Source organism: Allobosea sp. RIT-PG3_2, assembly GCF_057321085.1.
Map to the genome: position 1 here is coordinate 1,133,846 of NZ_JBXWCA010000001.1, position 111,757 is coordinate 1,245,602.

Consider the following 111,757-nt stretch of genomic DNA (forward strand, 5'->3'; position numbering starts at 1 on the left):
GACGGATAATCCGCTTGCGCTCGGTATCCCACGGGCATTCTGAATCACGATGAATCACGCTTCGATTTAAATCGCCTCTGAAATGACGGGCTTACGAACGCATTCCCACCTGGCAACCTGCTGCCCGACGGATGGCAAAACGCGACTGTACAAGGCTAGCTTCACGGGCCCCATTCTGAGAGCAGAGAAGCACCCTTCCCTCCCTCGCAGATGCGGCCGCCCTCCTCCCGCTGCAGCTTTCGACGGCCCCTCTTGACCGCTTGCGGACGTGCTCCGCCACTGTGCTTATGACCAGATTGGAGCGGTCGGGGAACGCAGCCACATTCAAGCCGAGACCGTGATCGCGCAGGCCTGACGGATTTGCGGGAGGTAGCTCTGGCAGAATTCCAGATATGCCCGGACGATGCTGGATGGGTGACGGTGACGCGGATAGATCAGGTTGATCTGCTGTTCCGGCAAGGGGTGCTGCGGCAGCAGTGGCAGCAGGCGCTTCTCCCGGATGGACTCAGATGCGAGGAAGGGCGGCAGTTCCGTAACGACATCGCCGGCGAGCGCGCGCCGGCACAGGTGATGATAGTCATTGGCTGACAGCACGACCCTGGGCTCGACGACCTGTCCGCCCAAGTTCCATCGAATGGGCATGTCTGCGGCTGATGCCCAGCCCGCGCAGGGGATGCGCTGCAGCGCCTTCGGCTGTGCCGGCACGCCTGCCTGCTCCAGCAGTTTCGGGCTGGCCACGAGGATGTGGCGATAGGACAGAACGTGGCGTGCCACCATCGCCTCGTGAACGATGGCGCCAACGCGGAGGGCGACATCGATTCCGTCCTCGATCAGGTCGACGCGGCGCTCAGTCGAGTAGACGTGAACCTGGATATCGGGATAGCGCCGCTGGAAGGCTGCCAAGAGGTCCCACCAGGGCTCGAACGACTGGGGCAAAGACAGCCGCAGTCGCCCCTTCAGAGAGGCTTGCTCGCTGACGACGGCCTGTTCGGCCTCGAGCAGCGCTTTGATGCCGCGATCGGCATGCTCGTACAGCCTCGTCCCGGCCTCGGTGAGTTTCGTGCCCCGCGCCGAGCGCTCCAGCAGTTGCACCTTGAGTTGCCGCTCCAGCTCCCGGATTCGGCGGCTCAGGGTCGGAAGCGGGATACCGAGACGTTCGGCTGCGGCCGAGAGGCTGCCGGCCTGGACGACGGCGACGAACATGCGCGCGGCATTGAGATCCATGCGGCATGCCTATCATATCTGATAGGCTGGTTGCCAGTTCGGCTCATTCAATTCCATATCCGGTTGGTCTAGATAGGATTCAACGAGCCGCACCTGAAGGAAATCGCCATGAAACCCCATGCTGTCGAGCCCACCGACGTGTCCACGTCCGTCACCCGCCGTTCCGCAACGCTGGCCCTTGCCGCACTGCTGCCCCTGGGCACGGTGGCAGTCGCGCACGGCGCCGACGCATCTGTCGAAGCTGCCATCACGAAGCAGCTCAAAAGCTACGAACAGGCGCTCAACGTCTCGGATCTCGACGGCGTCATGAAGCTCTACACGGAAGACGTCGTGTTCATGCCCCCGCACGCTATGCCGGTCGTAGGCCGCGAGGCGGTTCGCGCTGCCTATCGACACATCTTCAGTGCCATCAAGCTCGAGATCACGTTCCAGATCGACGAGATCCGTCCCCTCTCACAGGACTGGGCTTTCGCCAGGACGCGGTCGGACGGGACGGTGAAGGTCCTCGCCGGCGATCAGCTCGCGGGCCCGGAAGCCAATCAGGAGCTTTTCCTCCTGCGCCGCGACGACAGCGGCCAGTGGCGTATCGCGCGCTACATCTTCTCGACCACGACCCCGCTCAGGCGACCGTGAACGCACGGCCGCCTTGATCAACTGGCTGGCCGCCACCATCGGCCGCGGCGGGTTGGCAGTCTCGTCGCACTTTGATTTGGGTCTGACCCAATCTTCGGCGCCGAAAGGGGTCAAACTTCAGTGCTGAATCACATGAAGACGTTGAAAGGCCTCACGCCCTACGAATTCATCTGCAAACGATGGACAATCGAACCTGAAAAGTTCACGCTCAACCCAATCTCTCAAATGCCGGGACTAAACAGTCACGGCGTTTGATGTGCTTCAGCGTGACGTCTGGTCCAACCCGATACCGATCAGGCGATCGACCAGGACACGATCGGACTTCAGGACCGAGGGCGCTCCCGACCAGCTCTCGCGGCCGCGCTCCATGACGAGAACGCGGTCGGCGAAATCGAGAGCACGCTCGATCTGCTGCTCGACCAGAAGAATGGTGATGCCGCCCGACGCCGCCAGTGTCGCCAACCTTTCCATGATCTCATCGCAGATCACGGGAGCAAGCCCTTCCAGCGGCTCGTCCAGGAGAAGGATCGAGGGTCGGCCGAGCAATGTCCGCGCGATGGACAGCATCTGCTGCTCGCCACCGGAGAGTTGCTGACCCAGATTGCGCCGCCGCTCCCTGAGGCGCGGAAACTGGGCATAAGCTTCCTCAGTCGCGCTTGGTGGGCGGCCCTTCAAGCCGGTTCGCAGGTTCTCTTCGACAGTCAGAGAGGGAAAGATGTCGCGCGTCTGCGGAACATAGCCGAAGCCGTGCCTGGCTCGCATCGAGGTCCGTTGATGGGTGATGTCCTGCTCATCGATCAGGATTCGCCCCGTATGATAGCTGGAGAGCCCCATCAGCGTTGCCAGCAGGGTCGTCTTGCCCATGCCGTTGCGACCGAGCACCGCGAGCCGCTCGCCGGCCCGTACGGTGAAGGCAATATCCTCGATGATCCGCGTCGGGCCGTAGCCAGCGCACAATCCTTCGATCTCAAGCTGTGCGGCGGGCATCGGCATAGCTCCCGAGATAGGCGCGGCGAGTCCGTTCCCGGGCAGTGCGGGTGGTGCTGGATCACGAGGCCGAGCATCCGTCACGCTGGGCCACGATCATGTCGATCTCGGGAAGATCGACTGCACGGCGCAGACGCTGAACGAGTGGGTGAAGAAGGCGGAGGTCGATAGCAGCCGCAGGCCCGGCCTGACGACGGACATGCCGGTCCAAGACTTCGCAGGTGGGGCGACGCGCGAAGTGCTGAGCCTGATCGGCGATATCGCCCGGGACGAGAACGACAAGGCGAGCCTTCACCTGCATGTGGTGCTCGGTTTGCGTGACGGCTCGACCAAGGGCGGCCACTTTCTCAGCGGAATCGTGCGGCCGACGCTCGAAGTCACGATCATGGAAGCGCCCACCGAACTCTGCCGCCGCAAGCGGCCGGAACTCGGAATCGCGCTGATCGACCTCGCCTGACTTTCATCCCTCCCGGTTGCCGTTCTCGCTCGAACCAAGACCGAGGCGCTTCATCAGCGCCAATGCGTCGCGCGGTGCACGAGGCTTCATCGTGTTGTCGAAATAGACGTAGACGTCGCGGGGCCGTTCAATGCCGGGCGCTTGTTCGACGATGCGTTCGCCTGCTCCCGCATCGCGCCCGTCCGCCCAGGCAGAGATCAGCGCGGACCAGTGATCCAGAGCCTTGTCGTCATAGCCGCTCGCATAGAGCTCCTCGGAGCCGTGCAGCCTGACATAGGCGAAATCCGCCGTCAGATCGGTCAGCCGAGGCCAATCGACCGCATCGGCACAGACCAGTGCGACGCGGTGCTTGCGCAGAAGCTCGATGAACGCCGGATCGCGGAAGCTCTCGTGGCGAACCTCCACGGCATGACGCAGCCTCCCGATGCCGTCTGCCGTCAGCCAGCCGCGGGCCTTGATGTGGTCGTTATGGCGGCGGGCACAGGCAGAGGCGGCCTCGCCATCCTGCGGCAGCGCCGACAGGAAACGCTCCATCTGCTCTGCGCCGAAGCGCAGGCTCGGCGGAAACTGCCAGAGGATCGGGCCGAGCTTGGCGCCGAGGCGCAGCAGGCCCGATGCCATGAAGTTGGCCATCGGCGTCTCGATGTCATCGAGGCGCAGGACATGGGTGATGTAGCGCGGCGCCTTCACCGCGAAGACGAAGCCATCAGGCGTTTCGTCTGCCCAACGCGCGAAGCTGGCCGGCGTCTGCAGGCCGTAGAAGGTGCCGTTGATCTCGATGCTGGGGAAGAGCGATGCCGCGTAGGCGAGTTCGCGCTTCTGCGGCAGGCCTTTCGGATAGAACTCGCCGCGCCAGGGCGGGTAGGCCCAGCCGGAGATGCCGATCCTGACGGTGCCGCGTTGCATTCACCCTCCCGAACACCGGCCGAGCCGGTGTCCGGAATCAATGCGGCAGCGGCGCGGCCTGTTCCGGCCGCGCCGCCGTCTTACTTCTTCGCGCGGGCGACGATCTGCGTCGGGTTGACGAAGCGCAGCGCGATGATCAGCCAGATCAACGTCGTGACCATGTAGATCACCGCCATGGCGTCGATCGACTGCACCGCACGCACACCGGCGGCGAAGACCGCGTAGTAGAGCGCGACGACCAGCGTCTGGCTGGTCGGGCCAGCCGTCAGGAAGGTCAGCTCGAACATGGCGAGCGTGCGCACCAGCACCAGCAGCAGCGCGGCGAGGATGCCGGGCATCAGCAGCGGCAGCAGCACATGCACGAACAGCTTGAAGGTGTTGGCGCCGAAGACGCGCGCCGCCGACTCGATCTTGGTGTCGATCTGCTCGATGAAGGGGATCATCACCAGGATGACGAAGGGTACCGTCGGCACGAGGTTGGCGAGCACGACGCCCGACATCTGGCCGGCGAAGCCGGTCTGGTAGAGCACTGTCGCCAGCGGAATGCCGAAGGTGATCGGCGGCACCAGCAGCGGCAGCAGGAAGAGCAGCATCACCAGCCGCTTGCCCGGAAAGTCCCGCCGCGCCAGCGCATAGGCTGCCGGCACGCCGATCAGCCCCGAGATCGCCACCACCAGGAAGACGATCTGGAAGGTGACGGAGAGCACGTCCGAGAGCTGGAACTCGGCCCAGGCGGCCGAATACCAGCGCGTCGTCCAGCCGGCAGGCAGCCAGGTGCCGAGCCAGCGCGTCGAGAAGGAAGACGTCACCACCGTCGCGATCATCGCGAAGAGGTTGACGATGAAGAAGCCGATCAGCGTCCAGTTGGCCGCCGCCCAGAGCTTCGTCGAGAGACGGGTGTCCTTGACCATCGTTTCAGCCCTTTCCGCCGCCGGCAGGGCCGCGATAGAGCAGGCCGCGCGCGGCCAGCACCAGAACGACGATGGCAAGCTGCACCATGCCCATGATCATCGCGACGGCTGAAGCCATGGAGTAATCGTATTCCTCGAAGGCTGCCTGATAGGCCGCGATCGATATGACGCGTGTCGGCCCCGAAGGCGCGCCGAGCAGCACCGCCGAGGGAAAGACCGAGAAGGCCTGGACGAAGCTCAGGCAGAACGTGATGGCGAGTCCGGGCAGCAGCAGCGGCAGCAGGATGTGCTTGAAGCGCTCCCAGGGGCCGGCGCCCAGCGTCGCGCCCGCCTGCTCCAGCGCCGGATCGATGCCGGAAAGATAGGACAGCGTCAGCAGGAAGGTGAAGGGAAAGCCGGTGATGACCAGCGAGAGCATCACGCCCCAGTAGTTATGCAGGAGCTTGACCGGCGTCGAGATGATGCCGAGCGTCAACAGCGTGCGGTTAAACCAGCCCTGCGGGCCGAGATAGTTCAGCAGCCCCTGCGCGACCAGAACGGTGCCGAGCGTGATCGGGATCACGAGGATCGTGGTCAGCAGGCGCTGGTTCTGCATCAGCCGGACGCGGAAGGCGATCGGGATCGCCAGCAGCAGCGTGGCGATCGTCACCGGCAGAGCGAGCCAGAGCGTCGTCGCGATCGTCCCGTAAAGGAAGCGGTCGGAGAAGAAGCGCTGATAGTTGGCGAACATGCCGCCCTGCTTCGGCTCGAAGGAGAGCACGAGCCCGTAGAGGAACGGATAGATGAACAGCGCCAGCAGGAACAGGATCGCCGGCACGACGAGCAGCGTCAGCCCGTCGAAACCGCGCGCCGCCAGCCGCTGCTTCAGCGGAATGGAGGAGATGTCCGTGCTCACGCCTCTCCTCCATAGACGAGGACGCGGTCGGGATCGGCGGCGAGCGTGACGGTCTCGCCCGGCGACAGCTTGTCATGGGCAAGGAAGGAGATGTCCGTACCGTCTGCCATGCGGGCGAAGCCGACGAACTCACGGCCGCGGAACTCGGTCGAGATCACCTGCGCCTTGAGGCCGGCGCTGCCGGCGGCGACGGGGTGCAGATCCTCGGGCCGGATCGCCAGATGGCCATCGGCGCCGACGGAGACCGCATTGCGCGCGCGGCCGGAGAGCTGCGCATCGCCGACGGCGAGCGTCGCCCTGCCCTCGCCGGCTGCGACGACCTTGGCCTTCACCTTGTTGCGGAAACCCATGAACTCGGCGACGTCGAGATGGTCGGGCCGCGAGAACAGATCCTCCGGCGTGCCGACCTGACGGACCTGGCCGTCACGCAGCACGACGATGCGGTCGGCGAGCGAGAGCGCCTCTTCCTGGTCGTGCGTGACGTAGATCGTCGTGGCGCCGAGCGTGTTGTGGATGCGGCGGATTTCGGCGCGCATCTCCAGGCGCAGCTTGGCGTCGAGGTTGGAGAGCGGCTCGTCCATCAGCACCAGCGGAGGCTCGACGACGATGGCGCGGGCGATGGCGACGCGCTGCTGCTGGCCGCCCGAAAGCTGGCCGGGCAGCTTCTCGGTCTGGCCCTGCAGGCGCACCAGCGCCGCGGCCTCGGCCACGCGCTTGTCGATCTCGGCCCTGGGCACGCCGCGCATCTTGAGGCCGAAGCCGATGTTCTTGTTCACGCTCATATGCGGGAACAGGGCATAGTTCTGGAAGACCATGCCGAAGCCGCGCTCTTCCGGCCGCAGCGGGTCGATGCGCTTGTCGTCGAGCCAGATGCCGCCTCCGGTCGCGGGCAGGAGCCCGGCGATCAGGTTCAGCGTGGTCGACTTGCCGCAGCCCGAGGGTCCGAGCAAAGCGATGAACTCGCCCTTGCCGATCGTCAGCGAGACGTCCTTGAGAGCATTGTGGGTGCCGAAGTCACGGCTCAGACGATCGAGCCGGAGCTCGCGAAAGTTCGCTGCGTTGATGGTCATGGCTTCCGGAAATGCTGAGAGCGATGTCGATGGATGCCGGGCGGCGGACCTCGGTTCGATACCGAAATCCGCCGCCGCTCGGCAGTCTTACTTCTTCTTGGCGCCGCCGACCTGCTCGTCCCAGATGCGGAACGCGACGACCATCTTGTCGGGGTCGAGCGGGGTCTCCATCGGGTTGTCGGCGATCAGCTTCTCGTATTCCGGGCGGCCGAACTCCGCGATGGCCTTCTGGCTGGAGGCCGGAGCCATCGAGAGCGGCACGTCCTTCACCGCCGGACCCGGATAGAAATAGCCTTCGTCATAGGTGAAGGCCTGCTGCGCGGGCGTCAGCATGTGGCGGATGAGATCGAGCAGCACTCCGAGCTTCTCTTCGGAAACGCCCTTGGGGATCATCATGTACTGGGCGTCGGTGACCCAGTGGAAGCCCTTGAGCGCCTGGATCTTGGCTTCCTTCGGCACGATGCCGAGAACGCGCGGGTTGATGTCCCAGCCCGTCGTGCTGATGATGATGTCGCGCGTGCCGTCGCCGAGCTCCTTCATCGTCGCGCCCGTGCCGCCGGGGTAGTATTCGACGTTTTCGCCGAGTTCCTTGAGATAGGCCCAGGTCTTGTCCCAGCCCTTCTCCGGGTCCTTCGGATCCTTGTCGCCGAGGATGTAGGGCAGGCCCATGATCCAGGTGCGGCCAGGGCCGGAATTGGCCGGGCGGGCATAGAGGAAGCGGTTCTTGTTCTCCTTCGACCAGGCCAGCAGTTCCTCGGCCGTGGTCGGCACCTTCTTCACCTTGTCCGGCATGTATTCGAGCAGCGGACCGGAGGGGTAATAGACCATCGCCATGGCCTGCCCCTGCCCGAGATTGTGCATCGCGAGCGCGGGCTTCAGGAGCACGTCATCGGGCTTCGGCAGCTCGGCTGCATGGCGCGGAAACAGTTCGACCCAGAGCTTCTGGTCGATACCGGCCGAGAGCACGTCGAGGCCGCCGATGACGAAATCGATATCGGAACGGCCGGCGTTCTGCTGGGCCTTCAGCTTGGCCGGCAATTCGGGAGCCGGCGCCTTGGTGAAGACCATCCGCGAGACGGCCTTGGGATTCGCCTTGGCGTAGTTCTCCAGCGGCGTCTGCACCAGCGCAAGGGCGCCGCCGACGTCGATGATGCTGATCGTGAGCGGCGATGCCGGTAGTTTGAGTTGTTGCGCGAAGGCGCCCGGCGCATGCGCCGCAACACCGAGACCGGCGACGCCGCCGATGAAATGACGCCGGTTAATGCTGTCCTGAACCATGGTTTGTCCCTCCAGACGTGGTTTTCGCCTTTGTTGTGGCTATTGTCCCGGGTCGCCGCCTCCGGGACTGGCTCCTTAATCCACCCGGCGTATAAAGTTGACGCCGGGCCGGATTACTCGGTATCCTAGTATACTAGTCGACCAGAGCTTGGCAATGGGCACCCCGGCAGCACGGCAGAGCACAGAACAGATTTACCGCGCGCTGCGAGGCGACATCCTCGGAGCGGCGCTGCGGCCCGGCGAAGCCATGTCGGAAGCGCGGATGGCCGTTCGCTTCGGAGTGAGCCGCACGCCGGTGCGCGAAGCGTTCAAGCGGCTGGTCGAGGAAGGCTTCCTGTCGGTCGTGCCGCAGGTCGGCACCTTCGTCGCGCCGATCGACATCGCCTCTGTCCATGACAGCCAGTTCGTGCGCGAAACGCTGGAATGCCGCACCGTCATCCTTGCCGCAAGGCACATCGACGATGCCGGCAGGGCGACGCTGGAACGGCATATCCTCCAGCAGGAGCGCGACCTGGCCGCCGGCGACCAGACCTCCTTCTTCCGCCATGACGATGAATTCCATGCCGAAATCTCGCGGCTCGCCGGACATCCTGCCGTCTGGAGCCTGATCGAGAGCGTCAAGGCGCAACTCGACCGGGTGCGCTGCCTGTCGCTCGAAAGCGCGGCCTGGCCGGGCATGATCATGCGCGAGCACCGCGGCATTGCCGAAAGCGTCATGAACGGCAACGAGGCGCAGGCCGAGAAGGCGATGCGCGCCCATCTGCGGACCGTCTTCGCCGCGATCGAGAACATCGCACGCAGCCATGTCGACGCCTTTGCCGGCTCGGCCCCGCCCGTTCGGCTTGACTGACGGGCCGATCCATCATCCCAGAAAAAGACTGCTGAGGAAACGCGACCATGGAACAATGCTGGCGCTGGTTCGGGCCGGACGACGTCGTGACTCTGGCGCAGGCCAGGCAGGCAGGCGCGAGCGGCATCGTCAACTCGCTGCACCAGATCCCCTATGGCGTGGTCTGGAGCGTCGAGGAGATCGAGAAGCGCCAGGCGATCGTCCGTGGCGACAAGAGCCTCGGCCTGGAATGGCGGGTGGTCGAGAGCCTGCCGATCCACGAGAGCGTCAAGATCGGCGAAGGCGATCTCGAAACCATCTTCGAGAACTACCGCCAGTCGATGCGTAACCTCGCCGCCTGCGGCCTGCAGGTGATCTGCTACAATTTCATGCCGGTGCTGGACTGGACCCGCACCGAGCTCGCCTACAAGCTGCCGGGCGGCGGCACGGCGCTCCGCTTCAACCTGCACGAATACGTCGCGCTCGACCATTTCATGCTGAAGCGTCCCGGCGCAGACGAAGGCCACTCCGCCGAAGTGATGGACAAGGCCAAGGACTGGTTCGAGCGTTCGTCGCAGGCGGATCGCGACCGGCTGCTCACCAGCGTGATGGCAGGATTGCCCGGCGCCTATGACCGCTACGACCTGCCCGGCCTCGCCCGCATCCTCGATCGCTATGCCGGGATGACCCACGAGAAGCTGCGGGCCAATCTCAAGCGCTTTCTCGAAGCCATCATCCCGACGGCCGAGGAAGTCGGCATCCGCATGTGCATCCACCCGGACGACCCGCCGCGCCCGCTCTTCGGCCTGCCGCGCATCTGCTCGGACGAGGAGGACATCGCCTTCATCCTCGGTTCGGTCGATTCCCCCTCGAACGGGCTGACGCTGTGCTCGGGCTCGCTCGGCGCCAATCCGAAGAACGACGTGCCGGCGATCGCGCGCCGCTTTGCCGACAAGATCTGGTTCGCGCATCTGCGCAACGTCGCCAAGGATCCGGACGGCTCCTTCATGGAGGCCGAGCATCTCGGCGGCGACACCGACATGGTGGCGCTGGTCGATGCGCTGATGGCCGAAGAGCAGCGCCGCCAGGCCGCGGGCATTCCGCACTGGCGCATCCCGATGCGGCCCGACCACGGCCACGAGCTGCTCGACGATGTCGGCAAGGGCAGCTTTCCCGGTTACCCGGCTGTCGGGCGCCTGCGCGGCCTCGCGGAGTTGCGCGGCGTGATGACGGCGCTGTCCCAGGTGAAGGGCTACGTCGCCTGAGACGAGAAAGGCGGGCCCGAGGGCCCGCCTTTGCAAGAGATCAACAGAGTTCAGAGCCGTCATTCTCGGGCGAAGCGGAGCGAAGACCCGAGAATCTCTGGCAGGAAAGGGCGCGTTCTCGTCCTGAGATGCTCGGGTCAAGCCCGAGCATGACGCGCTGCTTCTGTCTCAGTGATCGTGCGAATGGCCCTTGTGGCCGTGTGCGGCGCCGTGGCTGTGACCTTGGTCTTGATCGCCGTGGCCGTGATGGTCATGACCGCAGCCGCAGCTGTCGCCGTGAACGTGCTCGGCATGGGCATGCTGGTGCTGCTCGTGGCCATGCGACTCTTGCCCGTGCGACGCTTGCCCATGCGGCTCATGCCCATGGGCGTGCTTATGGCCGTCGTCGTGATGGTGGTGCGCGTGGCCGTGATCGTGGCCGTGATGGTCATGACCGTGGTGATGATGGTCGTGCCCGCAGCCGCAGTCATCGCCATGAGCGTGGTGATGGACCTCCTGCTCCGGCTGGAACGGGCGCTCGACCGCCGCCATGGAGCAGCCCTGCCCACGCACGAGCTCGGCCAAAGCGGGATCATTCGGGATATAGAGCGCGTCCGCCGTCATTTCCGCCGGGACGTGATTGCCGCCGAGATGCCAGGCGAGGCGCACCAGCCGCAGCGGGTTCTCGGCGCGGATCTCCAGCAGGCTCTCAGGCGCGGCCTTGACCTGCACGAGGCGGCCATCCTCGAGCTTCAGCGCATCGCCGTCGTTCAGCGCAGTCGGCTTGTCCAGATCGATCGCGAATTCGAGCCCGCCCGCCGTCTTCACGGCAACGCCGCCGCGGTTGCGATCCTGATACCCGAGGCTGAGCGTATCGACGACGCGCTCGGCGCGGACGGCGGCCCTGCGAACGACGGAAGTGGCGCGAAGCATGTGCGGTGATCCCATGGCTGGGGCCGGAGCGCAGGGCGTCCCGAGCCCGATCGGAGCTTAGTAGCACAAACCGGCGGCCGTGCTACCAAGCTCTCGGGATCGCGACCGATCTCAGCGCGGCAGCGCCTTGACCTCGGTATCGAACGTCTTCAGCAGCCGCGAACGCTCGGCCGGCGAACCCCAGCGCGGGGTGTCGTAGTCGATCAGCTTCATCTCGGCGAATTTCGGTGCATCCGGCGAGAGCAGCGCGTTCTTGTTCGACGGGATCGAATTGATCTTCAGCTTCGCGTTGATGTTCTGGGCGTCGGGCGAGAGCGTGAAATCGACGAATTTGCGCGCGGCTTCGGGGTTCTTGCCGCCCTTGATGATCGAGACCGAGCCGGTTTCGTAGCCGGTACCCTCGCAGGGAGCGACGGTCTCGATCGGCGCGCCCTGCAGCTTCTGCGTCAGCATGTCGTGGATGAAGGCGATGCCGATCCCCGTCTCGCCGAGCGCGGTAGCCTTGACCGGCGCGATGCCGGACTTGGTGTACTGGCTGATGTTCTTATGCAGGTTCTTGAGGAACTCGAAGCCCTTCTCCTCGCCGAGACGCTGCACCGTCGTCGCCAGAAATACGTAGGCCGTGCCGGACGAGCTGGGATCGGCGATCTGCACCTCGTCGCGCAGCTTCGGGTCGAGCAAGTCAGCCCAGCATTTCGGCGCGGCCACGCCCTTCTTCTTCAGCACCTCGGTGTTGTAGCCGATGCCGAGAGCGCCGAGATAGATGCCGTTGGTGCGGAACTTCGCCTGCTCGGCATGGCGCTGCGCCCAATCATGCAGCTCCGGCAGCTTCGGCGACTTGTATTCGTCGAGCAGCCCCTCATCGGCGGCCTGCAGATGCGGCTCTCCCGGCCCGCCCCACCAGACGTCGCCACGCGGATTGCTCGCCTCGGCCTTTACCTGGGCATAGACCTCTCCGGTGCTCTTGCGGACCATCGAGACCTTGATGCCGGTCGCCTTCTCGAACATCGCCGCCCCCTCGCGGCATTGCTCTTCCAGGATCGAGCAATAGACGGTCACCTGTCCCTGGGCGAAGGCGGGTTGCGCGGCGGCAGCGAAGGCCAGGCCGGCAAACAGCGCGCCAGCAGGCGCGAAACGCAAAGCAGACATCATCTTCCTCCCGGTCGGATTCGTTTGCCGACGAAATGACTAGCGGGAGAGAGGGGAGTCAAGGGAAGGTGTCGGGCAACCGTCTTCCCGTAAGGCTGCAAGGGCGCGGCGCGTGCCGAATACGCGGCGTTTCATGAAGGCACGTCATCCCGGACGCAGCGAAGCGGCGATCCGGGATCCATCGTAGAGTGCCACGCCCTTCGATGCATCCCGGATCAAGCCCGGGATGACGGCGTGGTTCAACGGAAAGTCAACGCGCCCTAGCTCTCCGTTTTCGGCTTGCCGGGCGACGGAGCCGGCAGTGCCTCGGCCGGCACCGCCCGCTTCTTCTTGGCGGCCGGCTTCTTGCGCCGCTTCGGCCTGGGCTTGGGCAACTGCGCCTCCTGCAGCATCTCCAGCTGGACCTGCTGGATTTCGGCGAGGCGCTGCCATTGGCGGGTAACCAGATGGTCCATCTTCTCGTGCAGATGGCGGATTTCCAGCTCCGCCTTGAGGTTGACCTGATAGTCGTTGAGCGAGCGCAGCCGGTCCTTCGACTCCTGCCGCTTCTGGCTCATCATGATGATCGGCGCCTGCACCGCCGCGATGCAGGAGAGCACCAGATTGAGCAGGATGAAGGGATAGGGGTCGAAGGCCTTGCCCTCCCCGATCGCGGCGTTGATCGCCATCCAGACGACAAGCACGACGCCGAAGCTGATCAGGAAGGCCCATGAGCCGCCGAAGCTCGCGAGATTGTCCGAGAAGCGTTCGCCGAGCGTGCGATGCTCCTCGAAATCATCCTCGACGTTCTCGGCGATGGTCTCCTGCCGGGCGATGCTCTCGGCCACCTCACGGTCGAGATCGGAATATTCGCCGTGCTCCTCGCGCAGGATCTCCTCGACATAGCGCGTGCGGTACCGCGCCAGCTCCTTCAGGCTGATCAGCGCGTGGTCCGGCATATCCGGGAAATCGTTGCGGATATGGTCGGCGAGCGCGGGGCGCAGCGTGCCGATCTCGACGAGGTTCCTGCGCGCCGTCTCCTGCCCGCTGATGGCGCAGACGCCGCGCTTCTTGCCGATGGCGCCGGGTAAACCGGGGGCTTCGATTACGGAAACCGCCGGCCCTTCCAAGTCCTCGCTGTCTTGCCTCGTCATGCGTGCATCATGCCCTTCTCCATCGCACGCGGCTCGCTTCGCCGCGTCGCGGTCATGTCCACTCATCCCGGCATCGACCGGGATCGCCCGAAGGAAAGCGCTCCTCCGGGCTGGTGCCCCGCAGCCAGCGCCGACGGCCGGCCGGGTATAAGGTTCAGGCCTTCACCTTGCCGTCGTCCTCGTCGGCATCTTCCGCAGAATCCTCGTCCTCGTCATCCTCGTCGGATTCGTCCTCGGCGGTGTCCTCGTCTTCGTCTTCATCGTCCGCATCGAGGTCCACATAGTCGTAACCGAAAACGATCTCGCCGGTTTCAGGATCGAAGACGCTGGCGGAGGAATCTTCGAAGGCTTCGATCAGCATTTCCGCATCGTCGGGCCCGTCGACGTCGAAGCGGCGCACGGCCTCCTCGCCATCGGCCTTGAGGACGAGCTCGATCGACCAGCCCCGGCCGGTGGTGTCATAGATGCATTTCAGACCCTGGATTGCCAGCATGATGCTCTCTCCTGAGATTGTCCGATGCGCGCGACCGCGCTCCGGTCAGATGCCCGAGCCGCGTGACGGGCACGCGACGCCGGCACGGCGCCGCCAGGAGAGCCGCAGTTCGTCCGGAGCTATCCGCCGGTGGCCAGGAAGCGCTCGACCTCGTCGCGGCGGGGCGCACCGCTCCGGCCGCCGAAGCGGGTGCATTTGATCGCTGCCGCCGCGGAGGCGAAGCGGATCGCGGCCTCTTCGCCCTGCCCTTCCGCCAGCGCCAGGGCGAAGGCGCCGTGCCAGACATCGCCGGCGCCGAGCGTATCCACGGTCTCGACCGGGAAGGCCGGGCTGTGCCGGACCTCGCCACGCTCTATGAACAGCACGCCTTCCTTGCCGAGCGTCACCGCCAGCCAGGTCGGCACGCCGGCCGCGACCTTGGCGAGCCCGGCGCGCGGATCATCCTCGCCCGAGACCTCGCGCAAGGCCTGCTGGCTGAAGGCGACGTGGCTCGCCGTTCCAACGAGGTCCCGATGCGGCGGCTTGCGGTCACCGTCGAGGACTCCCGGCACACCGGCACCACGGGCGAGCCTCAGCGCAGCCAGCGCCCCCTCGCCCCAGCGCGTATCGGCCAGCACGGCCCCGGCCGCCTCCGGCAGATCTCGCGGCAGCCATTCGACATCCTCCGGCATGGCCGGGTCGGAATAGGAGATGACCATGCGCTCGCCTTCGGCATCGACGAGAATCGCCGAGACGGGCGAGCGCAACCCCGCGACACGGCGCGCGAAACCGGTATCGACGCCATCGGCGTCCAGGTCCGCGACGATCTGATCGCCTGTCAGGTCGTCGGCAAGCCGCGTCGCCAGCCAGCAGGCGCCGCCGAGCCGCGCAATCGCGACCGAGGCATTGCCGGCGCAGCCGCCGCCGACAACCGCAAGCCCGCGCGAACGATACTTCTCGCCGCGCGTCGGCATGGTCTCGACGCTGTAGACATAGTCGAGCGTCGCGATACCGAGGCAGAAGACGCCGGCGCGCGCGGGTTCATGAGCCAAAGCGCTGGCCTTCGATATCGGTATGAACGAAGTCGTCGCCCTTATAGGCGAGCTTCAGGCCTGCTGCGCGGGCGGAGGCATAGGCGAAGCAATCGCCCATGTTGAGGCGCGCAGGATGGCGTGTCGAATGGTGGTAGGCGGCTGCACAAGTATGAGCGATCTGGCCGACCGTATCATCGATCGAGAGAACGCGAATCCTCGCATCCTCCAAAAAGTCCCGCACCACCCTGTACCCTTCGTCGATGCCAAAGCGCTTCACCGCCGCCAGGCGCGTCGATGCCTCGAATATTGCGAGAGGCGACGTCACGACCTCGCTCTCGTCGACGAGCGATGCCCTGATCAAGGGAGCTTCGGACTCTTCCAGCAAGTTCGCCACTATGACGGATGCATCCAGAAACATCAGGCGTCACCGTACTCGCGGTCGAAGAATTCCTTATGGGTCAGGCCATCGCCCACAGTCGGGTAAGCCGCCAGCCTTTCCTGGGCCTTGCGGGTTGCCTCATCGACCTGCCGGCGCCGCTCCTCGCGGCGCTTCAGCTCGCGCTCCACGGCCATGCCGATCGCAGCCTGCAGGCTGATGCCGTCGCGCTCCGCCAACTCGCGGACCATGCGGTCAATGTTCGGATCGCGGACAAGAATACCCATCGCAGCCTCCATGATATCACCTGATGATATCATGGAGGCTATCGCGGACCAAATGCCGGTTTGGCCTTACCAGACGCCGGTATTCGGCATGCTCAGCCACGGCTCGGCCGGGGCCTTGGCATCGCCCTTCTGGAGCAGCTCGATCGAGATGTTGTCGGGCGAGCGGATGAAGGCCATGTTGCCGTCGCGCGGCGGGCGGTTGATCGTGACGCCCGCCTTCATCAGCTTGTCGCAGGTCGCGTAGATGTCGTCGACCTCATAGGCGAGATGGCCGAAATTGCGGCCGCCGGTGTAGGTTTCGGGATCCCAGTTATAGGTCAGCTCCAGCGTGGGGCGGCCGCGCGAAGCGCCGGCGCGGGCCGCGTCGAGATCATCGGAAGCCGCGAGGAAGACCAGGGTGAAACGGCCCTTCTCGTTCTCGATCCGGCGGGTTTCGACCATCCCGAACTTGTTGACGTAGAAATCCAGCGCCTGATCCAGATCGGTCACGCGTACCATGGTGTGGAGATAACGCATCGTGTTTCCTCGTTGAGCGGCTGCAGGGTTGATCCGTTTCCTAAATCAGGCAAGAGCATCGGCGTTCCAAGAGACGGCAAGCAGGACGAGCCATGACGACAACGCAAGACGGGCCGGTGACGGCGCCGCCTCAGCGCGCCACGCCCGCCCAGATCGCCCGCATCAAGCAGCGCGCGGCGATCCTCTCGGTGATGGCGACGATCCTGCTGACGGCAGCGAAGATCCTCGGCGCCATCATCTCCGGCTCGCTCGCCCTGCTGACCGACGCCCTGCAGGGGCTGGTCGATGTCGGCTCGACATTGTTCACCTGGTTCGCCGTGCAGGCCTCGGACAAGCCGGCCGACGACGAGCATCATTACGGCCACGGCAAGGTCGAGTCTCTTGCCGCGCTGGTCGAGACCGCGATCCTGTTCACGCTGGCCGGCGCGATCCTGTGGGAGGCCGGCAACCGGCTGTGGAACGGCATCGTCGAGCATGTCTCGGTGACCCCGCTGGTCATCGGCGTGATGCTGCTCTCGATGACGGTCGACGCCATCCGCTGGCGCTCGCTGACCAAGGTGGCGAAGGAGACCGGCAGCGAGGCGCTATCCGCCGAAGCGACACATTTCTCGGCCGATTTCATCGGCTCGGCGCTGGTGCTCGCCGGCCTGATCGGCGTCTGGTACGGCTTCGAGCGGGCCGATACCGCCGCCGCCTTCGCCATCGCCGCCTATACCGCCTTCTCGGCCTATCGCCTCGCCCGGCGCGTGCTCGACACGCTGATGGACGCGGCGCCGGAAGGCGTCACCGAGAAGCTGCGCGAGGCCGCCCGCGGCGTACCGGGCGTTGTCGGCATCAACTGGCTCAGGGTCCGCCCGGCCGGCGGGCGCGTCCATGGCGAGATCGGCATCAGCGTTTCGCGGACGCTGCCGCTGGAGCGCGTGACCGCGATCAAGGCCGAGCTCGGCGACGCATTGCTCAAGGCCGAGCCGGGTTCCGAGATCACGATCACGGCCGATCCGGTGCAGGTCGACGACGAGACGGCGCTCGAGCGCGTGCTGCTGATCGCGCTCAAGCTGAAGATCCCGGCGCACCACGTCACCGTGCACAGCATCGGCGACAAGCTCTCGGTCAGCCTCGACATGGAAGTCGACGCGACCCTGCCGCTCGGCGAGGCGCACGAGGTCGCGACGCGGCTCGAGAATGCGATCCGGGCCGAGTTCGGCGGCGAGACCGAGGTCGAAACCCATATCGAGCCGATGGAGACCGGCCAGCCGGCCGGCCACAACGCCGCCTGGGAGACGGTCGAGGATATCGGCAAGGCCCTTGCGGGCGAAGCGGCGAAGCTCGCCGGGCCGGTCCACGACATCCACAGCGTCCGCGTGCGCCAGACCGCCAAGGGGCTGGTGGTCAACTACCATTGCCGGGTCGACCCGGCACTCGACGTCGCCTCCGTGCATGCCGCCGTCGATGCGATCGAAAGGGCGGTGCGTATCGCCCGCCCCCAGGTCTGCAGGCTGGTGAGCCATGCGGAGCCGGCGGTTCTGGCCGGGGCTTAAGGCGTTCCCGCCGTCATTCTCGGGCGGAGCGAAGCGCAGATCAGAGTATCTCTGGCCGGACGAGGCGCTGGAGTCTTTTTCGTCAGGAGATGCTCGGGTCAGGCCCGAGCATGACGGCCGTGTTTCCATCCCATGCCGGCATGCTCTAGAAACGCCCCCTGACCTTCGCCATCAGGGTTTCCATGCGTACCGAAGATGCTCCGCTGATCCGCCTCGAGGATTACCGTCCTTCCGACTGGCTGATCGACACGGTCGATCTCGACTTCAGCCTTCACCCGCAGAAGACGCGCGTGCGCGCCCTGCTGACCCTGCGCCCCAATCCGGCGGGCCGGCCTGGCGCGCCGCTGGTGCTCGACGGTGACGAGCTCAAGCTGACATCGCTCAGCCTCGACGGGAAGCCGCTCGACGCATCCGCCTATACGGCGACGCCGCAGGCGCTGACGATCCCGGCTCCGCCGCCACGCGACTTCACGCTCACTATCGAGACGGAGATCGACCCCTCCGCAAATACCAAGCTGATGGGGCTCTATCGCTCCTCGCGGGTCTACTGCACGCAATGCGAGGCGGACGGCTTCCGCCGCATCAGCTATTTCCTCGACCGGCCCGATGTGATGAGCGTCTACACGGTCAGGCTGGAAGCGGAGAAGGCGGAGGTGCCTGTCCTGCTCTCGAACGGCAATCTGGTCGCGACCGGGGAAGTGCCCGGCAGCGACCGGCATTTCGCGGTCTGGCACGATCCGCACCCGAAGCCGGCCTATCTCTTCGCGCTGGTCGGCGGCGCGCTCGACCATGTCCGGCAGGACTATGTCACCGCCGAGGGCAACAAGGTCGAGCTCGCCGTCTATGTCGAGCCCGGCAAGGCCGAACGGGCCGGCTGGGCGCTCGACTCGCTGGTACGCTGCATGCGCTGGGACGAGCAGGTCTTCGGCCGCAACTATGATCTCGACGTGTTCAACGTCGTCGCCGTGTCCGACTTCAACATGGGGGCGATGGAGAACAAGGGCCTCAACATCTTCAACAACAAATACGTCCTGGCCGATCCGCAGACCGCAACGGACGGCGACTACGCCTCGATCGAGGCGATCATCGCGCATGAGTATTTCCACAACTGGACCGGCAACCGCATCACCTGCCGCGACTGGTTCCAGCTCTGCCTGAAGGAAGGGCTCACCGTCTTCCGCGACCAGGAATTCTCGGCGGATGAGCGCTCGCGCCCGGTGAAGCGCATCGCCGATGTCCGCACGCTGCGCTCGACCCAATTCTCCGAGGACGCAGGCCCCCTCGCCCATCCGGTGCGGCCGCGCGCCTACAAGGAAATCAACAACTTCTACACGCCGACGGTCTACGAGAAGGGCGCGGAGGTCATCCGCATGCTGAAGGTCCTGATCGGCGACGAGGCCTTCAGACAGGGCATGGACCTCTATTTCGAGCGCTGCGACGGCACCGCCGCGACGATCGAGGAGTTTCTCGCCTGTTTCGCAGAGAGATCCGGCAGGGATCTCTCCCATTTTGCCCGCTGGTATGAGCAGGCCGGCACGCCGACCGTCGTCGCATCAGGCCGCTACGATGCCGCCGCCAGGCGCTATACGCTCGAGCTGGCGCAGAGCACGCCGCCAACGCCCGGCCAATCCGAGAAGCGGCCCGTCGTCCTGCCGATCAAGCTCGGCCTCGTCGGATCGCATGGCGACCTGTCGTTGAAGACGAACTCGAACGCCTATGCCGGCGATGGCCTCATCGTGCTCGACACCAGCTCCCTCTCGATCAGCTTCGAGGATGTGGCGGAAGCGCCGATCCCCTCGCTGATGCGCGGTTTCTCGGCACCGGCGCGGCTCGATCTCGACCTGTCCGATGCCGAATTGCTGCGGCTGTTCTTGGCCGACAGCGATTCCTTCAATCGCTGGCAGGCGCTGCAGACGGTCGCCACCCGCGCGCTCGTCGCCGCCGGCAGGCCCGGCGCGGATCGGAATGCCCTGACTGCCACGGCCGCCGAGCTCGGCCGGGCGCTCGACGGCTTCGTGAAGGCCGATGCGCTGACCGATCCGGCTTTCGCCGCGCAGGTGCTGCGCCTGCCCGCCCCGGCCGACATCGCGCGCGAGATCGGCGGCGATGTCGATCCGGACGCGATCTTCGCCGCCCATCGCAGCCTCTCGGGCGCCATCGGCAAGACGCTGCTCGGCAATCTCCCGGGCCTGCGCGCGGCGCTGGCGACAAGCGGCGCCTACCGGCCAGATGCCGCCTCCGCCGGGCGGCGCGCCCTGCGCAATGAATTGCTCGGGCTGGCGGCGCTCGCCGCCCCTGCCGAGGGCGCCGGCCTTTGCGAGGAGCAGTTCGCCACGGCCGACAATCTGACCGACCGGCTGGCGGCGCTCGCGGCGATGACGCTGATCCCCGGCGAGCGTCGCGAGGCACTCATTGCCCGCTTCGCGGAAGCCTATGCCCGCGAGCCGCTCGTCCTCGACAAATGGCTGATGGCGCAGGCCCTGATCCCGGAGCCGGAGACGCTGGAACGGGTGAAGCGGCTGATGCAGCACCCGGCCTTCTCGCTCGGCAACCCGAACCGGGTCAGGGCGCTGATCGGCGGCTTCGCGGCCAACCTCACCCAGTTCAACCGGGCCGATGGCGAGGGCTACGGCTTCGTCTCCGACATCGTCATCGCGCTCGACAAGACGAACCCGCAGGTCGCCTCGCGCCTGCTCGGCTCGTTCAAGAGCTGGCGCATGCTGGAGCCCGGCCGCAAGCGGCTCGCGCGGGAGGCCTTGAGCACCGTCGCGCGGATGCCGAACCTGTCTCGGGACGTCGCCGACATCGCGGAAAGAGCGCTCGCCTGAGCCGCTCTCCCCAATGGTTAATGCCGACCTGTCCAAAACATTAACGTTTCATTACCCGCACAGGATTCATCGGATAAACACCACAACCTAAAGGAGAATTCTGAGCCCCTGACTCAACTCAGGGCTAGACAAAACAGGGCTCTCGGATTCAACTGACAGTGATTCGCGGGGATGCGGCACGTCTCCCGATCTTACTGACGGTAATCGATTTCCGAAGGGGGACGGGCATGTCGCGTGCCAACGCGGATTGCGCATCCGTGCGCGCCGATACGATTCTGGGCGTGGCGAGATCGCTGACGCATCCGTTGTATCAGCGGTTCGAAAGCTTCGAGCCCACATTTCGGACTGCCATCCCCGTGCTCGTCGGGATTTTCCTCGTCATCCTCGGGGCGGGCGCGATCATCCAGACATCCGCCATGCGCGACGACGCCCTCGTCGACGCGGCCGGCGACATGGACTTGGTCTCCGCGCTGGTCGCCCGCGAACTCGACAATGCGACGCTGGCCGGCAAGGAGCCGGCGACCGTACTCGCAGCCCTCACCGCCCGGCACCTCGCCGCCCATGGCCGCATTGTCCATGTCAGCGGCGCCGACGGTCGCGTTGTCGCCAGCGAGCCGGTGATCGGCCAGACGCAGCGCACGCTCACCGATTTCCTCGGCCAGACCCAGCCGCTCACGGTCTTCGGCGACCGGGCCGGCGTGATGCGCATCACCCTTCCGAACGGCGCCGATGTCCTCGCCAGCGTGCGCAATCTCGCCGCCCCGCTCGGCCAGGTCGCGGTGATGCAGCCGGTCTCGCGCGCGCTCTCGGTCTGGCAGATCCGCCGCTCCGGTCTCTCCATCCTGTTCGGCGCCGCCGGGCTCGTCCTCGGCGTCATCACCGTCGCCTTCATGCTCCAGTCGAAGCGCGCCAGCGCGGCCGACGAGGATTGCGACTGCGTGCGCGAACGCATCGACACCGCCCTCAACCGCGGCCATTGCGGCCTCTGGGACTGGGATCTCGCGCGGGGCCGCATCTACTGGTCGGACTCGATGTATGCCCTGCTCGGCTACGACCGTGCCGGCGAATACATGTCCTTCGGCGAGGTGAGCAGCTTCATCCATCATGACGATGTCGACCTCTACGCCCTCGCCGACGCCGTGAGCCGCGGCGAAGCCAGCCATCTCGACCAGGAATTCCGGGTCCGCGCCGTCTCGGGCGAGTGGCTCTGGCTCAAGGCGCGTGCCGAACTCGTGATCGACCGCCGCACCCGCTCGCGACACCTCGTCGGCATCGTCGTCGACATCTCCGAGCAGCGCCGCATGGCCGAGCGCACCGCCACCGCCGACGCCCGCCTGCGCGATGCGGTCGAGGCGATCTCGGAGGCCTTCGTGCTCTGGGATGCCGACAACCGCCTCGTGCTCTGCAACGCCAAGTACCAGCAGCTCCACCAGCTGCCCGCCGAGGCCCTGCAATCCGGCGCGAGCTATGACGAGATCATGGCACGCTCGGCCCAGCCGCAGATCGACGAGGAGCCGATGCGCGTCCAGCGCGGCGGCGCCGGCGCCACCTCCTACGAGGCGCGCCTCTCGGACGGCCGCTGGCTCCAGATCAACGGCCGCCGCACCAAGGATGGCGGCTCCGTCTCCGTCGGCACCGACATCACCAAGCTAAAGCAGCAGGAAGAGCGGCTCACCCAGTCCGAGCACCAGCTCCTGATGCACGTCACCGACCTCAAGGCCTCGCGCCAGAAGCTGGAAGCCCAGGCCCAGCAGCTCGCCGAACTTGCCGAGCGCTATCTGGAGCAGAAGGCCGTCGCCGAGAGCGCCAACCGCGCCAAGTCCGAATTCCTCGCCAATATGAGCCATGAGCTGCGCACGCCGCTCAACGCGATCATCGGCTTCTCCGAGATCATGGAGAACGGCATGTTCGGCCCGCTCGGCGACAAGTACACCGACTACGTCCGCGACATCCGCTCCAGCGGCGGCTACCTGCTCGGTATCATCGACGACATCCTCGACATGTCGCGCATCGAATCCGGCAAGATGCGGCTCGAGAAGAGCGAGATCGTCATCGGCCCGGTGCTGGACCAGGCACTGCGCAAGCTGCAGCCGGAGATCGAGCGCAAGCAACTCGTCCTCAGCCTCGAAGGCCCGTTCGACACCCATATCGAGGCCGACCCGCACGCGCTCTACCAGATCCTCGGCAACCTGCTCGACAACGCCGCCAAGTTCACGCCGGAAGGCGGGCGGATCGCGGTGCGCACGCGCCACGTCCCCGGCGCGCTCAACATCTTCATCGAGGATACCGGCATCGGTATCCCCAAGGAGAAGATCGACCGCGTCGGCCGGCCGTTCGAGCAGGTCGAGGGCGATCTGGTGCGCAGCTACAAGGGCTCGGGCCTCGGCCTTGCCATCGCTCGCTCGCTCGCCGAACTGCATGGCGGCTCGCTCAGGCTGCGCTCGGCCATGGGGGCCGGCACCATCGTCATGGTCCATCTGCCGCTCGACGGCGGCGCCGGCCGCGTCACCGCGCAGGCGGCGTAGAACCCGGCGGATTGCCGGCACATCCACGTCATTCCGGGGCAGGCCTCAGGCCTGGCCCGGAACCCGGAATCGAGGCGCTTCGCCATAAGGCATCCAGCGAAGGGCATCGGTTGCGGCTTCCGGGTTCTCCGTCCAGGCGGAGCCCCGGGATGGCGGGATGTCCAAGACGGCTGTCTGCGCTCAGCCAGCCCGTGCCTGCCCGAGGACGCGGGTGAAGATCGCCCTCACGCCAGAGCGGACCTCGTCCAGCTCCGCCTTCAGGACCTTCGCATCGGGACGCCCGACGGCCGTCGCGATCCTCCGTAGCACGCGCGGTGGCACCGCCTTGGGGTCGAAGGCTTCCTCGACGGTGAAACGCTGCCAGAGCTGCACGTCGCCGATCAGCCGATGCGCTTCCAGCAACACCGAGGCATCGCCCTCCGAGAGAAGGCCCGCGGCGCGGGCGGCGGCGAAGACCGAGGCCGTATCGTTGACGATCAGCGCGGGGTGCGCGCTGGCGTGGGCGAGCAGCAGGAACTGGGCGAGGAAGTCGAGATCGGTCAGGCCGCCGGCGGCCAGCTTCAGGTCCCACGGGTCCTTCTCGCCCTTTTCCTTGGCGATCAGCGCCCGCATCTCGGCCACGGCCGTCGCGACCTTGGCCGGCTCGCGCTTTCGCGACAGGATGGCGCGAATGGAAGCCTCGGCCCGTCGCGCCAGCCCGGCATCGCCGGCGACGACGCGGGCGCGGGTCAGCGCCATCTCCTCCCAGATCTCGGCCTCGCCCGCATGATAGGCCTCGAAACCGGCGAACTGCGTCGCCGCCGGGCTCTTGTTGCCGGTCGGGCGCAGGCGCATGTCGACCTGATAGAGCGTGCCGCGCCGCGTCGGCACCGTCAGCGCCGCCACCAGCCGCTGGGTGAAGCGGACATGCCAGGTGACGGGATCGAGGCTCTTGGCGCCGTCGCTCGGGCCAGCTTCCTCCGGCCGATCGTAGAGCAGGATCAGGTCGAGGTCGGATGAGGGCGTCAGCTCGCCGGCGCCAAGCCGGCCAAGCCCGAGCACCACCGTCTCGGCCCCGGCGATGACGCCGTGATCGGCCATGAAAGAGGCGCGCGTATCGGCGAAGGCGACGCGCAGGCAGGCCTCCGCGACGGCGCAATAGGCCTGGCCTGCCCCTTCGGCCGGGTAGACACCGGAGAGCAGCCGTGCCCCGACGAGGAAATTCTCCTGACGGGCGGCATCGCGCAGCCGGTCGAGCCCATCCTCGACGCTCGGCGGCGGCGACCCGACGAAATTGCGGATGCGGCGCTCCAGGGCGTCGGCGTCGAGCACGGCCTGCCCGAAGGCCGGGTCGATGACCCCGTCGAGCACATGGGGATGCAGTGCCGCGACCTTGGCGAGGCGCGGGGCGCTGCCGAGTATCTCGGCGAAGAGCGTCAACAGGGAATCATGCGAGCGCAGCAGCGTCAGCAGCTCGACCGCCGCGGGCATGCGGACGAAAGCATTGTCGAGATGGGCAAGCGCGCCATCGGGATCGGCCGTGCGGCCGAGCGCGACCAGCAGCGCAGGGGTCAGCTCCGTCAGCACTTCGCGGGCGCGGGCGCTGGTGACGGCGGCGCGGCGACCGAAATGCCAACCACGCACTGTCTCCGCCGCCGTCATCGCATCGCGGAAGCCGAGCTTGCCTAGAGTCTCGAGCGTCTCGGGATCGGGCTCGGAGCCCGTGAAGCTCAACGTTCCCGCCTCGGAAGCCAGGCTCGGCCCCTCCTCGAACAGCAGGGCGTAGTGCCCCTCGACGCGCCTCGCATGGGCGGTCAGCGCCTTGCCGAAGGCGGCGGCGTTGGCATAGCCGCAGAAGCGGGCGAAGGCATCGAGATCCCCGGCGGGCTTGGGCAGGGTCTGCGTCTGCTCGTCGTCGCGCATCTGCAGGCGATGCTCGATCGTGCGCAGCCAGCGATAGGATTCGGAGAGTTCGTCGCGCGCCTGCGGCGTGATCCAACCCTCGCTCGTCAGCTCCTTCAGCATGTCGAGCGTGCGCGGCCCCCGCAGCGCCGGGCGGCGACCGCCGAAGACGAGCTGCTGGGTCTGCACGAAGAACTCGATCTCGCGGATGCCGCCGCGGCCGAGCTTCACGTTATGGCCGGCGACGGCGATGGTCTCGTGGCCCTTCACGGTCTGGATCTGGCGCTTCATCGCGTGGATGTCGGCGATGGTCGCGAAGTCGAAATATTTGCGCCAGATGAAGGGAGCGAGATCCTTGAGGAAGCGCAGGCCGAGCTCCGTATCGCCAGCGATAGGGCGCGCCTTGATCATGGCGGCTCGTTCCCAGTTCTGCCCGACGGTCTCGTAATAGGAATAGGCTGATGGCAGCGAGACCGCGACATGGGTCGAGGCCGGATCGGGCCGCAGGCGCAGATCGACGCGGAAGACGTAACCGTCCGGCGTCCGCTCCTGGATGATGCGGGCGATCTGCTGCGTCAGCTTGACGAAGAAGCTCGACGGCTCGCCGACGCCGGCAGCTTCCGCCGCCTCGGGATCGAAGAAGACGACGATGTCGATGTCCGAGGAATAGTTCAGCTCGCCGGCGCCATGCTTGCCCAGCGCCAGCACGACGAGACCGGAACCAACTCCGGGATTGGCCGCATCAGCCAGCTTGATCCGGCCGAGATCGGCGGCCTGACGCAAGACGTGATCGGTCGCGAGGCGCGTCGCCATGTCGGCCGTCGCCGTGAGCGCGGCCGTCACCGTCTCGACATCCCAGACGCCACCGATATCGGCAAGCGCGATCAATAGCGCCATGCCGCGACGAAAACGGCGCAGCTCGCGCATCAGGTCGCCCGTTTCGCAACCGGCGACCGCGAAGGCCTCGATCCCGGCCAGCAGTTCGTCGCGGCGCGCCTCCGGCGACTGCGTCAGGCAGGCGAACAAGGCCTCCGGATCGAAGCGCATGACTTGGGTGAGGAACGGAGAATGCGCGAGGACGCCCGCGACCAGCACCGCGCTATGCGGGTGTCCTGCGAAGTGCACCTTGAGTGCCTCGGCGGCCGCTTCGTCGTGCAGCCGCTCGATCAGCTCGCGCGCGAGCAGCGCCTCGGCCTTGGCGCGTGCCGGCAAGACCGGCGCCGCATCCAGCCTGTCACAGAGCCGTTCAGCCATCACGCACCTTCCCTCAGAGGGACGGCACGCCAGCAGGGTTTGAGACGACTGTCGAGCTTTCAGGCTCCGGAACGGCCTGTATGTCCACAGGCTTGGCCTCGGCCACCGGCAGAGCGATGACCACGCGCAGGCCGGGCGCGTTTTCCTCCAGCCTGAGTTGTCCGCCATGCAGGCGCACCACCCCGGCGGCCAGCGACAGGCCAAGACCGAAGCCCGGCTTGCTGCGGCTGGCATCGAGCCGGACGAAACGATCGAGTACGCGCCCGCGATCGGCTTCCGGGATGCCCGGCCCGTGATCGGCCACGGAAAGCTCGATCTCCGTACCGTTGCGCTGCGCGGCGACTTTCACGACGCCGTCGCCACCCTGTTCGGGGCCGCCATATTTCAGCGCGTTGTCGATGAGATTGGCCAGCGCCTGCCCGATCAGCTCGCGGTTGCCGAAGACCCGCAGGCCCGGGACAACCTCGCTGGAGAGAGCAAGACCCGCCTCCTCGGCCAATGGCTCGTAGAGCTCGGCCATGCCCGAGACGATCTCCGAGAGATCGAGCTCGGCCATGTTCTCGCTGATCCGCCCGGCTTCGAGCCGCGCGATCATGAGCAGCGCGTTGAAGACGCGGATCAGGTTGTCCGCCTCTTCGATGGAACCATCGAGAGCCGCCCGCAGCTCATCCGGCGACTTGGCGCTCCGCAGCGCCTCCTCGGCGCGATTGCGCAGCCGCGTCAGCGGCGTCTTGAGGTCGTGGGCGATGTTGTCGGTGACCTGCTGCATGCCCGCCATCAGCTCGCCGATTCGGTCGAGCATGGCGTTCAGGTTGAGCGCAAGGCGGTCGAGCTCGTCGCCCGTACCGGTGATGGCAAGGCGCCCCTTCAGGTCGCCTTCCATGATGCCATGCGCGGTCTCGCTCATGCCGTCGACGCGCTTCAGCACGCGCCGCGCCACGAACCAGCTCGCAAAGCAGCCGAGGATGAAGACCAGCGCCAGCGACCAGCCGGCGGCGCGGCGGATGACGATGCCGAGTCGGTCGCGCTCCTCGAGATCGCGGCCGACGAGGAGGCGAAAGCCCGCCGGCAGCATGAAGACGCGGACGAGCGCGCGGCTCGGCGTGTCGACGTTCTCGCTGGAACGGGCGTATTCGATCTCGCTTTCGCCCGTGCGGTCGAGCGTTCCCGGCGGGATCGCCTCGACATTGCCGGCGATGCGCTCGCCGACCGGTGTTGTGACGAGATAGAGCGAGGCACCCGGCCCGCGCGAGCGACGCTCGACGATGTTGACGAGCCGGCGGATGCCGCCCTGCCGCTGCTGCTCGGCCAGCCCCTGGATCTCTGCATCGATGGTCGAGCGGATCTGATCCGTCAGCAGGCGCTGCGCGTTCCACGAGACATAGCCGAGCACGACGGCGGCGAAGAAGACGAAGATGACCAGAAAGGCCGCCGTCAGCTTGAAGGCCGTCGTGCGGAACAGGGTCGGCAGGAATTTCTGGCGCCTGCGCGCAGGAACGTCAGCGGGCGCTGTCACGGACCATATATCCCGCGCCGCGGATGGTGTGGATCATCGGCTGCTCGAAGCCCTTGTCGACCTTGGCGCGCAGGCGGCTGACATGCACGTCGATGACATTGGTCTGGGGGTCGAAATGATAGTCCCAGACGTTCTCCAGCAGCATGGTGCGCGTCACCACCTGCCCGGCATGCTTCATCAGATATTCGAGCAGGCGGAACTCGCGCGGCTGCAGGACGATCTCCTGCCCTTCGCGGGTGACGCGATGGGCGAGCCTGTCGAGCACCAGCTCACCGACGCGATAGGTGGTGGGCTCGGAGGCCGGCGCACCGCGGCGGCGGGCGAGCACCTCGACGCGGGCGAGCAGCTCGGAGAAGGCATAGGGCTTGGGCAGGTAGTCGTCGCCGCCGGCGCGTAGCCCCTTCACGCGGTCATCGACCTGCGCAAGCGCCGACAGGATCAACGCGGGCGTCTCGTCCTTCTGCTCGCGCAGGGAGCGGATCAGCGAGAGGCCGTCGAGCCGCGGCAGCATGCGGTCGATGACGAGCACGTCGTAGCCGCCGCCCTCGGCCATGGCATAGCCCTGCAGCCCGTCCGGCGCATGGTCGGCGACATGGCCGACCTCGCGAAAGGCCTTGGTCAGGTAGGCCGCAGCCTCGGCATCATCTTCGACGATCAGGAGTCGCATGGGCGGAGCCTAGCTCATCAAACGAAAAAACGGCAGGCCGGAGGATACGCATCCGGCCTGCCGCCGCGACGGCTGGTCCCTGGGCTGGGGCGACAGGAAACCTTAGGGACCAACCTGCCTGCTTCAGGCCGCCGGCTGGCGGCCGACCTCGAAGGTCACGTCACGGGACTTGCCCTCGCGGAACAGGGTGATCGTGGTCTTGGCGCCGGGCGCGAAGGTCGCGATCTTGCGCGAGAGTTCGCGCGCGTCCTTGATGGCCTCGCCGTTGACCGCGGTGATGGTGTCGCCGCGGCGGATGCCCGCCTTGGCGGCCGGGCCATCGCCCTGCGCCTCGGCGACGAGGGCGCCCTTGGCTTCCTTCAGACCGATGGCATCGGCCATCTCGCCGGTGACGGGCTGGATCTGCACGCCGATGAAGCCGCGCGCCACCGTGCCGTCCTTCTTCAGCGAATCCACCACCTGCTTGACGGTCGAGGCGGGGATCGCGAAGGCAATGCCGACATTGCCGCCGGAAGGCGAGAAGATCGCGGTGTTGACGCCGACGACTTCGCCGTTCTGGTTGAAGGTCGGGCCACCCGAATTGCCGCGGTTGATCGGCGCATCGATCTGGATGAAGTCGTCATACGGGCCGGAGCCGATGTCGCGGCCCTGGGCCGAGACGATGCCGGCCGTGACCGTGCCGCCGAGACCGAAGGGATTGCCGATCGCCAGCACCCAGTCGCCGATCCGGGCCTTGCCTTCCGCCAGCTTCACAAAGGCGAAATCACCGGCGTCCTTGACCTTGAGCAGCGCGAGATCGGTGCGCGGATCGGTGCCGACGACCTTGGCGTCGAGCGTTTTGCCGGAGTCGGTGACAAGCTGGACCTCGACGGCGTTCTCGACGACGTGGTTGTTGGTCACGACATAGCCGTCCTGGCTGACGAAGAAGCCGGAGCCCTGGGCCATGCCCTGACGCGGTTGCGGCCGGCTCGGAGCCTTGCCCTCGCCAGGCTCGCGGAAGAAGCGACGCAGCTGCGGCGGCAGGTCGTCCAGATTCTGCTCGTCATTGGCGGCCGCTGCCTGCGTCTTGACGCGGACGGAAACAACCGCCGGCTTCACCTTCTCGACGAGATCGGCGAAGGAGGGCAGAGAACCCTGGGCGCCGGAGAGCTGGATCGGCTGAGCGATGGCGTTGTGGTTCTGCATCAGCGCGCTGTCGGCGATGCCGGCGGCGAGGCCGATGCCGAGAACGGCGGTGCCGGCGAGAAGGGCGCCGCGCTTCAGGATGGACTTACGGGTTTCGTTCTGTGTCGTCATGATTGAACCTCGTGGAGCGACAGGGATGCCCTGCTCGTGACGAGGACCATGAAGCCCGCCGCCTTACGCGGCTTTGGCCTGAAGATGACGGTTTCGTAAGGTTGCCGTGGACAGACCACCGCTGGCCTTGACGAAAGCCAGGCCGCGGAAGTTCCCTCGACAGGGTGATCGGCGGGGGCTGGCATGCAGACTATCTTGGGGCGGGTTTTCTGGAGCGTTGCGCTGGTCGCGACCTGCCTGAGTGGCGCGGCTTCCGCGCAGCAGGGTTCAGCTTACGGCGTCGGGTTGCGGATCGCGCAAACGCGGGGCTACGCCAATACCGATTGCTATGCGCGCGTCTTCGCGAAGCATGCCATCGTGGTCGAGAATGACCGGGGACAGCGTGGATGGCGCGCGCCTTCGACGCCCGCCTACAATGCAGAGCAGCGCTCGCGGTGCGGTGTCGATCGGTTGCAGGATTTAGCCATGCGGCGCGGCGCAGAACGCTTCGGGGCCGCTGGTGCTCCGCGCCCACGCGGCGGTGTCTATGGGCTCGGGCTGAAGGTCGCGGCCGAGCGCGGCTATTCCGGTAGCGATGCCGCCTGCTTCGCCCGCACTTACGCGACCTTCGCTTCGCCTCACCCCGCTCCGCGCGGTCACGTAACCTACGTGATCGCCGGCGCCAGCATGCATTCCTATTCCCAAGAGCTGTTCCGGGCCTGCGGGATCAGCCGTTAGGGTTTCTCGGCGGGATCGATGAGGGCTGCGAGCTTCGCCTGCTCTTCGGGGGACAGCGCTTGCGGCCCTCCAACGGAAGCCGGGCGATTGCGCGCACGCGTCCAGACGAAGCCGAACGCCAGCAGCAGGATCATGAAAGGCGCCGCCCAGAGCAAGGCTGTGCGCGCATTGACCGGCGGGCGCAGCAGCACGAAATCGCCGTAGCGGGCGACGACGAAGTCGACCACCGCCTTGTCGTCATCGCCGCTCACGAGCCTTTCGCGGACAAGGAGGCGCAGATCGCGCGCCAGCGGGGCATCGGAATCGTCGATCGACTGGTTCTGGCAGACCAGGCAGCGCAAGCCGCCGGAAATGGCGCGCGCCCGCTGTTCGAGGGCCGGATTCGGCAGCACCTCGTCGGGCTGCACGGCAAAAGCGCCGACTGCCGTCAGAAGCGCAAAGCCGATGACGAGGGCGATCCGCCGCATCGCCCTACTCCGCTGGCTGGGGCGCAGCGACCGGCGCGGCGCGTTTCGGCGCGGCCAGCCGGAAGCGGCGGTCGGTCAGCGAAAGCCCACCGCCGAAGGCCATGATGATCGCGCCGATCCAGATCAGCAGGATCAGCGGCTTGTCGTAAAGCCGCACCGCGACGCCGCCATCCTGCGCCTCGCCGAGGCTGATATAGGCCTGGCTCAGCCCGTCGGTTCGGATTCCAGCCTCGGTCGTCGGCATGTTGCGGGCGGTGTAGATGCGCTTCGATGCCTCGACCGGCGCCAGCTCGCGATTGCCGGAGAAGAGCTGGAAGCGCGCGACCTCGGCACGGAAATTCGGCCCCGTCCGCGGAGAAACACCTTCCAGGACGATGGTGTAGCGCCCGCTCGTCAGGCGTTCTCCCGGCTTGAGGACCGCGATCGACTCGCTGCTCCAGGCAGCGGCGGCAATGCCGATGATGCTGACGCCGACGCCGGCATGAGCCAGAGCGGTGCCCCAGGCGGAGCGTGGCAAGCCCTTGGCCCGCGACAGCATCGCCTTCCAGCCCTTGGCCCGCGCGACGATGCGCTCGCCGAGGTCGACCGCCGCGCCGAGGACCAGGAAGACGCCGAGGCCGATACCAAGCGGGGCAAGGACCGGCCCGCCCCGCGTGAAGGCAATCAGAGCGAGCGCCGTCAGCACGGCCAATCCGAAGGCGGCGGCATTGCGCTGCGCGGCGCCGAGCAGATCGCCGCGCTTCCAGGCCAGCGACTGGCCGATCGGCAGGATCAGCAGCAGCGGCACCATCACCGGTATGAAGGTGGCGTTGTAGAAGGGCGCCCCGACCGAGATCTTGTCGCCGGTCAACATCTCCAGGACCAGCGGATAGAGCGTGCCGACGAAGACGGTGGCGCAGGCCGTAGCCAGGAAGACGTTGTTGACGACGAGCGCGCTCTCCCGGGAAATCGGCGCGAACAGCCCGCCCTGCCGCAGCAGTGGTGCGCGCCAGGCGAAAAGGGCCAGGGAACCGCCGACGAAGAAGATCAGGATGAAGAGGATGAACAGGCCGCGCGCCGGATCGCTGGCGAAGGAGTGCACCGAGGTCAGCACGCCGGAGCGAACGATGAAGGTGCCGAGCAGCGAGAGCGAGAAGGTCAGGATCGCCAGCAGGATCGTCCAGACCTTGAGCGCGTCGCGCTTCTCCATCACCACCGTCGAGTGGATCAGGGCCGTGCCTGCCAGCCAGGGCATGAAGGAGGCGTTCTCGACCGGGTCCCAGAACCACCAGCCGCCCCAGCCGAGCTCGTAATAGGCCCAGTAGGAGCCCATCGCGATGCCGAGCGTCAGGAAGGTCCAGGCCAGCAGCGTCCAGGGCCGAACCGCACGGGCCCACATCGCGTCGATGCGCCCGTCGATCAGGGCTGCGACGGCGAAGGCATAAGTGATCGAGAAACCGACATAGCCGACATAAAGCAGCGGCGGGTGGATCGCGAGGCCGAGATCCTGCAGGATCGGGTTGAGGTCCTGCCCTTCGGCCGGCGCCGGGGCCAGCCGCTGGAACGGGTTCGAGGTGAAGAGCGTGAAGGCCAGGAACGCCACGGCCACCAGCCCCTGCGCGGCGAGAGTCCCGGCCCGCAGTCGCGGCGGCAGGGAGTTGCGCGACAGCGCCACCAGCGCGCCGAACAGGGTCAGGATCAGCACCCACAGCAGCATCGAGCCTTCGTGGTTTCCCCATACCGAGGTGAGCTTGTAGATCAGCGGCTGCGCCGAATGGGAGTTGGCGACGACATTGCCAACCGAGAAATCCGAGCGGACATAGGACGCGACCAGCGCCGCGAAGGAGAGCGCAACCAGCGCGAAGCTGATCAGGGCCGCGCTGGTTCCGACCGACGCCAGCGCCCTGTCCTGGCGCACGACGCCCCAGAACGGCACCAGCGCCTGGATGACGGAGACGCCGAGCGCGAGAGCCAGCGCGTAATGACCGATCTCGACGATCATGCCGCTCATGGCTTGGCCGGAGCAGATGCAGGAGCGCCGGCGCCGCCGGGCTGCCAATGGCCCTGCTTCTTCAGCGTGTCGGCGACCTCGCGCGGCATGTAGGTCTCGTCGTGCTTCGCCAGCACCGAATCCGCCTTGAAACGCCCTGCCCCTTCGAAGACGCCTTCGGTGACGACGCCCTGCCCCTCGCGGAACAGATCGGGCAGCAGCCCGTCATAGGCGACCTTGATCGCAGTCTTGCTGTCGGTGACAGCGAAAGTAACGCGCTGGCCCGGCCCACGCTGCACCGAACCGGCCTCGACCAGCCCACCCAGCCGCATGCGCGTACCGGGAGCAACGCCCTTCTCGGCGATCTCGGTCGGGCCGTAAAAGAAGACGATCGTGTCGCGCATCGCGAAGAGCACGAGGCCGGCCGCGAAGAACAGCACGGCGCCCGCCGCCGCGATCAGCGCGAGCCGACGCTGCTTGCGGGTCAGGCGGCGCTTGGCGGGAAGCGCGCGAGCTGGTTGGGCGACACTCATGGTGTGGCCTCCTTCAAGGCCAATTCATCGGCCAAGGCATCGATGGCGGCAAGCGAAGCAGCATCCTGAGACAACCTCTCGCGCGCGGTCTTCACCGCCTGCAGCGCTGCCGGTCGATCCCCGAGGACGACGCGGGCCCGGATCAGGCGGCTCCATTCCGGCAACGTCCCGCCGCCCGCGGCCAGACGCTCCGCGAGTCCATCGACCATGCTCCTGATGGCCTGCTGGCGCTCGCCTTCCGGCAAGGCGGCGATCGCCTTGCGGCCGGCATCCGCCTGCATCTGCTCGATACGGGCGCGAACGGCAGCGCTCCATTCCGCCTCGGGCGGCGCATCGGCCAGGAGTTGCTGCAAAGCCGAAAGCGCGCCCTCGCCGTCCCCGTCCTGCTCCTTGGCGACGGCCAGGTAGAAGCGCGCCCGTGCATTCTGCGGATCGAGGCGGACCGCTTCCACCAGCGCTTCGCGCGCAGCGGAGGTCACGACGCCGCCTGCTTCGAGGATGCGGGCTTCGCCGAGGCCGGCGAGCAGATTCGTATCTGGGTTTCCATAGCGGACGGTCGCGGCGAAAGCCTTGGCGGCGTCGTCATATCGCCCCTGCCTCAGATAGATCGGCGCGATCAGCGACCAGCCCTTCGCATCCGTCGGGTTGGCCGCAAGATGCGCCTCCATGCGCGCCAGGACGACCGCGAAATCCTGCTGCGGCCCGGCGTTCTCCAGCCGCACCGCCAAGGGCTGGTCGGGGAAGCCGGGCGAACCGTAGAGTCCATAGACCAGGAGGGCCAGCAGCGGCACGACCGACAGCATCAAGGCAGAGCTCGCGCGGCGGCGACGCAGCGACGGCTCGGTCTCACCCGATGGCCCCGTCTCGTCATTCGCGGCGCGCAGCAGCCGTCGTGCCGCTTCGGCGCGCGCAGCCTCCGCTTCCGGCTCCGCGATCAGCTTGCGCCCGAGATCGCGCTCGATCTCCTTGAGCTGTGCCCGATAGAGGCTCTTGGCATCCGCGACATCGGCGAAGCCCTGTATCCGGCCATGACTCAGCGGCCAGAGCAGGGCGAAGATCGCCGCTCCGGTCATGGCCGCAAAGATCGTCCAGATCATCATGCGGCGTTCTTAGCCAATCGGCGGGCCATGTTCATGGCGACAAAGGGTCACGCGGGTTGGATTTGATCTAGATCGAAGGCAGGACGAGACGCACCCGCAAGCCGCCGAGGGGCGAGCGCTGCAGCGTCAGCTCGCCGCCATAGAGCTTGGCGAGGTCGACGACAATCGAAAGGCCGAGGCCGGAACCGGGCATCGCCTCGTCGAGGCGGCGGCCGCGCTTGAGCACCTCCGCCATCGCCTGGTCCGGCAGGCCCGGGCCGTCGTCATCGATCAGCAGCGCCATCTTCTCGCCCTCGCCGATCCTGCCTTCCGCGATCGAAACCTGGACCGTGGAATTCGCCCATTTGAACGCGTTGTCGAGCAGGTTTCCGAGCATTTCCTCGAAATCCTGCTTCTCGCCGCGAAAACGCAGCGACGGCGGGACCATGTGCGAACCCGTGATGTCCCTGTCCTGGGAGATCTTGATGAAGGTTCGCAGCAGCGCGTCGAGCGACGGAACGACCTCCGTCACACCGCCCAGCGCCCCGGACAAGGCCGCCGCGCGAGCGCGATCGAGGTAGTACTGCACCTGATCGCGCATGATCGCGGTCTGGGTTCTCACGGTCTGCGGAAGCTGGCCGTCATCCGTCCCAGCCTCGTTCATCATCACGCTGAGCGGCGTCTTCAGGGCGTGGGCGAGGTTGCCGACCTGGGTGCGGGCGCGGTCGAGGATTTCGTGATTGGCATCGATCAGCTCGTTGAGCTCGCTCGCGAGCGGCGCAAGGTCAGGTGGATACTGACCGGCGATGCGCGGGCTCTCGCCCGTCCGCACCGAACCGACGGCAGCGCGCAGCCGCACCAGCGGCCGCAGGCCGAAGCGCACTTGCACGAGCGTCGAGGCGACCAGCGCGATGCCGAGCAGCAGGAAGGTCATCGCCAGCGCGAAGCGGAAGTCCTGGATATCGCCTTCGATCTCGTCGGCCGGCGCGGCGACGGCAACGGTGAAGCGCCCGTCCTCGCCGACATCGATCTCGCGCTCCAGAATTCGCAGCAGGCGGTCGTCCGGGCCGGAGACATAGCTTTCGCGCAGTCCGCGGCTGTTCGGCGCGATCGACTGGTCGAGCAGCTTCGGGAGCTGGCCGCCCACCAGCGAGCGCGAGGCGCGGACGTTCGGACGCTCGCCATCGAGGCGGGTGATCTGCCAGTACCAGCCGGTGAGCGGCAGATCGAAACGCGGCTCGCCGAGGTCGCCGATCGTCTGGCGTTCGGTTTCCGGTGGCGCCGCGAGGTCGGCGACCAGTTGCTTGATGTAGACCGAAAGCCGCTCGTCGAAGCCGCGCTCGGCCGAGCGGCGATAGAAGGTCGTGAGGCCAACGCCTGCAAGGACCAGGATCAGGACGCAGCAGAAAGCTGCCGAGAGAAACAGCCGCGCTCCCAGCGAATAGCGATGGGATTTGAGGACCATCTCCCGCGATCAGACCTTTTCCGGAGCGGCGGCGATATAGCCCAGACCCCGGACGGTCTCGATGATATCCACGCCCAGCTTCTTGCGCAGGCGGCCGACGAAGACCTCGATCGTATTGGAATCGCGGTCGAAATCCTGGTCGTAGAGATGCTCCACCAGCTCGGTTCGCGAGACGACGCGTCCCTGGTGATGCATCAGATAGGACAGCAGCCGATACTCGTGCGAGGTCAGCTTCACCGGATTGCCGTCGACGACGACGCGGCTAGCGCGTGTATCGAGGCGGACGGGGCCGCAGACGAGCTCGGAGGTCGCGTGCCCCGCGGCGCGGCGCAGCAGCGCGCGCACCCGCGCCAGCAGTTCCTCGACATGGAAGGGCTTGACGACATAGTCGTCGGCACCGGCATCGAAACCGCCGACCTTGTCGCTCCAGCGATCCCGCGCCGTGAGAATCAGGACGGGCATGGTCTTGCCGGCCCGGCGCCAGCCTTGCAGCACCGCGACGCCATCGACCTTGGGCAGGCCGAGGTCGAGGATGACGGCGTCATAGGGCTCGGTCTCGCCGAGATAGAGCCCCTCCTCGCCGTCGAAAGCCTTGTCGACGGCGTAGCCGGCGTTCTCCAGCGCGGTCACGATCTGGCGGTTGAGGTCCTTGTCGTCCTCGACGACGAGCAGTCTCACGGTCGGTACGCTCCAGTTTGTGCAGATGTCCGCAAGGTGGTCAGCGGATGGTGGCGATCTTGCCGGATTGTCCTTCCAGCGTCACCCGGGCAACGCGTCCGTCGCGTTTCAACGTGGTGACGACATAGACGAACTCGTCGCCCTGGCGGCAGAGCCTGATGCGGACGACCTCGCCCGGCGCTGCGTGGCGGGCATGGCGCGAGGCTTCGGCCGGCTGCATGACTCGCCCCTCGGCAACGGCATCGCGCGTTTCGTCGGAAGACAGGCAGGACATAGGCGTCGCGTCGTCGACGCGGATGATCGGCATCGGCGGAGACATCATGAGCGCGAAAGCGAGGATCGGTTCGACCGGCATCATCGACATGGGCTAATCCCATCCGCGTGAATGCGCCATGAATGCACCACCCCGTCCACAACCTAGACTAGATCATGCCACGGCGATCCGTCCACGCCATTCGCGCCCTCGCCCCATGGTTGTGCTGAGTTGCGCTACCGACAAGGCGAGTTCGGCCTGGCTAGAGCCGAAATCGGCGAGTTCCTGCGCAGTGGAATAGAGCCACCCCGGCGTATTCACGATTTCGGCATGGACGAGTGTGTCGCCATCGAGAACGCGAATCTCATAGCGTTCGTTGTCCTCCCCGAGCGGCACCTCCACCAGCTCCCATGAGTCGCCGTCGAGACGTGTGCGCCGGATCCAGCTCAGCTGGATGCCCGCCCCGGATCGCCGCGCTTTCGGTCGGACAGGAGACATCGGGAGCAACGCATCCCCCGCAACCGTCGTCGTGAACTCCGCCATCGTCGAATCACCGACGTCATGACGTGCAGGGCCGACCCGATAGCGCAGCTCCCTGCCGATGTCGGAGAGATCGGTCGTCAGCGTCGCCGCCGATCCATCGAGCGCGACGACGCGGGCGCCGGGCGGCAGATGGCGCGATGCCGCCGCCTCTGATCCCCCGATCCCGCGAACGAAGCCAGAAAGGCGGAAGCGTTGCGGGCCGACGAGATCGACCTGCGCCGCGGTGACGATCTCGATCGCGCCGTCCTCGCCGATCAAGGCCAGGGCGTTCGCGCCGGCCAGTGCCGCCTCCGGCGATACCGATGAAAGGATGCCGCCGCGCAGCCTGACTTCGAGCACAGCGCGCCGGTCCGTCCGCCAGGTTGGTCCCGGCGGCAGCTCGGTCAGAGTTTCGCCGACGATCGAGGGAGCCTCGACGAATCCGGCGACATCGAACAGCCCGGCCTCGTTTGCTGCCCAGATCGCCAGTGCACCGGGCCAGGGCGAGGCGAAGGCCGCGAGCGACAGCAACGCAGGAGGCTGCGCGGCAACGAGCGGGACGGCTAGCGGGACGGCGAGCGGCCGTCCGGGCAAGGCCGGCGGCGCTCGCGGCGGACGGCCTCCGCCCTTTGCACCAGCGATCGAGTAGATCGCCGGCTCGACGGCGCGCGCATTGACCTGGCGAGTCGCTCCGTCGGCGATGCGCACGACACGGAACAGCCTCCTGTCGCCATCGACGGGCAGGGAGACGACATCACCCGGCTCCAGATCGACACAGCGGGGGGAAAGCTCGCATTCCAGCGTCTCGCGCGCCGCCCAGGCCTCCTGCAGGCGCTGATCGGCCAGGCGCTGCCCCTCGGCGGATCGCGTCACGATGGCCATCTCGACGGCGACCTCGCGCCGGGCGGCGCCGGCAAGGCGGCGCGAACGCGCGGCGGCGCTGCGATAATCGCTTTCGCTGTCGCTGAAGCCGAGGCGCAGTTCCAGCGGCAGCTCGGTTTCCTGGCTGCGGCGCAGCGTGAAGGGTTCGCCGTCGCGGTTCGGGACGAAATCGTCGGAGACGAGGAGCCGGGATACCCGGCCGCCGCGTCCTTCGAAGCGAAGTCGCCCGGAACTCATCACGGCATCGAAGCCGAAGGTTTGGGCCAACGGCTCGAGCGCCTGACGCGCCGATAGCGGGCGATCGAGCACATAACCGTCCACGAACCCGTCGACGGCTATGTCCGTGGCCGGCGGCAGGCCGAAATCGGCGAGCAGCTTCGAAACGAGCCGATCGATCGGCGTGCCTTCGAGCCGGCCGTTCAGCCAGTGCCCGGTCTCGTAATTGGCGCCATCAGCCCAGATACCGCCGAGATCCGGGAAGGCCGGGAATGGCCGCGCATCCCAATTCCAGACGACGATATGCGCCGGGTCGATCATCCTGATGCCGCTTGTCGGATGAACCGGGTTGCGCGCGGCATCGAATCCGACCCGGGCCGGATCGAAGCCGGAGATGATCGCCTCCAGCCCGCGCGCCTGCACAAGATCGTCGCGCGCGCCGCTGGAGAACGGCGGAAAGCCGCCCTCGGCGGAACGGGCATCGGGAAAGACATTGGGCGCGTTCGCGCCCTTGTCCACCGCCGGAATGCCGATCTCCGTCAGCCAGATCGGCTTCGCACCCGGCACGAAGGGCGTGGCGGTCGTCTCCGCCCCGCCAGAACGCCGGATATGAGGGTGGCTCCACCAGCCGTGGAGATCTTTTGGCCGGAACAGCCAGGGCTTTGCAGAAGATCCATCGGTGATGGGCAGGCGGGCCTGCGCGGCGCGGGCCGCTTCATCGGCGTAGTACCAGTCATGGGCCTCGCCGGAGGTCAGCCGATTTCGCAGATACGTCAGATCAGCGGGACTGCGCGCCACCACCGCATCGACGTGGTCGCCCGAGTCGCGCCAATCCGAGAGCGGCGGATAGTAGTCGATGCCGATCGCGCCGATCGCGGGCGATGCCCAGAGCGAATCGAGCGGAAAATCGATGTCCTGGCCGTCAGAGCGAACATCGGCACCGTATTCCGTCCAGTCGGCGCCATACGTCAAGGTCGCCGAGGGCAGGATGGTTTTGACGTCCTGCGCGATCGCGGCGAGGTGGTCGGCCATCGGATAGCCCGAGCCATCGCGCAGATGCGTGAGCCCGACCATCTCCGATCCGATCAGAAACCCCTCCACGCCGCCCGCAGCCTGCGCCAGCATCGCGCAATGCATGACGAGGCGGCGATAGGACCAATCGTCGGGCTTGGCGCAGCCCACCACATCGCCGGAGAGGTTCATGTCGGCAGGCTCGACGGTGCCGACGAAAGAGGAAATCTGCGCGGCGACGGCAGCCGTCCCCTCCGGGCTTCCCGGACGATCGGACGCCGGGTCGCAGCTGATCCGCCCTCGCCAGGGATAGCGCGGCTGCGCCACATCTCCGGTCCATGGGTCCGGCAGGGCATTGTCGGCCGGGATATCCATCATCAGGAAGGGGTAGAGAACGACTTCGAGCCCATAGTCGAAGCGCAGCCGCCGGATCAGCGCGATGACGCTCTCGTCGGAAGGTGTGCCGCCGAAGGCCGGCCGGCCGTCGATCTGGCTCACGGCGCGAGCGGTCGTTCGGGCAAGACCCGCGACCGACCATTCGGCGCCGACCGTCGGCTTGTGCGGAATCTCGACGCGTGGCGCGACGCTGCAGGATCCGGCCCGGAGATCGTCGCCGAACCAGGACACGACCAACGAAATCGAACGCAGATTGGGACAGAGCGCGATGAGATGGCCGAGAGCGGTATCGACATCCGCGCCGCCATAAAGCTGGTGACGCGTCAGGCTCTCGCTGACGCCCGGCTCGGGCTCGTGGCTGACCGGCCTGACGTCGTATACGAACTCGCCGGCGCCCGGGATCAGCGAGACGGCGCGGATCATGCCGCCCAAACCTTCAACCGCCCGCACGACCTCGAAATCGAACTGCGGCACGCGATTGCCGTAGTCAGCCAGCGGAAAGCGCTCGAACACGACATAGGCAAGGCCGCGATAGGCCGGTGCCTCACCCGCTTCCTTCGCGACGATGAGCGGATCGGGTTCCTGCGTCTCATGGCCGTGATGCACGCGCATCGTGAAGGTGCTCACGTCGAGTTCGCGGCCATCGACCCAAATCCGCCTGATGAAGGCGATCGAGCCCTCGCAAAGGCCGATCGCGAGATTGGCGTGGTAGCTGTAGGTCGTCTCGTAGGTCTTCTTCGCGCGCCCGCCCTTGCCGCCGCTCTTGCTGCGGCTGACCGAGACCGTGACCTCCTCCTCGAAGCGTGTCGCCCAGATGAGCTGGCCGCCGAGCCGCGCGCGGCCGTACATACGCGGGATCGCCCCGCCTTCCGTGGCGACGAGGCCGTTGACCTCCTTCAGGCGCGGCCCCTGGACGACCTTGTTGCCGCCGGAGCCGCCGAGCCAGGCCTGGTCGATGCTCGCGCCCGCCAGCCCGCCGAGCGCCTGGCCGATGGCGCCGCCGACCGGCCCACCCAGCGCCGTGCCGAGCGCCGCGCCCGCGACCTGGAGAAGAAGCGTCGCCATCAGTCGGTCACTCCGGGAAAGGAAAAGGCGTCGCTGAGATGGCGCCGCCACCAGGGCGTGAACGCGACTTCCGCGACCACCGCGCCATCATGGGCGTGAATGATGCGGTCCGGTTCGCTCAGGATGGCGCAATGCTTGGCCGGCAGGTGCTCACGCCAGCGAAAGAGCAGCACATCGCCCGGCCGCTCCCCGCCTCCCGCGACCGGCTGGAGATGCCGCATCGCCGCTGTTGCGAGGGTTTCCTGCCGCAAGCTCTCGGCCCAGTAGGGCGAATAGGGCGGGGGCGCTTCCGGTTCCTCCCCCAGGAGGTCGCGCCAGATGCCCCGGACGAGGCCGAGGCAATCGCAGCCGATGCCCTGCAACGAGGCCTGATGGTGATAGGGCGTGCCGAGCCAGAGCCGCGCGGCTTCGACGATCTCGCCGCGCCTCACCGGAACAGGCTCCCGCCGTCGAGCGCGCCGTCGCCGGGACGAACGCCGCCGATGATGAAATCCGTGGTCGGCATATGCGGGAAGCCGCGGAAATTGGCGCCGTTCCCGAACTTCGCCCGGCAGGTGGCGAAGCTCTTGTCGCAGCCCGGCGTCACGCTGAAGCCGTCGCCGGCCAGGATCGTCGCGGCCGGCGATTGCCAGAGCTGGAAGATCGCCCGGTCGCCTTCGATGCCGTGCCGCTTCACCTCCGTGGCGAAGCCGGCATTCGCGCCGCTGGTGAAGAGGAGCCGCCCGCCGGTGAAATGCCCGTCCAGATAGGAGGACAGCCCCGTCGCGGCCAGTCCCAGGCGGCCATCGCTGGTGGTCACATGCGACGCGGCAGACACAAGCGCCGCGCCGCAGCGCGCATCGCCCAGATCGGCCGAGCAGGAGCGCAGATAAAGCCGCCCGCGCTCCTCGTCGAAGGCCTTCGCGAAGCTGCGGATCTCGGCCGTGAAGCCGAGTTCGCCGCGCTTGATCTCGCCGACGAAACCCTCTTCCAGCAATAGCCTTTGCCCAGGCTCGGACCAGTTGACCAGCCAGATGCGCAGGCGGGCGTCGTCATAGAGGCCGCGTGCCAGATCGGCTTCGTTCAGCCCGGTCGCCGCGAAGGCGCCGGCGACGTCGCCACCGCCGATGGCGAAGCCGATTTCCGACGTCGCTTCGGCCGCTTCCAGACCGGTCACTGCCGCAAAGGTCACGCCGTCGAAGGACAGAGAGCGGTCATGATCGGTGAAAGCCAGCACCAGCCCATCGCGGCGCGTCAGGGTCCAGCAACGGCACAATGTGGTCGCGCCGCCTTCGAGATGGGTGGCGAGAGCGGCAGGGATGTCGCGCATGATGCAGGCCTCAGGGGATGATCTCGACGACGGGAATGCGTGGGATCTCGCCGGCCTCGAAGGCAGAGAGATCGACCTCGATCGCGTCGATGTCGAACCGGACGGGCACATCGAAAGCAAAGCCAGCCGTGATCGCGGCGGCAGGCGGCGGGATCGCACCGGGCGGGAAGGTGACGCGCCCGGTCGCCAGGTCGCAGGCGAACGCCCCCGCCATCTGCTCGACTCCATCAAGCGCGATCCGCACGGTGCCGTCGCAGGGCTTGGCGATCATGCGGCTGTATGCCGATGCGCCCGAACCATAGGCCTTGCAGAGCTGGAACACCGCGGTAACGCCGTCGCCGGTTCCGATCATCTGGTCCATCGCTGCCGGGGCGTGCGATGGCGGGCAGCTCTTCCAGTCGAGCTGGTCGCGCCAGCGGAAGCCGTAGAGCCTGCCGCGGCGCTCCTCGAAGAAGCTCACCACCGCCGCCAGCGCGTCGAAGCTGCGGACACCGAGCCCGGCATCGTAGCGACGCCGCGAATGCGCCCAGCGGCTGTTGCGGACCTCGCGACCGGAGGCGAGCGTGATGATCTGGGTCTGGCGCTCCGGCCCCCCGCGCGCACCGCGGGCCACATCGAGCGGAAAGCGGACCTCATGAAAATCGGCCATGCCGTCGCCCCTCAGAGTGCCCGGTTGCCGCGTGCGACGGCGCGGGCAATCGCGGCCGAGACCTGCGCTTCCGAGCGGCGGAAGCTGTCTGCATCGGGCGTCGAGACCTGCACGACGACGCTGAGCGGACGCGATGCTCCACTCCCGGCCCGCACGCCAAGGCGCCCGTCCGGGCCGCGCGAGAGCGGCATGATCGCCTCGGCACCGCGCTCGCCCATCAGGCCGAGACCGCGCCCCGTCGGAAAATATGAGGGGGAGGCGACAACGCCGCCCTCGGCAAAGGCCTTGACGGGAACGCTTCCGCCCATGGAACCGAAGCTGAGGCCGCTGAAGAGACCGGTGAGGCTTTTGATGCCCGTTCCGAGCAGGCTGGAGAGGCCGGTCTGCAGTGGTTTCAGCGCCGTCTTCAGCAGGCTGTCGGTCATCGAACGGCCGACACTGCGCAGCACATCCTCGAAGCGCTTGCCCTCCACGATACCACGCGAAAACGCATTGATGATCGATTTACCAAAGCTTTCCGAGGATTTACTCAGAGATTGAGTCAACTTGTCCATCGACTGAAGATCGGACAGACGGGTGGAATCGACGCTTTCGTCGCTGGCCATGGTCATCCTCTTGAGAAAATGCTTGAAGACTCTGCGTCAGGCATCTGCATAGGCAGCCATCAGCGCCGCCAAGGTGACGCGCTCCGTCGTGCCGCCTGCGCCGCCACGCTGCGCCTTCAGCGCTGCCGCGATCTCGCACGGTGTTGCCGCCCAGAACTGCTCCGGAGACCAGGCCAGTCGCCCGAGTCCGAAGGCCATGACCTCCTCCCAGGGAAAGGCCGCCGGCGCCGTCACAGCTCCGGCGGCTGCGGAGGGTGGGCGCCCTGCCCTTCGCCGAAGGTCGCTTCGAGCAGCGCGATCGCCGCCTTGATCGCGCCGTTCAGCCCGCCGTCGAAAGAGAGGTCCGCAACGTCCTCGTCGCGGATCGCCTTGCCAGCCCCCCGCAGGCCGGCAGCGATGATGCGGATGATGTCGCGGGCCGAGAGGCGTCCGTCGACGAAGCGCTCGCCGAGAGCCGGCAAGCTGTCGACGGCAAAGGCCTGCTCGAGCTCGGCGAGAGCGCCCAGCGTCAGCCGCATCGGCAGCGTCTCGCCGGCCACCATGAGCGCGGTCTCACCGCGATGACGATTGACCATTGCCGCCTCCCTAAAGTGCCGCGAAGGCCAGCAGCCCGGCCGATTCCAGCGAGAGGTCGAAGGTGACCTCGCCGGCATGGTCGCCGCGATATTCGAGGCTCGTTAGCTGGAACGGGCCTGTGATCGCCCCGAAATCGGGCACGATGACCTGCCAGTCCCGGATTGCGCCATCGAAGAACACCTGACGCACCAGAGCGTCGGACGCTTCATCCTTGAAGATGCCGGCACCGCTGATGCTGGCGCGGCGCACGCCGGCTCCGGCCAGCAATTCGCGCCAGCGCCCGGCCGATTCCGAATGGGTGACATCGACGGTCTCGGCGTTGAACGCGATCTGGCGTGCCCTCAGGCCCGCCACGGTGACGAAAGCGCCGGCGCCATCTGCTGCCTTGAGCAGCAAATCCTTGCCCTTCTGTGCCGCCATGCAGCTTCTCCTTCACGATCAGAGTGTTTCGGTGACGGCGCGGAAGCGGATCGTCACAAAGCTGAGCCCATTGCGGGGCTCGCGGGCGAGCCGGCTGGAAAGCCAGCGCAAATTGACAAGGGCGTGCCCCTCGGGGGCGAGTTCGGCGTCATCGAGCGCCCCGACGATCAGGCCCGCCGCCTCCAGCGCCTGGCGCGACGAACCGCTCTGGGCGGCCCAGACGACGAGAGCGAGTTCCTGTTCGCAACCGCGATCGCTGCCGGTCGACCAGTCACGCGCCTCGACCTCGCCATGAACGACATAGAGCCCGCGCGCCGCGCGCGGCGCCTCGTCATGGACACGCCCCGGGCCGATCAACGCGGTCAGCGCGGCATCGGCCGCCAGACGGGTCTGGATCGCCGCGCGCATAGCCAGGATCGCGTCGCTCATGGCTTCACCTCCTCGACCAGGCAGACGAGGCGCCGGCGCGAGCCGTCCGGATCGGCGACCGCGCGGATGTCGAAGATGCGGTCGCCGTCGCGCAGCCGCTTTGCGGCATCGACATCGCCGCGCCAGCGCAGGGTCACGCGATAGGTTGCGCTCTGCTCCGGGCGCCCCTGGCGCCATTGCTCCGCGCCGGAGACCCATTCGAGCTGCGCCCAGAAGGCCGCCAGCGTCTCGAAGGCCTGCGTCGCGCCGCCGATGCCGTCCGGCGTCGCGACCGGCGCCTCCAGAAGGAGCCTGCGCTTCAACCGACCAACCGCGGCAGATGCAGCGTTCGCCATGGCTCAAAGCCTTCCGCGGCGGAATGGCGCGACCAATGCGGCGATTGCGCCCGGCAGCGCCCGCGCATCGCGGCTGGCGACATCGCCGCGCTCCTCGAACCAGCGGGCGGCCAATCGCAGCACCGCCTGGCGCAGCGGAGCGGGAACGGCGGCGGCGGTCGCTCCGTAGCCGGCCACGACATCGATTTCGATGGCGCCGTGATCGCGGCCGATCTCGGGCACCTCGCCGGTCAGGCGGATCAGGGGCGGATCGGCACTCCGGTCGAGCGTCAATGCCGCTTCGGCCACCGTCTGCGCTGCGCCAAGCATGTCGTAGACACGGGCCGCTTCGATCCGCGCAATCGGGGATAGCGGCATCCGGATCTCGCCCTTGGCGGGCCAGCGATCCAGCACGATGCGCCAGCGCTGCTCGATCAGGCAGCGGCCGGCCGCCGCCTCGATCATCAGCCTGGAAGCCGTGAGCAGCGTGGAGAGCAGTTCGTCCTCGTCGCTCTGGTCCAGGCGCAGGAATTGCCGGGCCTCGGTGAGCGTCACCGGTTCCGTCGCTGGTGGAGCCAGGGCAAGCGGCGTCATGATCGTCCCCTTCGAAGTGTCTGAGAGGTTCATTTGCGGGGCGCGGCGCGCTATCAGCGTCCCCTGGAAAAGGAGCGCCCGATGCGCATTGCGAATTGGATTGTCGCCGCCGGACTCAGCTCCATCGCCTGCGGGCTTGGAGCCCCGTCGGCAGAAGCCGTCGTCGGCGGGCGCGAGGGCGGGCCGGCCGCCAGCTCGACATTGATGGTGCTCAACGCACGCGGCGGCGTGTGCAGCGGGATCGTGCTGTCGCCGCGCGCTATCCTGACCGCGGCGCATTGCGCAGCTGGCGGAACCGAGTTGCGCATCCATTGGCGAGAGGCGGGCGAGCCCGTCCTGATCGCGCCCGCATCGGTCGGCCTGCACCCCGAATTCGACGCCGGCGCGATCCGCAACCGCCGGCGGTCGATCGATCTCGCCCTGATCCGGCTGGCCGAGCCTTTGCCGGCGCGTTTCGCGCCTGCCGATCTCGTCGATGGCTCGCTGCCACGTGCAGGCAGTCCGGTGACGCTCGCGGGCTATGGCGTGGCGCGCGAGGGCGAAGCCCGCAGCACGGGAACCTACCGATCCGCCGCGCTGATGGCTGTCGAACCCTATGGCCCCGGCCGCATCCTGCTCTGGGCCGCGGATCCGGCCGGTGCCGGCAAGCAGCCCGGCGCCAGTGCCTGTCAGGGCGATTCCGGCGGGCCCATCTTCGCCGATGGGGGAGTCAGCGCCGTCACCAGCTGGTCGACCGGTCCGAAGGGCCGCAGTTGCGGCCTTCTCAGCCAGGGCGTTCTGGTGGCGCCGCAGCGGCACTGGATCGACGCGACGCTGTCGCAATGGGGAGAAACGGCGCGCTGGTCGAAGGGCCGGTGAAAACGCTGGACTGCGCCGCACCACCTCCTAGATTGATCTGCCATTCACTGGTTCGCATCATGACCCTGCGCTCGCTGTCCGCTTTCGCGTTTTCTCTGGTCGCCGCCGTGACGGCACAGCCTGCCCTTGCTGTGGTGGGCGGCGTCGACTCGCGCGATGCCCAAGGCGCCCGCGCCTGGACGGTGCGAGTGGAAACCAGCCGCGGCGAGCTCTGCTCGGGCGCGGTGATCGCCCCGGAAATCGTGCTGACCGCGGCCCATTGCCTGATGGGTGGCGGCTCGATCAGCATCGTCAGCCTCGATTCCCGTTTCCGGGCACGCCGGCAGCTCGTTGTCGCCGTCCTGCCTCATCCGAGTTTCGTGCCCGGCACGACACCGCGCACGCAGCCCGGTACCGACCTCGCCTTGCTGCGTGTGGCGCAGCCGCTGCCGCAGGATATCGAACCGCTCACCCTGGGCGGCGGCCTCTGGCAAGGCGAGACCCTGACCATGGCGGGCTACGGCCTCTCGGCCGAGAACAACAAGCGCACGGCCCGGCGCCTGCGCGAGACCCAGTTGCTCAACGCCGGCAACTACACGACCCAGAACACGGTCAAGGTCGCGGTCGATGTCGAAGCGCGCGGCGAATCGCCCGGTGCCGGCGCCTGCAGGGGCGATTCCGGCGGCCCGGTGCTGCGCGGCCCGCCCCGCTCGCGCGATCTGGTCGGGATCGTCAGCTGGTCGAGCGGGCCGCTCAACACGCGGGCTCGCCTCATCTGCGGCGGCTTCACCGCGATCACCCCCGTCAGCGAGCACAGCAGCTGGATTTCGGAAGGCAGCGCCCGGCTGCTCTCGTTCGGAAGCGAGACGCGGCCGGACGAAGCGTCGCAGCCGCGTGCCGCCTTCAGCTGGTGGTTTTCGCGCTGACCGGCGTCAGACCGCGAACTTCAGCCCCTTGATCGCGGCGAAATCCTGGACGCCGCCACCGACGCGCTTGGTGGTGTAGAACAGCACATAGGGCTTGGCGGAGTACGGATCGCGCAGGATGCGGACCCCGGCCCGGTCGACGACGAGATAGCCGCGCCGGAAGTCGCCGAAGGCGATGGAAACCGCGTTGTTGGCGATATTGGGCATGTCCTCCGCCTCAGCCACCGGGAAGCCGAGCAGCGTCGCCGGCGCGCCGGCCGAGGCCGGGGGCTGCCAGAGATACTGACCGCTGGTGTCCTTGAATTTGCGGATCGCCGCTTGCGTCTTGCGGTTCATGACGAAGGAGGCGTTCTGGCGGTAGCCGGCCTTCAGCGCATAAACCAGATCGACCAGCACATCCGAGGGGTTGGAGGCCGGGAAGGCGCCGGCAACGCCGGAGTTGAGCACGCCGATATTGCCCCAGCTCCAGCTGGCGTCGGCGATCGTCGGATAAGCGAGGAAGCCCTTGGGCTTGTCGACGCCGTCGCCGTTGACGAAGGCGGCGCCCTCCTGCTCTGCGAAGGCGTGCTCGACCTCTTCCGCGATCCACTGGTCGATATTGACGATCGCATCGTCGAGCAGCGTCTGCGTCGCAGCCGGCATGGCATAGAGTTCCATGGCCGGGAAGGAGAGTTCCGCGAGCGTCGGCGAGCCGGCCTGCGGCCGCGCCGCCGTCTCCGCCACCCAGCCGGAGGCCGGGCCGGTGGTCGAGAATGCCTTCTTGTAGGTGCCGGAAGAGATGGTCCGTACCGTCGCCAGGGAGCGGATCGGCGAGACATTCGCCAGGCGGCGCAGAATCTCGCCTTCCACCGTGGACGGCGCGAGATAGCCGCCATCCGGGCCTGAGCCGGCCGAGAGCGCCTTGGACTCGAGCCGTTTCAGGCCACCCGCCTCGCCGCTGCGGACATAGGCCGCGAAGGCCGCCTTATGCTCGGCGACGAGCGGATCGCGATGGCCGCCCTGATGGCCGCTTTCATGGCCGAGAGCCGGACGGGCGCGGTCGAGCGTCAGGCGGTCGATGCGGCGCATCGTGTCGTCGAGCGCGGAATCCAGCCGGGTGAGCTTCTCCTCGGTCAGTGGATCGGCACCGTGGCGGGCTTCGATTCCCGCAAGGCGCTCGTCATTGGCGGCGCGGTAGCTTTCGAGCGTGTAGCGCAGATCCTCGAAGGCGAGCGTCAGGTCGGCGCCGGACGCCTTGGTCTCGGGGGCGTGGTCGAGATGGGTCATGGGTTTTCCTCTGGATGAAAGGTCAGGCGAAAGCCGGCGCGCGGAAGGCCGTCTTGACGGCGCTGATGCGGGCCTGAGGAAGCATCGGGAAGGTGACGATCGAGACCTCCCAGAGATCGACGCGTTCCAGCCGGCGCAGCCCCGTCCGGGGCTCGTTGCGCGCCTTCTCGGGGCGGAAACCGATCGACAGCCCGTCGATGGCGCCTTCCCGCATCAGCGCATGGATCTCGCGGGCGCGCGCGACGGCCAGCGAAATCCTGCCGCGTACGAACAAGCCCCGGCTGTCCTCGATCAGGCTGAGCCAGCGTCCGATCGGCTCGGCCGGATCATGCTGCCAGAGCAGCTTGATGCCGGATGGTCCGCGACGGAACAGGCTGTCGCGGAAGGCGCCGGGCTCGACCACGTCCTTGCCGAGATCGGGGATGCGAAAGAGGCTGGCATAGCCCTCGAAGCTGCCGTCGGGCGCGATACGCGAAGGTTGCAGAGGCAGGAGCTTGGATTCGAGCGGCAGGCGGAACGGCGTGTTCATCGGCCGCCCTCGCCGCCCTTGCCGGCCTGCGGGCGCCCGCCTTCGAGCTTCGACAGATTTCGCACGAAGCTGCTGAAGGTGTCCGCCGTCACGCCGCCGGGGCGCGCCTTGGCGGGGTGTGCCCGGCCAGCGGGCGTCCGTTTCGACGGCGGTCTCGCATCATTGGTGCCCCTCAAGACTGATCCCCCTCATGGCGTGCGTTGAAACGGTTGAGCTCGCGGACGAAATCGTCGAAGCGGCGATTGGCTGCCGTCAGCTCGCGCAGGACGATCCAGGCGAGGCCTGAGGCGCTGGCGGCCCAGAGCAGCAGGCCGAGATGGCCGACATCGGCCCGGCCGACGAAGGCCGTGACGATCTGGTCGAGCATGTTCATGATTGCTCCTTCCCCGAGGCACGCCGGCCGTAGCCGACGGCCTCGCGTTTCTCGTCATCGTCGAGGAAGCTTGCGGCGCCCAGGCGCCGCCAGAGCGACTCCCGCTCGTCTGCCAGCGCTTCCACGGCATCGAGGTCGGGCTCCAGCATGAGGTCGTCCCCGAAGGCGGGCCCAAGCCATTGCGCCAGGGACTGCGCGGTGCGCTTCACCAGCGGGATCACCGTTTGCCGCCAGAGCGCGCGGTTCGCCTCGGCGAAATTGGCGCGCGTGTTGTCGCCGGGCAGGCCGAGCAGCAGCGGTGGCACGCCGAAAGCGAGCGCGATCTCGCGGGCCGCGACACCCTTGGCCGCGACGAAATCCAGCTCCGCCGGTGTCAGCGACAGCGGCTTCCAGTCGAGACCGCCCTCGAGAAGCAGCGGCCGGCCGGCATTTCGCGCGCCCTGGAAGGACTCTTCCAGCTCCTGCTTCAGCCGCTCGAACTGCGCCTCGGTCAGCGTCGCGCCTTCCGGCCCGTCATAGACCAGGGCTCCGGAGGGCCTTGCGGCGTTGTCGAGCAGAGCCTTGTGCCAGTTGCTGGCGGCGTTGTGGATATCGAGCGAGATGGCCGCGGCCTCGATGGGCGAGAGGCCATAGTGGTCGTCGACCGGGTGGAACTGCGTCAGATGGAGGATGGGCGGCAATCCGGCCTCGTCCTGCCGGAACCGCACGGTGTCGCCGCCGACCGTATAGTCGTAAGCTTCCGGCCAGCCGTCGCGGCCGGGCACGACCCGCATCCGGTCCGGCCGGAGCGCATAGAGCTCGCGGGGTTCCCGCCCGGTGCTGACTGCCTCGACATAGGCGTTGCCGGCGACGAGCAGGTGGCCGAACAGCATGTCGCGGAAGGCGATGCCGCCCTGGCGCGGATTGGGCCGCTCGATCAGTGCGAGCGCCGGATGGTCCGGCATCTCGCGGGATCCGACCTTGGCGATGAGCGGGGTCTGGGCCGCCGCCTCGGCGATCAGCCGGAAGCAGCGATGCACCACCGGGTTGCGCTCATAGCCTTCGCGCGACAGCGCGACGTAGTCGCGCGGCGTCCAGACCGCGCGCCCGGCTTCATGGAGGGCGATCAGCGGCCCGACGCGCGAACGCTTCTGATCCGGCGCGGCAAAGCCGCGCAGGCTGCGAAGAAAATCGAACATGGAGATCTCGCTTTTGGAGCGTGAAATGAATTGGCGGCGTAACCAGCCGTCATGCTCGGGCTTGACCCGAGCATCTCGGAAACCAGCATTCTCCCGTCGTGGAATTCTCGGGTCAGCGCCTTCCGGCGCCCCAGAATGACGACTGGGGCTACATCCCCCTCACCCGTGGCCTTCCCTTCGGCGCGAGCATCAGATGGGTCAGCGCCCAGACGAGTGCGTCGAGCCGGTCGGGCGAGCGGCCGCTTTCGAGGCCGCCCGGGCCGAAGGCGCACATCTCGTCCTCCAGCTCGGGAAAGGCGCCGGCATGCCGGACCCGGCCCTGCGCATAGAGCGCCGCCACCGGCTCGGCCCTCAGATATTTGCCCCGCGTCGCCCTGACGGAGACGACGGGAACGCCGGCATCGACCTCACGGATGATGCTCCCGACCATTTCGCCACCCTGGTTGACCTCGACCACCAGCGCATCCGCCTCGTGCCGGCGATAGAGCGCGACGGCCTTTTCGGCCCATTCATGCGGTCTGGCGCCGGCGAGCGTCGCATCTTCCAGCACATGGCCGATGCCGTTGCCATCGATGCCCGCCACCACCAGCCCGCACCGGTCGGCCCGCTGCGAGGAGGAAGCCGGTGGATCGACCGCGACGGCGATCCGGGCCAGCGAAGCAGGCTGTGCTTCGCGGGACGCCTCGATCATCGCCCGCGTCCAGAGTGCGTCGGGGCTCTCCTCGACGATCTCGCCGTCGAGCTCCTGCCGGCCAAGTCGCGTGCCGCCATAGGTTTCCGTGACGGTGCGGACGAACTCGGCGGCGAGATTAAAACGGTTGTCCTGCGTCCTCGAGCGGCTCACGGCGACGTGCAGGTCGGTCAGGAGGCGCTTTATCAGCGGCACCGGCCGCGGTGTCGTCGTGACGATCTGACGGGGATGATCGCCGAGGCGAAGGCCGAACTGCAGCATGTCCCAACTCTCCTGAAGGTTCGGCCATTTCGCCAGTTCGTCGGACCAGGCGGCGCCGAACTGCGGCCCGCGCAGCCCCTCGGGATCCTCGGCCGAAAACACCTGCGCGATCGCGCCGTTCGGCCATTGCAGGCGGCGCAGCGAGGGCTGCCAGGTCGGCCGCTCCCAACGCGTGTGGATCGACAGCAGCCCGGAGACGCCCTCGATCATGACGTCGCGGACTTGCCCTTGCGTCTCCCCGACGAGGGCGATCCGCCCGGTGGGCTTGTCCGCGAAGGGGGGATGGCCCAGCGCCATGCCCTTCACCCATTCGGCACCGGTGCGCGTCTTGCCGGCGCCCCGGCCGCCGAGGACGAGCCAGATCGGCTTGGGCGGCTCGGTAGGCCGTTGATCGATACGCGACCATATCCGCCAGAATTCCTCCAGGACGGGCAGGAGCTCCGGTTCGAACGTGTGGAGATTACCCTTGATCAGCCTCGCCCAGCTCGCGGCGGGCAAGAGCTTCAAGACGTCGAGCAAGCTCCTGACGGAGCTGTGCGACATGTCGCAGGCCGTCAGCGGCAGAGAGTTCATCCGTCTGCTTGTCCCTCTTCACGGCCTGCGGCTCCTCGATCGCGACCAGTTCGCGGACCGTGCGGGCGAGCGTCGCCAGCGCCTTCGCGTCGGCCTCGCTCGCGGTTGCCCCTTTCGGCAGATCGGCAAGATGCTCCTCATGCGTATCGAGCTGGCGCTTGGCGGCCCGCCAGAGCTGGCCCACCACCGCCTTGCGGGAGATCGAGGGCTTCTTCGGCTTCTGCGCCAGCACAGCCGGCGGGGTATCGCTATCGTCTTCGGCCATGTGTCCCTTCCCGAATGGCGGGCACGAAAAAGCCGCCGGCTGGGGAGCGCGGCGGCTTCGTTCGGCACATTTCGTGAGCGTTCCTGATCTCTACCCGATCAGCGGCACGATGTCAAGACAATATTCCTACAACCTTTGAGCGCATTCGCGAGGCGAGATCAGGCCTGCTCCTTCTCGATCCATTTATAGGTCGCGGCCGGGACGTAATTCTCCATGCGATCGAGCAGCGTCGCCGGTTCGGTATCGGTCATCGCCATCGCGCGATGGCTCTGCTTCAGAAATCCCGCTTCGACGGTCTGGTCGAGGAAGGTCGCCAGCGGATCGTAGAAGCCGGCGATATTGAGCAGGCCCAGCGGCTTGGCGTGGATACCGAGCTGCCCCCAAGTCCAGATCTCGAACAGCTCCTCGAAGGTGCCGATGCCGCCGGGCATGGCGATGAAGCCTTCCGACAGGGCCGCCATCCGCGCCTTGCGGGTGTGCATGGTGTCGACGATTTCGAGCCTGGTCAGCCCGACATGGCCGACCTCCTTGTCCTTCAGCGCCTTGGGAATGACGCCATGGACCTCGCCGCCCGCCTCCATCGCCGCATTGGCGACGACGCCCATCAGCCCGACCGCACCGCCACCATAGACCAGCGTCAGGCCACGCCGGGCGATTTCCGCCCCCATGGCGCGAGCGCCGGCAGCAAAGACAGGATCATTGCCCGGATTGGAACCGCAGAAGACGCAAACCGATCTCATGAACCGAGAGCCTGCAAGATGCGGGCCCAGGAGCGCTGGCCCTTGTGGAAGGAGGAGAGATCATATTTTTCATTGGGCGAATGAACCCGGTCGTCGTCGAGGCCGAAGCCGACGAAGAGCGTGTCGATGCCGAGCGTGCGCTTGAAGTCACCGCCTACAGGGATCGAGCCGCCGCTCCCGATCGAGACGACGCGCCCGCCCCACTCCTCGGCGAGCGCGACGCGCGCCTTCTGCAGCACCGGCGAATCGACGGGGACGGCCAGGGCGGGCGAGCCGGAATGGCCGATGAACTCGGCCGTGACGTCGTCGGGCAGGCGGTCGCGGACGAACTGATGGAACGCGGCCGCGATCCTGACCGGGTCCTGATCGCCGACGAGGCGGAAGGACACCTTGGCCGAGGCCTTGCCGGGGATGACGGTCTTGCTGCCCTCCCCGGTATAGCCGCCCCAGATGCCGTTGACATCGCAGGTCGGGCGCGACTGGATCTGCTCGATCAGCATGCGCCCGCGCTCGCCGATGGAGTGCTTCAGACCGACCTGACCGAGGAATTCCTTCTCGGTGAGGCCGAGATCGGCCCACTCCGCCTTCTGGGCGTTGGTCGGCTCATGCACGCCGTCATAGAAGCCGGGAATGGTGATGCGGCCGGCTTCATCGTGGATTTCGGCGAGAATCTTCGCCAGCATATGGATCGGGTTGGCTGCCGCGCCGCCGAACAGGCCGGAATGCAGATCGCGATCGGCCGCGGTCAGCGTCACCTCTTGATAGACCATGCCACGCAGGGTCGAGGTGATCAGTGGCGTTTCGCGGTCCCACATGCCGGTGTCGCAGACGAGGGCGTAGTCCGCCTTCAGTTCGGCGGCATTGGCCTTGATGTAGCCCGGCAGGTTGACCGAGCCGGATTCTTCCTCGCCCTCGACCAGGATCGTCAGGCCGATCGGCAGGTCGCCGGTTTCCGCAAGCGTCGCGCGGATGGCCTCGATGAAGGTCATGACCTGGCCCTTGTCGTCGCAGGCGCCGCGCGCCGAGATGACCTTGCGGCCCGGTTCAGGCTCGCGGACCACGGGCTTGAACGGATCGGTGTCCCAAAGATTCAACGGATCGACCGGCTGCACGTCGTAGTGACCGTAGAACAGCGCATGCGGGGCACCGGGCTTGGGCCGATGAGCCAGAACGACGGGATGGCCGCCGGTTTCGCGCAGCTCCGCCTTGAAGCCGAGCGCTTCCAGATCGGCCCTCAGCCATTCGGCGGCGGCGCGCGTCTGCGCGTTGTAGGCTGGGTCCGTGCCGATCGAGGGAATTTCCAGCCAAGAAGACAGGCGCGCGAGCGAGGCGTCGAGCCCATCGTCGAGACGGGCGAGAATGGCGGGAAGCTTCGTCATGACAACCATCGGATGCGATTCAGGTGACGGCATCATGGCAAGCCCCCGTGCGGGCGTCAGCCCACAATCGTGCATTGCCGCCCGGCCCTTCCGCAAGCTCTAATTGACAACGCTTCGCAACTGCATTGACAGGGCCCCAGGCGGCAGATACTCCTTATTGCGAACAAGTTGCAGCAAGGTCCCATCATGTCGCAAGGCGCCCCGGAATCCACCTCGATCTGGCTTCGATCCCGCGGTGAGCCCTCGCTGACAGACGTCTTCCGAACCGTCGCGGTGACGCCGAACTCGTCGTCCTGGCGCAAGTTCCTGGCCTTCTTCGGACCGGGCTATCTCGTCGCCGTCGGCTATATGGACCCCGGCAACTGGGCGACCTCGCTCGCCGGCGGCGCCCAGTTCGGCTACACCCTGCTCGTCGTCGCGCTCGTCTCGAACATGATGGCGATCATCCTGCAGTCGCTTTGCGCGCGTCTCGCCATCGCCACCGGCCGCGACCTCGCCCAGGCCTGCCGCGACGCCTATCCGCCCTATATGTCCTGGCCGCTCTGGCTGCTCGCCGAGCTCGCGATCTGCGCGACCGACCTTGCCGAGGTGATCGGCACGGCGATCGGCCTCAACCTGCTCTTCGGCATCCCGCTCGAGATCGGCGTCCTGATCACCGCCTTCGACGTATTCATCATCCTGTGGCTGCAGACGCGTGGATTCCGCTGGATCGAGGCCTTCATCATCACGCTGCTCGGCGTCATCGCCGTTTGCTTCGGTATCCAGATCGCCCTTGCCGACCCGAACTGGGGCGAGGTGATCCGGGGCTTTGCGCCAACCACGGAAATCGTGACCAACCCCAACATGCTCTACATCGCGCTCGGAATCATCGGCGCGACCGTGATGCCCCACAACCTCTACCTGCATTCCGGCATCGTGCAGACCCGCGCCTATGGCGAGACGCTGCCGGAGAAGCGCGAGGCCCTGAAGTTCGCGACGATCGATTCGACCGTCGCGCTGTGCTTCGCGCTGCTGATCAATGCCTCGATCCTGATCCTGGCAGCCGCGACCTTCCACAAGGCGGGACACACCGATGTCGCCGAGCTCGGCAAGGCGCAGGAACTGCTGCAGCCGCTGCTCGGTGCCTCGATCGCGCCCTCGCTCTTCGCCATCGCCCTGCTCTGCTGCGGCCTCAACTCGACCGTGACCGCGACCATGGCGGGGCAGATCGTGATGGAGGGTTTCCTGCGCATCCGCCTGCCGGCCTGGATGCGGCGGCTGGTGACGCGCCTCGTCGCCATCGTGCCGGCGATCGCGGTCACGCTGATCTATGGCGAGGGGCAGACCGGGAAGCTGCTTATCCTCAGCCAGGTCGTGCTCAGCCTGCAATTGCCGTTCGCGGTGGTGCCGCTGGTGATGTTCACCGCCTCGAAGACCAAGATGGGCGCGCTCGTCGCACCGCGCTGGCTCAGCCTGACCGCGGGCTTCGTCGCCGCGGTCATCATCGTGCTGAACCTCAAGCTGCTGTTCGACCTCGCGACCGGCGCGTGATCGAAGGCCCTCAGCGCTTGCCGCCGGACATCGAGCCGAGAATGCCGCGCAGGATGGCATTGCCGACCTGCCGGCCAATCGAGGTCGCGGCCGAACGGGCGGCCGAGGTGATGACCTTCTCGGCCATGCTCTGCGGCAGCGGGCCGCCGCGGCTGCCGGGCCCCGACTTCGGGCGCTGCTGTGGCGTCCCTCCGCCAAGCCAGCCGCCGATCGTGTCGAGAATGCCGCCTCCCCCGGTCGTCGACGCCTCGATGGCCGAGCCGTCCGGGTTGAGGTTCTTGCGCTTCATCAGCTCTTCATAGGCCGACTCCCGGTCGACCATGGTGTCGTACTTGCCCTTCTCGGGCGAACCGTTGATCGCCTGCTGGCGCTGCTGCGGCGTGCAGGGGCCGACCTGGGCCATCGGCGGCGCGATCAGCGCGCGCTCGACCATTTCCGGCGAGCCCTTGCCCTCCAGCATCGAGATCAGCGCCTCGCCGACGGCGAGCTGGCTGATCGCCTCTTCCGTCTTGATCTTGGGGTTCTGGCGGAACGTCTCGGCAGCGGCACGCACTGCCTTCTGGTCGCGCGGGGTGAAGGCACGCAGCGCGTGCTGGACGCGGTTGCCGAGCTGGGCCAGCACCGTATCGGGGATGTCGAGCGGGTTTTGCGTGACGAAATAGACGCCGACGCCCTTGGAGCGGATCAGCCGGACGACCTGTTCGACCGCCGTGAGCAGCGCCTTGGGGGCGCCGTTGAACAGCAGATGCGCCTCGTCGAAGAAGAAGACGAGCTTCGGCTTGTCGAGGTCGCCGACTTCCGGCAGCTGCTCGAACAGCTCCGACAGCAGCCAGAGCAGGAAGGTCGCGTAAAGCCGCGGATTGTTCATCAGCTTGTCGGCGGCGAGGATGTTGACGATGCCGCGGCCGTCGCGATCCGTCTTCATCAGGTCGTTGATGTCGAGCGCCGGCTCGCCGAAGAACAGGTCGCCCTTCTGGTTCTCAAGCACCAGCAGCGCGCGCTGGATGGTGCCGACCGTCGCCGAGGTGACGTTGCCGTATTTCGTGGTCAGCTCCTGCGCGTTCTCGGCGATGAAGGCCAGAATCGCGCGCAGATCCTTGAGATCGAGCAGCAGGAGCTTCTGCTCGTCGGCGATGCGGAAGGCGATGTTGAGCACGCCCTCCTGTGTGTCGTTGAGATCGAGCAGGCGCGCCAGCAGCAGCGGTCCCATCTCAGAGATCGTCGCGCGGACCGGGTGGCCCTGCTCGCCGAAGACGTCCCAGAACACCGTGGTGAACTGATCCGGCTCGTATTTGAGGCCGAGTTCCTTGGCCCGGTTGACGAAGGCGGGTTTGGAATCGCCGGGCGCGACGATGCCGGAGAGATCGCCCTTGATGTCGGCGGCGAAGACCGGGACGCCGTTGCGGGCAAAGCCCTCGGCCATGACCTGGAGCGTCACCGTCTTGCCGGTGCCGGTCGCCCCCGTCACGAGGCCGTGGCGGTTGGCGAGCTTGAGCAGCAGGTTCTCTGGCTTGCCGCTCTTGCCGATCAGAATCGCGCCGTCATCCGCCATCGCATCCGCCTATCGAGTTCCGAACTGTCTCAGAAAGGATGTAACCAAACGCCGCAGAAGGCGGAAGCCCGTGGCCGTTGGAATCAGATCGTAAATATGTAAACTATTTTTCGAAGGCTTCGCGGCGAAGCCGTTGGCGAGGGGTTTTGCGAGATGGAAGAACTGATTACGCGGGTCGCTGCGGCGTCCGGGCTGAACGAGGACCTCGCCCGCAAGGCGATCGGCATCATCCTCGCCTTCCTGCAGAAGGAGGGTCCGCCGGCCGAGATCGGCCAGTTGATGGCCGCGCTGCCGGGCGCGCAGGACCTCGCCAACGCCGAAGGCGGCGCCAAGGGCGGCCTGCTAGGTGCGGTCGGCGGCCTGATGGGCGGCGGCGGCGGCGTCATGGCGCTCGGCGGCCAGCTGATGGGCGCCGGCCTGTCGATGGGCCAGATCCAGAGCGTCTCGAAGGAGATGTTCGCCGTCGGCCGCGAAAAAGCTGGCGAAGACGCGATGGGCGCCATCGTCGGCGCGATTCCCGGCCTCGGCCAGTTCGTCTGACGGATTCGGCCGTCGCAGTACCGTCTTTGGATGGCGCTGCGACGGCATTTTTGTATTCCTGCACCTGCCTTGCGACGAAGTAGGGATGGCGGTGCGTGCGCGCCCATGGCAATCAGCGCTCCACGGCTGCACATTGTGCGCAGAGGAGCATCGGCGCGCATGAATTCGGTTGCCCCATCCGACCTACCTTATCTCGACGCCTTTCCGGCGCCGTCCGGTGACGCCTGGCGCGCGGCGGTCGACAAGGTTCTGAAGGGCGCCGATTTCGAGAAAAAGCTGGTTGGCCGCACTGCCGACGGCATCCGGATCGAGCCGCTCTACCCTGCTGCCGCTCCCGTCGGCCGCGCCTTGCGCGGCGAGGCCGGGCGCTGGCGGGTCGCGGCGCGGATCGACCATCCGGAGCCGGGCCAGGCCAAGGCGATCGCACTGGCAGACCTCGAAGGCGGCGCCGATACGCTGACCATCAGTTTTGCAGGCGCGCGGGCGGCGCGCGGCTACGGTCTCGTCGCCGACGATGTCGCCGCGCTCGATACCGCGCTCGACGATGTGATGCTCGATCTCATCCGCCTGCGGCTCGATCCCGCGCCGCAGGGGCGCATCAACGCCCTTCTGCTCGCCGCTCTGATCGAGAAGCGCGGGCATGCGCCAGCCGATCTTTCCATCGAATTCGGCCTCGATCCGATCGGCGTTCTCGCCAGCCATGGCTCCCTCGGCGCACCCTGGCCCGAGATCGGCCGCCGGCTCGCCGGTACGATCCGCGCCCTGCAGGAACGCGGTTTCACGGGGCCGTTCATCGCCGTCGACAGCCGCCCCTATCATGAGGCCGGTGCCAGCGAGGCGCACGAACTCGGCGCGATGCTGGCCACCGCCGTCGCCTATCTGCGCGCGCTCGAAACGCACGGGCTGACGCTCTCCGAGACCCGCGACGCGATTGCCTTCACCCTCGTCGCGGACACGGACGAGCTCCTGACGGTCGCGAAGTTTCGCGCTGCCCGGCTGCTCTGGAACCGCGTCCAGCAGGCCTGTGGGCTGACGCCGAAGCCCGTCACGATCCATGCGGAGACCGCCTGGCGCTCGCTGACCAAGCGCGATCCCTGGGTCAACCTGCTGCGTGGGACCATCGCCGCCTTCTCCGCCGGAGTCGGAGGCGCCGACTCCCTGTCCGTCCAGCCCTTCACCGCCGCGCTCGGCCTGCCCGATGTCTTTGCTCGCCGCGTCGCCCGCAATACGCAGCTCATCCTGCTCGAAGAGGCCAGTCTCTGGCGCGTCGCCGATCCGGCGGCAGGGGCCGGCGGCTTCGAGGCACTGACGCAGGCGATCTGCGACAAGGCGTGGCAGGCATTCCAGGAGATCGAGCAACAGAGTAGCGAGGGCTTGCGCGGCATCGTCGCCGGGCTCGCCAGCGGCCAGATGCAGAAGACCCTCGCGGATCAGCGGGCAAGCCGGGCAAAGGCCATCGCCACGCGCCGGGAGCCGATCACAGGCACCAGCGAGTTCCCCAATATCCGCGAAAACGCCGTCGCAGTGCTCGCGGTCGCGCCGGTGGAATCGTCCAAGCTTGCGCCCAAAGCCCATGCCGCCGAGCAGAACCAGGGTGAGCTCATCCGCTCCTTCGTCGATGGCGCCGGCAGGGCCGATGCCCTGATCGCCGCCGGCGAAAGCCTGCGCGCAGAGCCCCTGCCCTCGCTGAGACTGTCGGAGCCGTTCGAGGTGCTGCGCGACAAGGCCGATGCCTTGCCGCAGCGCCCCGTCGTCTTCCTCGCCACGCTCGGCCCGATCGCCGATTTCACTGCTCGCGCCGGCTTCGCCCGCAACCTGTTCGAAGCCGGTGGGCTTGCCGCACCGAGCGGGGACGGTTTTGCCAGCGACGGCGCCACCGATCTCGACGCGCTGGTCGGCGGCTTCAAGGCCTCGAGCGCGAAGCTCGCCTGCCTGTGCGGCAGCGATGCCGCCTATGCCAATGAAGGCGCCGCAGCCGCCGAGGCGCTCGCCAAGGCCGGCGCGACGGTCTGGCTCGCCGGACGCCCTATCGAGAGCGAAGCCGCGTTGAACAAGGCCGGCGTGTCCTCATTCGTCTTCATGGGTTGCGATGTGGTCGAGACGCTCGAACGCGCGCAAGCCATCGCGACCGCCTGACCGGAGACATGCCTTGACCGCCATCGCCCTCACCATCGCCGGCTCGGATTCGAGCGGCGGCGCCGGCATCCAGGCCGATCTCAAGACCTTCGCGGCGCATCAGGTCTATGGCGCCAGCGTCATCGTCGCGCTGACGGCGCAGAACACCAGGGGCGTCAGCGCGATTCATGCCGTGCCGCGCGATTTCGTCACGAAGCAGATGGATGCCGTCTTCGAGGATCTCGATGTCGGCGCGGTCAAGATCGGCATGCTCGCGACGGCCGAGCTGATCGAGACGGTCGCGGCCGGGCTGAAGCGGCACGGCGCGAAGAACATCGTGCTCGATCCGGTGATGATCGCCGCCTCCGGCGCGCGACTGCTGGAGGAAGAGGCCGTGGCGGCCATCCGCAAGCATCTCTTTCCGCTGGCGACGCTGATCACCCCGAACTTGCCCGAGGCGGCGGCTTTGCTCGGCTCCAGCCTCGCCGAGACCGACCAGGCCGTCGACGAGCAGGCCGAGAAGCTCGCCGCGCTCGGCGCCGCGAACGTGCTGATCAAGGGCGGCCATGGGGGCGGCGAGATCAGCAGCGACCTGCTGCGGCTCGCTGGCGGTGCGCGCCAGCGCTTCAACGCCCCGCGCCTCGAAACCCGCAACACCCATGGCACGGGCTGCACCCTCTCCTCGGCGATCGCTTCCAACCTCGCCAAGGGACTGCCCCTGCCGGAGGCCGTCGGCCACGCCAAGACCTATATCTCCGCCGCGATCGCCGCCGCCGATCAGGTTCCGGTTGGCCATGGCCACGGGCCGGTGCATCATTTCCACCATTGGTGGGACAAGACCGACGGGAGTCAGCCATGACCGCGATCCCGGACTTCACGAAGCTCGCCTTCGCCGATGTGGCGCCGGCATCCCCGGTGCTACCGACAGGCGAAGCCTGGCTGACGCCGGAAGGCATCCCGGTGAAGCCTGTCTTTACGGCCGATGACCGCGACGGGCTGCCTTTCGTCGATACGCTGCCGGGCATCGCGCCCTATCTGCGCGGCCCCTACCCGACCATGTACGTCAACCAGCCCTGGACGATCCGGCAATATGCCGGCTTCTCGACGGCTGAGGATTCGAACGCCTTCTACCGGCGCAACCTCGCCGCCGGGCAGAAGGGCCTCTCCGTCGCCTTCGACCTCGCAACCCACCGCGGTTACGACAGCGACCATCCGCGCGTCGGCGGCGATGTCGGCATGGCCGGCGTCGCGATCGATTCGATCTACGACATGCGCACGCTGTTCTCCGGCATCCCGCTCGACCAGATGAGCGTGTCGATGACGATGAACGGCGCGGTCCTGCCGGTGCTGGCGCTCTACATCGTCGCGGCGGAAGAACAGGGCGTATCGCAGGCCAAGCTCTCCGGGACCATCCAGAACGATATCCTCAAGGAGTTCATGGTCCGCAACACCTATATCTATCCGCCCGGCCCCTCGATGCGGGCGATCGGCGACATCTTCGCCTTCACCTCGGCCAACATGCCGAAATTCAACTCGATCTCGATCTCCGGCTATCACATGCAGGAGGCCGGAGCGACGCAGGACCTCGAGCTCGGCTACACGCTGGCCGATGGCGTCGAATATATCCGCGCCGGCCAGCGGGCGGGCCTGGGCGTCGATATCTTCGCGCCGCGCCTGTCGTTCTTCTGGGCAATCGGCATGAACTTCTTCATGGAAGTCGCCAAGATGCGTGCCGCCCGGCTGATCTGGGCCAAGCTCGTCAAGGATTTCGGCGCGCAGAACGAGAAATCCCTGCCGCTGCGCACGCATTGCCAGACGAGCGGCTGGTCGCTGACGGCGCAGGACGTGTTCAACAACGTGCCGCGCACGATGATCGAGGCGATGGCGGCGACGCAGGGCCACACCCAGTCGCTGCACACCAATGCGCTCGACGAGGCGCTGGCGCTGCCGACCGATTTCTCCGCCCGCATCGCCCGCAATACGCAGATCGTGCTGCAGCAGGAAAGCGGCACCACTCGCATCATCGACCCCTGGGGCGGCTCCTATTATGTCGAGCGGCTGACCGCCGAATTGGCGAAGAAGGCCTGGGAGCATATCAGGGAAGTCGAGGCGCTCGGCGGCATGGCCAAGGCGATCGAGGCCGGCATCCCGAAGCTTCGGATCGAGGAGGCCGCGGCCAAGACGCAGGCGCGCATCGATGGCCGCCAGCAGGCGATCATCGGCGTCAACTGCTTCAAGCCGGACAACGAGGCCGCGATCGAGGTGCTGAAGGTCGACAACGCCTCGGTCCGCGCCCAGCAGCTCGACAAGCTCAGGCGCCTCAAGGCCGAGCGAAACGAGGGCGACGTCGAGGCGGCGCTGACCGCGCTGACAAACGGCGCGGCGGGTGATGCCAACCTGCTCGACCTCGCCGTCAAGGCGGCTCGCGCCAAGGCGACTGTCGGCGAAATCTCGATGGCGATGGAAAAGGTCTTCGGGCGCCATCGGGCCGAGATCAAGGCGATCTCGGGTGTCTACAAGCGGGAGGTCGGCGAGATGAACCCAGCCGTCACGCGCGTCCAGATGATGTGCCAGGCGTTCGAGGAGGCCGATGGGCGCCGCCCGCGCATCCTCGTCGCCAAGATGGGGCAGGACGGGCATGATCGCGGCCAGAAGGTGATCGCCTCGGCCTTCGCCGACCTCGGCTTCGACGTCGATATCGGCCCGCTCTTCGCGACGCCGGACGAGGCGGCGCGGCAGGCGGTCGAGAACGACGTCCATATCGTCGGCGTCTCGTCGCTCGCGGCCGGCCACCTGACGCTCGTGCCGGAACTGAAGGCCGCGCTCGCCCAGGCCGGTCGCCCCGACATCATGATCGTCGTCGGCGGCGTCATCCCGCCGCAGGATTTCGAGGCGCTGATCGAGGCCGGCGCCTCGGCGATCTTCCCGCCCGGCACGGTCATCGCCGATGCCGCAGAGAAGCTGCTCGAAGAATTGAACAAGCGCCTCGGCTACGTGCAGCGGACAGCGGCGGAGTAAGACAAGAAGGCGGGCGCTGCCCCTAGGCCGCGCCCGCCCCATGATTACGGCCGACGTGGCGACACTTACCGCCAGCCGTAACCATAGCCGTAGCGCGGCGGAGGCGGCCGCATGCCATATCCGTCGGAGTAGCGGTGCCAGCGGCGCTGGCCCCAGAAGCCGTGCATGGCCGGCGGTGCCGGGCGCCAGCCGCCATATGCCGGGCGCTCATAGCCACGCTCGTAGCGGTCGCCGAAAGCCTGGGCGTTGCCTGCCCCGGCGAATGTCGAGGCCGCCAACGCGACGCCGCCGAGGGCGAAGGCGGCAAAACCGATGCGGGCGCGATTGCGGAACATTGTCCTTGTCCTGTCTGAAGGCCGGAAGATCCCTGCCTTGAAACGGACATTCGCAGATTGCGGCTGAACGGGATTTGAGGGCGCCGTTCAGCCGCCGTTTAGGGAGTGCTGACTTTCGACGGAACCACCGTCATTACGGGGCAGGCCGCAGGCCTGAGCCCGGACGTCGTGGTGCCTCGCACACCAAGCTTGCTTTAACTGCCGGACAACTGCTCGCGCTTCAGCAACAGCGAAGCCGCGATCACGACGACGGCGACCGCGCCGATCATGATCGTGCAGGCAGCGTTGATCTCGGGCGAAACACCGAGCTTGACGGCGGAATAGAGCCGCATCGGCAGCGTGGTCGCGCCCGGGCCGGTGGTGAAGCTGGAGATGACGAGATCGTCGAGCGAAAGCGTGAAGGCGAGCATCCAGGCCGCCGCCACCGCCGGCCAGATCAGGGGCAAAGTCACGGTCCAGAAGGTGACGAAGGGCGTGGCGCCAAGGTCCTGCGCCGCCTCCTCCAGCGAACGGTCGAAGCCGGCGAGCCGCGACTGGACGACGATGCAGGCAAAGCCGAGGCTGAAGGTCGCGTGGGCGACGGTCACGGTCCAGAAGCCGCGCTCGACATCGACAGCCACGAAGAGCAGCAGCAGCGACAACCCCGTTACCACCTCGGGCATGACGAGCGGCGCCAGCACCATGCCGGAGAAGAGCGTGCGCCCCATGAAACGCCCATGGCGTGCCAGAGCGAGGGCTGCAAGCGTACCAAGGATCGTCGCAAGCGTCGCCGAGACGAAGCCGAGGCGGATCGAAAGCCAGGCCGCGTCGAGCAGCGGCTCGTTCGCCAGAAGCGCGCCGTACCAATGCGTCGAGAAGCCGCCCCAGACCGTCACCAGCCGCGAGGCGTTGAACGAGTACGCGATGAGCGTCAGGATCGGCAGATAGAGGAAGGCGAAGCCGACGATCAGCGCGAGAATGAGTCCGGGGCCAAGCCTCCTCATGCCGCCATCTCCCGGCGCAGACGCGCCCGCTGGAGCAGGACGAGCGGCAACACCAGCACGACGAGCAGCACCACCGCCACCGCCGAGGCCAGAGGCCAGTCGCGGTTCGAGAAGAACTCGTTCCAGAGCACCTTGCCGATCATCACGGTATCCGGTCCGCCCAGCAGGTCGGGAATGACGAATTCGCCGACCGCCGGGATGAAGACCAGCGCCGAGCCGGCGAGAATGCCGGGTAAGGAGAGCGGCAGGGTTACGGTGAGGAATGCCGTCAACGGCCTCGCGCCGAGATCGGCGGCCGCTTCGAGCAGGCCGCGGTCGAGCTTCTCCAGCGTCGCGAAGAGCGGCAGCACCATGAATGGCAAGTAGGAATAGACCATGCCGAGCAGCACCGCCGTCTCGGTGTTGAGCAGGCGCAGCGGCTCGGCCTCGAAGCCAAGGAAGGCCAAAGACGCATCGAGCAGCCCGTCGGGCCTGAGGATGCCGATCCAGGCGTAGACGCGGATCAGGAAGGAGGTCCAGAACGGCAGGATGACGAAGACGAGCAGCATGCCCCGCCAGCGCGGCGGTGCCGAGGCCATGGCATAGGCGAGCGGATAGCCGATTGCGAGCGCGAACAGCGTCGTCAAGCCCGCGATGCGTAGCGAATAGAGATAGCTCTGCCAGTAGAGCGCATCGTCGCCAAGCAGGCTGAAGTTCGCCAGGTCGAGCTGGGAGAGAAAGTCGCCGAGCTGGGCCAAGCCCTCCCAATGCGGTGCGTAGGGCGGCAGGGCGGTCGCCGCCTGCGAGAACGCCATGCGCAGGACGATGGCGAAGGGCGCGAGGAAGAACAGCGCCAGCCAGAGATAGGGCACGGCCACGACGAGGCGGCGAAGACTGGCCCCAGCACTCATGTCCACGCTCCGCCGTCATTCCGGGGCAGGTCGCAGACCTGAGCCCGGAACCCAGAACCGATGCCCTTTCGATGAGAAGGCGCCCGCGCCGCCGAGCACACTGTCAGAACGGCATCGGTTCTGGGTTCCGGGCTCTTCGCTTCGCGAAGCCCCGGAATGACGGTCAGGTTCCCAACACGCCTCATGGCGGCAGCACTACGCCGGCCTCGACATCCCAGGAGAGCCAGACCTTGTCGTCCCAGGCGAAAGGCCGCGCCATCCGGCGCGTGCGATTGGCGAGCGCCACCTTGACGAGCTGGCCGCTTTCACCGCCGATCATCACCTGGATCATGGTGAAATCGCCGAGATAGCCGATATCCCAGATCTCGCCGGCGACCTTGTTGACCACTTGGCCCGGCTCGTCATGGCCGATCTCGATCTTTTCGGGCCTGATGCCGACCAGCAAGGCCTCGCCCGGCTTCAGCACCGGGGCCTCCTCGTCGAGCTCGACGGCGCCGACGAGTGGCACCTGCGCCCGGACGAGCTCGCCTTGAACCGCCTCGACCTGACCCTCGAAGATGTTGATGTCGCCGACGAACTCCGCGACATGCCGGTTGGCGGGCGCCTCGTAGATCACGTCCGGCGGGCCGATCTGGACGAGCTTGCCGTGATCCATCACCGCCATGCGGTCGGCCATGGTCATCGCCTCGTCCTGATCGTGGGTGACGACCATGAAGGTGAGGCCGAGCTCGCTCTGCAGGTCCATCAATTCGAACTGGGTCTGCTCGCGCAGCTTCTTGTCGAGCGCCGCCATCGGCTCGTCGAGCAGCAGCAGCTTCGGCCGCTTGGCCAGCGAGCGGGCGAGCGCGACGCGCTGGCGCTGGCCGCCGGAGAGCTGATGCGGCTTGCGCCCGCCGAGCCCGGAGAGCTTGACCAGCGCCAGCATCTCGTCGACGCGCCGGTCGATCTCGGCACGCGCCAGCCCTTCGCGCTTCAGCCCATAGGCGATGTTGCCGGCCACCGTCAGATGCGGGAACAGCGCGTAGGACTGGAACATCATGTTGATCGGCCGCAGATGCGGCGGAATGCCGGTGATGTCCTGCCCGTCCAGCAGGATCGTGCCTTCGTCCGGCCTCTCGAAGCCGGCGAGCATGCGCATCAGCGTGGTCTTGCCGCAGCCGGAAGGCCCGAGCAGCGCGAAGAACTCGCGGGGATAGAGCGCGAGCGAAAGATCGCCCACGGCAGTCACGTCGCCGAAACGCTTGGTCACGCCCCGGAACGTGACCAGCGGCTTCGCCGCGGGGTCGTTCCAGGGTTGGAAAGCCCGGCGCACGCTGCCGGGCGAGGTCTTCTTCATGCCCGCCGCCCCTGCCGAGAGCCGGTCACTTGCCGGTCTTGACGCGTGTCCAGAGCCGGTTCACCAGCCGCTGGGCCTTCTGGTCATAGGGCGTGATCGTATAGAGCCGCGCCATCACCGCGTCGGACGGGTAGATACCGGGGTTGTCGCGCACCGCCGCCGAGAGCAGCGGCTTCGAGGCGATGTTGCCGTTGGCATATTGGATGAAGTCCGAGTTCTTCGCCGCCATCGCGGGCCGGTTGACGAAGTCGATGAACTTCAGCGCCGCGTCGACATTGCCGGCGTCCTTCGGGATCACGAAGGAGTCGAACCACATCAGCGCGCCTTCCTTCGGGATGGAATAGGCGATCTGGACATTGTTCTTGGCCTCCTCGGCGCGCTTCTTCGCCTGGAGGATGTCGCCGGAATAGCCGACGGCCAGGCAGATATCGCCGTTCGCCAGGGCGTTGATGTATTCCGAGGAGTGGAATTTCTGGATGTGAGGGCGAATCTTGCGCAGGAGTTCCCCGGCCTTGTTGAGATCGGCCTCGTTCTTGGAGTCGGGATCGAGCCCGAGATAGCGCAGCGCCGCCGGGAACATCTCCTCGACCGCATCGAGCACATGAACGCCGCAGTTGGAGAGCTTCTTGAGCTGCTCCGGCTCGAAGACGATCTTCCAGCTGTCGATCACGGCGTCCGGACCGAGGCGTTCCTTGATCTTGGCGGTGTTGTAGCCGACCCCGGTCGTGCCCCACATGTAGTTCACGGCGTATTTGTTGCCGGGATCGTATTTGGAGAGACGCGTCTGGATTTCCGGCCAGAGATTCCTCAGGTTCGGCGCCTTGTCCTTGTCGACCGGCTGGTAGAGGCCGAGCGGGATGTGGCGCGGCAGGAAGGAGGCCGTGACGACGATCAGGTCATAGCCGGTCTTGCCGGCAAGAAGCTTGGTCTCGACCGTCTCCATCTGGTCGAAGGTGTCGTAGACGACCGTGATGCCGGTTTCCTTCTTGAAGGCGTCGAGCACCTCCGGATCGACATAGTCCGACCAGTTGAAGATGCGCAGCTGCTTGTCCTGCGCGGCCGCCGGCGCGGCGAGAAATCCCAGTCCCATCGCACAGGCCGCGATCGCCGCGGTCAGTCGCTTCGTCGTCCTACCCAATCCGCCCCTCCATCGTTTGGCGCCGCGCACGCTACCAGCTTTCCCCCCGGCATCAACCGACATCGGGCGCGACGGAACGCCCGCACACAGGCAAGACCTGTCGAAATAATCAGCCCGTGCTGCATGGCGCGGACGCGGGGCCAGGCGCCCTGCCCGGAAGCTTGTCGATCGGCCGGGCTGACAGGAGCGTGATCGGCTCGCTCCTTGCCGGCGCGTGCGAGCGCCACATATCGTGCCATATGCATCTTTTCCGCCGTTTCCTGCTGTTCTTCACTCTCGCCTTCCTGTTGCCGCTGGCATCCCATGCCGGCTGGTGGGTCTGGCAGACGCACGCCCCCGACTGGCGCCGCGCCGACTGGACGAGTGCGAAGCTTCTGCCTGCCGCCGCGACGGAGCCCGAGGCGACGATCCACGTCTTCGCAGCCCGGGTCGGCCGCTGGCGCGGCATCTTCGCGCATCATTCCTGGGTCGTGGTGAAGGAACGCGGCGCCAGCACCTATACGCGCTTCGACGTGGTCGGCTGGGGCGCCCCTGTGCGGGTCAATCATCGCGACGCGGACGGGCGCTGGTTCGGCAATGTGCCGGAACCGGTGGCCGAGATCCGCGGCGAGGCGGCCGAGCGCCTGATCCCTCGCATTCGTGCGGCTGTGGCGAGCTACAGCTATTCCAGCCCCGGCAGCTATCTCGCCTGGCCCGGGCCGAACTCGAACAGCTTCGTCCAGCACGTCCTGTCGGAGGTTCCTGAGCTGAGAGAGGCCCTGCCGCCGACGGCTATCGGCAAGGACTGGCGTGCCGATGGCTTGTTCGCCGGTCTCACCCCGAGCCGGACCGGCGTCCAGGCATCGCTCTACGGGCTGGCCGGCGTGACCGTCGGCTGGGTCGAGGGCGTCGAGATCAATCTCCTCGGCCTCGTCGCCGGCGTCGATCTGCGCAGTCCAGCGCTGAAGCTGCCGGGCTGGGGGCGGATCGGGGTGTGAACGGCTTCCCCCCGACGCCTTGAACAGCAAGGCGGAAAGCGTTACATGTAACGCGTGAAGCGAGGGATCGACATGGCGGCTTCGACAGCCAGACGCGTCCAGAAGCGCCGTGAAGCACTGCGGGCAGCCGGCTTGCGGCCTATCCAGATCTGGATCCCCGATACGAGACAGCCCGGCTTCAACGAGGAATGCCGACGGCAAGCGCGAATGGCAGCAGCAGCCGACAGCGCCGACCATGATCTAGACGGTTTTCTCGACGCGGCTCTGGAAGACCTGGACCGCGCTCCTGAATGAAGCGCGGCGATCTCGTCACCGTCGCGCTCGCCGGCGATTTCGGCAAACCCCGCCCTGCCCTGATCGTCCAGGCAGACCCGTTCGATCTGACGGCGACGGTCACGGTTCTGCTGCTCTCCAGCGACCTCGTCGATGCGCCGCTGATCAGGCTGACCATTCAACCCAACGCCGCGAACGGGCTGCGCCTCGCCTCCCAGATCATGGTCGACAAGGCGATGACCGTTCGCCGGGACCGGATCGGCCAGATTTTCGGCCGCGTCGATCCGGACATGATGATCGCGGTCAACCGTTCGCTCGCGCTGTTCCTCGGCCTCGGCTGAAGCGAGCTCGGGCGATCGGCGAGATCACACGGCTTCGAAGGCCTGCGCCAGATCCGAGATCAGGTCCTCGATGTTCTCGATGCCGACCGAGATGCGGATCAGGGCGTCGGTCAGGCCGATCTCCTCGCGCAATTCCTTGGCGACGCCGGAATGGGTCATCGCGGCCGGGTGCGAGACCAACGTCTCGGTGCCACCGAGGCTGACCGCGAGTTTCATGATCTGCAGGTTGTCGAGCAGGGCGAAGGCTTCCTTCTCGCCGCCCTTGACGTCGAAGGCGAAGGTCGAGCCCGCTGCCGTGCATTGCCGGTCGAAGACAGCCTTGCGCGGGTCGCCATCTTTGAGATTGCCGAGATAGTGGACCTTGGCCACCTTGGGATGGCTCTCCAGATAGTCGGCCACCAGCTTGGCGTTCTCATTGGCGCGGCTCATGCGGATGTCGAGCGTCTCCAGCGAACGCATCAGCATCCAGCAGGAGTTCGGATCGGCCTGCGTGCCGAGCGACCCGCGCCAGCTCTTGACCTGCCGCACCAGCGCATCCGAGCCACTGATCGAGCCGCCCACGAGATCGCTGTGGCCGCCGACATATTTGGTCAGCGAGAGCAGCGAGAGATCGGCGCCCTCCTTCAGCGGCTTCTGGTATTTCGGGCCGAGCATGGTGTTGTCGACGACGACGGGCGGGCGGTGGCCCTGCGACTTCTCGAGCTCGTCCGCGATCATCTTGCAGGCGGCGAGATCGACGAGGCCGTTGGTCGGGTTGGCCGGCGTCTCGACCAGGATCATCGCGACACGTCCCTTGGCGGCGGCAGCCCGGGCGACGTCCCGCATCTGCTCGATGTCGAGCCCGTCCGTGAAGCCGAAGGGCGTGACGCCGAAGGCACCCATCTGGTTCTTGAGGAGTGTCTCGGTGCCGCCATAGAGCGGGCGGGAATGCAGGATCGTGTCGCCCGGCCTCAGGAAGGCGAAGCAGGTCGTAGCGATCGCCGCCATGCCCGAGGCGAAGACGGCGCATTTCTCGGCCTCGTCCCAGATCGCCAGGCGATCCTCGAGGATCTCCATGTTGGGATGGTTGAAGCGCGAATAGACCAGCCCTGGCTTCTCGCCGGGCTTCGGCCGGCGCCGGCCCGAGGTGAAGTCGAAGAAATCCTTGCCCTGCTGTGCATTCTCGAAGACGAAGGTCGAGGTCAGGAAGACCGGCGGCTTGAGCGAGCCTTCCGACATGGCCGGCGAATAGCCGAACCCCATCATCAGCGTCTCCGGATGAAGCTTGCGGTTGGCGATCCGGTCCTTGTGATAGCTGTCGTCGCTCATGGCCTTCTCCCTATGTGCCTGCGGCGGTCGTTTTCCAGAACCCAGAATATTCTTCTCGCAGCGCCATTGCTTGGTCGATGAAGCTCGTCCTACACCCTGATGCGCATCTTCCTGCTCATCTTGTCTTCATATGGAGCATATCATGCTCGACACGATCGATCGCCGAATCCTCGCCGTGCTGCGCGAGGATGGCCGGATCACCAACCAGGACCTCTCGCAGCGGGTCGGGCTCTCGCCGACACCCTGCCTGCGCCGCCTCAAACGACTCGAAGAGACCGGCGTCATCCAGGGCTATGCCGCGATCGTCGACCCCAAGGCCTACGGGCTGCCGTTCAGCGTCTTCGTCTCGGTGCGGCTGACGCAGCAGAACCAGGAGCAGATCGCCGAATTCGAGAAGGCGGTCGAAGGCTGGAGCGAAGTTGCCGAATGCTACCTCATGACCGGCTCGCAGGACTACCTGCTGCGCGTCGTCACCGACGGCATCGAAGGCTATGAGCGCTTCCTGAAGCAGAAGGCGACGCGGCTGAAATGCATCCAGTCGGTCGAATCCAACTTCGCTCTGGCGACGATCAAGAAGCGCTCCGGCCTGCCGCCGATCTGATCAGACGCCGCGTTCCATCGCCCGGCGCACGACCTGCGTGACCTCGCTGTTCGACAGGAACAGGTCATGGCGCAGCATGCTCCAGCCCCGGCCGGAGGTGTCGGCGACGCGCACGCCCAATGCATCGAGCCGCGAGCGATCGGCAGCACCGGCGCGAGCGACGCCGCCGGCGATGCGCGCGGAGACCGCCAGCGCACGGTCACCCGGATCGATGATCACGGTCATGCGCTGCGCCAGCGGGCCGAGCCGCTTCACCGTCTGCTCGAAGGCGTCGATGTCGACATCGGGCGAGGCCAGCACCACGGAGCCGATCCGCGCATAGACATCCTGGGAATCGCGCAACTCGCGCAGCCCTTCCAGCGTCAGGAAGGTTCCCATCGAGTGGGCGACGATGTGGATGCGCCCGACCGTGGGGTTGGCGACGAGCGCCTGCAGGGTCTGGGCGAAGCCATCGCGCGACCAGAGCGCGCTCTCCCGATCATAGGCATAGTCGAAGAGCTTGCCGCCCGACGGCCAGGTGAAGAGCACCGTACGGCCCTGAAATTCGAGCGAATGCGAAAGCTGGCCGGCGCTGCGCGCCGCCGATTCGAACGTCTCGTTGAAGCCGTGGACAAAGAGCAGCACGTCGCGGCCGTTGACGGCTTCGGAGAGCGCACGGGCCGCCTCGTTGGTCACCTCGCGGCCGACACCGAGCACAGCCCAATCGCCGCTCACGGCGGACGAGACCCGCCCCGTGATGCCGCGCCCGGGCGGGGACAGGCGCACCTCGGCAAAGGTCAGTGCTCCGCGATCGGTGCCGAAATACGGTGGGGCATTGCCGGTCGATCTGCGCGTCGTCATCACCAGTAGCCGCGGATCCTTGCCGAGCGACGAGGTGTCGGCCCTCTCGGGCTCGCTGAAGGGCGAAACGCTCGCCTCGCTCTGCGCGCAGGCGGCGAGCCCGAGCGGCAGCAATGTGGCGAGCGCCAGCGAACGGCATGAAAAGGCGCGCCTCGTGACAGGCATGGTGACAGGCATCCGATCAATCGTGAGGGCCGAACTGGCCGGCCGCGCCCTTAAGGGCAGGCTAACGCGGCCAGAATGCGGCGAGCCCGCGCTCAGCGCGCGGAGGTTCGCGGTCGTTGCAGCGATGTGACATCAGCGTCCGCCGGACAGGATCGTCAACGGCGCGGTCACGACCAACCCGACCGTCGAGCCCACCGTGCCGACGACGCCGCCTGCAACATCGCCGATCCGATCGCCGAATTGCGGCCCGGCGAAGCCGATCCCCTTGTCCTGCCGCAACCGCTCACCGATGAGCTGCACGACCTTGGGCGAGGAGGCGAACTTGGCGTGGTTCAGGCTGTCGGCCGACGTCACCTCGGAGATATCGACAATACGCACGCCGAGCTTCTCCAGCTCGGCCACGATCTCCGCATCCTTCGCCGAAACGGCGCCGAGGCGCCTCTTGTCACCGGCGAAGCGACGGGAGAAGTCGAGCGCCCTGTCGTCGGCCGAAACGAAGACGGTAACTGGTCGCCTGATCTGATTCATCTGCGTCTTGAAGACGTCGAGATCGACGTCGGGCGCCGCGAGCATCACGTCGCGCAGTTTGCCGCCGAAAGCGCCGTCGCCACGGATCGCGGCCTGGCGCAACGTTTCCAGCGTCAGCAGCGTCCCCATCGAATGGGCGAGGATATCCATGCGCGAGGTGCCGAGATCGCGCGCGATCGCCCGCAAATTCCCTTCGAGGAAATCGCGCGAGTAAAAGGCGCTCTCGCGATCGTAGGGATAGGCGAGGAGTTCGCCGCGCGACGGCCATGAGAACAGCACCGGCACGCCCTTGAAGCCGGAATCATAGACGATCTGGGCGAAGCGATAGGCGGCATCGGCGAAATTCGTATTGTAGCCGTGTACAAAGACCAGCACGTCGCGCTGCGAGGCCGGACGCCGCTGCAGCTCCCTGCGCACATCGGAGACGATGGGCGCGAGATCGAGCCGCTGGACATGGGTGGCAGTGAAGTGCTTGGCCGGATCGCCCGGTCCCGAGCTCGGCAGCTCGAGATTGCCGGCCTTGTGGTCGCGCGGAACGGTGATGTCGAGCCGGGCGAAGGACAGCTTGGGGCCGCGCTCGCCGCTGAAGTAGACGGGCTGCGCCGAAGGCTCACGCGTCGTCGCAACGTAGATTTCGACCTTTCCGGCGATATCGGCGGCCGGCGCCTGGGTCAGTTCCAGCACGCGCGGCGTTGCACAGGCGGCCACGAGCAGCGGCAGCACCAACGCCAACAGAACACCACGAAGCCGCATCACCACGCCCTTCATTCGCCAAGTCGTCTCATCACAGGCCCAAATCTTCAAGATGCCTGCATGACACAGTGATGATGCAAGTGATGCGCGGGATGCCTTGTCGCCCGCGGCGCCTGCTTGCTAACTGGCGCCATGGCCGACCGCACTTCCCCAGCCGAATCGCTCGGCGATGCGATCCTCGCCGGCGAGCGCGCCGCGCTGGCCCGTGCGATCACGCTGGTCGAGTCGCGTCGCGCCGATCATCGTGAGAAGGCGCAGGCGCTGATCCAGCGGCTGCTGCCGCATACGGGGCGCGCGATCCGCGTCGGCATCACCGGCGTGCCCGGCGTCGGCAAATCGACGACGATCGATGCTCTCGGCGGCTATCTCACCAGCAAGGGCCACAAGGTCGCGGTGCTCGCGGTCGATCCCTCTTCCACGCGCACGGGCGGCTCGATCCTCGGCGACAAGACGCGGATGGCGCAGCTCGCCGTCGACCCCAACGCCTATATCCGCCCCTCGCCCTCCTCCGGCACGCTGGGCGGCGTCGCCGCCAAGACGCGTGAGACGATGCTGCTCTGCGAGGCGGCTGGTTTCGACATCATCCTGGTCGAGACGGTCGGCGTCGGCCAGTCGGAAACGGCGGTCGCCGATCTCACCGATTTCTTCCTCGTCCTGATGCTGCCCAATGCCGGCGACGAGCTGCAGGGCATCAAGAAGGGCATCATCGAGCTTGCCGACATGATCGCGGTCAACAAGGCCGATGGCACCGGCGCGACCGCCGCCCGCGCAGCGGCCGCGCAATACAAGGCGGCACTGCACATTCTCGCGCCCGCGTCGCCGCTCTGGAGCACGCCGGTCGTGACCATCTCGGGGCTGACCGGCGACGGGCTCGAAGCGCTCTGGGCCAAGGTCGAGGAGCACCATGCCCGCTTCGAGGCGAAAGGCCTGATCGCCGAGAAGCGCCGGCGCCAGGACGTCAAATGGATGTGGGCGATGGTGCAGGACCGCTTGCAGGCCAGGCTCCGGCACGATCCCGCATTGAAGGCGCGCACCCCGGAGCTGGAGGCCGCCGTCTCGTCCGGCGAACTCGCGCCGACGCTCGCCGCCGAGGAGATCGCGCAGGCGCTTGGGCTCTAGCCTAAATCGGCCGCCTCTCTTCACAAGCCCGTTCCAAATCGGCACGTCAGCGCTGGCACGGCGCTTGATCGTGGCTCGACCGAACAGGAGGTTTCATGGCCCTCTCACGGCGCGGATTGCTGGCGGCCGGCCTCGTCGGCGCGGCCTGGCCCACCTTGCCGGCTTGGGCACAGCCCACCCCGGCGAACAGAGGCCCGCTCGGCCATCTCGGCCTGGACGCGAGCCAGTTCGGGCTGCGGCCCGGCGCGTCCGAGGATCAGGCGCAACGACTGCAGGCTGCCCTTAACGAGGCATCGAAGCGCGGCGCGCCGCTTGTCCTGCCGCCCGGCCGTTACCGCCTCGGTGCTGTCCAGTTGCCGGATGGCGCGCAGCTCATCGGGGTTTCCGGCAAGACGCGCCTCGTCACCGCGAGCGGCGGCCCGCTGCTCGTCGCTTCCAATATCGGCCGCGCGAGCCTTTCCGGACTGACCTTCGACGGCCTCGATATCCCCTCGCCCCAGAAGGCAGGGCTCGTGGCCTGCGACACCGTCGGCGAGATCGCGATCTCGGATTGCGAATTCGCCAAGGCCGGCTCGGTCGGCCTTGTGCTCAATCGCTGCGGCGGGCGCGTCGCGACCAGCAAATTCCGCGGCATGCGCGATTCCGCCCTGTTCTCGCTCGACTCGGCCGGTCTGGCGATCGAGCAGAACGAGGTCGAGGATTGCGGCAATAACGGTATCCAGATCTGGCGCAGCCAGCCCGGCGACGATCGTTCGATCGTCCGTGGCAACAGGGTGAGCCGCATCCGCGCCGATGCCGGCGGTGACGGCCAGAACGGCAACGGCATCAGTCTCTATCGCGCCGGCGGCGTCATCATCGAAGGCAACCAGCTGCGTGACTGCGCCATGACCTTCATCCGCAACAATTCGGGCTCCGGCGTGCAGATCCTCGGCAATCAGGGGCGGCGCTGCGGCGAGGTCGGGCTCTATGCCGAATTCGCCTTCGAGGGCACGATCATGGCCAACAACCTGGTCGAGGATTGCGCCCAGGGCGCCAACATCACCAATCTTGACCATGGCGGGCGGCTCGCCGTCTTCGCCAACAACATCATCCGCAACGCCAGGCGGGCGATCGCCCCTAACGGCAAGGCGCCGGTCGGCGGCATCGGCGTCCATGTCGAGGCGGAAGCGGCGGTGACAGGCAACGTCATCGAGAACGCCAGCGAGATCGGCATCTCGCTCGGCTGGTCCTGGGGCATGCGCAATCTATCCGCCACCGGCAACGTGGTCCGCAAAGCCGGGATCGGCATCTCCGTCTCGCTGGTGCCGAAGGAACGCAATGCGCTGATCGCCAACAACGTCATCGACGAAGCCCGCGACGGCGCCATCGTCGGCACCGAATACGGCAAGCCCATCACCGGCGACCTCGCCAAGGCCCCCGACCCGAAGGCCGTGGGGATCACGATCGCGAACAACGCGGTGCGCTGAGGCGGCCTCAGGCGGCCGGTGCGCGGATGCGACCGACCTCGATGCCGTTCCAGTTCTTCAGCACGGTCTCGCGCAACGGCGCGAAGGCTGCCTGAGTCGGCTCGTCCATCGGCAGGAAGCGGGCGATCAGCGCGCCGAGCGCAACCTCCGCGGCGCGACCGGCGCCGTCATCGCATTTCAGCGCGATGCCATAGCCCAGCTCCGGGAGGGCGGCGCAATAGACGCCCTCGGCCCCGGTCTTTGTGAAGGCGCGCGCCCCCAGCAGCTCCATCAGCCGCGTGTCGTAGCGGCCTGTGCCCGCCACCATGAAGGGGTGGGCGGCGGCTGCGGCGCGGATGCGCGCGGCCGCTTTCGCCCGCTCGGGGCCGAAGCCATGTCCGGTGCCCAGCCGCGCGAAGCCGAGCGCCAGCGCCTTGAGCGGCACGGCGTAGGAGGGAATCGAGCAACCGTCGATGCCCATGCGCTCGGAGGTATGGGGAGCGCCGGTCACCGTCTCCAGCGCGTCGCGCACCGCCTGCTGCACGGGGTGGCTCGCCTTCACATAGCCGGCCGGGTCCTCATCGAGACCGCAGGCGAGGCAGACGAAGCCGGCATGCTTGCCGGAGCAGTTGTTGTTCAGCGCACTGGGTTCGGCGCCCGATTTGGCCAGCTCGCGCGCCACGGCCTCGTTCATCGGCCAATGCGCGCCGCATTCGAGGCAGCCGGCATCGCGCCCAGCCTTCTTCAGCATGGCGAGCGAGGTCTGGGCGTGAAGCGGCTCACCGGAATGCGAGGACACCGCGAGCGCGATCTCGGCCTCCGTCAGCCCGTAACGATCGGCAGCGCCACTCTCCAGGAGCGGCAGCCCCTGGATCGCCTTCACGGCCGAACGCGGAAACACCGGCCGATCGAGATCGCCGGCGGCGAAGACCACCGCCCCATCGGCATCGACCACGATCGCGGAGCCGCGGTGCCGCGATTCGACGACATTGCCGCGCGTGACTTCGGCGAGGACAGGGTTTTCCATGGCGGCCTCCAGATTCCGCTTGCTGCGGATAGCCGGTTTTGGCTCCGACAGTACGACCTGTCAAAAGCGCTGGCGGAAACCGCGCGCGGCTGCCACCGTAGTTCCGAAGTCAGCCGAGCCTTCTCCCGAGCAGGATACCGATGTCGCCTGATTACGAGACCGAATACGACAACCGCGCCCGCGTGCCGGAGCATCCCGGCATCGTCGCCGGCTGGCAGGCCGATGCCGCGGCCTACCGCGCCACGGCGCTGTGCGAACTCGGCGTCTCCTATGGCGAGGGCGAGCGGCAGTTCTACGATCTGTTCAAACCCGAAACGATCCAAGGCAACGCGCTCGTCATGTTCATCCATGGCGGCTACTGGCAGAGACTGGATCGCAGCCATTTCTCGCATATGGCACGGGGGTTGAACGGGCTCGGCCTGCCCGTCGCGGTTGTCGGCTACGACCTCTGCCCGCAGGTCGATCTCGGCCATATCGTCTGGGAGCTGCAGCAGGCAGCTGCTGCCTTATGGCGGCGCTTCGGCCTGCCCGTCGTCGCGACCGGGCATTCCGCCGGCGGGCATCTCAGCGCTTGCACGCTGGCCACCGACTGGAAGAATGTCGACGCCGATCTGCCCGAGCATCTGGTGCCGGCCGCGTATGGCATCTCCGGCCTCTACAACCTCAAGCCCCTGACCGAGACGAGCATCAACAAGGCGCTCGGCCTCAGCATGGAGGCGGCCGAGCTCGAAAGCCCGCTGTTCTGGTCGGCGCCGTCGCGGCTGACGATGGATGCCGTGGTCGGCGGCGCAGAGAGCGACGAGTACCACAAGCAGAGCCGCCGGCTCGTCGATGTCTGGGGGCTGGAAGGCGTGACGACACGCTATGAGGAAATCCCCGGCGCCAATCATTTCACCGTCATCGCCGGGCTGGCGGAGCCGGACAATGCAATGACCCGGCGCATCGCCGCCCTCGCCGGAGCCTGATCTTCCGGCGCGGAGGATCGCCCTTGTTTCCGCATCGGCCTTGTCCGAAAACCGCATTCCACTTTTCGGGCCGATGCCCTATCCAGACCGCATCAGAGTTTCGGAGCGCGCGATGCAGACCTTCTTCGTCGAGATCAAATGCAAGCTCGGCAAGACCTACGAGGTCGCCAGCGAGCTGGCCGATCGCGAGATCGCCTCCGAGATCTACTCGACCGCCGGCAACTACGACATCCTCGCCAAATTCCATGTCGCGGCCGATGTCGATATCGGCCATTTCGTCGCGCAGAAGGTGCAGTCGATCCCCGAGATCGCCGACACCCACACGATCATCACCTTCAAGGCGTTCTGAGCTCGCATCGGCCATCGATATCCGGGCCCGGCCGGTACAGCGTCGTTTCAGGATGCCATTTCCTGAATCAGACCAGCAGGTTGCGACGGTTGGCTCAGTGCGTGATTCACGTCCTTCACAGCTTGATTCAACCGGGCGTGGCCGCCTCCCCGGCGGCGCGCTGCCAGTTGAGGCATCCTGACCGCTTGACGCCGTAGGGGCTTTCGCGCGACCAGCAACATTCGGATTGCGGGGATGAACGCGCGCTATGAAAAGCACTCTCTCTAACGATCTGCGCTCGGGCGCGCTCGTCTATCATCGCCAGCCCCGGCCCGGTAAGCTCGAGATCCAGGCGACCAAGCCGCTCGGCAACCAACGCGACCTGGCGCTCGCCTATTCGCCCGGCGTCGCCGCCGCATGCGAGGCGATCGTCGACGATCCGTCGGAAGCCGCCGAACTCACCTCGCGCCAGAACCTCGTCGCCGTCATCACCAACGGCACCGCCGTGCTGGGCCTCGGCGATATCGGCCCCCTCGCCTCCAAGCCGGTGATGGAGGGCAAGGCCGTCCTGTTCAAGAAATTCGCCGGGATCGACTGCTTCGACATCGAGGTCGAGCAGAAGAACATCGAAAAATTCGTCGAGGTGGTCGCGGCGCTGGAGCCGACCTTCGGCGGCATCAACCTCGAGGATATCAAGGGTCCGGAATGCTTCGAGATCGAGGAGCAGCTCAAGGCCCGGATGAAGATTCCGGTTTTCCATGACGACCAGCACGGCACGGCGATCATCGTCTCGGCCGCTGTGCTGAACGGGCTCGACCTCGCCGCCAAGAAGATCGCCGACGTCAAGATCGTGGTTTCCGGAGCGGGCGCCGCCGCGCTCGCCTGCCTGAACCTGCTGGTCGAGCTCGGCGCGCAGCGCAAGAACATCTGGGTCACCGATCTCGACGGCGTGGTCTACAAGGGCCGCAACACGCTGATGGATCGCTGGAAGGAGATCTATGCGCAGGAGACCGACGCCCGCACGCTCGCCGACGTCATCGGCGGCGCGGATGTCTTCCTCGGCCTCTCGGCTGCCGGCGTGCTCAAGCCCGAGATGGCCAAGAGCATGGCGGCGAAGCCTCTGATCCTGGCGCTCGCCAACCCGAATCCCGAGATCACGCCGGAGGATGCGCTCGCGGTGCGCCCCGACGCGATGATCTGCACCGGCCGCTCGGACTACCCGAACCAGGTCAACAACGTCCTGTGCTTCCCCTATATCTTCCGCGGCGCGCTCGACGTGCAGGCGACGACGATCAACGAGGCGATGAAGCTCGCCGCGGTGCGCGCCATCGCGGCGCTCGCCCGCGAGGCGACCTCCGACATCGCGGCCCGCGCCTATGGTGGCGAGGCCTCGACCTTCGGCGCGAACTCGCTGATCCCGAACCCGTTCGATCCGCGCCTGATCATGCGGATCGCCCCCGCCGTGGCCGAGGCCGCGATGGCGACCGGTGTGGCGCGCAAGCCGCTGGTCGATGTCGAGGCCTATCGCGACCAGCTTTCGCGCTTCGTCTTCCGCTCCGGCTTCCTGATGAAGCCGCTATTCCAGCAGGCCAAGGCCGACCCCAAGCGCGTGATCTATGCCGAGGGCGAGGACGAGCGCGTGCTGCGCGCCGCCCAGGTCGCGCTGGAGGAAGGGCTCGCCATCCCGATCCTGATCGGCCGCCCGAGCGTGATCGAGACCCGCATCCAGCGCTTCGGCCTGTCGCTGAAGCCCGGCGTCGACTTCGAGGTGATCAACCCGGAAGACGATCCGCGTTATCGCGACTACGTCCAGACCTATCTCGACATCGCCGGCCGGCGCGGCATCACACCCGAGGCGGCGCGCGCGCTGGTGCGCACCAACAACACCGTCATCGCGGCGCTGGCCGTTGCGCGCGGCGAGGCGGATGCGATGATCTCCGGTCTCGAAGGCCGGTTCATGTCGCGGCTGCGGCACATCAAGGACATCATCGGCCTGGCGCCCAATGTCTGCGACATCGCGGCGATGACGCTGATCATCACCAACAAGGGCGCCTTCTTCCTCTCAGACACGCATGTGAAGCACGATCCGACCGCCGAGGAGATCGCGGACATGACCGTGCTGGCGGCCAATCACGTCCAGCGCTTCGGCCTGGAGCCCAAGATCGCGCTGCTCTCGCATTCGGATTTCGGCGCGGCGGACACCCCGACCTCGCTCAAGATGCGCAAGGCGCTGAAGCTGATCCGGGAGCGCGCGCCGCAGCTCGAATGCGACGGCGAGATGGAGGCCGACACGGCGCTGGTGCCGCTGATCCGCGAGCGCGTCCTGCCCTCCTCGACGCTGAAGGACATGGCCAACGTCCTGATCTTCCCCAATCTCGACGCCGCCAACATCGCCTATCAGTTCGCCAAGGTGCTGGCCGATGCGCTGCCGGTCGGGCCGATCCTGATCGGCACGGCGAAGCCGGCCCATATCCTCACCAGCTCGGTGACGGCCCGCGGCGTGGTCAACATGACCGCCGTCGCCGTCGTCGAGGCGCAGGAGAGCGCGGCGAAGGCGGCGGGCCGCTAGGCCTGTAGCCAGCTCCTGACAGTCCAGGCGTGAAAACGACGACATGGGCGTCGTTTTCCGGCTTGGCAGACTCACTCAGTCAGGTTCTACTTCCCTTCAAGTCGGGCATCGCTCGCAACGACGCCCGCTTGAAGGGAGGTTGCCATGCTCGATGTCACGCGCCGCAACGCACCTTTGGCGCTCGCCGCCATCCTGGCCGCGACCCGTGCCGCGACGGCACAGGGCCGGATCGTCTTCCATCGCGGCAATGATGGCGATCCGGAAACGCTCGATCCGCACAAGACCTCGACAGTCGCCGAAGCCCACCTGCTGCGCGATCTGCGCGAAGGCCTCGTCATCCACAACATGAGGGGGGAAGTCGTCCCCGGCGTCGCCGAGAGCTGGACGATGAGCCCGGACGGCAAGCTATGGCGCTTTTCACTGCGCGCCAATGCGAAATGGTCCAATGGCGATCCGGTCAGGGCCGCAGACTTCGTCTATTCCTTCCGCCGCATCCTGAACCCCGAAACCGGCGCCAGATACGCCAACCTGCTCTACCCGCTCCGCAATGCCGAGGCGATCCACAAGGCGGCGGCCGGCTCGTCGCTCGACAGTCTCGGCGTTTCGGCTGTCGACGAGCGGACGCTGGAAATCGCGCTCGAACGGCCGACGCCCTATCTCCTCGAACTGCTGACCCATCAGAGCGCCCTGCCCGTCCACCCGGCGAGCGCCGCCACCGCGACGCCGGAGCCGGGACGGGCAGAGAACCTGATCACCAACGGCGCCTACAGCATCAAGGAGTTCGCCCCGAATTCGCATATCCGGCTCGACCGCAATCCGCATTTCCACGACGCGGCGAATGTGAAGATCGATACGGTGATCTTCTATCCGGCCTCCGACCTCGTGGCGGCGGCGCGGCGCTTCCAGGCCGGCGAACTGCACCTGACCACGGACATTCCGGCCGACCAATTCAAGCAGCTGAAGCAAAAGCTCGGCGAGCAGGTCCGCATCGGCCCCTATCTCGCGACCTATTTCCTGATCATCAACAGCGCCAAGCCGCCCTTCGACGACGCTCGCGTTCGCCGGGCGCTGTCGCTGCAACTCGACCGCGAATTCATCGCAGACCGGATCTGGGGCGGCACGATGCTGCCGGCCTATGGCGTGGTGCCGCCGCATATCGGCAATTACGGCGAGCGCGCCGAACTCGATTTCCGCTACAGCTCGGTGCTGGAGCGCGAGGACGAGGCCAAGCGCCTGCTGGCCTCGGCCGGCTTCGGCAGCGGCGTGCCGCTCGATATCGAGTTCCGCTTCAACACCACCGACAACAACCGCCACACGGCTGAAGCGATCGCCGAGCAGTGGCGCGCCATCGGGGTCGAAACCCGCTTCGTCGAGACCGATTACCGCACGCATTTCGCCTATCTGCGGGAAGGCGGCGATTTCGATGTCGCCCGCTATGGCTGGATCGGCGACTATTCCGACCCGCAGAACTTCCTGTTCCTGTTCCAGAGCGACAATGCCGGCTTCAACATCGGCAAATACAGTAATCCGCAATTCGACGCGCTGATGAAGCTCGCCGCCGACGAACTCGATATCGCCCGACGCGCCGCGATCCTGCGCGAGGCCGACAGCATCGTCATCACCGAGGAACCCTGGATTCCGGTGCTTCACTATTCGACGAAGAACCTGGTTTCGCCGAAGCTCGCCGGCTTCGAGCAGAACCTGCGCGGCGCGATCCCAACCCGCTTCCTGAGCCTTAAACCATAGGCAAGCCGGCCCTGCGCCAGACGCCGGGCGGTTTCCCTGCCTTGGTGCTCGCAACCGCTGCGAAGCTTCGCTAGGAAGGGCGCGTCCTTTTCCATCCAGCGAGTCCGCAGCGATGAGCCGTATCGTCTATGTCAATGGCGCCTATCTTCCCGAGGAAGAGGCGAAGATTTCCGTGTTCGACCGCGGCTTCATCTTCGGCGACGGCATCTACGAGGTCTCGGCGGTGATCGGCGGCAAGCTCGTCGATTGCGAGGCGCATCTGGCCCGCCTCGAACGCTCCTGCGGCGAGATCCGGCTGGCGCTGCCCTGGGCGAAGGCCGAGCTCGTCGCGATCCACGAGGAGCTGATCAAGCGCAACGGCCTCGACGAGGGCGGCATCTACCTGCAGGTCTCGCGCGGCGCGGCCGATCGCGACTTCCCCTTCCCGAAGGATGTCCAGCCGACGCTGGTGATGTTCACCCAGGCGCGGAACTTCGTGAATGCGCCGGGCGCCAAGACCGGCATCAAGGTCGTCTCGACGCCGGATTTGCGCTGGGCGCGGCGCGACATCAAGAGCGTCAACCTGCTGGCGCCGGTCCTTGCCAAGCAGTTCGCGCTGGAGAGCGGCGCGCAGGAAGCCTGGCTCGTCGAGGACGGCGTCGTGACTGAGGGCGCCTCCTCCACCGCCTGGATCGTCAAGGGCAAGACGCTGATCTCGCGCCCGCTCTCGAACAAGGTGCTGCCGGGCATCACCCGCAAGGCCGTGCTCGCCTTCCTGGCGGAGTCGGGCTTCTCCTTCGAGGAGCGCGAATTCACGCTGGAAGAGGCGATCGACGCCGAGGAGGCCTTCATCACCTCCGCGACCAGCCTCGTCATGCCGGTGACCACGATTGACAGCCACACGATCCATAACGGCGCGCCCGGCCCGGCGACGCTGCGCCTGCGCGAGATTTATATCGACCATGCCCGCAAGGGCGGCGCGCTGGGCTGAATTGCCTGAACAGCCGTCATGGTCGGGCTTGACCCGGCCATCTCGGAAACCAGCTATCTCGGCATGAGATTCTCGGGTCGGCGCTAGGCGCCGCCCGAGAATGACGCTCCAGCGGTGCGTTCCCCCATCACATAGGTCGCGGCGACGTTGCGTTCGTCGCCGAGCGTGACGAGCACGAAAAGCTCCTCCGCCAGATCGCGCGCCGTCTCCAGCCGGTGCGCCATCGCCCGCGTCGCACCGGTATCGAGCACCACGGCATCGGCCTCGCGGCCGGGCTCGAACGATCCGACCAGATGATCGAGGCCGAGCGCGGCGGCATTGCCCAGCGTGATCGCGTGCAGCGCCGCGAAGGCGGACAGCGACTGCCCCTGCAACTGCAGCACCTTGTAGGCCTCGGCCATGGTCCGCAGCATCGAATAGGAGGTGCCGCCGCCGATATCGGTCGCGACCGCCACCTTGACGCCGCGTTGGCGGGCATGGGCCCAGTCGAACAGGCCTGAGCCGAGAAACAGGTTCGAGGTCGGGCAGAACACGGCGACTGCGCCGGTCTCCGCAAAAGCCTGCCACTCATTGTGGGTCATGTGGATACAATGGCCCATCAGGCTCCTGGGCCCGAGCAGGCCATAGCCCCTGTAGATGTCGGCATAATCCGCGGCCTGGGGATAGAGCTTGCGGGCGAAGGCGATCTCGGCCCGGTTCTCGTTGATATGGGTCTGGACGTGGCAGCCCGGATGCTCGGCCGCGAGTTGCCCGGCCGCGGCCAGCTGCTCCGGCGTCGAGGTCACGGCGAAGCGTGGCGTGATCCCATAGAGCTGCCGGCCCTTGCCGTGCCAGCGCGCGATCAGCGCCTTCGATTCGCGATAGCCGCTTTCGGCCGTATCGCTCAGCGCTTCCGGCGCGTTGCGATCCATCATCACCTTGCCGGCGATCATGCGGGTGTTGCGTCGCTCGGATTCGGCAAAGAAAGCGTCCGCCGACTGCGAATGCACCGAGCAGTAGACCGCCGCCGTGGTGGTGCCGCTCGCAAGCAATTCGTCGAGGAAGAACCGCGAGAGCTTCTCGGCATGGCCCTGCTGGCCGAGCTTCTGCTCCTCGACGAAGGTGTATTTGTTCAGCCACTCCATCAGCTGCGCGCCATAGGAGGCGACAACCTGCGTCTGCGGCATGTGGATGTGCGCGTCGATGAAGCCGGGCATGATCAGATGCGGCCGGTGGTCCAAGATCTCGACATCGGCCGGCAGCGTCGGCAGCAGCGCCTTCGCCTCGCCTGCCGCCTTGACGAGCCCGCCCTCGATGACGAGCAGCCCATCCGCAATGAACCGATGCGCGGCCTCTCCCGCGGTCCAGGGATCATCGACGAACCAGAGCAGGCGGCCGCGCAGGGCGCGGATGGCGGTGGGGGCAGTCACGTTCGGCGGGCTCCAGCACAAATCCACGTCACATCTGCACCAAATCAAAGCTTCCGGCCAAGCGCGGATCGTGCCTAATCTGAGGGCATGAAGTCGTGCATTACCCGGCGGTGGTCATCCCGGACGCAGCGAAGCGGAGATCCGGGATCCATGCCTGAACCTTCGCCGGACGCGCTCCGGCATGGATCCCGGGCCAAGCCCGGAATGACCTCGTTACAATGGAAGCCGGACGGAGGTCCGCACCATGCGTGACACCCTGCGCTTCCTGCTCGGCGACGCGCTGATCGAGATCGATCGCTGCGACCCGACGCTGACGGTGCTCGACTGGCTGCGCCTCGACAGGCGCATGACCGGCACGAAGGAAGGCTGTGCCGAGGGCGATTGCGGCGCCTGCACCGTCGTCGTCGGCCGGCTCGATGGCAGCCGGCTGCGCTATGAGGCGATCAACGCCTGCATCCGCTTCCTGCCGACGCTGGACGGCTGCCAGCTTCTCACGGTGGAGCATCTCAAGGGATCGGATGGCAGCCTGCACCCGGTGCAGCAAGCGATGGTGGAATGCCATGGCTCGCAATGCGGCTTCTGCACGCCGGGCTTCGTGATGTCGCTGCTGGCGCTACGCCTGAACGAAGCCGAGCCCGGCATCGGGCGGATCGAGGATGCGCTGGCCGGCAATCTCTGCCGCTGCACCGGCTACGAGCCGATCATCGCCGCCGGACGGCGCATGGACGAAATCGCGCCGCGCGAGCAGGACCATTTCCTGCGCGACCGCGCGGCCGTCGCCGAACGGCTCATGGCGTTGCGGGACGAGGAGACGCTGAAGCTCGATGGCTCCGGCCGGAGCTTCCATGCGCCCGCGACGACCGAGGGCCTGGCCGAGCTCGTCGCCGCTCACCCGCAGGCGACGCTGGTCGCGGGCGCCACCGATGTCGGGCTCTGGGTCACCAAGGGCATGAAGCGGCTCGATCCGGTGATCTATCTCGGGCGGATCGAGGCGTTGCGCGAAATCGAGGACAAGGGCGATCACCTGCGCTTCGGCGCGATGGCGAGCCATATCGACGTCAGGACCGCCCTCGCCCGACTCTCGCCGCAGCTCGACGAGCTGATGCGGCGGTTCGGCGGCGAGCAGGTGCGCAATGCCGGCACGATCGGCGGCAACATCGCCAACGGCTCGCCGATCGGAGACCTGCCGCCGGCCCTGATCGCGCTCGACGCGACGCTGGTGCTGGCGCGCCAAGGCGCAAACGGCATCGAACGCCGCACGATCCCTCTCGAAAGCTTCTTCCTAGACTACCGCAAGCAGGACCGCCACCCGGACGAATTCGTCGAGGCGGTGCTGGTGCCGAAACTGGGGACGGACGCGCAGTTCCACGTCTCCAAGGTGTCGAAGCGCTTCGACGAGGATATCTCCGCCATTTGCTGCGCCTTCCACCTGCGACTGGGGCCGGATGGCCACGTCAGCGAGGCGCGGCTCGCCTATGGCGGCATGGCCGGCATCCCCAAGCGGGCGAAGGCGGCGGAAGAGGCACTGCTCGGCCAGCCATGGGATGAGACAGCTGTCGCCGCTGCCATCGCCGCCCTGCCACAGGATTTCACACCGCTCAGCGACATGCGCGCTTCGGCCACCTATCGCCTGAAGGTCGCCGGCAATCTGCTGCGGCGCTTCCTGATCGAGACGACCGCGCCCACGGGGCAAACCCGCGTTGCCGGCCTGCTGGCGGAGGTCGCCCATGGCTGACGCGCGCCGCAAGCTGGATATCGCCATCGAGGCCGGGCCGGTGGGCAGCGCCCGCATCCACGACTCGGCGATCAAGCATGTCGCGGGCGAAGCGTTCTACATCGACGACATCGCCGCGCCGGAAGGCCTGCTCCACGCCTATCTCGGCACGAGCGGCATCGCCCACGGCCGGCTGATCTCGCTCGATCTCGATCCGGTGAGGCAGGCGCCCGGCGTCGTCGCGGTGCTGACGGCCGCGGATGTGCCCGGCGCCAACGACATCTCCTCGACGCACCGCCACGACGAGCCGCTCTTCGCGACGGATGCGATCCTCTTCCACGGCCAGCCGCTTTTTGCCGTCGTAGCCGAAACACGCGAGCAGGCGCGCCATGCAGCAGCTCTGGCCAAGGCCGACTATGCGGAGGAAGCGCCGCTCATCGACATCGCCGCCGCAAGAGCCGCGGGCGGGACGCTCGTCACCGATCCGCTGAAGCTCGAACGCGGAGACCTCGCCGCGGCGCTGGCCGCGAGCCCGCGTCGGCTGACCGGCTCGATGGCGATCGGCGGTCAGGAGCATTTCTACCTCGAAAGCCAGATCGCGCTCGCCGTCCCCGGCGAGGACGAGGACATGCTCGTGCTGGTCTCGACCCAGCATCCGAGTGAGGTCCAGCACATGGTCGCCGCCGTGCTCGGTGTCGGCTCGCATGCGGTGACCGTCGAGGTCCGGCGCATGGGCGGCGGTTTCGGCGGCAAGGAGACACAGGCCAATCTCTTCGCCTGCGTCGCGGCGATCTGCGCGCGCAGGCTCAGGCGCCCGGTGAAGCTCCGGCCGGACCGCGACGACGACATGGCGATTACCGGCAAGCGCCATGATTTCGTCTGCGACTACGAGATCGGCTTTGACGACGAAGGCCGTATCCATGCGATCGACGCGGTCTATGCGGCGCGTTGCGGCTGGAACGCCGACCTCTCCGGGCCGGTGACGGACCGCGCCCTGTTCCACATGGACAATTGCTATTTCTACCCGGCCGTGCGCGCCCGCTCGGAGCCGCTGCTGACCCATACCTGCTCGAACACCGCCTTCCGCGGCTTCGGCGGGCCACAAGGGATGGTCGGGGCCGAGCGCTTCATCGAGGAGGTCGCCTTCGCGACAGGGCTCGACGCGCTGGAGGTGCGGCGGCGCAATCTCTATGGCGGCAATTCTTCCAGTGAAGGACTTGGCCGGAACGTCACGCCCTATCACCAGACGGTCGAGGACAATATCGCCGCCGAGGTCATCGCCGAGCTGGAGCGACGCTCAGACTATCAGGCGCGCAAGGCGGCGATCCGGGAGGCCAACGCGAAAAGCCTCATCGTCAAGCGCGGCATTGCGCTGACGCCGGTGAAATTCGGCATCTCCTTCACCGCGACCTGGTTCAACCAGGCCGGTGCGCTGGTCCATGTCTATACCGACGGCACGGTCGCGCTGAACCATGGCGGCACCGAGATGGGGCAAGGGCTCTACATCAAGGTGGCGCAGGTGGTGGCGCAGGCCTTCGGCATCGGGCTCGACCAGATCAAGATCACCGCGACCACCACCGGCAAGGTACCGAACACCTCGGCCACCGCAGCCTCCTCCGGCTCCGACCTCAACGGCATGGCCGCGCTCGATGCCTGCGAGACGATCAAGAAGCGATTGACCGAATTCGCGGCGAAGCACTGGCAGGAGCGGCCCGAGGACATCGCCTTCCTGCCGGGGCGGGTGAAGATCGGCCCCCGCGACATCGCCTTCGGGGATTTGGTCCAGGCCGCGTACATGGCCCGCATCCAGCTTTCGGCGACCGGCTTCTACGCCACGCCGAAGATCCATTGGGACCGCAAGGCCGGGCGCGGCCATCCCTTCTATTATTTCGCCTATGGCGCGGCGGCGGCAGAGGTCGCCATCGATACGCTGACCGGCGAATACAAGGTCGAGCGGGTCGATATCCTGCATGATTGCGGGCAGTCGCTGAACCCGGCGATCGACAAGGGCCAGATCGAGGGCGGCTTCGTGCAGGGTATGGGCTGGCTGACGACCGAGGAGCTGGTCTGGGACAAGAAGGGCCGTCTCTGGACGCATGCGCCCTCGACCTACAAGATTCCCGTCGCTTCCGACCGGCCACGCATCTTCAACGTGCATCTGCTCGAGAACTCACCGAACCGCGAGGCGACGATCCATCGCTCGAAGGCCGTGGGCGAGCCGCCGCTGATGCTGGCGATCTCGGTGCTGCATGCGCTTTCGGATGCGGTGGCCAGCGTGGGGGATTATCGGGTCTGCCCGCGCCTCGATGCGCCGGCGACGCCCGAGCGGGTGCTGGATGCGGTGGAGCGGGTCACGGTGGAGGTTGGGCGGTGAGGTTCGGAACCTCCCCCGTCATTCCGGGGCTTCGCGCAGCGAAGAGCCCGGAACCCATAACCGCCAATGGTGCTCGCAAGAGCGTCACGGTACCCGCTCTTTCCTGCCATAGCTGCGGTTATGGGTTCCGGGCTCGGCCCTGCGGCCCGCCCCGGAATGACGTCGGAGGTGAGACATGACCCTCTCCACCTTCCTCGCCGCACATCGCCACGAAGGCATCGTCCTCGTAAGGATCGAAGCCGCCGAAGGTTCGACGCCGCGTGAGGCCGGGGCCTGCATGGCGGTCAGCCCCACGGCGATCGCCGGGACGATCGGCGGCGGTCAGCTCGAGTATCACTGCATCGACCTCGCCCGACACATGCTGAGCGAGGGCGCCGAGGGCCAGTTGCTCGACATCCCGCTCGGCCCGCAGATGGGCCAGTGCTGCGGCGGCCGGGTGCGCGTTTCGCTGCGCCATTGCGGTTCGGCCGAGCGCGCCATGATAGCGACGCGCGAGAAGGCGGAGGCGGCGGCGCGGCCGCCGGTCCTGATCTTCGGCGCCGGCCATACCGGGCGCGCGCTGGCGAAGGCGCTGGCGGCCCTGCCCTTTTCGGTCTCCCTCATCGACGATCGCGACGACGTCATGAACGGGCTGCCCCCTGCCGTCACCTGCATCCGTATGGCCGACCCTGTGGATGCGATGGCCGGAGCGCCGCAGGGTGCCGCCTTCGTCGTGCTCTCGCATAGCCACGCGCTGGATTACCGTCTCGCGGAAGCGGCGCTGGCACGGGGCGATGCGGCCTATGTCGGGATGATCGGCTCCGCCACCAAGCGCGCGCGCTTCGAGGCGAGCTTCCTGCGCAGCGGTGGCCGGCGCGAGGCGCTGGCGCGATTGACATGCCCGATCGGTGGTTCGGATGTGGACGACAAGCGCCCGGAGGTGATCGCGGCCTTGACGGCAGCCGAGCTGGTGCGTTGCTTGCTTGGCCGCCGGCAGCCGGCGAAAGGGAGACGGGCCAGACATGAATCCGCCGCGTGAGCAGGATGTGCCGCCGCGGCTGGCGCTCGCCCATATCTCCAAGAGCTTCCCAGGCGTCAAAGCCAACGAAGACATCAGCCTGAGCGTTGAGCCGGGCGAAATCCACGCCCTGCTCGGCGAGAACGGGGCCGGCAAGTCGACGCTGGTCAAGATCATCTACGGCGTGCAGCAGGCCGACGAAGGCACGATCCACTGGAACGGCTCGCCCGTCGCGATTTCCTCGCCCAAGGCCGCGCGCAGGCTCGGCATCGGCATGGTCTTCCAGCATTTCTCGCTGTTCGACGCGATGACGGTGATCGAGAACATCGCGCTCGGGCTCGACGAGGCGGTGGACCGCGAGGAGCTCAAGCGCCGCGTCGCCGCCATCCTGCAATCCTATTCGCTTCCGCTCGATCCGGACCGGGAGGTGCATACGCTCTCGGTCGGCGAGCGCCAGCGCATCGAGATCGTGCGCTGCCTGCTGCAGAAGCCGAAGCTGCTGATCATGGACGAGCCGACCTCGGTGCTGACGCCGCAGGAAGTCGAGCGCCTTTTCGCGACGCTGCGCCAGATCGCGGCGGAGGGTTGCTCGATCCTCTACATTTCGCACAAGCTGCATGAGATCAAGGCGCTCTGCGACAGCGCCACCATCCTGCGCGGCGGGCGCGTGGTCGCAACCTGCGACCCCAAGGTCGAGACGACCAAGCGCATGGCCGAACTGATGATCGGTGCGGAGCTGCGCAAGATCGAACACGGCAAGACGGCCGTGGCCGGAGCGGTCCGTCTGGAGGCCAAGGGCCTCTCTCTGCCCGGCGAGCCCCCTTTCGGCACCGATCTGGAGAATATCTCGTTCGAGGCACGGGCCGGCGAAATCCTCGGCATCGCCGGTGTGGCCGGCAACGGGCAGGCAGAACTGCTGACCGCACTCTCGGGCGAACAGCTGGCCGCCAATGCCGAGGCGATCAGGCTCGACGGCAAGGCGATCGGACTGCAAGGCGCCGGCACGCGTCGGGCTCTCGGCCTCGCCTGCGTACCCGAGGAGCGCAACGGCCATGCCGCCGTGCCTGATTTCTCGCTCGCCGACAACGGCGTCCTGACCGCGCGCCACCGCCTGCCGCTGGCGCCTCACGGCTTCATCAGCCGCGGCAGCGTCCGGCGCTTCGCCGACAGCGTGATCAAGCTCTTCGACGTCAGGACCACCGGCAATGGCGCCCTCGCCCGCTCGCTCTCGGGCGGCAATCTGCAGAAGTTCATCATGGGCCGCGAGATCGGCCAGCAGCCGGCCGTGCTCGTCGTCTCGCAACCGACCTGGGGCGTCGATGCGGGCGCTGCCGCTGCGATAAGGCAGGAGCTCGTCGACCTTGCCGCCAAGGGCTCGGCGGTGGTGGTGATCTCGCAGGATCTCGACGAGCTGCTCGAACTCGCCGACAGGCTCTGCGTCATCAACGAAGGCCGGCTGTCGGTGCCGCGCCCCGTCGCCAGCCTCGGCATCGACGAGATCGGCCTGATGATGGGCGGTGTCCACGGCGCGGAGACGGCGCATGCTTGAGTGGCGCCGCCGCCGCGAGCCGAGCATGCCGATGCTGGCCCTGAGCCCGCTGATCGCGATCGTGCTGACCATGCTGCTCGGCATGATCGTCTTCACCGCCATGGGCTATGACGGTTTCCATGCCGTCGGCAGCATCTTCCTGACGCCGTTCCTGGAACCGCAGCGCTGGGCCGATATCGGCGTGAAGGGCGCGCCGCTCATCATGATCGCGCTCGGGCTCGCGATCGGCTTCCGGGCCAATGTCTGGAACATCGGCGCCGAGGGACAATACATCATGGGCGCCATCGCCGGCACCGGCGTCGCGCTGCTGACCTATGGCATGACCGGGTGGTGGATCCTGCCTGCCATGGTGCTCGCGGGCATCCTTGGCGGCATGGCCTGGGCCGCCATCCCGGCGTTCCTGCGGGTGAAACTGCAGGTCAGCGAAATCCTGACCAGCCTGATGCTGACCTATGTCGCGGTCCAGTTCCTGTATTTCCTCGTGCGCGGGCCGTGGAAGGATCCGGAGGGCTTCAACTTCCCGCAGACGCGGATGTTCACCGCCGACCAGACGCTGCCGACGATGTGGGAGGGCTCTCTCGTCCATCTCGGCATCCCCGTCGCGCTGCTGCTTGCGGTCGTCGCCTGGCTGCTCATGGAGAAGACGACGGCCGGCTATGCCGTGAAGGTGGTGGGGCTGGCGCCTGCGGCGGCCCGCCATGGCGGCTTCAGTGCCGCGCGCACGACATGGGCGACGCTGCTGATCGGCGGCGCGCTGGCAGGCCTCGCCGGGTTGTTCGAGGCTGCCGGCCCGTTCGGGCAGCTCACGCCGCAATTCCCGGTCGGATACGGCTTCACGGCGATCATCGTCGCCTTCCTCGGGCGGCTGCACCCGCTCGGCATCGTCTTCGGCGGCATCGTGCTGGCCGCGACCTATGTCGGAGGCGAGATCGCGCAGTCGACCGTGCGCCTGCCGCAGGCGGCAACCGGCATGTTCCAGGCGATGCTGCTGTTCATGCTGCTCGCGACCGACGTGCTGGTGCGGTGGCGGATCGTCTGGAGGCGGAGGGTGGCGTGACGGCAATTCCCACCAGTCTCCGACGTCATTCCGGGGCAAGCCGAAGGCTTGAGCCCGACAGCGCCTTTTCAGGATCGACCCGCGTTTCTGGGTTCCGAGCTCTTCGCTGCGCGAAGCCCCGGAATGACGGTGCGTTTCCATGACCACCACCATGCTCGTCTCCATCCTGATGACGCTGATCGCGGCCTCGACGCCGTTGCTGCTCGCGGCTCTGGGCGAGCTCGTGGCCGAGAAGGCCGGCGTGCTCAATCTCGGCGTCGAGGGCATGATGCTGTGCGGCGCGGTCGCCGGCTTCGCCGTCGCCTTCTCGACCGGCAGCACCGGCTTCGGCCTCGTTGCGGCGGCCTTCGCCGGCGTTGCCGCCTCCATGGTCTTCGCGGTGCTTTCGCTCTCGCTGATGGCCAATCAGGTGGCGACCGGGCTGGCGCTGACGATCTTCGGCATCGGCGCCTCCTCGCTGATCGGCGCCGGCTTCGTCGGGCGGACTGTGACGCGGCTGCAGCCGGTGTTTCCCGCGGCGCTGTCGGAACACCCGGTGCTGCGGGTGATCTTCGGGCACGATCTCCTCGTCTATCTCTCGCTGATCCTGGTCGCGGGCGTCGGCTTCTTCCTGCGGCGCACGCGCCCGGGGCTGATCCTGCGCGCCGTCGGCGAGAATGACGGCTCCGCCCATGCGATCGGCTATCCGGTGATCGCCATCCGTTATGTCGCCGTCGCCTTCGGCGGCGCGCTGGCAGGGCTGGGCGGCGCCTATTTCTCGCTCGCACTCACGCCGATGTGGGCCGACCGCCTGACCGCCGGGCGCGGCTGGATCGCGCTGGCGCTCGTCGTCTTCTCGGCCTGGAAGCCGGGCCGCCTCCTGCTTGGCGCCTATCTCTTCGGCGCGGTGATGACGCTGGAGTTGCAGGCCAAGGCCGCCGGCGTCAGCTGGCTCGCGCCCGAGGTTCTGGCGATGGCCCCCTACCTTGCGACGATTGCGGTTCTGACCATGATGTCGCTAGGACGAAAGACCGGCCGGCTCGACGCACCGGCCTGCCTCGGCAAACCCTTCTCGGCGTCCTGACGCCGCAACCGACAACGGGGAGTTCACCTCATGACCAGCATCATCACCCGCCGCAGGCTGACCTTCGGGGCGGCCGCCGCCTCGACCCTGCCCATTCTCGGCCGCGGCGCCTCGGCACAGGCCCCGCTCGGCATCGGCTTCGTCTATGTCGGCCCGATCGGCGACCATGGCTACACCTGGACCCATGACCAGGGGCGCCTCGCCCTCGAGAAGGAATACGGCTCCAAGATCAAGACGAGCTTCCTCGAGAACGTCGCCGAAGGGCCGGACGCGGCCCGCGCCATCCGCCAGCTCGCCCAGGCCGGAAACCAGCTGATCTTCGCAACCTCGTTCGGCTTCATGAACCCGACCATCCAGGTCGCCAAGCAGTTCCCGAAGATCCATTTCGAGCACGCCACCGGCTATATGCGCGCCGACAACGTCGCGACCTACAACGCCCGCTTCTACGAAGGCCGCGCCGTGATCGGCACCATCGCCGGCCACATGTCGAAGACCGGTCAGGCCGGCTATGTCGCCTCCTTTCCGATCCCCGAGGTGGTGATGGGCATCAACGCCTTCCATCTCGCCGCGCGCAAGGTGAACCCGAACTTCAAGACCAAGGTCGTCTGGGCCTCCACCTGGTACGATCCGGCCAAGGAAGCCGACGCCGCCAAGGCGCTGATCGACCAGGGCGCGGACATGATCACCCAGCACACCGACTCGGCGGCGCCTTTGCAGGCGGCCGAGCAGCGCGGCGTCTTCGCGTTCGGCCAGGCGTCCGACATGAAGGCCTTCGCGCCCAAGGCGCATCTCACCGCCATCGTCGACGACTGGTCAGGCTACTACATCAAGCGCGTCAAGGACGTGATGGACGGCAGCTGGAAGACCGGCGACGTCTGGGACGGGCTCAAGGCCGGCATGGTTCGGATCGCGCCTTATAACGATGCGGTCACACCTGCGGCCCGCGCCGCCGCCGACGAGGTGATCAAGGGCATTTCGGCCGGCACGCTCCACCCCTTCACCGGCGAATTGAAGGACCAGAAGGGCGTCGTGCGCCTCAAGGCTGGCGAGAAGGCCAGCGACGAGATGCTCTCCAAGATGGACTGGTACGTCGACGGCATCCAGGCTTGAGCCTACTGTCCACCAGCGCTGGCGGGCTTCCCTCCACCGGCGCTGCGATTCGCGCCGTGCCCGCCTCTGTCTGCTTCAGCGGCGGTCCCGGACCCCTTCGGCCCCGCCCAGACCGCGTCTTCAAACCCGAGATCAGCGGAACGAAGCCGTTTTCTGTGCGTATCTACCGCCACGGGCATCGTCTTTCCGCGATAACCGTGGCAACTGCGTGAGTTGCGCGCCGCGAATAGCAGCAATGTGTCGCGGTCGCTCGTGTCGGAAACCAGCATGAACGGCCGTAGTCCAGCACGCGACGCCTGAAGCACCTTCTCAAGGAGGATTTTCATGACCAAGAATGAACTGATTGCCGCCATCGCCGACGAGACCGGCAAGACCAAGGCGGACGTTTCCGCCATCCTGGCCTCTCTCGGCACGACCGTCGCCAAGACGCTGAAGAGCGGCGACGACGTCACGCTCGGCGGCATCGGCAAGCTCTCCGCCGCCAAGCGCGAAGCCCGCGAGGCCCGCAACCCCTCGACCGGCGCGACCATCAAGGTTCCCGCCAAGACCGTCGTGAAGTTCAAGGTCACCAAGGACCTTGCCGACGCGGTGGCGTAAAGCCAGCATCGGGATCAGGCAGCGTTCGCGCATCAGACGTGGACGCTGCTTGACCCTGCGCACCATGCCCTCACATTAGCGGCATGTTCCTTCGCCTCTTCACCGATCTGCGCGCCGCCAAGGTCCCCGTGACCCTGCGCGAGTATCTGACGCTGCTCGAAGGCGTCGAGGCCGATCTCGCCGAACACAGGGTCGACGAGTTCTATTATCTCGCCCGCGTCACGCTGGTGAAGGACGAGCGCCATCTCGACAAGTTCGACCAGGTCTTCGCCCAGGTGTTCAAGGGCATGGAGACGCTGGACCAGGCGATCGAACAGGCCGGCATTCCCGAGGAATGGCTGCGCAAGCTCGCCGAAAAATTCCTGACCGACGAAGAGAAAGCACAGCTCGAAGCGCTGGGCTGGGAGAAGCTCTGGGAGACGCTTAAAGCACGGCTCGACGAGCAGAAGGGCCGTCATCAGGGCGGCAACAAATGGATCGGCACCGGAGGCACCTCACCTTTCGGCGCCTATGGCTACAATCCCGAAGGCATCCGCATCGGCCAGGACAAGAACCGCAACTTCCGGGCGGTGAAGGTCTGGGACAAGCGCGAGTTCAAGGATTTCGACGACACGCGCGAACTCGGCGTGCGCAACCTGCGCATCGCGCTGCGGCGCCTGCGCCGCTTCGCCCGCACGGGCGCGGCCGAGGAACTCGATCTCGACACCACGATCAGCGAGACCGCCAAGCACGGCTATCTCGACGTCCAGCTCCGGCCCGAGCGCCGCAACGCCGTCAAGGTGCTGCTCTTCCTCGATGTCGGCGGCTCGATGGACTGGCATATCGAGCTGGCCGAGGAGCTCTTCTCTGCCGCGCGGGCGGAGTTCAAGCATTTCGAGCATTTTTATTTCCACAACTGCCCCTATGAGCGGGTGTGGAAGGAGAACCGGCGGCGCCACGACCAGCAGATCCCGACCTGGGACGTGCTGCGGACCTATCCGGGCGATTACCGGCTGGTCTTCGTCGGCGATGCCTCGATGAGCCCCTACGAGATCGCGATGCCCGGCGGCTCGGTCGAGCACTGGAACGAGGAGGCCGGCGAGGTCTGGATGAACAGGCTGACCGCGAAATTCCCGAAATCGGTGTGGCTCAACCCGGTCCAGCAGCATCTGTGGAACTACACCCAGTCCATCCGCCAGATCGGCGGGCTGATGGGCGGGCGCATGTTCCCGCTGACGCTCGACGGGCTCGACGGCGCCATGAAGGTTCTCGCACGCTGACCCCGACGATCGGTGCGCTTCCTTGGCAGCCGGAATGCCCGACAGCATCCGTATTCGGCCCGATGCCGTAGAGCTTTGATCTTGCATCGGCTTTCCCGAAAACCGCATTCCACTTTTCGGGCCGATGCTTTAACTACCGGCCATGACGAACGATCAAGACGACGCCCCTCCCCCGAGCTGGCGCCAGCGCCCGAAGCCGGTCGGCTTCGAGATCGCCTACAAGCTGGACGGCGATACGCTCGATATCGACCGGACGCGCCGGGTCGACAGCATCCGGCTCAGCGCCGTCGAGCAGGTCCGCTTCGTCTACGCGCCGGGCAACATCTCCTCGAAGGGCTACAAGACGCAGCTTCGGCTCAGCGACGGCCGGACCGTGACCTTCGGCAATCTGTCCTGGCGTTCCCTGACCGATCTCGACCGCGACGATGCGCGCTACCACCACTTCGTCACGGCCCTGTGCGCCGCGATCGCGCGGACCAATCCGCGCGCCCGCTTCGTCGCGGGCCGGCCGAAGCCGATCTGGCTCGGCGTCGCCATCGTCGGGGCGCTGTCGCTGCTGATGCTGACCGTCTTCTCGCTGCGGGCGTTCCAGCAGGGCGCGACCAATGCCGCGCTGCTCGGCATCCTCCTGGTGGCTGCCTCGTTCTGGCAGGTCTGGCCGCTCGTCAGCCTCAACCGGCCGCGCGAGCTCGCGACCGGCGAAGTGCCGGACAGCCTCGTCCCCGGCCGGCCGGGCTGAAGTTCAACGAACCACCAGCACCGAGCATTTGGCCCGGCGCACGATCGCGGACGCGTTCGAGCCGATGACATAGGCCAGCATGCCGGGCTCATGCGAGCCGATGACGATGAGGTCGGCGCCGCTGGCGTCCGCTTCGGCCAGCACCTCGCCATGGACCGAGCCGATCAGCACCTTGGCCGAGACCTGCTCGGACGGCAGGTCGACCTTGGCGGCGATCTCGGCGAGCTTCGCCTCGGCATCCTCCTGCTGCTCGGAATCGAAGTCCGCCGGCACGAACTCCATGTAGGTGATAGGGATCAGCGAGCGGACATAGACGAGCCGCACCGTGCCGCCCGAAATCTTCGCGAAGGATACGGCAGCCACAAGCGCCGGCCGGGCGAGCTCGGCCTCCGCGAGGTCGACGGGAACCATGATCGACTTGTACATCGTATCCTCCAAGGCTGGTTGCAGAACCATTCTGGAGTTTGACAGCGCCCGCGCCATGATCCAGCGCAAAATGCACGATGCGGCGCGGCGTCGCGCGTCAGGCCAGCACCTGCTGATTCCCCACGTAGAAAGGGCGTCATCCCGGACAAGCTGCGCAGCAGCGCCGATCCGGGATCCATCGCAGAGCTCCGGAACCCTCCGACGGATCCGGCTCAAGGCCGGGACGCGCTGCGGTTCAGAGAAGTCACCTCGCTCTAGCCCTGGCGCGCTGGCGTGCGGACGATGAGGCCGTCGAGGTTGTCGCGGATTCGGATCTGGCAGGAGAGGCGCGAGTTCGGACGGACGTCGAAGGCGAAGTCCAGCATGTCCTCCTCCATCGGCTCGGCAAGGCCGACGGCTGCCATCCAGGCATCGTCGACATAGACGTGGCAGGTGGCGCAGGCGCAGGCGCCGCCGCATTCCGCTTCGATACCGGGGATCGCGTTGCGGATCGCCGTCTCCATCACGGTGGAGCCGGTCTCGCCCTCGACGGTGCGGCTCTCTCCGTGAGCGTCGATGAAGGTGATATTCGGCATGAGGCACTCCGGCGGCGCGATGACGGGCTCCGCTTAGAGCATTTCAAAGCGGCGCGGAACGGGGTTTCGCGCGGCAGCGACCCGATCAGGCCGCGCAATCGAAGCGCGAGATCACGGCCCGCGCCTCGGCCGCGGCCAGCGCCAGCGCGTCCAGGGCGCTATCGGTCAGGCGCGACTCCGGCTCGCCGAGGCCGTGCTCGATCCTGTCGGCTGCTTCCGCGACCTGCCAGGCGCCGATCGCGAGCGCCGCACCCTTCAGCGTATGGGCCGCGTCCATCCTGGCCTTCCTGTCGGCGCTGCCGTGGATGGTGCGCAGATGCGCGACGCATTGCTGGGCGAACAGCGTCAGCAGCTCGCGCTCGAGCTCGTGATCGCCGCCGCTCTGGCGGGAAAGGTGCTCGGTATCGATGGCATTCTGGGACATGAGGGAACTCGTGAACGCATGAACATCTGACGGCCGCACGAGCGGTCTTACCCCCTCCAAGAAGCGCCCTGATGGTGAACGAGGCGTTAACGACGTTTGTGAATCGAGCACTCAAATGGGTTTCCAAGGGTCCGGGGCTCCACTACCCTTCCAATTGGTAAATGATGGGCGCAGTGTCACCGATCATCCCAGCCAGAGGCGGCGAGGGACGGCGGGGACGGGCTTTCGCGTCCATCGTCAGTAGCGTGGCGAGGCGGCAACGATGAATCGACCCAAGAAGCTCCAGGATCCCACTGAAGCTGCGATGTCGGCGATCGAGGAGGCGCTCCGCCTTGACCAGCCGCACTCCGACACCGCCAGCGGCGAGTCGGAAACGGCGGTCAGCACCGAGCCCCGGCTGCCCGCCACCAGCGAGGACGATCTCAAGCTCGAACTGCCGCGCGTCGAGCCTGCTCCGGCGGCCGCGCCGCCTGCGCCCGTAACCCCTCCCCCGCAGCAACCCGCGCAACCGCGTGCTGCGATCGCGCCCGACACCAGCCGCGTCGCCAATGACGACCGCCGCGATTCCAGCTCGCTGGTGCAAGCCTTCTCCGTGCGCCCGTCCCGCAAGCCTTATTGGTTCGCGGCCCTCGCCTCGTTCGCCTGGCTAAGCGGCGCCGCCTTCGTGCTGTTCGGCCGCTACGGCTCCTTCAGCAATGGCCTGCCCGAGCCCGTCGCCAATTTCGGCATCGGCGAATGGACGCTGCTCGCGTTGTCGATCGGTGCCCCGGTCGTGTTCTTCTTCGTGCTGGCGGCGCTCTATCGCCGCACCCAGGAAATGCGCCTGATCTCGCGCGCCATGACGGAAGTCGCTCTGCGGCTTGCCGAGCCCGAGATCGCCGGCGCCGATTCCGTTCTGTCGCTCAGCCAGACCATCCGCCGCGAGGTCGCCGCCATGGGCGACGGCATCGAGCGTGCCGTGGCGCGTGCGGGCGAGCTGGAGACGATCGTGCGCGGCGAGATCTCGACGCTCGAGCGCGCCTATGCCGACAACGAAATCCGGCTGCGCTCGCTGATCGACGAGCTCGTCACCCAGCGCGAGGCCGTGGTCGGCAATGCCGAACGCGTCAAGCTCGCCATCAGCGGCGCCCATGACGGCCTGGCCAAGGACCTCGACAGCGCCAGCCGCACCATCGCCGAGGCCGTCGCGCAGGCCGGCGACCGCGTCACCGGCTCGCTCGGCGCCAAGGGCGACCAGATCACCCAGGCGCTCGGCCGGGCCGGCGAACGCATGGTCGAGGAGATCAGCGGCCGCGGGCATGATCTCGTCGAGCGGCTTCAGATCACCTCGGGCGAAGTGTCCGAGCGGCTGGCCGGAGCCAGCGACAATCTTTCGACGATGCTCGACGGCCGCGCCAAGGAAATCGCCGGCTCGCTGGAGCGCACGGGCGTGGTGCTGACCGAGGGCCTGACCACCAGCGCCCAGGGCGTCACCCGCGCCATCAGCGACACCGGCATGCAGGTCGCCGAGACGCTGACGACCCGCGTCGATGCGGTCAACGAGACGCTGAAGACCACCGGCGAAACCCTGGCGAAGGACATCTCCGCGCGCGGAACCGAGGCAGCGGAGCGCTTCGAGACGAGCAGCCGCAACATGGTCGCGCTGATCGAGAGCCAGAGCGAAGCACTGCAGCAGCGCCTGTCCGAATCCGGCGAAGCGCTGCGCAGCGCCCTTTCCGACGAGGGCGAGAGCGTCACCACCCGCCTCGCCGAGGTCGGGCGCGGGGTCAACAGCCTGCTCACCCGCCAGAACGAAGCCATTGCCGCTCGCCTCACGCAGGTCGGCGAAAGCGTCCACAGCCTCATCGGCACGCATGGCGACACGCTGGTCGGCCGCCTCAACGACACCGCCCGCACCGTCGACGACGTGCTGCGTGAGCGCAGCGAAGCCATCATCCTGCGCGTCGGCGATGCCGGCCAGAGCCTCGGCGCAGCCGTCGAGAAGCATGGCGACACGCTGACCGGCCGCATCACGGATGTCGCCGGCCAGGTCCACGGCCTGTTCACCGAACAGGGCGGCAAGCTGGTCGACCGCCTCGGCGAGACCGGCGAGACCGTGCATGCGCTGCTCGATCAGCAGGCCGAAAAGCTCGTCGACCGCGTCTCCGGCGCAGGCCGCGAGCTCGCCAGCCTCGTCGGCGAGCAGAGCGACACCGCCGTCGCGCGTGTCTCCGAAGCCGGCAGCGATCTGTCGCGCCTGCTTGTGGAGCGCAGCGAGATCGCCGTCGCCAATGTCTCGGATGCCGGCCGCAGCCTCGCAGCCCTCATGGGCGAACAGGGCGATGCCACGGTCGCCCGCGTCTCGAACGCCGGTGCCGATGTCGCCAAGCTCCTGTCCGAACGCAGCGAGGCGCTGGTCGCCAGCGTGTCGGGCGCCGTCAACACCGTCGAGACCCGCCTGCGCGATGAGAGCGAGCTGCTCGTCAGCCGCCTGACCCAGGCCGGCCAGGACGTCAGCAGCGTCGTCGGCAGCGAGAGCGAGCGCCTGATCTCCGGGCTTTCCGAGACCGGCATGCGCGTCAGCGCACTACTGGACGAGCAGGCCGGCGCCATGACCGTGAAGGTTTCGCAGGCCGGGCTCGAGATCAAGGATCTGCTCGGCAGCGAGGGCCAGGCCCTGGCCAGCCGCGTCGCCGATGTCGGCCGCTCTGTGCACGGCATCCTGTCCGAGCGCAGCAACGCGCTGATTTCCCGCCTCGCCGATACCGGCGAGAGCATCGACCAGAGGCTGGACGAGCGTGGCGCGGCCCTGGCCGCCCGCGTGAACGCCAGCGTCGAGGCCGCCCAGAACGCACTGGAGCAGCAGCAGACCGGCTTCCTCGTCAGCATCGGCGAGACCGGCGACAAGGTCGGCGCTCTGCTCGGCGAGCAGCGCGAGACGATGGTCCGCGACCTCGTCAACACCGGCCGCGAAGTCCACACCCTGCTCGGCGAGCAGAGCGAGGATCTGGCGCGCCGCATGACCGATGCGACCCGCACCCTCACCGAGACGATCAATGTCGACGGCCGCCATGTCGCCGACCGCGTCGTCGAGGCGACGCAGGGCCTGCGCGACACCTTCACCGTCCATGCGGAAGAGGCCCGCACCCTGCTCGCCGGCACCGGCCGCGAGATCGTGCTGGCGCTGACCCAGCAGGGCGGCCGCGTCAACGAGGCGCTGTCGGCCAATGCCGAATCGATGCTGCGCTCGGTCGAGGGCCGCGCCCAGGCCCTGACCGAAGCGCTCGCCACCCGCCACGACGCGCTGACCAGGCTCTTCGACGAGCGTGGCCGCGAGATCGAGACGGCTCTCGGCGGGCGACTGTCGGCATTCTCCGCGCTGTTCGACACGCAGGGCCGCGACGTCGAAACCGCGCTCGGCGCGCGCCTCAGCGCCTTCGAGGACTTGATCGTCCATCAGGGCGGCGCACTGACCGCCAAGATCTCGGGCGATGCCCGCGACCTCACCGAAGCCCTGCATAGCGGCATCGCCCAGGTCGAGAAGCTGATCTCCGAGGATGGCGTTTCGCTGGCCGACAAGGTCGGCACGCGGGCGCTGGAAGCGGCCGAGCTCCTCGCGCACCGCACCCGCGAGGCGGCCGATGCGATGGAAGGCCAGATCAAGCTGTTCGAGGATCGCTCCGGCGCCAAGAGCGCCGAGATCGCCGGGACGCTCGACAGCCTGATCGCGCGCATCGACGGCAGCCTCGGCTCCCGCGCCACCGCCCTCAACGAGGCGCTGGTCGAGCGCACGGTCGATATCGCCCGCGTCCTGGCCGAGGGCGGCCGCGAGGTCACCCGCGCGCTGGCGGCCAAGGCGGACGAGATCGGCGAGGTCGTCACCTCGAAGAGCGAGTCGCTCACCCGCACGCTCAGCGACAAGGCCGACACGATCAACGCGACGCTCGGCGGCCGCGCCCTCCAGATCGCCGATACGCTCGACCAGAGCGTCGCGCGCTTCGAGGAGCGCGTGGTCAACCGGCTCGACACCGTCTCGCACACGCTCGACAGCCGCGGCGACGAAATCGCCGCCACGCTGCAAGGCCGTTCCGAGGCCATCGCCTCCGTGCTCAGCGAGCGGGCGCAGGAACTGCGTTCCCTCTTCAGCAATGAAGGCAACGGCATGGTCTCGGCGCTGGCCGGGCAGAGCGAAGCCCTCGCAACCGCGCTCACCGAACGCGCCGAGCAGCTTCGCACGCTGTTCGACGATCGCGGGCTCGGCATCGTCGCCGCGCTCGGCCGTCGGGGCGACGCCATCTCCGGCGCGCTCGACCAGCGCACCGAGCAGCTGCGCGCGATCTTCGAAGGCCAGGGCGCCGGCATCGTCACCGCGCTCGAACGCCAGGGCGCGGCAATCGCAACCTCGCTGGAAGAGCGGACGGACGCCATGCGCGCCGCCTTCGACGCCAAGGGCCACGGCCTCGTCGAGATCATCGGCCGCCAGGGCGAGGCTATCACGCACTCGCTCGACGAGCGGGTCGAAACGCTGCGCGCGGTCTTCGATGCCAAGGGCAGCGGCGCCGTCGAGGCGCTGAACCAGCGTGGCGAGGCGCTGGCCGCCGAATTCGCCTCGGTCGGCGAGACGGTGGTGCGCGCGCTCGAGAGCCGCGGCAACGCCATCGTCGCCGGCCTGCGCGACCGCGGCGCCGCCATCACCAATGCGGTCGACGCCTCGTCGAACGCGTTGCGCGAGACGCTCGAAGCCGGCTCGAAGCAGTCTGTCGAGGCCCTGGTCGGCACGAACGAGCAGTTGCGCGAGGAGCTGGGCGGCATGCTCGGCCGCCTCGGCGAAGCCAACAAGCTGATGCAGCAGATCGTCAACGGCGCGAACAAGAACCTCGCCGCCGTCGAGAACAGCCTGTCGACCCGCGTCGGCGAGCTGCAGAACGTGATCGGCACCGTGATGACGGAGGCGGGCAACGCCTCGCAGCAGGTCACGGCCCAGATCGCGGAGCTGAAGAGCTTCTCGGAAGGCACGCTGCGCGAGACGACGGCCCTGATCGGCCAGCTCGACGACCGCGGCACCTCGCTCAACGAAGCGACGCAGGCCAGCAGCGCGGCGCTCAACGCCGTCGCCGGCCGGCTGGAGCAGATCGAGGGACGCGTCGGCAAGGCGCTGTCCGAGCGGCGCGAGTCGCTCGAGCAGCTGCACGGGCTCATCGCGAACCGCACCGAGGATGTCGAGGCGATCACCCGCTCCTTCGCCTCGCTGATCGACGAGTCGCTCGGCACCGCCGAGGCACGGGCACGCCAGATCGGCGCCGTCCTGTCCGACTCGGCCGAGTCGACGACAAGCGCGATCGCCCATCAGTTCGAGACGATCCGCGCCGCGACCGGCAAGGAGCGCGAGCTGACGGCGGAAGCCCTGCGCGCGGCCTACGCCCAGGTCTCGACCGAGATCAGCGGCGAGCTCGCCAAGGTGACCGACCGCTTCCAGAAGGCGGCGCAGGACATGCGCGGCATCACCGGCGACATCCAGCGCGAGCTGGAGGCGACGCGCGCCGAGCTGAAGCGCGGTGTGCTGGAGCTGCCGCAGGAGGCGCAGGAATCGACCTCGGCCATGCGCAGGGTCGTCGCCGAGCAGATCAAGGCGCTGAACGACCTCACCGAGATCGTGACGCGTGCCGGCCGGCGCGGCGACGTCTCGCTGCCGATCGACCATATGGCGAGCCGGCGGACCACCACTGCCGTCGCCGTGCCCCCTGCCCCGGCGCAGCCGGCCCCGGCCCTCGCCCCGGCGCCGCAGCCGAAGCCTGCAGCGGAAGAGCCCCTGCTGCGGCCGTCGCTCGACGCGGCAGCCGAGCCCGCACGCGCCGCCACGCCGCGCGCCGAGCCGCGCAATGAGCCGGCCCCCACCCCGAGCCGTCCGGCTCCGGCGCAGGAAGCCGCTCGCCGCCAGCCCGAGGCCACCCCGCAGCAGCAGCCCGCCAAGGCCGGCTGGCTCTCGGACCTGCTGACCCGCGCCTCGCGAGAGGACAAGCTGCCGGAGCCGAGCAAGCCGACGACGCATTCGATCGAGAAGCTCGACTCGCTCTCCGTCGATATCGCGCGGATGATCGACCATGACGCCGCCGTCGAGCTGTGGGACCGCTACAAGCGCGGCGAGCGTAACGTCTTCACCCGCCGGCTCTACACGCTGCAGGGCCAGCAGACCTTCGACGACATCCGCCGCAAATACCGGCGCGACACCGAGTTCAAGGATACGGTCGACCGCTATATCGACGAGTTCGAGCGTCTTCTCGGCGAAGCCGCCAAGGACGACCGCGACTCGATGGTGGCCAAGACCTACCTGACGTCGGAAACCGGCAAGGTCTACACCATGCTGGCCCATGCCAGCGGGCGCTTCGAATAAGCGCCCTGCCCGGTCCGACCGAACCAGAAAGGCCGCCGTCACCGGCGGCCTTTCTCATTTCCGGGCTCGCTCGGGCGGGCAGGATGCTGCGGCCCCCGCCCTTGGAGCGTGCTGATTTTGTACGAAACCACGCGTCACCCCGGGCTTGACCCGGAATCCATGCCGGAGCCTGCCCGGCGGATCGCCAGGCATGGATCCCGTATCTCCGCTTCGCTCCGTCCGGGATGAACAGCCTTTCCACGAAAATGCACGCTCTACGCGGCCACCTGAATCCTGGCTTCGCCCTTGTTCAGGAAGCAGGTCTTGTCGAAGAGCGCGAGGTCTAGCGGGTTGGGCAAACGCACATCCGCGATATCGGGAAACGGCTTGCCCGACGCTTCATAGGCGCGGTCGACTTGCGAGATGAAAACGAGGATCAGCCCGCGCTCGCGCGCGAAGGCCTTCAGCGTCGTGACCTGAATGGCCAGTTCCGGCGTATCGCGGCGCTGGTCCAGCAGTTGGAGATAGTCGATGACCGCCACTGTTCCGGGCGGCGCAGCGGCCAACGTTGCGGTGATGTAGTCGGCACTGATGGCATCGGAGCAATCGCACTCGAAAAGGCCGGCAAACTCGTCAGGCTCGATGCCGATCGCACGCAGGCGGCCCGCGACGTCTGCAGGCGTGTATTCGAGCGTGAGGAACACGCCGCGATGTCCTGCCTTCATGGCTTCCGCCAGCAGCGCGAGGCTCGCCAGGGTCTTGCCTTGCCCGGGTCGCCCCGCCATCAGCACGAGATCGCCCGGCTGCAGGCAAGGCAGCAGCCTGCGGGCGGACGTCATTCGGGGCTGCTTCGCGACGAGCAGGCTCCAGCTGCGATAACCTTCTTCGGTGGCGATGCGGTCGAGCGCGGCGTGAAGCGGAATGCGCTCCCTGCGGCTCAGCAGCCTGGCCTTGCGTTTCAATTGATGGATCGGGGCCGACAACGTCATGACGAGAACCTCCTATCGCGAGCAGGTGGCGCAGTCCCTCCTCATGCGTGATGCCCGGACAGTCGGTCGGATTGTCTGAAAATGCCCCGTATGAAAGATACTTCCCCGGCTGGAGGGGGGAGGCTCGGGCCGAGCCAGAATCGGATTCTAGCTCAAGCCGGAGCGCAGGAAAACAGCCGTACCGGCGTACCCGTTAGATAGACATTATCTCAGCGCGCCCAGCGCACGATCTCGACGAGGACTTGCGACAGCGCCCGGTCTAGCGCCTGCGTCGCGCCCGCCCCGTCGACGGCGCCCGCCCGCACGCGCGCGGAGAACAGGCGCGCGCGCTGGATCTGCCCGGTCCGGTCGCCGACGATCTTTGCGGTGATCGCGACCACCGCCGTTCCGCTGGCGGCGTCGATGTTGAAGCTGCGGATGTCGGTGTTGAGCTGCACATCGGGCTGGATACGCTGGCCCGGCGCCGAGACGGAGCCGACGCGGCTGGCGTTCTCGAAAGTCTGGATCAGGCGCGCCTGCACCAGCGCCGGGATGCGGTCCGCCCATTGCGCCCCGCCGACGAAGGACAGCGCCCCGCTCGAGTCCTTGACGATGACCCGGTCGGAATCGAGCGCCTGCACTGCCGTCGGCTCGGCGACGACCATCACGGCGCGCGAGCCGCCGACGCGGCCGAAGCCGCTGGGTGCCGAGAGGTCGAAGGTCGTCGGCGTCGAGCCGCCGCAACCGGCCAGCAATGCGCTGGCGACCAGCACGAAAGCCGTGAGGCAGCGGGCCTTGGTCGCCGGGTAGAACGGTGCCTCGGTCGTCATGAGCTAGCGCGATCCGTTGTATTGCGGGAGCGGCGGCTTGCCGCCGAAGATGAACTGCTGCGGGTTACGTTCGAAATTCCGCAACGTGCGATTGAGTTCCGTCAGCGTGCGCTTGCCGTCGGCGGCGAGCGATTCGACGTCGCGCAGCCCCGGCCCGGTGAAGCGGTTGATTCCGGATGTGATCTCCGCCGTGCGCTTGTCGAGATTGTCGGCGAGAACGCGGATCGACTTGGCCGCGTCGGCGACTTCCTGGAAGGCGCTGCGGCCATCGGGACCCGATCCGGAGTCGAGAAAGCCCTTCGCCGCCTTGAGCACGCCCTCGACCTGATCGGCCGCGCGGTCGAGCTTGGCCGAGATCGAGGCGGCGTCCTTGACCACCTTGGCGACATCGGCGCTGGAGCCGCCGAGCGCGCCGGTGAACTTGTCGACGTTCTCGATGATGCTGGCGACCTTCTGCCGGTCGACCGAGCGCACCACCGCCGTCAGTTCCTCGCTGAGCGACTGCAGCTTCTGCGACAGCGGCTGAATGGTCTCGGCGAGATTGCCGAAGCCGGCCATCAGCTTGTCGATGCCGTCAGCATTGTTGCCGAGCGCCTGCGAGAATTTCTCGACATTGCGCACCGTGTTGTTGATCGGCCCGGTGTTCTGCTTGATCAGCCCATCGAGCGAGGTCAGCATCGTGTCGGCCTTCTGCGCGACGTTGCGCACGGTCTCGATGATGTCCTGCAGCTCCGAACGCTCGGCGATGATCGTCGGCATCGGCTCGCCGGGCTTGGCGGTCAGCACCGGCGCGTCGGGCGCACCGCCGATGAGCTGCAGCGCGACCACGCCGGCCAGCCCCTGAGCCTCGATGCGGGCGCGCGTGTCCTCGCGCAGCGGTGTCGTGCTGGTGACCTGGATGACGGCGTAGATGCGGCGGGGATCGTCCGGCTGCAATTCGATGCTGGTGACCTCGCCGACGCGCAGGCCGTTGAACAGCACGCTCGAACCGCGGCCGAGACCGGTCACCGTGCCGGTGAAGATGACGCGGACGCTCTCCCTGCGTCCGGCTCCGCCGCTGTTGAACCAGTAGACGAAGCCGAAAGCCGCCGCGAGGACTGCGAGCGTGAAGAGGCCGACAAGTGCGTAGTTGGCGCGCGATTCCATGCCCTAGCTGCTTCGTTCCCGCTCCCCGGACGACATCCGGGCCATGGCACGCTCGCCACCAAAATAGGCCTTCAGCCACGGATGCTCCGAGGCGAGCATCGTCGCAAGCGGACCGACCGCGATCACCTTCTTATCCGCCAGAGCGGCGATTCGATCGCATGCATGATACAGGCTGTCGAGATCGTGGGTCACCATGAAGACGGTCAGCCCCAAGGTCTGTTTCAGCGTCATGATGAGGTCGTCGAACTCGGCCGCGCCGATCGGGTCCAGGCCCGAGGTCGGCTCGTCGAGGAAGACGATCTCGGGGTCGAGCGCCAGCGCGCGCGCGAGCGCAGCCCGCTTGATCATGCCGCCGGATAGCTCGGAAGGCACCTTGTCGGCGGCGTCGAGCGGCAGGCCCACCAGATCGAGCTTCACCATCGCCAGCTCATCGAGCAGATCGGGCGAGAGCTTCAGGTATTCCCGCATTGGCACCTGAATGTTCTGCTTGACCGTCAGCGCCGAAAACAGCGCCCCCTGCTGGAACATCACCCCGAAGCGGCGCTCGAGAACGCGGCGCTGCTGGCCGTTGAGCGTGTCGACATTCTCACCGAAGACTTCGATCGTGCCTCTCGCCTTGCGCACCAGCCCGAGGATGGTGCGGGTCAGCACGGACTTGCCCTGCCCCGACCCCCCGACGAAGCCGAGGATTTCGCCGCGCATCACGTCGAGATCGAGCCCGTCCATGATGACCTTCTCGGCGAAGGCGACCTTGAGATTGCGGACCCGGATCACGGCCTCGGGCTCGTCGGCCAGCCGATCGACAGGCGGCGGAGCGGCATCGGCCTCGTGAGCAAGAGATCTGTCGTGGGCTGCCATCGTCAGAACTCGATCGAAGCGAAGAACATGGCGAAGAGGCCGTCGACGACGATCACCATGAAGATCGCCTTCACCACCGACGCCGTGACCTGACGGCCGAGCGATTCAGCCGAGCCCTTCACCGCCAGCCCTTCGATCGACGCGATCAGTCCGATGACGAAGGCCATGAAGGGCGCCTTGATCAGCCCGACCGCGAAATGCTTCCAGGTGATGACCGATTGCAGCCGGGCGAGGAAGGTGTCGACGCCGATGCCGCCATAGAGCCATGCGACGAGGCCGGCGCCGACGAGGCCCGCCATCGCCGAAATGAAGGTCAGGATCGGCAGCGAGATGATCAAGGCGAGGATGCGCGGCACCACCAGCACCTCGATCGGATCGAGGCCCATCACACGCAGCGCATCGATCTCCTCGCGCATCTTCATCGAGCCGATCTCGGCGGTGAAGGCCGAGCCGGAGCGACCGGCGATCATGATCGAGGTCAGCAGCACGGCGAGTTCGCGCAGGATCAGGATGCCGGTGAGGTTCACGACGAAGGCCGAGGCGCCGAACTGCTGCAGCTGGAAGATGCCCTGCTGCGCGACGATGCAACCGACCAGGAACGAGATCAGCATGATGATCGGCGCGCCGTTGAAGGCGATCAGCTCGATCTGGTTGACCAGCGACGGTCCGCGGAACTTGCGCGGCCCGAGCACGACGCTGGCCGAGCCGACCACGACCTCGCCGAGGAACATCGCGCCGCCAACCATGTCGCGGCCGAAGCGGACGATGCCTTCGCCGATATTGACGAGGATGTCGACCACGCGGAATTGATGGTGGGGCGCGGGCTTGTCCTCGTCGTGGACATGGACCTCGGCCAGCAGGATCTCGTGCTCGGGCTTGTCGCTGACGATGTCGATGGACCCGCCGTGGCGCGCCTGACGCGCCTTGAAACGGTTGAGGACATAGGCGCCGAGCGTGTCGAGGCGGGTGACGTCCGAGAGATCGAGGCGGGCCGACGCCGCCTGCGGCAAACGCTCGACGATCTCCTCGACCAGTTCCTCGATGCGCGGAGCACGGTCGGCGCTCCAGGAGCCGGCGAGCGCCACCGCGAGCGTGCCCGCGTCGTCGCGGATGATCGCCTGCGGTTCGGCGGTATCAACGCTCGCCATGTCGCTGTGACGTCCCTCGCCCCGGCCGGGGCAGCCTTGCGGCTGCGCAGCACCGGTTCATCGCGCCGAAATCCACCCCCGTGCATCCTGTATTGCCGCCATGGCGGTGCTTGGCAAGCGCATGGCGCCGCGCCGGACGTTTCGGCGGCAAAGCGTTGCCGAACGGCCATAGAATGGCTCGCTCGGGGCGGATTGGCCGGCCTCAGGGCCCCCGGCAGCAATTCCTTAAGGAATCGTGGAGCAGGTTCGGGCGCAGAACCTCCCGACCACCGCTGATTCGGCTGGTCTATCGAAGGCAGAATGGTCATGGGCGATGCGCGCTCGCTGACACCGCTGAGCCAGGCCGATTTCGAGGCGATCGAGGCCGCCGTGCTGGAGACGGCGCGTGGCCGCTGGTTCATGGCAGAATACGCCAAGCGCAACCGCCAGTCCGACACGATGCAGCTGCTCGGCGCGATCCAGCGGATCGAGCGCGTCGTCGGGCTCGGCGTGCAGGAGACCAGCCGCGAAACCAACCTGATCGAGGCCGCCGCGTTGATCAGCGATCTCCGGGCCGATCTGGAGCGCGTGAGCGGCAAGGCCGATATCCGCTCGTCGGGCCTCGCCGTCCAGATCGAGAAGGCGGCGGGCACCGTTCTCAGTGCGACCGAGGCCATTCAGGAAGCTGCCTGGGAGCTGCGCGAGGCCGGCGCCGAGGAAGGGCTGTGCGACAGGCTCGACCGGCAATCCACGGAGATATCGACCGCGATCGGCGTCGTCGACGGGCT

102 protein-coding genes and 3 pseudogenes (1 of these 105 only partly in view) are annotated in these 111,757 nt (G+C 67.1%); 40 read left to right on the plus strand and 65 right to left on the minus strand.

The window, feature by feature from the left end:
- Positions 1-324: 324 nt before the first annotated feature.
- Positions 325-1,224 (minus strand): LysR family transcriptional regulator, encoded by a 900-nt coding sequence (locus AC2FAN_RS05220; protein ID WP_485172963.1) that lies wholly within the window; start codon positions 1,222-1,224, stop codon positions 325-327.
- Positions 1,225-1,332: 108 nt separating this feature from the next.
- Between AC2FAN_RS05220 and AC2FAN_RS05225 the strand changes: the two genes are divergently transcribed.
- Positions 1,333-1,857 (plus strand): YybH family protein, encoded by a 525-nt coding sequence (locus AC2FAN_RS05225; RefSeq protein WP_485172964.1) that lies wholly within the window; start codon positions 1,333-1,335, stop codon positions 1,855-1,857.
- Between the two features lie 132 nt (positions 1,858-1,989).
- Positions 1,990-2,112, plus strand: a pseudogene (locus AC2FAN_RS05230) (IS481 family transposase); the annotation flags it as partial.
- 6 nt (positions 2,113-2,118) lie between these two features.
- Here AC2FAN_RS05230 and AC2FAN_RS05235 read toward each other — a convergent pair.
- Positions 2,119-2,844, minus strand: coding sequence for an ABC transporter ATP-binding protein (locus AC2FAN_RS05235; protein ID WP_485172965.1), 726 nt, complete (start codon positions 2,842-2,844; stop codon positions 2,119-2,121).
- Positions 2,845-2,888: 44 nt separating this feature from the next.
- On the opposite strand from AC2FAN_RS05235, the pseudogene AC2FAN_RS05240 reads away from it, so the two are divergent.
- Together AC2FAN_RS05240 and AC2FAN_RS05245 are read left to right on the plus strand one after the other, a co-directional pair.
- Positions 2,889-3,046, plus strand: a pseudogene (locus AC2FAN_RS05240) (IS3 family transposase); the annotation flags it as partial.
- Positions 3,041-3,301: pseudogene (locus AC2FAN_RS05245) on the plus strand (PPC domain-containing DNA-binding protein); the annotation flags it as partial. The pseudogenes AC2FAN_RS05240 and AC2FAN_RS05245, both read left to right, overlap by 6 nt.
- 3 nt (positions 3,302-3,304) lie before the next feature.
- Here the strand turns inward: AC2FAN_RS05245 and AC2FAN_RS05250 are convergent.
- The 5 genes from AC2FAN_RS05250 to AC2FAN_RS05270 all read right to left on the minus strand — a co-directional run bounded on the left by AC2FAN_RS05250 (position 3,305) and on the right by AC2FAN_RS05270 (position 8,361).
- Positions 3,305-4,207: a DUF72 domain-containing protein gene (locus AC2FAN_RS05250; protein ID WP_476806354.1), complete on the minus strand. Its 903-nt coding sequence runs from the start codon at positions 4,205-4,207 to the stop codon at positions 3,305-3,307.
- An 80-nt stretch (positions 4,208-4,287) separates the two neighbouring features.
- Entirely contained in the window at positions 4,288-5,118 is an 831-nt protein-coding gene (locus AC2FAN_RS05255; RefSeq protein ID WP_265052527.1) for an ABC transporter permease, read from the minus strand.
- Positions 5,119-5,122: 4 nt separating this feature from the next.
- The gene (locus tag AC2FAN_RS05260; RefSeq protein WP_442864924.1) at positions 5,123-6,013 is read right to left on the minus strand and encodes an ABC transporter permease; all 891 of its coding nucleotides are present in this window, start codon (positions 6,011-6,013) and stop codon (positions 5,123-5,125) included.
- A complete protein-coding gene (locus tag AC2FAN_RS05265; RefSeq protein ID WP_265052526.1) occupies positions 6,010-7,083 on the minus strand; it encodes an ABC transporter ATP-binding protein in 1,074 nt (357 codons plus the stop codon). The genes AC2FAN_RS05260 and AC2FAN_RS05265 overlap by 4 nt, the downstream gene beginning before the upstream one ends.
- 87 nt (positions 7,084-7,170) lie before the next feature.
- Positions 7,171-8,361 carry an extracellular solute-binding protein gene (locus AC2FAN_RS05270; RefSeq protein ID WP_485172966.1) on the minus strand — a complete coding sequence of 397 codons (1,191 nt, stop codon included), beginning with the start codon at positions 8,359-8,361 and terminating at the stop codon, positions 7,171-7,173.
- Positions 8,362-8,515: 154 nt separating this feature from the next.
- Here AC2FAN_RS05270 and AC2FAN_RS05275 point away from each other — a divergent pair, with 154 nt between their 5' ends.
- Both AC2FAN_RS05275 and uxuA read left to right on the plus strand, forming a co-directional pair.
- Positions 8,516-9,211 (plus strand): GntR family transcriptional regulator, encoded by a 696-nt coding sequence (locus AC2FAN_RS05275; RefSeq protein ID WP_485172967.1) that lies wholly within the window; start codon positions 8,516-8,518, stop codon positions 9,209-9,211.
- 47 nt (positions 9,212-9,258) lie between these two features.
- Positions 9,259-10,455 carry a mannonate dehydratase gene (gene uxuA, locus AC2FAN_RS05280; RefSeq protein ID WP_485172968.1) on the plus strand — a complete coding sequence of 399 codons (1,197 nt, stop codon included), beginning with the start codon at positions 9,259-9,261 and terminating at the stop codon, positions 10,453-10,455.
- A 168-nt stretch (positions 10,456-10,623) separates the two neighbouring features.
- On the opposite strand, the gene AC2FAN_RS05285 is transcribed toward uxuA, so the two are convergent.
- The 8 genes from AC2FAN_RS05285 to AC2FAN_RS05320 all read right to left on the minus strand — a co-directional run bounded on the left by AC2FAN_RS05285 (position 10,624) and on the right by AC2FAN_RS05320 (position 16,334).
- Positions 10,624-11,382 carry an urease accessory protein UreE gene (locus AC2FAN_RS05285; protein ID WP_485172969.1) on the minus strand — a complete coding sequence of 253 codons (759 nt, stop codon included), beginning with the start codon at positions 11,380-11,382 and terminating at the stop codon, positions 10,624-10,626.
- A 96-nt stretch (positions 11,383-11,478) separates the two neighbouring features.
- Positions 11,479-12,516: an ABC transporter substrate-binding protein gene (locus AC2FAN_RS05290; protein ID WP_485172970.1), complete on the minus strand. Its 1,038-nt coding sequence runs from the start codon at positions 12,514-12,516 to the stop codon at positions 11,479-11,481.
- A 260-nt stretch (positions 12,517-12,776) separates the two neighbouring features.
- Positions 12,777-13,649, minus strand: a complete 873-nt coding sequence (locus tag AC2FAN_RS05295; protein ID WP_485172971.1) for a DUF1003 domain-containing protein — start codon at positions 13,647-13,649, stop codon at positions 12,777-12,779.
- A 154-nt stretch (positions 13,650-13,803) separates the two neighbouring features.
- The gene (locus tag AC2FAN_RS05300; protein WP_485172972.1) at positions 13,804-14,142 is read right to left on the minus strand and encodes a hypothetical protein; all 339 of its coding nucleotides are present in this window, start codon (positions 14,140-14,142) and stop codon (positions 13,804-13,806) included.
- A gap of 119 nt (positions 14,143-14,261) precedes the next feature.
- The gene (locus AC2FAN_RS05305) at positions 14,262-15,173 is read right to left on the minus strand and encodes a PfkB family carbohydrate kinase (protein ID WP_265052518.1); all 912 of its coding nucleotides are present in this window, start codon (positions 15,171-15,173) and stop codon (positions 14,262-14,264) included.
- Positions 15,163-15,573: a type II toxin-antitoxin system VapC family toxin gene (locus AC2FAN_RS05310; protein WP_265052517.1), complete on the minus strand. Its 411-nt coding sequence runs from the start codon at positions 15,571-15,573 to the stop codon at positions 15,163-15,165. The genes AC2FAN_RS05305 and AC2FAN_RS05310 overlap by 11 nt, the downstream gene beginning before the upstream one ends.
- Complete coding sequence (locus tag AC2FAN_RS05315) at positions 15,573-15,818, minus strand: type II toxin-antitoxin system VapB family antitoxin (RefSeq protein WP_265052516.1); 246 nt, start codon at positions 15,816-15,818, stop codon at positions 15,573-15,575. Before AC2FAN_RS05315 ends, AC2FAN_RS05310 begins: the two co-directional genes overlap by 1 nt.
- Positions 15,819-15,884: 66 nt before the next feature.
- Positions 15,885-16,334: a VOC family protein gene (locus AC2FAN_RS05320; protein ID WP_265052515.1), complete on the minus strand. Its 450-nt coding sequence runs from the start codon at positions 16,332-16,334 to the stop codon at positions 15,885-15,887.
- Positions 16,335-16,426: 92 nt separating this feature from the next.
- Between AC2FAN_RS05320 and AC2FAN_RS05325 the strand changes: the two genes are divergently transcribed.
- The 3 genes from AC2FAN_RS05325 to AC2FAN_RS05335 all read left to right on the plus strand — a co-directional run bounded on the left by AC2FAN_RS05325 (position 16,427) and on the right by AC2FAN_RS05335 (position 23,225).
- On the plus strand, positions 16,427-17,872 hold the full coding sequence (locus AC2FAN_RS05325) for a cation diffusion facilitator family transporter (protein ID WP_485172973.1): 1,446 nt from the start codon (positions 16,427-16,429) through the stop codon (positions 17,870-17,872).
- A 182-nt stretch (positions 17,873-18,054) separates the two neighbouring features.
- Positions 18,055-20,700: an aminopeptidase N gene (gene pepN, locus AC2FAN_RS05330; RefSeq protein ID WP_485172974.1), complete on the plus strand. Its 2,646-nt coding sequence runs from the start codon at positions 18,055-18,057 to the stop codon at positions 20,698-20,700.
- A gap of 227 nt (positions 20,701-20,927) precedes the next feature.
- The gene (locus AC2FAN_RS05335) at positions 20,928-23,225 is read left to right on the plus strand and encodes a PAS domain-containing sensor histidine kinase (protein WP_485172975.1); all 2,298 of its coding nucleotides are present in this window, start codon (positions 20,928-20,930) and stop codon (positions 23,223-23,225) included.
- Between the two features lie 180 nt (positions 23,226-23,405).
- Here the strand turns inward: AC2FAN_RS05335 and AC2FAN_RS05340 are convergent, their stop codons facing one another.
- The 4 genes from AC2FAN_RS05340 to AC2FAN_RS05355 form a co-directional block, all read right to left on the minus strand.
- On the minus strand, positions 23,406-26,360 hold the full coding sequence (locus AC2FAN_RS05340; RefSeq protein ID WP_485172976.1) for a bifunctional [glutamine synthetase] adenylyltransferase/[glutamine synthetase]-adenylyl-L-tyrosine phosphorylase: 2,955 nt from the start codon (positions 26,358-26,360) through the stop codon (positions 23,406-23,408).
- A 13-nt stretch (positions 26,361-26,373) separates the two neighbouring features.
- On the minus strand, positions 26,374-27,876 hold the full coding sequence (locus AC2FAN_RS05345; protein WP_265052510.1) for a HAMP domain-containing sensor histidine kinase: 1,503 nt from the start codon (positions 27,874-27,876) through the stop codon (positions 26,374-26,376).
- Positions 27,860-28,543: a response regulator transcription factor gene (locus tag AC2FAN_RS05350; RefSeq protein ID WP_265052509.1), complete on the minus strand. Its 684-nt coding sequence runs from the start codon at positions 28,541-28,543 to the stop codon at positions 27,860-27,862. The genes AC2FAN_RS05345 and AC2FAN_RS05350 overlap by 17 nt, the downstream gene beginning before the upstream one ends.
- A gap of 123 nt (positions 28,544-28,666) precedes the next feature.
- Positions 28,667-29,839, minus strand: a complete 1,173-nt coding sequence (locus AC2FAN_RS05355) for a trypsin-like peptidase domain-containing protein (protein WP_485172977.1) — start codon at positions 29,837-29,839, stop codon at positions 28,667-28,669.
- A 183-nt stretch (positions 29,840-30,022) separates the two neighbouring features.
- On the opposite strand from AC2FAN_RS05355, the gene AC2FAN_RS05360 reads away from it, so the two are divergent.
- Positions 30,023-30,556 (plus strand): hypothetical protein, encoded by a 534-nt coding sequence (locus AC2FAN_RS05360; protein WP_265052508.1) that lies wholly within the window; start codon positions 30,023-30,025, stop codon positions 30,554-30,556.
- Here the strand turns inward: AC2FAN_RS05360 and AC2FAN_RS05365 are convergent.
- The 18 genes from AC2FAN_RS05365 to AC2FAN_RS05450 form a co-directional block, all read right to left on the minus strand.
- Complete coding sequence (locus AC2FAN_RS05365) at positions 30,553-31,023, minus strand: cytochrome c-type biogenesis protein (RefSeq protein ID WP_265052507.1); 471 nt, start codon at positions 31,021-31,023, stop codon at positions 30,553-30,555. The genes AC2FAN_RS05360 and AC2FAN_RS05365 overlap by 4 nt on opposite strands.
- A gap of 4 nt (positions 31,024-31,027) precedes the next feature.
- Positions 31,028-33,004 (minus strand): heme lyase CcmF/NrfE family subunit, encoded by a 1,977-nt coding sequence (locus AC2FAN_RS05370; protein ID WP_265055047.1) that lies wholly within the window; start codon positions 33,002-33,004, stop codon positions 31,028-31,030.
- Between the two features lie 5 nt (positions 33,005-33,009).
- Positions 33,010-33,480, minus strand: coding sequence for a cytochrome c maturation protein CcmE (ccmE, locus tag AC2FAN_RS05375; RefSeq protein ID WP_485173057.1), 471 nt, complete (start codon positions 33,478-33,480; stop codon positions 33,010-33,012).
- Between the two features lie 41 nt (positions 33,481-33,521).
- A complete protein-coding gene (gene ccmI, locus AC2FAN_RS05380) occupies positions 33,522-34,622 on the minus strand; it encodes a c-type cytochrome biogenesis protein CcmI (protein ID WP_485172978.1) in 1,101 nt (366 codons plus the stop codon).
- Between the two features lie 70 nt (positions 34,623-34,692).
- Positions 34,693-36,069, minus strand: a complete 1,377-nt coding sequence (locus tag AC2FAN_RS05385) for a sensor histidine kinase (RefSeq protein ID WP_485172979.1) — start codon at positions 36,067-36,069, stop codon at positions 34,693-34,695.
- A 9-nt stretch (positions 36,070-36,078) separates the two neighbouring features.
- Positions 36,079-36,747, minus strand: a complete 669-nt coding sequence (locus tag AC2FAN_RS05390; protein ID WP_265052504.1) for a response regulator transcription factor — start codon at positions 36,745-36,747, stop codon at positions 36,079-36,081.
- A 40-nt stretch (positions 36,748-36,787) separates the two neighbouring features.
- Complete coding sequence (locus AC2FAN_RS05395; protein WP_265052503.1) at positions 36,788-37,111, minus strand: PepSY domain-containing protein; 324 nt, start codon at positions 37,109-37,111, stop codon at positions 36,788-36,790.
- 63 nt (positions 37,112-37,174) lie between these two features.
- A complete protein-coding gene (locus tag AC2FAN_RS05400; RefSeq protein WP_485172980.1) occupies positions 37,175-41,092 on the minus strand; it encodes a baseplate multidomain protein megatron in 3,918 nt (1,305 codons plus the stop codon).
- Entirely contained in the window at positions 41,092-41,523 is a 432-nt protein-coding gene (locus AC2FAN_RS05405; protein WP_485172981.1) for an NlpC/P60 family protein, read from the minus strand. Before AC2FAN_RS05405 ends, AC2FAN_RS05400 begins: the two co-directional genes overlap by 1 nt.
- Positions 41,520-42,401, minus strand: a complete 882-nt coding sequence (locus AC2FAN_RS05410) for a DUF2163 domain-containing protein (RefSeq protein ID WP_485172982.1) — start codon at positions 42,399-42,401, stop codon at positions 41,520-41,522. Before AC2FAN_RS05410 ends, AC2FAN_RS05405 begins: the two co-directional genes overlap by 4 nt.
- A 10-nt stretch (positions 42,402-42,411) precedes the next feature.
- Positions 42,412-43,050, minus strand: coding sequence for a phage distal tail protein, Rcc01695 family (locus AC2FAN_RS05415; protein ID WP_485172983.1), 639 nt, complete (start codon positions 43,048-43,050; stop codon positions 42,412-42,414).
- Between the two features lie 11 nt (positions 43,051-43,061).
- Entirely contained in the window at positions 43,062-43,655 is a 594-nt protein-coding gene (locus AC2FAN_RS05420) for a phage tail tape measure protein (RefSeq protein WP_265052498.1), read from the minus strand.
- Positions 43,656-43,691: 36 nt separating this feature from the next.
- Positions 43,692-43,889 (minus strand): phage tail assembly chaperone, encoded by a 198-nt coding sequence (locus tag AC2FAN_RS05425; RefSeq protein ID WP_485172984.1) that lies wholly within the window; start codon positions 43,887-43,889, stop codon positions 43,692-43,694.
- Positions 43,886-44,230, minus strand: a complete 345-nt coding sequence (locus AC2FAN_RS05430) for a gene transfer agent family protein (protein ID WP_265052496.1) — start codon at positions 44,228-44,230, stop codon at positions 43,886-43,888. The genes AC2FAN_RS05425 and AC2FAN_RS05430 overlap by 4 nt, the downstream gene beginning before the upstream one ends.
- Before the next feature lie 10 nt (positions 44,231-44,240).
- Positions 44,241-44,651, minus strand: a complete 411-nt coding sequence (locus tag AC2FAN_RS05435) for a phage major tail protein, TP901-1 family (RefSeq protein ID WP_265052495.1) — start codon at positions 44,649-44,651, stop codon at positions 44,241-44,243.
- An 18-nt stretch (positions 44,652-44,669) separates the two neighbouring features.
- On the minus strand, positions 44,670-45,080 hold the full coding sequence (locus AC2FAN_RS05440) for a DUF3168 domain-containing protein (protein WP_265052494.1): 411 nt from the start codon (positions 45,078-45,080) through the stop codon (positions 44,670-44,672).
- Positions 45,077-45,415: a phage head closure protein gene (locus tag AC2FAN_RS05445; RefSeq protein WP_485172985.1), complete on the minus strand. Its 339-nt coding sequence runs from the start codon at positions 45,413-45,415 to the stop codon at positions 45,077-45,079. Before AC2FAN_RS05445 ends, AC2FAN_RS05440 begins: the two co-directional genes overlap by 4 nt.
- Before the next feature lie 3 nt (positions 45,416-45,418).
- Entirely contained in the window at positions 45,419-45,988 is a 570-nt protein-coding gene (locus AC2FAN_RS05450) for a head-tail connector protein (protein ID WP_485172986.1), read from the minus strand.
- A gap of 81 nt (positions 45,989-46,069) precedes the next feature.
- On the opposite strand from AC2FAN_RS05450, the gene AC2FAN_RS05455 reads away from it, so the two are divergent.
- Positions 46,070-46,846 (plus strand): S1 family peptidase, encoded by a 777-nt coding sequence (locus tag AC2FAN_RS05455; protein ID WP_485172987.1) that lies wholly within the window; start codon positions 46,070-46,072, stop codon positions 46,844-46,846.
- 59 nt (positions 46,847-46,905) lie between these two features.
- Positions 46,906-47,751 carry a S1 family peptidase gene (locus tag AC2FAN_RS05460; protein WP_476806384.1) on the plus strand — a complete coding sequence of 282 codons (846 nt, stop codon included), beginning with the start codon at positions 46,906-46,908 and terminating at the stop codon, positions 47,749-47,751.
- 6 nt (positions 47,752-47,757) lie between these two features.
- Here the strand turns inward: AC2FAN_RS05460 and AC2FAN_RS05465 are convergent, their stop codons facing one another.
- The 9 genes from AC2FAN_RS05465 to AC2FAN_RS05505 form a co-directional block, all read right to left on the minus strand.
- On the minus strand, positions 47,758-49,017 hold the full coding sequence (locus tag AC2FAN_RS05465; protein WP_485172988.1) for a phage major capsid protein: 1,260 nt from the start codon (positions 49,015-49,017) through the stop codon (positions 47,758-47,760).
- A 22-nt stretch (positions 49,018-49,039) separates the two neighbouring features.
- A complete protein-coding gene (locus tag AC2FAN_RS05470) occupies positions 49,040-49,546 on the minus strand; it encodes an HK97 family phage prohead protease (protein ID WP_265052488.1) in 507 nt (168 codons plus the stop codon).
- Complete coding sequence (locus tag AC2FAN_RS05475) at positions 49,543-49,722, minus strand: hypothetical protein (RefSeq protein ID WP_485172989.1); 180 nt, start codon at positions 49,720-49,722, stop codon at positions 49,543-49,545. Before AC2FAN_RS05475 ends, AC2FAN_RS05470 begins: the two co-directional genes overlap by 4 nt.
- The gene (locus AC2FAN_RS05480; protein ID WP_265052487.1) at positions 49,719-49,919 is read right to left on the minus strand and encodes a hypothetical protein; all 201 of its coding nucleotides are present in this window, start codon (positions 49,917-49,919) and stop codon (positions 49,719-49,721) included. Before AC2FAN_RS05480 ends, AC2FAN_RS05475 begins: the two co-directional genes overlap by 4 nt.
- Positions 49,916-51,097, minus strand: a complete 1,182-nt coding sequence (locus AC2FAN_RS05485) for a phage portal protein (RefSeq protein WP_485172990.1) — start codon at positions 51,095-51,097, stop codon at positions 49,916-49,918. The genes AC2FAN_RS05480 and AC2FAN_RS05485 overlap by 4 nt, the downstream gene beginning before the upstream one ends.
- A gap of 148 nt (positions 51,098-51,245) precedes the next feature.
- Positions 51,246-52,547 (minus strand): DNA-packaging protein, encoded by a 1,302-nt coding sequence (locus AC2FAN_RS05490; RefSeq protein WP_485173058.1) that lies wholly within the window; start codon positions 52,545-52,547, stop codon positions 51,246-51,248.
- Entirely contained in the window at positions 52,510-52,887 is a 378-nt protein-coding gene (locus AC2FAN_RS05495; protein WP_485172991.1) for a hypothetical protein, read from the minus strand. The genes AC2FAN_RS05490 and AC2FAN_RS05495 overlap by 38 nt, the downstream gene beginning before the upstream one ends.
- 158 nt (positions 52,888-53,045) lie before the next feature.
- Positions 53,046-53,627, minus strand: coding sequence for an LOG family protein (locus tag AC2FAN_RS05500; RefSeq protein WP_265052484.1), 582 nt, complete (start codon positions 53,625-53,627; stop codon positions 53,046-53,048).
- On the minus strand, positions 53,624-55,006 hold the full coding sequence (locus AC2FAN_RS05505; protein WP_485172992.1) for a M20/M25/M40 family metallo-hydrolase: 1,383 nt from the start codon (positions 55,004-55,006) through the stop codon (positions 53,624-53,626). Before AC2FAN_RS05505 ends, AC2FAN_RS05500 begins: the two co-directional genes overlap by 4 nt.
- A 186-nt stretch (positions 55,007-55,192) precedes the next feature.
- Here AC2FAN_RS05505 and AC2FAN_RS05510 point away from each other — a divergent pair, with 186 nt between their 5' ends.
- Positions 55,193-56,536: an Nramp family divalent metal transporter gene (locus AC2FAN_RS05510; protein WP_265052482.1), complete on the plus strand. Its 1,344-nt coding sequence runs from the start codon at positions 55,193-55,195 to the stop codon at positions 56,534-56,536.
- Between the two features lie 10 nt (positions 56,537-56,546).
- On the opposite strand, the gene AC2FAN_RS05515 is transcribed toward AC2FAN_RS05510, so the two are convergent.
- Complete coding sequence (locus tag AC2FAN_RS05515) at positions 56,547-58,088, minus strand: helicase HerA-like domain-containing protein (RefSeq protein WP_265052481.1); 1,542 nt, start codon at positions 58,086-58,088, stop codon at positions 56,547-56,549.
- A 153-nt stretch (positions 58,089-58,241) separates the two neighbouring features.
- On the opposite strand from AC2FAN_RS05515, the gene AC2FAN_RS05520 reads away from it, so the two are divergent.
- The 4 genes from AC2FAN_RS05520 (at position 58,242) to scpA (ending at position 63,761) form a co-directional block, all read left to right on the plus strand.
- Positions 58,242-58,628 carry a DUF2267 domain-containing protein gene (locus tag AC2FAN_RS05520; protein ID WP_265052480.1) on the plus strand — a complete coding sequence of 129 codons (387 nt, stop codon included), beginning with the start codon at positions 58,242-58,244 and terminating at the stop codon, positions 58,626-58,628.
- A 159-nt stretch (positions 58,629-58,787) separates the two neighbouring features.
- The gene (locus AC2FAN_RS05525; RefSeq protein WP_485172993.1) at positions 58,788-60,764 is read left to right on the plus strand and encodes a methylmalonyl-CoA mutase subunit beta; all 1,977 of its coding nucleotides are present in this window, start codon (positions 58,788-58,790) and stop codon (positions 60,762-60,764) included.
- Positions 60,765-60,777: 13 nt separating this feature from the next.
- Complete coding sequence (gene thiD, locus AC2FAN_RS05530; protein ID WP_485172994.1) at positions 60,778-61,602, plus strand: bifunctional hydroxymethylpyrimidine kinase/phosphomethylpyrimidine kinase; 825 nt, start codon at positions 60,778-60,780, stop codon at positions 61,600-61,602.
- Entirely contained in the window at positions 61,599-63,761 is a 2,163-nt protein-coding gene (gene scpA / locus AC2FAN_RS05535; protein WP_485172995.1) for a methylmalonyl-CoA mutase, read from the plus strand. Before thiD ends, scpA begins: the two co-directional genes overlap by 4 nt.
- Positions 63,762-63,826: 65 nt before the next feature.
- Here the strand turns inward: scpA and AC2FAN_RS05540 are convergent, their stop codons facing one another.
- The 5 genes from AC2FAN_RS05540 to AC2FAN_RS05560 form a co-directional block, all read right to left on the minus strand.
- A complete protein-coding gene (locus AC2FAN_RS05540) occupies positions 63,827-64,096 on the minus strand; it encodes a hypothetical protein (RefSeq protein ID WP_485172996.1) in 270 nt (89 codons plus the stop codon).
- 194 nt (positions 64,097-64,290) lie between these two features.
- Positions 64,291-65,079, minus strand: coding sequence for an ABC transporter permease (locus AC2FAN_RS05545; RefSeq protein ID WP_485172997.1), 789 nt, complete (start codon positions 65,077-65,079; stop codon positions 64,291-64,293).
- Positions 65,076-65,969, minus strand: coding sequence for an ABC transporter permease subunit (locus tag AC2FAN_RS05550; protein ID WP_485172998.1), 894 nt, complete (start codon positions 65,967-65,969; stop codon positions 65,076-65,078). The genes AC2FAN_RS05545 and AC2FAN_RS05550 overlap by 4 nt, the downstream gene beginning before the upstream one ends.
- Positions 65,970-66,150: 181 nt before the next feature.
- Complete coding sequence (locus tag AC2FAN_RS05555; RefSeq protein WP_485172999.1) at positions 66,151-67,305, minus strand: ABC transporter ATP-binding protein; 1,155 nt, start codon at positions 67,303-67,305, stop codon at positions 66,151-66,153.
- A 25-nt stretch (positions 67,306-67,330) separates the two neighbouring features.
- Positions 67,331-68,395 (minus strand): polyamine ABC transporter substrate-binding protein, encoded by a 1,065-nt coding sequence (locus AC2FAN_RS05560; RefSeq protein WP_485173059.1) that lies wholly within the window; start codon positions 68,393-68,395, stop codon positions 67,331-67,333.
- 287 nt (positions 68,396-68,682) lie between these two features.
- Between AC2FAN_RS05560 and AC2FAN_RS05565 the strand changes: the two genes are divergently transcribed.
- The 3 genes from AC2FAN_RS05565 (at position 68,683) to AC2FAN_RS05575 (ending at position 70,034) form a co-directional block, all read left to right on the plus strand.
- Complete coding sequence (locus AC2FAN_RS05565; RefSeq protein WP_485173060.1) at positions 68,683-69,420, plus strand: DUF3750 domain-containing protein; 738 nt, start codon at positions 68,683-68,685, stop codon at positions 69,418-69,420.
- Between the two features lie 72 nt (positions 69,421-69,492).
- Positions 69,493-69,714 carry an antitoxin MazE-like protein gene (locus tag AC2FAN_RS05570; protein WP_476806396.1) on the plus strand — a complete coding sequence of 74 codons (222 nt, stop codon included), beginning with the start codon at positions 69,493-69,495 and terminating at the stop codon, positions 69,712-69,714.
- Positions 69,711-70,034 carry a type II toxin-antitoxin system PemK/MazF family toxin gene (locus AC2FAN_RS05575; protein WP_265052471.1) on the plus strand — a complete coding sequence of 108 codons (324 nt, stop codon included), beginning with the start codon at positions 69,711-69,713 and terminating at the stop codon, positions 70,032-70,034. The genes AC2FAN_RS05570 and AC2FAN_RS05575 overlap by 4 nt, the downstream gene beginning before the upstream one ends.
- A 24-nt stretch (positions 70,035-70,058) precedes the next feature.
- Here AC2FAN_RS05575 and AC2FAN_RS05580 read toward each other — a convergent pair whose 3' ends face one another.
- Complete coding sequence (locus AC2FAN_RS05580) at positions 70,059-71,342, minus strand: cystathionine gamma-synthase family protein (protein ID WP_265052470.1); 1,284 nt, start codon at positions 71,340-71,342, stop codon at positions 70,059-70,061.
- A 130-nt stretch (positions 71,343-71,472) separates the two neighbouring features.
- Between AC2FAN_RS05580 and AC2FAN_RS05585 the strand changes: the two genes are divergently transcribed.
- Positions 71,473-71,943: an Lrp/AsnC family transcriptional regulator gene (locus tag AC2FAN_RS05585; RefSeq protein ID WP_442864920.1), complete on the plus strand. Its 471-nt coding sequence runs from the start codon at positions 71,473-71,475 to the stop codon at positions 71,941-71,943.
- On the opposite strand, the gene AC2FAN_RS05590 is transcribed toward AC2FAN_RS05585, so the two are convergent.
- Both AC2FAN_RS05590 and AC2FAN_RS05595 read right to left on the minus strand, forming a co-directional pair.
- The gene (locus tag AC2FAN_RS05590; protein ID WP_265052468.1) at positions 71,944-72,948 is read right to left on the minus strand and encodes an alpha/beta hydrolase; all 1,005 of its coding nucleotides are present in this window, start codon (positions 72,946-72,948) and stop codon (positions 71,944-71,946) included. It lies immediately after the preceding gene.
- A 132-nt stretch (positions 72,949-73,080) separates the two neighbouring features.
- Positions 73,081-74,229 carry an alpha/beta hydrolase gene (locus AC2FAN_RS05595; RefSeq protein ID WP_485173000.1) on the minus strand — a complete coding sequence of 383 codons (1,149 nt, stop codon included), beginning with the start codon at positions 74,227-74,229 and terminating at the stop codon, positions 73,081-73,083.
- A 132-nt stretch (positions 74,230-74,361) separates the two neighbouring features.
- Between AC2FAN_RS05595 and meaB the strand changes: the two genes are divergently transcribed.
- Together meaB and AC2FAN_RS05605 are read left to right on the plus strand one after the other, a co-directional pair.
- The gene (meaB, locus tag AC2FAN_RS05600) at positions 74,362-75,348 is read left to right on the plus strand and encodes a methylmalonyl Co-A mutase-associated GTPase MeaB (protein WP_485173001.1); all 987 of its coding nucleotides are present in this window, start codon (positions 74,362-74,364) and stop codon (positions 75,346-75,348) included.
- Positions 75,349-75,443: 95 nt separating this feature from the next.
- Positions 75,444-76,814, plus strand: a complete 1,371-nt coding sequence (locus AC2FAN_RS05605; protein WP_485173002.1) for a TIGR03808 family TAT-translocated repetitive protein — start codon at positions 75,444-75,446, stop codon at positions 76,812-76,814.
- 7 nt (positions 76,815-76,821) lie between these two features.
- Here the strand turns inward: AC2FAN_RS05605 and AC2FAN_RS05610 are convergent, their stop codons facing one another.
- On the minus strand, positions 76,822-77,820 hold the full coding sequence (locus AC2FAN_RS05610) for an asparaginase (RefSeq protein WP_265052464.1): 999 nt from the start codon (positions 77,818-77,820) through the stop codon (positions 76,822-76,824).
- Between the two features lie 140 nt (positions 77,821-77,960).
- On the opposite strand from AC2FAN_RS05610, the gene AC2FAN_RS05615 reads away from it, so the two are divergent.
- The 5 genes from AC2FAN_RS05615 to AC2FAN_RS05635 all read left to right on the plus strand — a co-directional run bounded on the left by AC2FAN_RS05615 (position 77,961) and on the right by AC2FAN_RS05635 (position 84,398).
- Positions 77,961-78,785, plus strand: a complete 825-nt coding sequence (locus AC2FAN_RS05615) for an alpha/beta hydrolase (protein ID WP_485173003.1) — start codon at positions 77,961-77,963, stop codon at positions 78,783-78,785.
- A gap of 112 nt (positions 78,786-78,897) precedes the next feature.
- A complete protein-coding gene (locus AC2FAN_RS05620) occupies positions 78,898-79,134 on the plus strand; it encodes an Lrp/AsnC ligand binding domain-containing protein (protein ID WP_038361355.1) in 237 nt (78 codons plus the stop codon).
- 247 nt (positions 79,135-79,381) lie between these two features.
- Entirely contained in the window at positions 79,382-81,682 is a 2,301-nt protein-coding gene (locus AC2FAN_RS05625) for an NADP-dependent malic enzyme (protein WP_265052462.1), read from the plus strand.
- Between the two features lie 144 nt (positions 81,683-81,826).
- Complete coding sequence (locus AC2FAN_RS05630; protein ID WP_485173004.1) at positions 81,827-83,428, plus strand: peptide ABC transporter substrate-binding protein; 1,602 nt, start codon at positions 81,827-81,829, stop codon at positions 83,426-83,428.
- A gap of 112 nt (positions 83,429-83,540) precedes the next feature.
- Positions 83,541-84,398 (plus strand): D-amino-acid transaminase, encoded by an 858-nt coding sequence (locus AC2FAN_RS05635; RefSeq protein ID WP_265052460.1) that lies wholly within the window; start codon positions 83,541-83,543, stop codon positions 84,396-84,398.
- Positions 84,399-84,481: 83 nt separating this feature from the next.
- Here the strand turns inward: AC2FAN_RS05635 and guaD are convergent, their stop codons facing one another.
- Complete coding sequence (gene guaD / locus AC2FAN_RS05640) at positions 84,482-85,807, minus strand: guanine deaminase (protein ID WP_265052459.1); 1,326 nt, start codon at positions 85,805-85,807, stop codon at positions 84,482-84,484.
- A gap of 244 nt (positions 85,808-86,051) precedes the next feature.
- On the opposite strand from guaD, the gene xdhA reads away from it, so the two are divergent.
- The 10 genes from xdhA (at position 86,052) to AC2FAN_RS05690 (ending at position 98,266) form a co-directional block, all read left to right on the plus strand.
- The gene (xdhA, locus tag AC2FAN_RS05645; RefSeq protein ID WP_485173005.1) at positions 86,052-87,542 is read left to right on the plus strand and encodes a xanthine dehydrogenase small subunit; all 1,491 of its coding nucleotides are present in this window, start codon (positions 86,052-86,054) and stop codon (positions 87,540-87,542) included.
- On the plus strand, positions 87,535-89,895 hold the full coding sequence (gene xdhB / locus AC2FAN_RS05650) for a xanthine dehydrogenase molybdopterin binding subunit (RefSeq protein WP_485173006.1): 2,361 nt from the start codon (positions 87,535-87,537) through the stop codon (positions 89,893-89,895). The genes xdhA and xdhB overlap by 8 nt, the downstream gene beginning before the upstream one ends.
- Positions 89,896-90,070: 175 nt before the next feature.
- On the plus strand, positions 90,071-90,913 hold the full coding sequence (gene xdhC, locus AC2FAN_RS05655) for a xanthine dehydrogenase accessory protein XdhC (protein WP_485173007.1): 843 nt from the start codon (positions 90,071-90,073) through the stop codon (positions 90,911-90,913).
- A complete protein-coding gene (locus tag AC2FAN_RS05660; protein ID WP_485173008.1) occupies positions 90,897-92,441 on the plus strand; it encodes an ABC transporter ATP-binding protein in 1,545 nt (514 codons plus the stop codon). Before xdhC ends, AC2FAN_RS05660 begins: the two co-directional genes overlap by 17 nt.
- The gene (locus AC2FAN_RS05665) at positions 92,434-93,498 is read left to right on the plus strand and encodes an ABC transporter permease (protein ID WP_485173009.1); all 1,065 of its coding nucleotides are present in this window, start codon (positions 92,434-92,436) and stop codon (positions 93,496-93,498) included. Before AC2FAN_RS05660 ends, AC2FAN_RS05665 begins: the two co-directional genes overlap by 8 nt.
- 139 nt (positions 93,499-93,637) lie before the next feature.
- Positions 93,638-94,561, plus strand: a complete 924-nt coding sequence (locus tag AC2FAN_RS05670) for an ABC transporter permease (protein WP_485173010.1) — start codon at positions 93,638-93,640, stop codon at positions 94,559-94,561.
- Between the two features lie 30 nt (positions 94,562-94,591).
- Positions 94,592-95,671: a BMP family ABC transporter substrate-binding protein gene (locus AC2FAN_RS05675; protein ID WP_485173011.1), complete on the plus strand. Its 1,080-nt coding sequence runs from the start codon at positions 94,592-94,594 to the stop codon at positions 95,669-95,671.
- Positions 95,672-95,995: 324 nt separating this feature from the next.
- Positions 95,996-96,268, plus strand: coding sequence for an HU family DNA-binding protein (locus AC2FAN_RS05680; protein ID WP_265052451.1), 273 nt, complete (start codon positions 95,996-95,998; stop codon positions 96,266-96,268).
- A gap of 83 nt (positions 96,269-96,351) precedes the next feature.
- Positions 96,352-97,527 (plus strand): vWA domain-containing protein, encoded by a 1,176-nt coding sequence (locus AC2FAN_RS05685; protein ID WP_485173012.1) that lies wholly within the window; start codon positions 96,352-96,354, stop codon positions 97,525-97,527.
- Positions 97,528-97,669: 142 nt separating this feature from the next.
- Positions 97,670-98,266, plus strand: coding sequence for a hypothetical protein (locus AC2FAN_RS05690; protein WP_485173013.1), 597 nt, complete (start codon positions 97,670-97,672; stop codon positions 98,264-98,266).
- A gap of 3 nt (positions 98,267-98,269) precedes the next feature.
- On the opposite strand, the gene AC2FAN_RS05695 is transcribed toward AC2FAN_RS05690, so the two are convergent.
- From AC2FAN_RS05695 to AC2FAN_RS05705, 3 genes are all read right to left on the minus strand, one after another.
- On the minus strand, positions 98,270-98,692 hold the full coding sequence (locus AC2FAN_RS05695) for a universal stress protein (protein ID WP_476807159.1): 423 nt from the start codon (positions 98,690-98,692) through the stop codon (positions 98,270-98,272).
- A gap of 254 nt (positions 98,693-98,946) precedes the next feature.
- Complete coding sequence (locus AC2FAN_RS05700) at positions 98,947-99,267, minus strand: 2Fe-2S iron-sulfur cluster-binding protein (protein ID WP_485173014.1); 321 nt, start codon at positions 99,265-99,267, stop codon at positions 98,947-98,949.
- 85 nt (positions 99,268-99,352) lie between these two features.
- Entirely contained in the window at positions 99,353-99,691 is a 339-nt protein-coding gene (locus AC2FAN_RS05705; RefSeq protein WP_476807157.1) for an Hpt domain-containing protein, read from the minus strand.
- A gap of 262 nt (positions 99,692-99,953) precedes the next feature.
- On the opposite strand from AC2FAN_RS05705, the gene AC2FAN_RS05710 reads away from it, so the two are divergent.
- Complete coding sequence (locus AC2FAN_RS05710; protein ID WP_485173015.1) at positions 99,954-106,061, plus strand: apolipoprotein A-IV repeat region-like domain-containing protein; 6,108 nt, start codon at positions 99,954-99,956, stop codon at positions 106,059-106,061.
- Positions 106,062-106,315: 254 nt separating this feature from the next.
- Here the strand turns inward: AC2FAN_RS05710 and AC2FAN_RS05715 are convergent, their stop codons facing one another.
- The 5 genes from AC2FAN_RS05715 to AC2FAN_RS05735 all read right to left on the minus strand — a co-directional run bounded on the left by AC2FAN_RS05715 (position 106,316) and on the right by AC2FAN_RS05735 (position 110,990).
- Positions 106,316-107,029, minus strand: a complete 714-nt coding sequence (locus tag AC2FAN_RS05715; protein WP_485173016.1) for a DNA helicase — start codon at positions 107,027-107,029, stop codon at positions 106,316-106,318.
- Between the two features lie 209 nt (positions 107,030-107,238).
- Positions 107,239-107,838, minus strand: a complete 600-nt coding sequence (locus AC2FAN_RS05720; RefSeq protein WP_485173017.1) for an ABC-type transport auxiliary lipoprotein family protein — start codon at positions 107,836-107,838, stop codon at positions 107,239-107,241.
- 3 nt (positions 107,839-107,841) lie between these two features.
- Complete coding sequence (locus tag AC2FAN_RS05725) at positions 107,842-108,984, minus strand: MlaD family protein (RefSeq protein WP_485173018.1); 1,143 nt, start codon at positions 108,982-108,984, stop codon at positions 107,842-107,844.
- Positions 108,985-108,987: 3 nt separating this feature from the next.
- The gene (locus AC2FAN_RS05730; RefSeq protein WP_485173061.1) at positions 108,988-109,710 is read right to left on the minus strand and encodes an ABC transporter ATP-binding protein; all 723 of its coding nucleotides are present in this window, start codon (positions 109,708-109,710) and stop codon (positions 108,988-108,990) included.
- Positions 109,711-109,844: 134 nt separating this feature from the next.
- Positions 109,845-110,990 carry an ABC transporter permease gene (locus AC2FAN_RS05735; protein ID WP_485173019.1) on the minus strand — a complete coding sequence of 382 codons (1,146 nt, stop codon included), beginning with the start codon at positions 110,988-110,990 and terminating at the stop codon, positions 109,845-109,847.
- A 300-nt stretch (positions 110,991-111,290) separates the two neighbouring features.
- On the opposite strand from AC2FAN_RS05735, the gene AC2FAN_RS05740 reads away from it, so the two are divergent.
- Positions 111,291-111,757, plus strand: the 5' portion of a protein-coding gene (locus tag AC2FAN_RS05740) for a hypothetical protein (protein ID WP_485173020.1). The gene runs 427 nt beyond the window's last position; the window shows 467 of its 894 coding nt (coding positions 1-467); it begins with the start codon at positions 111,291-111,293; its stop codon lies off the right edge, out of view.

Excerpts from the sequence above, each read along its gene's own strand:
- AC2FAN_RS05570 (WP_476806396.1), top strand. The coding sequence starts at position 69,493 with ATGGCGGCTTCGACAGCCAGACGCGTCCAGAAGCGCCGTGAAGCACTG.
- AC2FAN_RS05555 (WP_485172999.1), bottom strand. The coding sequence starts at position 67,305 with ATGAAGAAGACCTCGCCCGGCAGCGTGCGCCGGGCTTTCCAACCCTGG.
- AC2FAN_RS05400 (WP_485172980.1), bottom strand. The coding sequence starts at position 41,092 with ATGGCGACGCTTCTTCTCCAGGTCGCGGGCGCGGCGCTCGGCACGGCG.
- xdhA (WP_485173005.1), top strand. The coding sequence starts at position 86,052 with ATGCGTGACACCCTGCGCTTCCTGCTCGGCGACGCGCTGATCGAGATC.
- AC2FAN_RS05675 (WP_485173011.1), top strand. The coding sequence starts at position 94,592 with ATGACCAGCATCATCACCCGCCGCAGGCTGACCTTCGGGGCGGCCGCC.
- AC2FAN_RS05695 (WP_476807159.1), bottom strand. The coding sequence starts at position 98,692 with ATGTACAAGTCGATCATGGTTCCCGTCGACCTCGCGGAGGCCGAGCTC.
- AC2FAN_RS05440 (WP_265052494.1), bottom strand. The coding sequence starts at position 45,080 with ATGAGCGACGCGATCCTGGCTATGCGCGCGGCGATCCAGACCCGTCTG.
- AC2FAN_RS05505 (WP_485172992.1), bottom strand. The coding sequence starts at position 55,006 with ATGACGAAGCTTCCCGCCATTCTCGCCCGTCTCGACGATGGGCTCGAC.
- AC2FAN_RS05370 (WP_265055047.1), bottom strand. The coding sequence starts at position 33,004 with ATGATCGTCGAGATCGGTCATTACGCGCTGGCTCTCGCGCTCGGCGTC.
- AC2FAN_RS05520 (WP_265052480.1), top strand. The coding sequence starts at position 58,242 with ATGGAAGAACTGATTACGCGGGTCGCTGCGGCGTCCGGGCTGAACGAG.
- AC2FAN_RS05550 (WP_485172998.1), bottom strand. The coding sequence starts at position 65,969 with ATGAGTGCTGGGGCCAGTCTTCGCCGCCTCGTCGTGGCCGTGCCCTAT.
- pepN (WP_485172974.1), top strand. The coding sequence starts at position 18,055 with ATGCGTACCGAAGATGCTCCGCTGATCCGCCTCGAGGATTACCGTCCT.
- AC2FAN_RS05635 (WP_265052460.1), top strand. The coding sequence starts at position 83,541 with ATGAGCCGTATCGTCTATGTCAATGGCGCCTATCTTCCCGAGGAAGAG.
- AC2FAN_RS05500 (WP_265052484.1), bottom strand. The coding sequence starts at position 53,627 with ATGAGATCGGTTTGCGTCTTCTGCGGTTCCAATCCGGGCAATGATCCT.
- AC2FAN_RS05630 (WP_485173004.1), top strand. The coding sequence starts at position 81,827 with ATGCTCGATGTCACGCGCCGCAACGCACCTTTGGCGCTCGCCGCCATC.
- AC2FAN_RS05680 (WP_265052451.1), top strand. The coding sequence starts at position 95,996 with ATGACCAAGAATGAACTGATTGCCGCCATCGCCGACGAGACCGGCAAG.
- AC2FAN_RS05690 (WP_485173013.1), top strand. The coding sequence starts at position 97,670 with ATGACGAACGATCAAGACGACGCCCCTCCCCCGAGCTGGCGCCAGCGC.
- AC2FAN_RS05685 (WP_485173012.1), top strand. The coding sequence starts at position 96,352 with ATGTTCCTTCGCCTCTTCACCGATCTGCGCGCCGCCAAGGTCCCCGTG.
- AC2FAN_RS05250 (WP_476806354.1), bottom strand. The coding sequence starts at position 4,207 with ATGCAACGCGGCACCGTCAGGATCGGCATCTCCGGCTGGGCCTACCCG.
- AC2FAN_RS05235 (WP_485172965.1), bottom strand. The coding sequence starts at position 2,844 with ATGCCCGCCGCACAGCTTGAGATCGAAGGATTGTGCGCTGGCTACGGC.
- AC2FAN_RS05420 (WP_265052498.1), bottom strand. The coding sequence starts at position 43,655 with ATGGCCAGCGACGAAAGCGTCGATTCCACCCGTCTGTCCGATCTTCAG.
- AC2FAN_RS05275 (WP_485172967.1), top strand. The coding sequence starts at position 8,516 with ATGGGCACCCCGGCAGCACGGCAGAGCACAGAACAGATTTACCGCGCG.
- AC2FAN_RS05525 (WP_485172993.1), top strand. The coding sequence starts at position 58,788 with ATGAATTCGGTTGCCCCATCCGACCTACCTTATCTCGACGCCTTTCCG.
- AC2FAN_RS05620 (WP_038361355.1), top strand. The coding sequence starts at position 78,898 with ATGCAGACCTTCTTCGTCGAGATCAAATGCAAGCTCGGCAAGACCTAC.
- AC2FAN_RS05545 (WP_485172997.1), bottom strand. The coding sequence starts at position 65,079 with ATGAGGAGGCTTGGCCCCGGACTCATTCTCGCGCTGATCGTCGGCTTC.
- AC2FAN_RS05665 (WP_485173009.1), top strand. The coding sequence starts at position 92,434 with ATGCTTGAGTGGCGCCGCCGCCGCGAGCCGAGCATGCCGATGCTGGCC.
- AC2FAN_RS05700 (WP_485173014.1), bottom strand. The coding sequence starts at position 99,267 with ATGCCGAATATCACCTTCATCGACGCTCACGGAGAGAGCCGCACCGTC.
- AC2FAN_RS05470 (WP_265052488.1), bottom strand. The coding sequence starts at position 49,546 with ATGAACACGCCGTTCCGCCTGCCGCTCGAATCCAAGCTCCTGCCTCTG.
- AC2FAN_RS05340 (WP_485172976.1), bottom strand. The coding sequence starts at position 26,360 with ATGGCTGAACGGCTCTGTGACAGGCTGGATGCGGCGCCGGTCTTGCCG.
- AC2FAN_RS05360 (WP_265052508.1), top strand. The coding sequence starts at position 30,023 with ATGCAGACTATCTTGGGGCGGGTTTTCTGGAGCGTTGCGCTGGTCGCG.
- AC2FAN_RS05285 (WP_485172969.1), bottom strand. The coding sequence starts at position 11,382 with ATGGGATCACCGCACATGCTTCGCGCCACTTCCGTCGTTCGCAGGGCC.
- AC2FAN_RS05730 (WP_485173061.1), bottom strand. The coding sequence starts at position 109,710 with ATGGACGGGCTCGATCTCGACGTGATGCGCGGCGAAATCCTCGGCTTC.
- AC2FAN_RS05625 (WP_265052462.1), top strand. The coding sequence starts at position 79,382 with ATGAAAAGCACTCTCTCTAACGATCTGCGCTCGGGCGCGCTCGTCTAT.
- scpA (WP_485172995.1), top strand. The coding sequence starts at position 61,599 with ATGACCGCGATCCCGGACTTCACGAAGCTCGCCTTCGCCGATGTGGCG.
- AC2FAN_RS05320 (WP_265052515.1), bottom strand. The coding sequence starts at position 16,334 with ATGCGTTATCTCCACACCATGGTACGCGTGACCGATCTGGATCAGGCG.
- AC2FAN_RS05465 (WP_485172988.1), bottom strand. The coding sequence starts at position 49,017 with ATGACCCATCTCGACCACGCCCCCGAGACCAAGGCGTCCGGCGCCGAC.
- AC2FAN_RS05540 (WP_485172996.1), bottom strand. The coding sequence starts at position 64,096 with ATGTTCCGCAATCGCGCCCGCATCGGTTTTGCCGCCTTCGCCCTCGGC.
- AC2FAN_RS05580 (WP_265052470.1), bottom strand. The coding sequence starts at position 71,342 with ATGAGCGACGACAGCTATCACAAGGACCGGATCGCCAACCGCAAGCTT.
- AC2FAN_RS05295 (WP_485172971.1), bottom strand. The coding sequence starts at position 13,649 with ATGACGAGGCAAGACAGCGAGGACTTGGAAGGGCCGGCGGTTTCCGTA.
- AC2FAN_RS05455 (WP_485172987.1), top strand. The coding sequence starts at position 46,070 with ATGCGCATTGCGAATTGGATTGTCGCCGCCGGACTCAGCTCCATCGCC.
- AC2FAN_RS05670 (WP_485173010.1), top strand. The coding sequence starts at position 93,638 with ATGACCACCACCATGCTCGTCTCCATCCTGATGACGCTGATCGCGGCC.
- AC2FAN_RS05430 (WP_265052496.1), bottom strand. The coding sequence starts at position 44,230 with ATGGTCAATCGTCATCGCGGTGAGACCGCGCTCATGGTGGCCGGCGAG.
- ccmI (WP_485172978.1), bottom strand. The coding sequence starts at position 34,622 with ATGATCTGGACGATCTTTGCGGCCATGACCGGAGCGGCGATCTTCGCC.
- AC2FAN_RS05290 (WP_485172970.1), bottom strand. The coding sequence starts at position 12,516 with ATGTCTGCTTTGCGTTTCGCGCCTGCTGGCGCGCTGTTTGCCGGCCTG.
- AC2FAN_RS05325 (WP_485172973.1), top strand. The coding sequence starts at position 16,427 with ATGACGACAACGCAAGACGGGCCGGTGACGGCGCCGCCTCAGCGCGCC.
- AC2FAN_RS05735 (WP_485173019.1), bottom strand. The coding sequence starts at position 110,990 with ATGGCGAGCGTTGATACCGCCGAACCGCAGGCGATCATCCGCGACGAC.
- AC2FAN_RS05615 (WP_485173003.1), top strand. The coding sequence starts at position 77,961 with ATGTCGCCTGATTACGAGACCGAATACGACAACCGCGCCCGCGTGCCG.
- AC2FAN_RS05415 (WP_485172983.1), bottom strand. The coding sequence starts at position 43,050 with ATGGCCGATTTTCATGAGGTCCGCTTTCCGCTCGATGTGGCCCGCGGT.
- AC2FAN_RS05445 (WP_485172985.1), bottom strand. The coding sequence starts at position 45,415 with ATGGCGAACGCTGCATCTGCCGCGGTTGGTCGGTTGAAGCGCAGGCTC.
- AC2FAN_RS05220 (WP_485172963.1), bottom strand. The coding sequence starts at position 1,224 with ATGGATCTCAATGCCGCGCGCATGTTCGTCGCCGTCGTCCAGGCCGGC.
- AC2FAN_RS05225 (WP_485172964.1), top strand. The coding sequence starts at position 1,333 with ATGAAACCCCATGCTGTCGAGCCCACCGACGTGTCCACGTCCGTCACC.
- AC2FAN_RS05365 (WP_265052507.1), bottom strand. The coding sequence starts at position 31,023 with ATGCGGCGGATCGCCCTCGTCATCGGCTTTGCGCTTCTGACGGCAGTC.
- AC2FAN_RS05335 (WP_485172975.1), top strand. The coding sequence starts at position 20,928 with ATGTCGCGTGCCAACGCGGATTGCGCATCCGTGCGCGCCGATACGATT.
- AC2FAN_RS05590 (WP_265052468.1), bottom strand. The coding sequence starts at position 72,948 with ATGCCTGTCACGAGGCGCGCCTTTTCATGCCGTTCGCTGGCGCTCGCC.
- meaB (WP_485173001.1), top strand. The coding sequence starts at position 74,362 with ATGGCCGACCGCACTTCCCCAGCCGAATCGCTCGGCGATGCGATCCTC.
- AC2FAN_RS05480 (WP_265052487.1), bottom strand. The coding sequence starts at position 49,919 with ATGAACATGCTCGACCAGATCGTCACGGCCTTCGTCGGCCGGGCCGAT.
- AC2FAN_RS05270 (WP_485172966.1), bottom strand. The coding sequence starts at position 8,361 with ATGGTTCAGGACAGCATTAACCGGCGTCATTTCATCGGCGGCGTCGCC.
- AC2FAN_RS05725 (WP_485173018.1), bottom strand. The coding sequence starts at position 108,984 with ATGGAATCGCGCGCCAACTACGCACTTGTCGGCCTCTTCACGCTCGCA.
- xdhB (WP_485173006.1), top strand. The coding sequence starts at position 87,535 with ATGGCTGACGCGCGCCGCAAGCTGGATATCGCCATCGAGGCCGGGCCG.
- AC2FAN_RS05510 (WP_265052482.1), top strand. The coding sequence starts at position 55,193 with ATGTCGCAAGGCGCCCCGGAATCCACCTCGATCTGGCTTCGATCCCGC.
- AC2FAN_RS05575 (WP_265052471.1), top strand. The coding sequence starts at position 69,711 with ATGAAGCGCGGCGATCTCGTCACCGTCGCGCTCGCCGGCGATTTCGGC.
- AC2FAN_RS05255 (WP_265052527.1), bottom strand. The coding sequence starts at position 5,118 with ATGGTCAAGGACACCCGTCTCTCGACGAAGCTCTGGGCGGCGGCCAAC.
- xdhC (WP_485173007.1), top strand. The coding sequence starts at position 90,071 with ATGACCCTCTCCACCTTCCTCGCCGCACATCGCCACGAAGGCATCGTC.
- AC2FAN_RS05560 (WP_485173059.1), bottom strand. The coding sequence starts at position 68,395 with ATGGGACTGGGATTTCTCGCCGCGCCGGCGGCCGCGCAGGACAAGCAG.
- AC2FAN_RS05300 (WP_485172972.1), bottom strand. The coding sequence starts at position 14,142 with ATGCTGGCAATCCAGGGTCTGAAATGCATCTATGACACCACCGGCCGG.
- AC2FAN_RS05495 (WP_485172991.1), bottom strand. The coding sequence starts at position 52,887 with ATGGCCGAAGACGATAGCGATACCCCGCCGGCTGTGCTGGCGCAGAAG.
- AC2FAN_RS05435 (WP_265052495.1), bottom strand. The coding sequence starts at position 44,651 with ATGGCGGCACAGAAGGGCAAGGATTTGCTGCTCAAGGCAGCAGATGGC.
- AC2FAN_RS05460 (WP_476806384.1), top strand. The coding sequence starts at position 46,906 with ATGACCCTGCGCTCGCTGTCCGCTTTCGCGTTTTCTCTGGTCGCCGCC.
- AC2FAN_RS05720 (WP_485173017.1), bottom strand. The coding sequence starts at position 107,838 with ATGACGACCGAGGCACCGTTCTACCCGGCGACCAAGGCCCGCTGCCTC.
- AC2FAN_RS05450 (WP_485172986.1), bottom strand. The coding sequence starts at position 45,988 with ATGACGCCGCTTGCCCTGGCTCCACCAGCGACGGAACCGGTGACGCTC.
- AC2FAN_RS05355 (WP_485172977.1), bottom strand. The coding sequence starts at position 29,839 with ATGACGACACAGAACGAAACCCGTAAGTCCATCCTGAAGCGCGGCGCC.
- AC2FAN_RS05350 (WP_265052509.1), bottom strand. The coding sequence starts at position 28,543 with ATGCGACTCCTGATCGTCGAAGATGATGCCGAGGCTGCGGCCTACCTG.
- AC2FAN_RS05660 (WP_485173008.1), top strand. The coding sequence starts at position 90,897 with ATGAATCCGCCGCGTGAGCAGGATGTGCCGCCGCGGCTGGCGCTCGCC.
- AC2FAN_RS05610 (WP_265052464.1), bottom strand. The coding sequence starts at position 77,820 with ATGGAAAACCCTGTCCTCGCCGAAGTCACGCGCGGCAATGTCGTCGAA.
- AC2FAN_RS05395 (WP_265052503.1), bottom strand. The coding sequence starts at position 37,111 with ATGTCGATGATGCCGGTCGAACCGATCCTCGCTTTCGCGCTCATGATG.
- AC2FAN_RS05715 (WP_485173016.1), bottom strand. The coding sequence starts at position 107,029 with ATGACGTTGTCGGCCCCGATCCATCAATTGAAACGCAAGGCCAGGCTG.
- AC2FAN_RS05265 (WP_265052526.1), bottom strand. The coding sequence starts at position 7,083 with ATGACCATCAACGCAGCGAACTTTCGCGAGCTCCGGCTCGATCGTCTG.
- AC2FAN_RS05310 (WP_265052517.1), bottom strand. The coding sequence starts at position 15,573 with ATGTTTCTGGATGCATCCGTCATAGTGGCGAACTTGCTGGAAGAGTCC.
- AC2FAN_RS05710 (WP_485173015.1), top strand. The coding sequence starts at position 99,954 with ATGAATCGACCCAAGAAGCTCCAGGATCCCACTGAAGCTGCGATGTCG.
- AC2FAN_RS05515 (WP_265052481.1), bottom strand. The coding sequence starts at position 58,088 with ATGGCGGATGACGGCGCGATTCTGATCGGCAAGAGCGGCAAGCCAGAG.
- AC2FAN_RS05585 (WP_442864920.1), top strand. The coding sequence starts at position 71,473 with ATGGAGCATATCATGCTCGACACGATCGATCGCCGAATCCTCGCCGTG.
- AC2FAN_RS05410 (WP_485172982.1), bottom strand. The coding sequence starts at position 42,401 with ATGCGCGACATCCCTGCCGCTCTCGCCACCCATCTCGAAGGCGGCGCG.
- AC2FAN_RS05565 (WP_485173060.1), top strand. The coding sequence starts at position 68,683 with ATGCATCTTTTCCGCCGTTTCCTGCTGTTCTTCACTCTCGCCTTCCTG.
- AC2FAN_RS05605 (WP_485173002.1), top strand. The coding sequence starts at position 75,444 with ATGGCCCTCTCACGGCGCGGATTGCTGGCGGCCGGCCTCGTCGGCGCG.
- AC2FAN_RS05595 (WP_485173000.1), bottom strand. The coding sequence starts at position 74,229 with ATGCGGCTTCGTGGTGTTCTGTTGGCGTTGGTGCTGCCGCTGCTCGTG.
- AC2FAN_RS05385 (WP_485172979.1), bottom strand. The coding sequence starts at position 36,069 with ATGGTCCTCAAATCCCATCGCTATTCGCTGGGAGCGCGGCTGTTTCTC.
- AC2FAN_RS05485 (WP_485172990.1), bottom strand. The coding sequence starts at position 51,097 with ATGTTCGATTTTCTTCGCAGCCTGCGCGGCTTTGCCGCGCCGGATCAG.
- AC2FAN_RS05705 (WP_476807157.1), bottom strand. The coding sequence starts at position 99,691 with ATGTCCCAGAATGCCATCGATACCGAGCACCTTTCCCGCCAGAGCGGC.
- uxuA (WP_485172968.1), top strand. The coding sequence starts at position 9,259 with ATGGAACAATGCTGGCGCTGGTTCGGGCCGGACGACGTCGTGACTCTG.
- AC2FAN_RS05315 (WP_265052516.1), bottom strand. The coding sequence starts at position 15,818 with ATGGGTATTCTTGTCCGCGATCCGAACATTGACCGCATGGTCCGCGAG.